General features: G+C 63.6%; 112 protein-coding genes, 3 pseudogenes and 2 riboswitches (2 of these 117 running past the window's edge). Of the genes and pseudogenes, 48 read left to right on the top strand and 67 right to left on the bottom strand.

Features of this window, described 5'->3' with window-relative positions:
• The 7 genes from JCQ34_RS19870 to JCQ34_RS19900 all read right to left on the bottom strand — a co-directional run.
• A protein-coding gene (locus JCQ34_RS19870) for a phosphoketolase family protein (protein ID WP_286404916.1) crosses the window boundary here: on the bottom strand, positions 1–1,103 show its 5' portion. The gene continues 1,327 nt to the left of window position 1, outside the view; only the first 1,103 of its 2,430 coding nucleotides appear in the window; the start codon lies at positions 1,101–1,103; its stop codon lies off the left edge, out of view.
• Between the two features lie 113 nt (positions 1,104–1,216).
• Positions 1,217–2,575 carry a phenylacetate--CoA ligase family protein gene (locus JCQ34_RS19875; RefSeq protein ID WP_286404918.1) on the bottom strand — a complete coding sequence of 453 codons (1,359 nt, stop codon included), beginning with the start codon at positions 2,573–2,575 and terminating at the stop codon, positions 1,217–1,219.
• Positions 2,576–2,583: 8 nt separating this feature from the next.
• The gene (locus JCQ34_RS19880) at positions 2,584–5,163 is read right to left on the bottom strand and encodes a cation-translocating P-type ATPase (RefSeq protein WP_286404920.1); all 2,580 of its coding nucleotides are present in this window, start codon (positions 5,161–5,163) and stop codon (positions 2,584–2,586) included.
• A 167-nt stretch (positions 5,164–5,330) separates the two neighbouring features.
• Positions 5,331–5,594 carry an SHOCT domain-containing protein gene (locus JCQ34_RS19885; protein ID WP_286404921.1) on the bottom strand — a complete coding sequence of 88 codons (264 nt, stop codon included), beginning with the start codon at positions 5,592–5,594 and terminating at the stop codon, positions 5,331–5,333.
• A gap of 129 nt (positions 5,595–5,723) precedes the next feature.
• Entirely contained in the window at positions 5,724–6,407 is a 684-nt protein-coding gene (locus JCQ34_RS19890; protein ID WP_286404923.1) for a TIGR00730 family Rossman fold protein, read from the bottom strand.
• A 369-nt stretch (positions 6,408–6,776) separates the two neighbouring features.
• Positions 6,777–7,217: a hypothetical protein gene (locus JCQ34_RS19895; RefSeq protein ID WP_286404925.1), complete on the bottom strand. Its 441-nt coding sequence runs from the start codon at positions 7,215–7,217 to the stop codon at positions 6,777–6,779.
• A 49-nt stretch (positions 7,218–7,266) separates the two neighbouring features.
• Entirely contained in the window at positions 7,267–7,710 is a 444-nt protein-coding gene (locus JCQ34_RS19900; RefSeq protein ID WP_286404927.1) for a universal stress protein, read from the bottom strand.
• A gap of 203 nt (positions 7,711–7,913) precedes the next feature.
• On the opposite strand from JCQ34_RS19900, the gene JCQ34_RS19905 reads away from it, so the two are divergent.
• The 3 genes from JCQ34_RS19905 to JCQ34_RS19915 are packed head-to-tail and all read left to right on the top strand — an operon-like array spanning position 7,914 to position 10,764.
• Positions 7,914–8,234, top strand: coding sequence for a metal-sensitive transcriptional regulator (locus tag JCQ34_RS19905; protein ID WP_286404929.1), 321 nt, complete (start codon positions 7,914–7,916; stop codon positions 8,232–8,234).
• A 20-nt stretch (positions 8,235–8,254) separates the two neighbouring features.
• The gene (locus tag JCQ34_RS19910; protein WP_286404930.1) at positions 8,255–8,479 is read left to right on the top strand and encodes a heavy-metal-associated domain-containing protein; all 225 of its coding nucleotides are present in this window, start codon (positions 8,255–8,257) and stop codon (positions 8,477–8,479) included.
• A 59-nt stretch (positions 8,480–8,538) separates the two neighbouring features.
• Positions 8,539–10,764, top strand: a complete 2,226-nt coding sequence (locus JCQ34_RS19915) for a heavy metal translocating P-type ATPase (RefSeq protein ID WP_286404948.1) — start codon at positions 8,539–8,541, stop codon at positions 10,762–10,764.
• A 205-nt stretch (positions 10,765–10,969) separates the two neighbouring features.
• On the opposite strand, the gene JCQ34_RS19920 is transcribed toward JCQ34_RS19915, so the two are convergent.
• Together JCQ34_RS19920 and JCQ34_RS19925 are read right to left on the bottom strand one after the other, a co-directional pair.
• Complete coding sequence (locus tag JCQ34_RS19920) at positions 10,970–11,680, bottom strand: M23 family metallopeptidase (RefSeq protein ID WP_286404932.1); 711 nt, start codon at positions 11,678–11,680, stop codon at positions 10,970–10,972.
• A 71-nt stretch (positions 11,681–11,751) separates the two neighbouring features.
• A riboswitch (cyclic di-AMP (ydaO/yuaA leader) is annotated at positions 11,752–11,916 on the bottom strand.
• Between the two features lie 502 nt (positions 11,917–12,418).
• Positions 12,419–13,192, bottom strand: coding sequence for an NlpC/P60 family protein (locus JCQ34_RS19925; protein WP_286404935.1), 774 nt, complete (start codon positions 13,190–13,192; stop codon positions 12,419–12,421).
• 7 nt (positions 13,193–13,199) lie between these two features.
• A riboswitch (cyclic di-AMP (ydaO/yuaA leader) is annotated at positions 13,200–13,381 on the bottom strand.
• 252 nt (positions 13,382–13,633) lie between these two features.
• Here JCQ34_RS19925 and JCQ34_RS19930 point away from each other — a divergent pair.
• From JCQ34_RS19930 to JCQ34_RS19990, 13 genes are all read left to right on the top strand, one after another.
• Complete coding sequence (locus JCQ34_RS19930; protein WP_237430616.1) at positions 13,634–13,951, top strand: heavy-metal-associated domain-containing protein; 318 nt, start codon at positions 13,634–13,636, stop codon at positions 13,949–13,951.
• Between the two features lie 245 nt (positions 13,952–14,196).
• Positions 14,197–14,673 (top strand): hypothetical protein, encoded by a 477-nt coding sequence (locus JCQ34_RS19935; RefSeq protein WP_237430615.1) that lies wholly within the window; start codon positions 14,197–14,199, stop codon positions 14,671–14,673.
• A gap of 146 nt (positions 14,674–14,819) precedes the next feature.
• Complete coding sequence (locus tag JCQ34_RS19940; RefSeq protein WP_237430614.1) at positions 14,820–15,452, top strand: DUF305 domain-containing protein; 633 nt, start codon at positions 14,820–14,822, stop codon at positions 15,450–15,452.
• Between the two features lie 116 nt (positions 15,453–15,568).
• On the top strand, positions 15,569–16,447 hold the full coding sequence (locus JCQ34_RS19945; RefSeq protein ID WP_237430613.1) for a F510_1955 family glycosylhydrolase: 879 nt from the start codon (positions 15,569–15,571) through the stop codon (positions 16,445–16,447).
• Positions 16,448–16,452: 5 nt separating this feature from the next.
• Positions 16,453–17,202, top strand: a complete 750-nt coding sequence (locus tag JCQ34_RS19950) for a cytochrome c biogenesis CcdA family protein (RefSeq protein ID WP_237430612.1) — start codon at positions 16,453–16,455, stop codon at positions 17,200–17,202.
• Between the two features lie 41 nt (positions 17,203–17,243).
• Positions 17,244–18,803, top strand: a complete 1,560-nt coding sequence (locus JCQ34_RS19955) for a multicopper oxidase family protein (RefSeq protein WP_237430611.1) — start codon at positions 17,244–17,246, stop codon at positions 18,801–18,803.
• 13 nt (positions 18,804–18,816) lie between these two features.
• Positions 18,817–19,728, top strand: a complete 912-nt coding sequence (gene lgt, locus JCQ34_RS19960; protein ID WP_237430610.1) for a prolipoprotein diacylglyceryl transferase — start codon at positions 18,817–18,819, stop codon at positions 19,726–19,728.
• A complete protein-coding gene (locus tag JCQ34_RS19965) occupies positions 19,725–20,360 on the top strand; it encodes a DUF3105 domain-containing protein (protein WP_237430609.1) in 636 nt (211 codons plus the stop codon). Before lgt ends, JCQ34_RS19965 begins: the two co-directional genes overlap by 4 nt.
• Before the next feature lie 21 nt (positions 20,361–20,381).
• On the top strand, positions 20,382–20,633 hold the full coding sequence (locus tag JCQ34_RS19970) for a hypothetical protein (protein ID WP_141160708.1): 252 nt from the start codon (positions 20,382–20,384) through the stop codon (positions 20,631–20,633).
• Positions 20,634–20,640: 7 nt separating this feature from the next.
• Positions 20,641–21,543: a cytochrome c oxidase assembly protein gene (locus JCQ34_RS19975; RefSeq protein ID WP_286404940.1), complete on the top strand. Its 903-nt coding sequence runs from the start codon at positions 20,641–20,643 to the stop codon at positions 21,541–21,543.
• 214 nt (positions 21,544–21,757) lie between these two features.
• A complete protein-coding gene (locus JCQ34_RS19980) occupies positions 21,758–22,402 on the top strand; it encodes a TlpA family protein disulfide reductase (protein WP_434738958.1) in 645 nt (214 codons plus the stop codon).
• A gap of 153 nt (positions 22,403–22,555) precedes the next feature.
• Complete coding sequence (locus tag JCQ34_RS19985) at positions 22,556–23,023, top strand: hypothetical protein (protein WP_237430607.1); 468 nt, start codon at positions 22,556–22,558, stop codon at positions 23,021–23,023.
• A 135-nt stretch (positions 23,024–23,158) separates the two neighbouring features.
• Entirely contained in the window at positions 23,159–23,572 is a 414-nt protein-coding gene (locus JCQ34_RS19990) for a four-helix bundle copper-binding protein (RefSeq protein ID WP_237430606.1), read from the top strand.
• Between the two features lie 92 nt (positions 23,573–23,664).
• On the opposite strand, the gene JCQ34_RS19995 is transcribed toward JCQ34_RS19990, so the two are convergent.
• Positions 23,665–24,930 (bottom strand): YibE/F family protein, encoded by a 1,266-nt coding sequence (locus tag JCQ34_RS19995; protein WP_434738957.1) that lies wholly within the window; start codon positions 24,928–24,930, stop codon positions 23,665–23,667.
• Positions 24,931–26,165: 1,235 nt separating this feature from the next.
• Between JCQ34_RS19995 and JCQ34_RS20000 the strand changes: the two genes are divergently transcribed.
• Positions 26,166–27,029: an SURF1 family cytochrome oxidase biogenesis protein gene (locus JCQ34_RS20000; protein WP_237430604.1), complete on the top strand. Its 864-nt coding sequence runs from the start codon at positions 26,166–26,168 to the stop codon at positions 27,027–27,029.
• A 489-nt stretch (positions 27,030–27,518) separates the two neighbouring features.
• Here JCQ34_RS20000 and JCQ34_RS20005 read toward each other — a convergent pair whose 3' ends face one another.
• Both JCQ34_RS20005 and JCQ34_RS20010 read right to left on the bottom strand, forming a co-directional pair.
• The gene (locus JCQ34_RS20005; RefSeq protein ID WP_286404941.1) at positions 27,519–27,848 is read right to left on the bottom strand and encodes a hypothetical protein; all 330 of its coding nucleotides are present in this window, start codon (positions 27,846–27,848) and stop codon (positions 27,519–27,521) included.
• Positions 27,849–28,066: 218 nt separating this feature from the next.
• A complete protein-coding gene (locus JCQ34_RS20010) occupies positions 28,067–28,558 on the bottom strand; it encodes a DUF3515 domain-containing protein (protein ID WP_237430603.1) in 492 nt (163 codons plus the stop codon).
• Positions 28,559–29,814: 1,256 nt separating this feature from the next.
• Here JCQ34_RS20010 and JCQ34_RS20015 point away from each other — a divergent pair.
• The 3 genes and pseudogenes from JCQ34_RS20015 to JCQ34_RS20025 form a co-directional block, all read left to right on the top strand.
• On the top strand, positions 29,815–32,037 hold the full coding sequence (locus JCQ34_RS20015) for a transglycosylase domain-containing protein (protein ID WP_237430602.1): 2,223 nt from the start codon (positions 29,815–29,817) through the stop codon (positions 32,035–32,037).
• A 261-nt stretch (positions 32,038–32,298) separates the two neighbouring features.
• Entirely contained in the window at positions 32,299–33,891 is a 1,593-nt protein-coding gene (gene resB / locus JCQ34_RS20020; protein ID WP_237430601.1) for a cytochrome c biogenesis protein ResB, read from the top strand.
• Positions 33,892–34,078: 187 nt separating this feature from the next.
• Positions 34,079–34,546, top strand: a pseudogene (locus JCQ34_RS20025) (cytochrome c biogenesis protein); the annotation flags it as partial.
• 617 nt (positions 34,547–35,163) lie between these two features.
• On the opposite strand, the gene JCQ34_RS20030 reads toward JCQ34_RS20025, so the two are convergent.
• From JCQ34_RS20030 to JCQ34_RS20055, 6 genes are read right to left on the bottom strand one after another with little or no spacing between them, the layout of a single operon-like run.
• A complete protein-coding gene (locus JCQ34_RS20030; protein WP_286404950.1) occupies positions 35,164–36,570 on the bottom strand; it encodes an NADH-quinone oxidoreductase subunit N in 1,407 nt (468 codons plus the stop codon).
• A 15-nt stretch (positions 36,571–36,585) separates the two neighbouring features.
• Positions 36,586–38,064: a complex I subunit 4 family protein gene (locus tag JCQ34_RS20035; protein WP_286404754.1), complete on the bottom strand. Its 1,479-nt coding sequence runs from the start codon at positions 38,062–38,064 to the stop codon at positions 36,586–36,588.
• Between the two features lie 2 nt (positions 38,065–38,066).
• A complete protein-coding gene (locus JCQ34_RS20040) occupies positions 38,067–39,992 on the bottom strand; it encodes a proton-conducting transporter transmembrane domain-containing protein (protein WP_286404756.1) in 1,926 nt (641 codons plus the stop codon).
• Entirely contained in the window at positions 39,989–40,291 is a 303-nt protein-coding gene (locus JCQ34_RS20045; RefSeq protein WP_141160658.1) for an NADH-quinone oxidoreductase subunit NuoK, read from the bottom strand. The genes JCQ34_RS20040 and JCQ34_RS20045 overlap by 4 nt, the downstream gene beginning before the upstream one ends.
• Positions 40,288–40,956, bottom strand: coding sequence for an NADH-quinone oxidoreductase subunit J (locus tag JCQ34_RS20050; RefSeq protein ID WP_286404758.1), 669 nt, complete (start codon positions 40,954–40,956; stop codon positions 40,288–40,290). The genes JCQ34_RS20045 and JCQ34_RS20050 overlap by 4 nt, the downstream gene beginning before the upstream one ends.
• Positions 40,956–41,897, bottom strand: coding sequence for an NADH-quinone oxidoreductase subunit H (locus JCQ34_RS20055; RefSeq protein WP_286404760.1), 942 nt, complete (start codon positions 41,895–41,897; stop codon positions 40,956–40,958). Before JCQ34_RS20055 ends, JCQ34_RS20050 begins: the two co-directional genes overlap by 1 nt.
• A gap of 634 nt (positions 41,898–42,531) precedes the next feature.
• Here JCQ34_RS20055 and JCQ34_RS20060 point away from each other — a divergent pair.
• Positions 42,532–43,694, top strand: a protein-coding gene (locus JCQ34_RS20060) for an IS3 family transposase (protein ID WP_286404762.1) whose coding sequence is annotated in 2 segments (ribosomal slippage) — positions 42,532–42,810 and positions 42,813–43,694 — 1,161 coding nt in all. Because the reading frame shifts where the segments join, the coding sequence is not laid out codon by codon here.
• 7 nt (positions 43,695–43,701) lie between these two features.
• On the opposite strand, the gene JCQ34_RS20065 is transcribed toward JCQ34_RS20060, so the two are convergent.
• The 5 genes from JCQ34_RS20065 to JCQ34_RS20085 all read right to left on the bottom strand — a co-directional run bounded on the left by JCQ34_RS20065 (position 43,702) and on the right by JCQ34_RS20085 (position 47,229).
• Positions 43,702–44,352 carry a hypothetical protein gene (locus JCQ34_RS20065; RefSeq protein ID WP_286404763.1) on the bottom strand — a complete coding sequence of 217 codons (651 nt, stop codon included), beginning with the start codon at positions 44,350–44,352 and terminating at the stop codon, positions 43,702–43,704.
• Positions 44,343–44,693 carry an NADH-quinone oxidoreductase subunit A gene (locus JCQ34_RS20070; protein ID WP_237430595.1) on the bottom strand — a complete coding sequence of 117 codons (351 nt, stop codon included), beginning with the start codon at positions 44,691–44,693 and terminating at the stop codon, positions 44,343–44,345. Before JCQ34_RS20070 ends, JCQ34_RS20065 begins: the two co-directional genes overlap by 10 nt.
• Positions 44,694–44,939: 246 nt before the next feature.
• On the bottom strand, positions 44,940–45,818 hold the full coding sequence (locus JCQ34_RS20075; RefSeq protein WP_237430594.1) for a potassium channel family protein: 879 nt from the start codon (positions 45,816–45,818) through the stop codon (positions 44,940–44,942).
• Between the two features lie 224 nt (positions 45,819–46,042).
• Complete coding sequence (locus JCQ34_RS20080; RefSeq protein ID WP_286404764.1) at positions 46,043–46,852, bottom strand: hypothetical protein; 810 nt, start codon at positions 46,850–46,852, stop codon at positions 46,043–46,045.
• The gene (locus JCQ34_RS20085) at positions 46,849–47,229 is read right to left on the bottom strand and encodes a hypothetical protein (RefSeq protein WP_286404766.1); all 381 of its coding nucleotides are present in this window, start codon (positions 47,227–47,229) and stop codon (positions 46,849–46,851) included. The genes JCQ34_RS20080 and JCQ34_RS20085 overlap by 4 nt, the downstream gene beginning before the upstream one ends.
• 274 nt (positions 47,230–47,503) lie before the next feature.
• Between JCQ34_RS20085 and JCQ34_RS20090 the strand changes: the two genes are divergently transcribed.
• Complete coding sequence (locus JCQ34_RS20090; RefSeq protein WP_286404767.1) at positions 47,504–49,189, top strand: hypothetical protein; 1,686 nt, start codon at positions 47,504–47,506, stop codon at positions 49,187–49,189.
• Between the two features lie 322 nt (positions 49,190–49,511).
• On the opposite strand, the gene JCQ34_RS20095 is transcribed toward JCQ34_RS20090, so the two are convergent.
• The 8 genes from JCQ34_RS20095 to JCQ34_RS20130 form a co-directional block, all read right to left on the bottom strand.
• Positions 49,512–49,934 (bottom strand): DUF4913 domain-containing protein, encoded by a 423-nt coding sequence (locus tag JCQ34_RS20095; RefSeq protein ID WP_286404951.1) that lies wholly within the window; start codon positions 49,932–49,934, stop codon positions 49,512–49,514.
• Positions 49,927–51,702, bottom strand: coding sequence for a type IV secretory system conjugative DNA transfer family protein (locus JCQ34_RS20100; RefSeq protein ID WP_286404769.1), 1,776 nt, complete (start codon positions 51,700–51,702; stop codon positions 49,927–49,929). The genes JCQ34_RS20095 and JCQ34_RS20100 overlap by 8 nt, the downstream gene beginning before the upstream one ends.
• Positions 51,702–53,321, bottom strand: a complete 1,620-nt coding sequence (locus JCQ34_RS20105) for a helicase HerA domain-containing protein (protein ID WP_286404771.1) — start codon at positions 53,319–53,321, stop codon at positions 51,702–51,704. The genes JCQ34_RS20100 and JCQ34_RS20105 overlap by 1 nt, the downstream gene beginning before the upstream one ends.
• Positions 53,321–54,832 carry an SCO6880 family protein gene (locus JCQ34_RS20110; protein ID WP_286404773.1) on the bottom strand — a complete coding sequence of 504 codons (1,512 nt, stop codon included), beginning with the start codon at positions 54,830–54,832 and terminating at the stop codon, positions 53,321–53,323. The genes JCQ34_RS20105 and JCQ34_RS20110 overlap by 1 nt, the downstream gene beginning before the upstream one ends.
• Position 54,833: 1 nt before the next feature.
• Positions 54,834–56,105 (bottom strand): hypothetical protein, encoded by a 1,272-nt coding sequence (locus tag JCQ34_RS20115; protein WP_286404775.1) that lies wholly within the window; start codon positions 56,103–56,105, stop codon positions 54,834–54,836.
• Positions 56,106–56,175: 70 nt separating this feature from the next.
• Positions 56,176–56,904 carry a hypothetical protein gene (locus tag JCQ34_RS20120; protein WP_286404776.1) on the bottom strand — a complete coding sequence of 243 codons (729 nt, stop codon included), beginning with the start codon at positions 56,902–56,904 and terminating at the stop codon, positions 56,176–56,178.
• Positions 56,905–56,916: 12 nt separating this feature from the next.
• Positions 56,917–57,204 carry a hypothetical protein gene (locus tag JCQ34_RS20125; protein ID WP_188573572.1) on the bottom strand — a complete coding sequence of 96 codons (288 nt, stop codon included), beginning with the start codon at positions 57,202–57,204 and terminating at the stop codon, positions 56,917–56,919.
• Positions 57,205–57,218: 14 nt separating this feature from the next.
• Complete coding sequence (locus tag JCQ34_RS20130; RefSeq protein ID WP_286404778.1) at positions 57,219–57,812, bottom strand: DUF6668 family protein; 594 nt, start codon at positions 57,810–57,812, stop codon at positions 57,219–57,221.
• A 167-nt stretch (positions 57,813–57,979) separates the two neighbouring features.
• Between JCQ34_RS20130 and JCQ34_RS20135 the strand changes: the two genes are divergently transcribed.
• From JCQ34_RS20135 to JCQ34_RS20160, 6 genes are all read left to right on the top strand, one after another.
• On the top strand, positions 57,980–58,252 hold the full coding sequence (locus tag JCQ34_RS20135) for a helix-turn-helix domain-containing protein (RefSeq protein WP_286404780.1): 273 nt from the start codon (positions 57,980–57,982) through the stop codon (positions 58,250–58,252).
• A gap of 33 nt (positions 58,253–58,285) precedes the next feature.
• Complete coding sequence (locus JCQ34_RS20140; protein ID WP_286404782.1) at positions 58,286–59,368, top strand: CHAP domain-containing protein; 1,083 nt, start codon at positions 58,286–58,288, stop codon at positions 59,366–59,368.
• Complete coding sequence (locus JCQ34_RS20145; protein WP_286404785.1) at positions 59,365–59,880, top strand: hypothetical protein; 516 nt, start codon at positions 59,365–59,367, stop codon at positions 59,878–59,880. Before JCQ34_RS20140 ends, JCQ34_RS20145 begins: the two co-directional genes overlap by 4 nt.
• A 9-nt stretch (positions 59,881–59,889) precedes the next feature.
• Positions 59,890–61,347 carry a MinD/ParA family ATP-binding protein gene (locus JCQ34_RS20150; RefSeq protein WP_286404786.1) on the top strand — a complete coding sequence of 486 codons (1,458 nt, stop codon included), beginning with the start codon at positions 59,890–59,892 and terminating at the stop codon, positions 61,345–61,347.
• A 221-nt stretch (positions 61,348–61,568) separates the two neighbouring features.
• Positions 61,569–61,805: a hypothetical protein gene (locus JCQ34_RS20155; protein WP_011776892.1), complete on the top strand. Its 237-nt coding sequence runs from the start codon at positions 61,569–61,571 to the stop codon at positions 61,803–61,805.
• A 301-nt stretch (positions 61,806–62,106) separates the two neighbouring features.
• A complete protein-coding gene (locus tag JCQ34_RS20160; RefSeq protein ID WP_286404788.1) occupies positions 62,107–63,849 on the top strand; it encodes a MarR family transcriptional regulator in 1,743 nt (580 codons plus the stop codon).
• 181 nt (positions 63,850–64,030) lie between these two features.
• Here the strand turns inward: JCQ34_RS20160 and JCQ34_RS20165 are convergent, their stop codons facing one another.
• Entirely contained in the window at positions 64,031–64,609 is a 579-nt protein-coding gene (locus tag JCQ34_RS20165; RefSeq protein WP_286404789.1) for a hypothetical protein, read from the bottom strand.
• A gap of 167 nt (positions 64,610–64,776) precedes the next feature.
• On the bottom strand, positions 64,777–65,718 hold the full coding sequence (locus tag JCQ34_RS20170; protein WP_141002401.1) for a ParA family protein: 942 nt from the start codon (positions 65,716–65,718) through the stop codon (positions 64,777–64,779).
• 1,320 nt (positions 65,719–67,038) lie between these two features.
• Here JCQ34_RS20170 and JCQ34_RS20175 point away from each other — a divergent pair.
• Positions 67,039–67,425, top strand: coding sequence for a hypothetical protein (locus JCQ34_RS20175; RefSeq protein WP_286404791.1), 387 nt, complete (start codon positions 67,039–67,041; stop codon positions 67,423–67,425).
• 487 nt (positions 67,426–67,912) lie between these two features.
• Here JCQ34_RS20175 and JCQ34_RS20180 read toward each other — a convergent pair whose 3' ends face one another.
• Both JCQ34_RS20180 and JCQ34_RS20185 read right to left on the bottom strand, forming a co-directional pair.
• Positions 67,913–68,494 carry a recombinase family protein gene (locus JCQ34_RS20180; protein WP_286404792.1) on the bottom strand — a complete coding sequence of 194 codons (582 nt, stop codon included), beginning with the start codon at positions 68,492–68,494 and terminating at the stop codon, positions 67,913–67,915.
• Between the two features lie 950 nt (positions 68,495–69,444).
• Complete coding sequence (locus JCQ34_RS20185; protein ID WP_286404794.1) at positions 69,445–69,702, bottom strand: hypothetical protein; 258 nt, start codon at positions 69,700–69,702, stop codon at positions 69,445–69,447.
• Between the two features lie 638 nt (positions 69,703–70,340).
• Here JCQ34_RS20185 and JCQ34_RS20190 point away from each other — a divergent pair.
• Positions 70,341–70,565, top strand: a complete 225-nt coding sequence (locus JCQ34_RS20190; RefSeq protein WP_286404796.1) for a hypothetical protein — start codon at positions 70,341–70,343, stop codon at positions 70,563–70,565.
• A 25-nt stretch (positions 70,566–70,590) separates the two neighbouring features.
• On the opposite strand, the gene JCQ34_RS20195 is transcribed toward JCQ34_RS20190, so the two are convergent.
• Both JCQ34_RS20195 and JCQ34_RS20200 read right to left on the bottom strand, forming a co-directional pair.
• Entirely contained in the window at positions 70,591–71,013 is a 423-nt protein-coding gene (locus tag JCQ34_RS20195) for a hypothetical protein (protein WP_286404798.1), read from the bottom strand.
• 932 nt (positions 71,014–71,945) lie between these two features.
• The gene (locus JCQ34_RS20200) at positions 71,946–72,557 is read right to left on the bottom strand and encodes a hypothetical protein (RefSeq protein WP_286404799.1); all 612 of its coding nucleotides are present in this window, start codon (positions 72,555–72,557) and stop codon (positions 71,946–71,948) included.
• 317 nt (positions 72,558–72,874) lie between these two features.
• On the opposite strand from JCQ34_RS20200, the gene JCQ34_RS20205 reads away from it, so the two are divergent.
• Complete coding sequence (locus JCQ34_RS20205) at positions 72,875–73,456, top strand: recombinase family protein (RefSeq protein ID WP_286404800.1); 582 nt, start codon at positions 72,875–72,877, stop codon at positions 73,454–73,456.
• A 224-nt stretch (positions 73,457–73,680) separates the two neighbouring features.
• Positions 73,681–74,843 (top strand): IS3 family transposase gene (locus JCQ34_RS20210; protein WP_286404762.1). Its coding sequence is split into 2 segments (ribosomal slippage): positions 73,681–73,959 and positions 73,962–74,843, totalling 1,161 coding nucleotides; the frame shifts between segments, so codons are not numbered across the junction.
• Between the two features lie 681 nt (positions 74,844–75,524).
• On the opposite strand, the gene JCQ34_RS20215 is transcribed toward JCQ34_RS20210, so the two are convergent.
• From JCQ34_RS20215 to JCQ34_RS20245, 7 genes are all read right to left on the bottom strand, one after another.
• A complete protein-coding gene (locus JCQ34_RS20215) occupies positions 75,525–75,794 on the bottom strand; it encodes a hypothetical protein (RefSeq protein WP_286404801.1) in 270 nt (89 codons plus the stop codon).
• Between the two features lie 63 nt (positions 75,795–75,857).
• The gene (locus tag JCQ34_RS20220; RefSeq protein WP_286404802.1) at positions 75,858–76,013 is read right to left on the bottom strand and encodes a hypothetical protein; all 156 of its coding nucleotides are present in this window, start codon (positions 76,011–76,013) and stop codon (positions 75,858–75,860) included.
• 88 nt (positions 76,014–76,101) lie between these two features.
• The gene (locus tag JCQ34_RS20225; RefSeq protein WP_286404803.1) at positions 76,102–77,118 is read right to left on the bottom strand and encodes an ImmA/IrrE family metallo-endopeptidase; all 1,017 of its coding nucleotides are present in this window, start codon (positions 77,116–77,118) and stop codon (positions 76,102–76,104) included.
• Positions 77,115–77,783 carry a hypothetical protein gene (locus JCQ34_RS20230; protein WP_286404804.1) on the bottom strand — a complete coding sequence of 223 codons (669 nt, stop codon included), beginning with the start codon at positions 77,781–77,783 and terminating at the stop codon, positions 77,115–77,117. The genes JCQ34_RS20225 and JCQ34_RS20230 overlap by 4 nt, the downstream gene beginning before the upstream one ends.
• Positions 77,780–78,319, bottom strand: coding sequence for an RNA polymerase sigma factor (locus tag JCQ34_RS20235; RefSeq protein ID WP_286404806.1), 540 nt, complete (start codon positions 78,317–78,319; stop codon positions 77,780–77,782). Before JCQ34_RS20235 ends, JCQ34_RS20230 begins: the two co-directional genes overlap by 4 nt.
• Positions 78,320–78,552: 233 nt before the next feature.
• On the bottom strand, positions 78,553–78,945 hold the full coding sequence (locus tag JCQ34_RS20240) for a hypothetical protein (RefSeq protein ID WP_286404807.1): 393 nt from the start codon (positions 78,943–78,945) through the stop codon (positions 78,553–78,555).
• Between the two features lie 392 nt (positions 78,946–79,337).
• Positions 79,338–80,294 (bottom strand): helix-turn-helix domain-containing protein, encoded by a 957-nt coding sequence (locus JCQ34_RS20245; protein ID WP_286404808.1) that lies wholly within the window; start codon positions 80,292–80,294, stop codon positions 79,338–79,340.
• 181 nt (positions 80,295–80,475) lie between these two features.
• Here JCQ34_RS20245 and JCQ34_RS20250 point away from each other — a divergent pair, with 181 nt between their 5' ends.
• Positions 80,476–81,012: a hypothetical protein gene (locus JCQ34_RS20250; RefSeq protein WP_286404810.1), complete on the top strand. Its 537-nt coding sequence runs from the start codon at positions 80,476–80,478 to the stop codon at positions 81,010–81,012.
• 272 nt (positions 81,013–81,284) lie between these two features.
• On the opposite strand, the gene JCQ34_RS20255 is transcribed toward JCQ34_RS20250, so the two are convergent.
• From JCQ34_RS20255 to JCQ34_RS20270, 4 genes are all read right to left on the bottom strand, one after another.
• Complete coding sequence (locus tag JCQ34_RS20255; RefSeq protein ID WP_286404811.1) at positions 81,285–81,611, bottom strand: hypothetical protein; 327 nt, start codon at positions 81,609–81,611, stop codon at positions 81,285–81,287.
• On the bottom strand, positions 81,592–81,924 hold the full coding sequence (locus JCQ34_RS20260; RefSeq protein WP_286404814.1) for a hypothetical protein: 333 nt from the start codon (positions 81,922–81,924) through the stop codon (positions 81,592–81,594). Before JCQ34_RS20260 ends, JCQ34_RS20255 begins: the two co-directional genes overlap by 20 nt.
• A 154-nt stretch (positions 81,925–82,078) precedes the next feature.
• Complete coding sequence (locus JCQ34_RS20265) at positions 82,079–83,098, bottom strand: ATP-dependent DNA ligase (protein ID WP_286404815.1); 1,020 nt, start codon at positions 83,096–83,098, stop codon at positions 82,079–82,081.
• A 46-nt stretch (positions 83,099–83,144) separates the two neighbouring features.
• Positions 83,145–83,450 carry a hypothetical protein gene (locus tag JCQ34_RS20270; protein WP_286404816.1) on the bottom strand — a complete coding sequence of 102 codons (306 nt, stop codon included), beginning with the start codon at positions 83,448–83,450 and terminating at the stop codon, positions 83,145–83,147.
• Positions 83,451–84,203: 753 nt separating this feature from the next.
• On the opposite strand from JCQ34_RS20270, the gene JCQ34_RS20275 reads away from it, so the two are divergent.
• On the top strand, positions 84,204–85,316 hold the full coding sequence (locus JCQ34_RS20275) for an IS110 family transposase (protein ID WP_286404952.1): 1,113 nt from the start codon (positions 84,204–84,206) through the stop codon (positions 85,314–85,316).
• A 186-nt stretch (positions 85,317–85,502) separates the two neighbouring features.
• Positions 85,503–85,940 carry a hypothetical protein gene (locus JCQ34_RS20280; RefSeq protein WP_286404817.1) on the top strand — a complete coding sequence of 146 codons (438 nt, stop codon included), beginning with the start codon at positions 85,503–85,505 and terminating at the stop codon, positions 85,938–85,940.
• Positions 85,941–85,947: 7 nt separating this feature from the next.
• Here JCQ34_RS20280 and JCQ34_RS20285 read toward each other — a convergent pair whose 3' ends face one another.
• The 13 genes and pseudogenes from JCQ34_RS20285 to JCQ34_RS20345 all read right to left on the bottom strand — a co-directional run bounded on the left by JCQ34_RS20285 (position 85,948) and on the right by JCQ34_RS20345 (position 96,060).
• Positions 85,948–86,607 carry a GrpB family protein gene (locus tag JCQ34_RS20285; protein ID WP_286404818.1) on the bottom strand — a complete coding sequence of 220 codons (660 nt, stop codon included), beginning with the start codon at positions 86,605–86,607 and terminating at the stop codon, positions 85,948–85,950.
• Positions 86,608–86,943: 336 nt separating this feature from the next.
• A pseudogene (locus JCQ34_RS20290) lies at positions 86,944–87,243 on the bottom strand (recombinase family protein); the annotation flags it as partial.
• Positions 87,244–87,314: 71 nt separating this feature from the next.
• Positions 87,315–87,925: pseudogene (locus tag JCQ34_RS20295) on the bottom strand (prolipoprotein diacylglyceryl transferase family protein); the annotation flags it as partial.
• A gap of 953 nt (positions 87,926–88,878) precedes the next feature.
• On the bottom strand, positions 88,879–89,559 hold the full coding sequence (locus JCQ34_RS20300; RefSeq protein WP_237429488.1) for a curculin domain-containing protein: 681 nt from the start codon (positions 89,557–89,559) through the stop codon (positions 88,879–88,881).
• Positions 89,556–89,882 carry a hypothetical protein gene (locus JCQ34_RS20305; RefSeq protein WP_286404819.1) on the bottom strand — a complete coding sequence of 109 codons (327 nt, stop codon included), beginning with the start codon at positions 89,880–89,882 and terminating at the stop codon, positions 89,556–89,558. The genes JCQ34_RS20300 and JCQ34_RS20305 overlap by 4 nt, the downstream gene beginning before the upstream one ends.
• 225 nt (positions 89,883–90,107) lie before the next feature.
• Complete coding sequence (locus tag JCQ34_RS20310) at positions 90,108–90,776, bottom strand: DedA family protein (protein WP_286404820.1); 669 nt, start codon at positions 90,774–90,776, stop codon at positions 90,108–90,110.
• A 183-nt stretch (positions 90,777–90,959) separates the two neighbouring features.
• Complete coding sequence (locus JCQ34_RS20315; protein ID WP_237429491.1) at positions 90,960–91,547, bottom strand: hypothetical protein; 588 nt, start codon at positions 91,545–91,547, stop codon at positions 90,960–90,962.
• A 5-nt stretch (positions 91,548–91,552) separates the two neighbouring features.
• Positions 91,553–92,521, bottom strand: coding sequence for an ABC transporter permease (locus JCQ34_RS20320; RefSeq protein WP_237429492.1), 969 nt, complete (start codon positions 92,519–92,521; stop codon positions 91,553–91,555).
• On the bottom strand, positions 92,514–93,416 hold the full coding sequence (locus JCQ34_RS20325) for an ABC transporter permease (RefSeq protein ID WP_286404824.1): 903 nt from the start codon (positions 93,414–93,416) through the stop codon (positions 92,514–92,516). The genes JCQ34_RS20320 and JCQ34_RS20325 overlap by 8 nt, the downstream gene beginning before the upstream one ends.
• On the bottom strand, positions 93,413–94,150 hold the full coding sequence (locus JCQ34_RS20330) for an ABC transporter ATP-binding protein (RefSeq protein ID WP_237429493.1): 738 nt from the start codon (positions 94,148–94,150) through the stop codon (positions 93,413–93,415). The genes JCQ34_RS20325 and JCQ34_RS20330 overlap by 4 nt, the downstream gene beginning before the upstream one ends.
• A gap of 91 nt (positions 94,151–94,241) precedes the next feature.
• Entirely contained in the window at positions 94,242–95,015 is a 774-nt protein-coding gene (locus JCQ34_RS20335) for an alpha/beta hydrolase (protein WP_286404827.1), read from the bottom strand.
• A 158-nt stretch (positions 95,016–95,173) separates the two neighbouring features.
• On the bottom strand, positions 95,174–95,563 hold the full coding sequence (locus JCQ34_RS20340) for a hypothetical protein (protein WP_286404829.1): 390 nt from the start codon (positions 95,561–95,563) through the stop codon (positions 95,174–95,176).
• A 158-nt stretch (positions 95,564–95,721) separates the two neighbouring features.
• On the bottom strand, positions 95,722–96,060 hold the full coding sequence (locus JCQ34_RS20345) for a hypothetical protein (protein WP_011689707.1): 339 nt from the start codon (positions 96,058–96,060) through the stop codon (positions 95,722–95,724).
• Positions 96,061–96,246: 186 nt separating this feature from the next.
• Here JCQ34_RS20345 and JCQ34_RS20350 point away from each other — a divergent pair, with 186 nt between their 5' ends.
• Positions 96,247–97,701 (top strand): ATP-binding protein, encoded by a 1,455-nt coding sequence (locus tag JCQ34_RS20350; protein ID WP_286404832.1) that lies wholly within the window; start codon positions 96,247–96,249, stop codon positions 97,699–97,701.
• 130 nt (positions 97,702–97,831) lie between these two features.
• A complete protein-coding gene (locus JCQ34_RS20355; protein ID WP_286404834.1) occupies positions 97,832–98,113 on the top strand; it encodes a hypothetical protein in 282 nt (93 codons plus the stop codon).
• 91 nt (positions 98,114–98,204) lie between these two features.
• Here JCQ34_RS20355 and JCQ34_RS20360 read toward each other — a convergent pair whose 3' ends face one another.
• Complete coding sequence (locus JCQ34_RS20360; RefSeq protein WP_286404836.1) at positions 98,205–98,888, bottom strand: response regulator transcription factor; 684 nt, start codon at positions 98,886–98,888, stop codon at positions 98,205–98,207.
• Between the two features lie 156 nt (positions 98,889–99,044).
• On the opposite strand from JCQ34_RS20360, the gene JCQ34_RS20365 reads away from it, so the two are divergent.
• Both JCQ34_RS20365 and JCQ34_RS20370 read left to right on the top strand, forming a co-directional pair.
• On the top strand, positions 99,045–99,773 hold the full coding sequence (locus JCQ34_RS20365; protein ID WP_237429498.1) for a phosphatase PAP2 family protein: 729 nt from the start codon (positions 99,045–99,047) through the stop codon (positions 99,771–99,773).
• Positions 99,774–99,843: 70 nt separating this feature from the next.
• Complete coding sequence (locus JCQ34_RS20370) at positions 99,844–102,525, top strand: bifunctional lysylphosphatidylglycerol flippase/synthetase MprF (RefSeq protein ID WP_286404838.1); 2,682 nt, start codon at positions 99,844–99,846, stop codon at positions 102,523–102,525.
• Between the two features lie 89 nt (positions 102,526–102,614).
• On the opposite strand, the gene JCQ34_RS20375 is transcribed toward JCQ34_RS20370, so the two are convergent.
• From JCQ34_RS20375 to JCQ34_RS20385, 3 genes are all read right to left on the bottom strand, one after another.
• Positions 102,615–103,718 carry an alkaline phosphatase family protein gene (locus JCQ34_RS20375; RefSeq protein ID WP_237429500.1) on the bottom strand — a complete coding sequence of 368 codons (1,104 nt, stop codon included), beginning with the start codon at positions 103,716–103,718 and terminating at the stop codon, positions 102,615–102,617.
• Between the two features lie 196 nt (positions 103,719–103,914).
• On the bottom strand, positions 103,915–104,619 hold the full coding sequence (locus JCQ34_RS20380) for a VTT domain-containing protein (protein ID WP_237429501.1): 705 nt from the start codon (positions 104,617–104,619) through the stop codon (positions 103,915–103,917).
• A gap of 81 nt (positions 104,620–104,700) precedes the next feature.
• Positions 104,701–105,186 (bottom strand): Chromate resistance protein ChrB, encoded by a 486-nt coding sequence (locus tag JCQ34_RS20385; protein ID WP_237429502.1) that lies wholly within the window; start codon positions 105,184–105,186, stop codon positions 104,701–104,703.
• A 529-nt stretch (positions 105,187–105,715) separates the two neighbouring features.
• On the opposite strand from JCQ34_RS20385, the gene JCQ34_RS20390 reads away from it, so the two are divergent.
• From JCQ34_RS20390 to JCQ34_RS20420, 7 genes are all read left to right on the top strand, one after another.
• Positions 105,716–106,015, top strand: coding sequence for a hypothetical protein (locus JCQ34_RS20390; RefSeq protein ID WP_011689558.1), 300 nt, complete (start codon positions 105,716–105,718; stop codon positions 106,013–106,015).
• Positions 106,012–106,506, top strand: coding sequence for a hypothetical protein (locus JCQ34_RS20395; RefSeq protein WP_286404843.1), 495 nt, complete (start codon positions 106,012–106,014; stop codon positions 106,504–106,506). The genes JCQ34_RS20390 and JCQ34_RS20395 overlap by 4 nt, the downstream gene beginning before the upstream one ends.
• A 483-nt stretch (positions 106,507–106,989) precedes the next feature.
• On the top strand, positions 106,990–108,342 hold the full coding sequence (locus JCQ34_RS20400) for a ParB/RepB/Spo0J family partition protein (protein WP_286404844.1): 1,353 nt from the start codon (positions 106,990–106,992) through the stop codon (positions 108,340–108,342).
• 842 nt (positions 108,343–109,184) lie between these two features.
• Positions 109,185–109,451: a glutaredoxin family protein gene (locus JCQ34_RS20405; protein WP_286404846.1), complete on the top strand. Its 267-nt coding sequence runs from the start codon at positions 109,185–109,187 to the stop codon at positions 109,449–109,451.
• 6 nt (positions 109,452–109,457) lie between these two features.
• Complete coding sequence (locus JCQ34_RS20410; RefSeq protein ID WP_286404848.1) at positions 109,458–110,459, top strand: single-stranded DNA-binding protein; 1,002 nt, start codon at positions 109,458–109,460, stop codon at positions 110,457–110,459.
• 241 nt (positions 110,460–110,700) lie between these two features.
• Entirely contained in the window at positions 110,701–110,967 is a 267-nt protein-coding gene (locus tag JCQ34_RS20415; RefSeq protein WP_286404849.1) for a ParB family protein, read from the top strand.
• 66 nt (positions 110,968–111,033) lie between these two features.
• Positions 111,034–111,246, top strand: coding sequence for a helix-turn-helix domain-containing protein (locus tag JCQ34_RS20420; protein WP_286404953.1), 213 nt, complete (start codon positions 111,034–111,036; stop codon positions 111,244–111,246).
• An 89-nt stretch (positions 111,247–111,335) separates the two neighbouring features.
• Here the strand turns inward: JCQ34_RS20420 and JCQ34_RS20425 are convergent, their stop codons facing one another.
• Together JCQ34_RS20425 and JCQ34_RS20430 are read right to left on the bottom strand one after the other, a co-directional pair.
• Entirely contained in the window at positions 111,336–111,641 is a 306-nt protein-coding gene (locus JCQ34_RS20425) for a hypothetical protein (RefSeq protein ID WP_286404850.1), read from the bottom strand.
• Between the two features lie 10 nt (positions 111,642–111,651).
• The gene (locus JCQ34_RS20430) at positions 111,652–111,912 is read right to left on the bottom strand and encodes a hypothetical protein (RefSeq protein ID WP_286404851.1); all 261 of its coding nucleotides are present in this window, start codon (positions 111,910–111,912) and stop codon (positions 111,652–111,654) included.
• A gap of 421 nt (positions 111,913–112,333) precedes the next feature.
• On the opposite strand from JCQ34_RS20430, the gene mobC reads away from it, so the two are divergent.
• Both mobC and JCQ34_RS20440 read left to right on the top strand, forming a co-directional pair.
• A complete protein-coding gene (mobC, locus tag JCQ34_RS20435; protein WP_286404852.1) occupies positions 112,334–112,738 on the top strand; it encodes a plasmid mobilization relaxosome protein MobC in 405 nt (134 codons plus the stop codon).
• Positions 112,738–113,109, top strand: the 5' end (the start) of a protein-coding gene (locus tag JCQ34_RS20440; RefSeq protein ID WP_286404854.1) for a relaxase/mobilization nuclease domain-containing protein. Its footprint extends 1,185 nt past the window's final position; only the first 372 of its 1,557 coding nucleotides appear in the window; the start codon lies at positions 112,738–112,740; the stop codon falls past the right edge of the window. Before mobC ends, JCQ34_RS20440 begins: the two co-directional genes overlap by 1 nt.

A 113,109-nucleotide genomic window follows, 5' to 3' on the forward strand; every position in this document is an offset into this window, starting at 1 on the left:
TTGGCGCTGAGACGACTCGGCCCGGTCGGATGCAGCGCTGCAATTTCCGGCCGCGGGGCACCGTTGTCGTCGAAAAGTTCCTCCGGACGGTAGCTTCGCAGCCACCGTTCCAGGACGGCGCGGTGTTCCTCGTTTTCGCGTGCCTGCGTGAATGGAACCTGATGGGAACGCCAGCTCCCTTCAACGCTCAATCCGTCCACCTCGGCCGGTCCTGTCCAGCCCTTGGGAGAGCGCAGGACGATCATGGGCCAGCGGGGCCGGCCGGTTTGGCCGTTCTCCCGGGCCGCCCGTTTGATTTCGCCAATGTCATCGAGGCAGGCGTTCAGGGTGCTGGCGAAGTCCTGGTGCATCTGCGCCGGATCGCTGCCTTCCACGAAATACGGGGTGTGCCCATACCCGCGAAGCAGCGCGTCCAGCTCGTCACGGTCGATCCTGTCCAGGACCGTGGGATTGGCGATCTTATACCCGTTCAGGTGCAGGATCGGTAGGACGGTTCCATCCTTGGCCGGATTGATGAACTTGTTGGAGTGCCAACTGGCTGCCAGCGGGCCCGTTTCTGCTTCGCCGTCGCCGATAACGGCGGCAACGATCAGGTCCGGATTGTCGAACGCTGCACCATAGGCATGGGCAAGGGCGTAGCCCAGTTCCCCGCCCTCGTGTATGGAGCCTGGTGTCTCCGGAGCCACATGGCTGGGGATGCCGCCAGGAAAGGAGAACTGCCGGAACAACCGCTGCATCCCGGTCAGGTCCCGGGATACATCCGGGTAGGTCTCGCTGTAAGTGCCTTCCAGCCACGCGGATGCCACCGGCCCGGGTCCGCCGTGGCCCGGTCCCATGATGTAGATCATGTTCAGGTCCCGTTCCATGATCGCCCGGGACAGGTGGGCATAGATGAAGTTCAGGCCCGGCGTAGTCCCCCAGTGTCCAAGGAGCCGAGGCTTGATGTGCTCGGGACGCAGCGGCTCACGCAACAGCGGATTGTCCATGAGGTAGATCTGCCCGACCGACAAGTAATTCGCGGCCCGCCACCAGGCATGGAGGCGGTCAACCTGGTCCGGGCTAAGCACCGGTTCGTGGGTCAGTGCAAGCTGGGGGTCGTTCATTTTAAAAGTCCTGCCTCTCTGAGGAAAAGAACGGGATGGGCTACATGGGGCCCGCGCGCGTGGTGCCCCGGCAGCAGCCGCCGGAGGCGCCCGAACACGCCGCCCATGCTCCATCAGGGCGCCTTGATCCCACGCACGAACGGTGCTTTGCCCAGTGCTGTCCGCTCGAGTTGATTCACCACATGAACGTTGACGCCTGTTTGCACAACACCGGACCCGGCGAGGGCCCGGTTCAGCGCAGACTGCACAACCTCCGGCGTGTTTCCGGGGGTAAGGCCTGCGAGAAGGACCCGGAGACCATTGGGTTCCTGAATGATCTGCCACCCTCCGAGGGCTGCCTGGTCCAGGACGTGGTGGAACACGATTGGGTGCACGGTGACGTCGCCTGTCCTTCCCGGCAGGTGCAGGACGTCTTCGAGGCGGCCTTCGATGTCCTCAAGAAGGGCGAAGGAGCGGCCGCACGGGCAGCCGCGTCCGCCCAGGCGTACGGTGTCGGACATTTCGTAGCGGATCAGCGGCAGGGTCCTCGAGAACAGGACGGTGGCCAGGAGTTTCGCCCCGGTCGTGTGTGGCGGTACGGGGTTTCCGTCCTGGTCAACGGGTTCGATGATGAGAAGGTCTTCGTACACGTGCCGGTTCCGCTGCGTGCACGGGGAGGCGATGCCGGCGGTTTCGGTGGCGGCGTACACGTCGAAGGGGGCACTCCCCCAGGCCGCTTCAAGCTCCGCGGCCGTGTTAGGCGTGAGCACTTCGGAGGCTGACATGACGCCTTGGGGGGCGATGTGCAGCCGCCCGGCGCGCTGTTCGGCGGCGAGGGGCTTGAGGGCTGAGGCGTAGCCGACCAGGATCCGGGGCTGGAACCGGTTCAGCGCGGCGACTGTTTCGTCCACTGGGGCGGTGACGTCCAGGCGGAGGGTGGGCACCAGCTTGGAGCGCAGGGATGCGCCGACGACGGCGGACTGGTGGGTGGGGACGCGGGAGCTGACCAGGGCCATCTTCAGCGGCCGGGTGAATCCCGCGGAAATCCCGGCCCAGTCATTGGCGCGGGCGTAGGAGGCCAGGACGGTCGCCCATTCGCTGCGGTCCCAGACGAAGGTGCCGCGCCGACCGGTGGTCCCCGCAGTGGCGGCCGCCCACCAGCGGCCCTGCCAGGGTGAACCTGGATCGCCCTGGTGTTCGGTGAGAAACCTTAGATGGTTTTCCAAGCCAGACAGGTTGAGGTCCGGTGTGGTGATGGCCTCGTCAAAGTGGTCCATCAGGTCGGCTTTGGAGACGGGCGGGAGCTGCTGCAGGGGTGCGTCGTAAAGCCCGGCGTGATGGCGGCGGTAGAACTCCGAGCCCGCGTAGGCCGCATGCCGTAGTTTCAACAGGGCCTGTTCCTGATGGGCGAGGATCGTGGCGGGGTCCCAGTGGTCCCGGCGCCGCCAGGCGGCCCTGAGGTACAGGACGTGCGAGACGAGCCGGAGATCCACTGTCGTGCCTAGCGGTTCCCGGCCGGGGCCAGCGGGCGGGTGTCGCGTGCGGTGCTGGCCTCGGGGGTTTCCGGTCGGGGCAGGCGCAGGTTCTTGAGCAGCAGGGCGTTGACGGCGACCAGGAAGCTGGAGCCGGACATGGACAGGGCGGCGATCTCGGGGCTGAGCACGATTCCAGCGAACGCGAACACCCCGGCAGCGATGGGCAGGGCGATTGCGTTGTACCCGACAGCCCAACCCAGGTTCTGGCGCATCTTCCGTAAGGTGCCTTTACCGATTCGCAGGGCGATCGGCACGTCGAGCGGATCCGAGCGCATCAGCACGACGTCGGCTGTTTCGATGGCGACATCGGTGCCGGCGCCGATCGCGATTCCCAGGTCAGCCTGGGCCAGTGCCGGGGCGTCGTTGACGCCGTCTCCGACCATGGCGACCTTCCCGCGCTGCTGCAGCTCAGCGATTTTTGCTGACTTTTCACCGGGAAGGACTTCTGCAATAACGGTATCAATGCCCAGCTGGCCGGCGATCCTCCGGCCGGTGGCTTCGTTGTCTCCGGTGAGCATGACGACTTCGATACCGGCCTCGTGCAGGGCCGCCACGGCCGCGGCTGCGGTTTCCCTGGCCGCGTCCGCCATGGCGATGACCGCGGCTGCCTGCCCGTCCACCGCCACGAGCACGGCCGTGCGCCCGGTGGCGGCCAGCTCGTCCCGGACACCCGCCAAGCGGCCGAGGTCGATGCCCTGGTCCGCCATGAGTTTGCGGTTCCCCACCAGGACGTGCCGCCCGTCCACCATGGCCCCGGCACCGTGCCCGGGAACGTTCAGGAACTCCGACGCGGCGAGGACGGAGACGCCGCTGTTGACGGCGTGCCGGACGACGGCTTCAGCGAGGGGGTGTTCGGATTCGCGTTCCACCGCCGCGGCCAGTGCCAGCAGTTCGTCGCGGCCGATGCCTTCAACCACGACGTCGGTCACTTCGGGTTCGCCCTTTGTCAGCGTGCCGGTCTTGTCCATCACGACGATATCGATCCGTGCCGCGACCTCCAATGCCGTGGCGTTCTTGAACAGGACACCACGCTTGGCGCCGAGACCGGTACCAACCATGATGGCCGTCGGAGTAGCCAGGCCCAGCGCGTCCGGGCAGGTGATGACAACGACGGTGATCGCAAACAGCAAGGCCACCTGGATTCCGGCGCCGAGGGCAAGCCAGGAAGCGAAGGTCAAGGTCCCGCCGATCAGGGCGACAAAGACCAGCCAGAACGCAGCCCGGTCCGCCAGACGCTGGCCCGGAGCCTTGGAGTTCTGGGCTTCCTGAACGAGGGCCACGATCTGCGCCAGCGCGGTCTCTGCGCCGACTTTCGTGGCCCTCACACGCATGGTGCCCGTGGTATTAATCGACGCCCCGATGACTTCGGAGCCGACAGTTTTGCTCACGGGAAGGCTTTCGCCGGTGACCATGGACTCATCGACTTCGGACTGGCCCTCAACGACCTCTCCGTCGACCGGGATTTTGGCGCCGGGCCGGATCAGGAGCAGGTCACCGGTCTGCACGTCGGAGGTCGGGATCTCAACGGTTTCCCCGTCGCGGATGACCACCGCTACCGGAGGGGCAAGCTCGAGCAGGGTGCGGATCGCTTCGTTCGCCCCGCCGCGGGCACGCATCTCGAACCAGTGACCGAGCAGGACAAAGGAGGCCAGAACAGTCGCGGCCTCATAGAAGACCTCGCCGCCGCCGGTCAGGGTGACCCAAACGCTGTACAGCCAGCCGGTTCCCACCGCGATCGCGACCAGGACCATCATGTCCAAGGTGCGGGCCCGCAGGGCCCGGTAGGCGCCGTCGAAAAAGATCCATGCGGAATAGAAGATGACCGGCAGCGACAGGATCAGCGCGATCACGTCGCTGCGGAGCCCGAACGGGGTGGGTACAGTGAAGCCGAACATATTCCGGCCCATCGGGGACCACAAGGTCACACCGATGGACAGGGCGGCGGCGACCAGGAACCGGTTGCGCATGTCCTTGACCATGTCGTCCATCGACATCCCGGCGTGGTGCCCGCCGTGACCCATCACGTCCTGGGCCGACCGCGCCGGTCCGCCATGACCGTCCATGGCATGACCCGCATGGCCGTTTCCCGAAGGGTGCGCATGGTCCTGCTGTGCGGCGGGTGCCGCAGGGGCATGGCCGTGGTGGTCTTGGACCTCAGGGTGCTGCATGTGCTGCATAGGGTGCGGGCCATCGTGGTAGGCATGCCCGGCGTGAGTCCCGGCAGTATTGCCTGGACTGGCGGGTTCATGCGCCGTTTCCATGGGCGAGCAGATGTGGTCGGGAACAGATTCGCCACGGCAGTGGTAGCCGCAGTCGCGTACCCACCCGGTGATTTGCTCCAGCGACGTCAGAGATGGGTCGAAGCTGACGGTGGCGGTCTGGGCCACCGCGTTTGCCTCGACGGCAACTACCCCGGGCCGCTGCAGCAGGACCCGTTCGACGACTCCTTTGGAGGTGGCCCAGTGCAGGCCGCGGACCTCCACGATGGCGTTTCGAATCTCCGGGGCCTGAGCGCCTCGATGGGCTGACTTAGGGTGGACTGACATGATCGTCCTTTCGCAGGCGTGTCTGAGGAAGCCCAACAGGGCTCGGGAGCCCCGTTGCCAGACCTTCACTGCGTGAGGGCGTTGTCCCTGACGTCGTTTTCCGGTTACCTTGAAGCTATACCCCCTAGGGGTACCGGTCAAGGTGTGGCTGCGGAATGAAACCGCCGTCATGCTCTGCGTCGCAGCACGTTGAGCCGGGCAACGTATTCGGTCTCGTCAATCTCGCCCCGGGCGAAGCGCTCGGCGAGCATGTGTTCTGCCTGCCAGGTGCCGGCCGTTCCGGTTCCGCTGCTGTCGTAACGGCGATTGCCCGCCCCGGTGGAGCGCGCAAAGAGGACAAGCGCAGTAATGATGGCACCCCAAAACAGAACGAAACTCGCCACCATGAGGATGTACCCCCAGACGCCCATGTTGCCGTCCCAGACCATCATCGCGGAATTCCTTCCTTACATAGGCCCCTGTACGCATGCACGCGGCTTTTCGTTCACTATTCCCCTGCGGTGCCGGGCCCGTCAGAGGCTTTGGTCCCTGCTGCCTGAAAGTGCGCGTGGGCGACAACTTCACGAGCGGCCGTGCCGGCGCAGGTGGCATTGCTGGATCAGGTCCACAGCATCCTCGATGTCATCGGTGCAATGGAGTAGCCGGATGTCATCGGGGGCGATGAATCCCTGGTCCCTGAGTTGTTCGGTTATCCAGGACATCAGTCCGCTCCAGTGGTCCGTTCCGATCATAATGACGGGGAATTCGTGGATTTTTCCGGTTTGGACGAGTGTCAGGGCTTCAAAGAGTTCATCCAGTGTGCCGAAACCGCCCGGAAGAACGACAAAGGCCGAGGCGTACCGGATGAACATGAGCTTCCGGACGAAGAAGTACCGGAAGCTCATCGACAGGTTCACGTAGGGGTTCACTGACTGTTCCCGTGGCAGTTCGATGCCCAGACCGATCGATGTCCCACCGCCCTCCGCCGCGCCCCGGTTCGCCGCTTCCATGAGGCCGGGGCCTCCCCCGGTGATTACTGCGAACCCGGCGGCGGCACACCGTGCTCCGAGCGTCCGTGCTTCCTGGTAGCGCGGGTCGTCCTCGCCGGGGCGCGCCGATCCGAAGACGGCGACGGCTTTGCCCACCCGGTTCGACATGAGCTTAAACCCTGCTCCGATCTCGTTGCTCATCCGTTCCATCCGGGCAGGATCATCGGCCGGGTCGGCCATCACGGCCAGGAGTTCTTCATCTGTCATCTTCATCATGGAACTGCTCCGGTGTGCGTCCGGTACTGGCGGTTTGCGTTCGTCGCGCTTTTCGGCGCGTTCATCTCGGCCACGTTCGGTGCAGCAGCGGTCACGCCGCCCCGGCTTCCGTCAATTGATCCGCTCCCTGCCTGGTAATGACAGCAACCGGCCTGGGCAACATCAGCGCGTCCAGGATGTGCAGCCTGGGGTTGGTCATTATGCGGGCCGGTCCACCGGCAATGCGGGCGGTCAGCAAAATCTGCGCCCAACGCCTGCAGGGCACTGGTGACCGGGGTTTGCAAAATACCCGCAGGGCTGTCATGGCCGCAGTATTGGCTCCCGGGAACGGGTGCAGGGAGGGGAACCGCCCGCAGCGGCCAGGAGAACTCAATGCCCTCCCCCAGAATGGTCCGCCGTATGGTCGGCGGTGGGTGAAGGTCCCGGCGTCACGTTTGCTCCTGTGCCGCTGATGGCCGGGCCGATCACGAAGGCGGAGAGGGAGAACATCCCGGCGAAGACCAGCAGACCGAGGGTGGGGGCGATCCAACTGTGGAACCGCCGGTGCAGGTGGACCAGTGCGGGAATGGATGCCAGTAGCCCGAGGGAGCCGAACAAAGCCGTGCCGCCCGAGCCGGCGACCAGGGCACTTCCTGCGAGGAATCCGATATGGTGCAGTACGTGGGGAACCAGCCCCGTCACCAGACCAAGGGCGCCCGTAATCGTATGCCAGAACGTCTGGATTCTTCCCTTGAAGCCTCGCGCTGTCTGCGGCGTCACCGGCAGGGCGTGCACGCTGGAATGGCCGTGGGGCTGGTGATCGCCGGTCACCGGGACGCCCGCCTCTGCGGGATGCCCGTCGCGGAGTGCCCTTGACTCATCATTCGAGGGTGCCCGCGCGGGGCCGGGTCCGGACAACCAGCACCGGGCATGGCGAGTGGTGGAGGATCTGTGTCGAAACGGAACCGAGCAGCAGCCCGGTAAATCCGCCCAGGCCGCGGGATCCGACAACCAGCAGGTCTGCGTCCTCCGCGGCCCTCAGGAGCACGGAGGCGGCATGGCCCTGGACCACGTCAGCGGTGACTGCCACGCCCCCGCTATCCAGCTTTTTCAGGGCCTCGCCCTGAAGTCGGCGGGCTGCCTGTGGAAACAGGTCAGGGTCGTGGATCAGGCCTTCCATTCCCACGGTCACGGGCGGAAACTCCCAGGCGGTGACCGCCTTGACGACCCCGCCCCGCAGCTGCGCCTCGGTCACAGCCCATTCCAGCGCGAAGCCGGATGCAGCCGAACCATCAACACCTGCAACAATCCTGAATCCCGCCATATGTACTCCCTTTGCAAATGCCTTAACCGGTGCAGGCCAGCATGTCCCCGGAATGCACCCATGGGGAAGGGCAGAAAGTCCCTCGCCGCGAACGACCGAGCTACGTTACACAGAGGCGGTTGGATGAGAGGGAGCGAATACTCCCCGATATTTGCCTTTTACCCCCCGGGGGTATATTGTGGTGACTGCTGAAAGGATCTCCCATGACTCGGAACATTGATAGCGTCCCCTCAGCCGAGGTCGCGGACTACGGGTACAGCAGCGGAAAAGAGGCTTACCTGCGCCGGTTGAAGCGCATTGAAGGCCAGGTGCGCGGCATCGCCCGCATGGTCAATGAGGATGCCTACTGCATCGACATCCTCACCCAGGTCGCTGCGGTGAACAAGGCACTGCACGCCGTCAGCCTGGGCCTGCTGGAAGAACACATTGGACATTGCGTGGTGAACGCGGCGGCCGCCTCCGAGGAGGCCGGTGACGCAAAGGTCAGGGAAGCAACAGACGCCGTCGGACGTCTGTTGCGCTAACGACAAGGAGGAAGCCAGCCATGAGCGTGAAGACAACCGTCAATATCTCCGGAATGCACTGCAGCCACTGCGTTGCATCGGTTACCGAAGAGCTCCAGGAGCTCGACGGCGTCGCGGCCGTCGACGTCGCGCTGAACAAGGACGGCATCTCCATAGCCACCATCACATCGACCGCCGAGCTGGACCCGGCACAGATCGACGCGGCGATAGCTGAAGCCGGCTACGACGTCGTGGCCGGCGGTTAGGCGTGGACGCCGAAATCCTCGCTCCCGGCACACGCGTCCTTGAACTCGACATACAAGGCATGACCTGTGCCTCCTGCGTTGCCCGCGTGGAGCGGAAACTGGGAAAACTCGAAGGCGTTGACGCCACAGTCAACCTGCCGCTGGAGTCCGCCCGGGTGATCGTCCCCGACGCTGTTTCGGACCAGCAGATTATCGACACCGTGACGGCCACCGGTTACACCGCCTCGCTCAAGGCTGACCGGCCCGCCCCTGACAGGCAACACATCCAATATGCACTGCAGTCGGCACAGCCGGGCGGCGATGACCTGGCAGCGGCAGGGCAGGCTGCAGCCGCGGGCAGCGTCCTGCGGCCGCGTCTCCTCGCAGCGGCCGCCCTGACCCTGCCGGTGCTGGTGATCTCGATGGTCCCGGCGGCCCAGTTCCCGCACTGGGGTTGGGCTGCGCTCGTTCTGAGCGCGCCGGTGGTCAGCTGGGCCGCGTGGCCGTTTCACCGGGCGGCAGCCATTAACGCCCGGCACCTGGCCTCCACGATGGACACCCTGGTATCCATCGGGGTCAGTGCAGCGTTCCTGTTTTCGGCGTGGCAGCTTCTGGCCGATCCGTTCATGACCGCACATCCGGGCATGAACATGAGCGACCACGCCCTGTACTTCGAAGTGGCCGCCGTGGTGACCACGTTCCTGCTGCTGGGCCGCTATCTGGAAGCCAACGCCAAACAGCGCGCCGGCAACGCCCTGCGCGCGCTGCTGAACCTCGGCGCCAAGGAAGCCAGCGTGGTCCGGGACGGGGCCGAGTCACGGGTGCCGGTTGATCTGCTCGTTCCGGGGGACGTCTTTATCGTCCGTCCCGGGGAAAAGATCGCCACGGACGGGTTTGTGGTGGAGGGCCAGTCGGCGGTGGACACCTCACTGATCACCGGCGAACCGGTGCCGGTCGAGGTCGGCGTGGACGATTCCGTGATCGGGGCGACCATCAACACCAACGGCCGGCTGCTGGTCAAGGCCACGCGGGTCGGCAGTGAAACCACCCTTGCCCAGATGGGGCGACTGGTCAGCCAGGCCCAAAGCGGTAAGGCGGCGGTCGCGCGATTGGCCGACCGGATCAGCGCGGTCTTTGTCCCGGTCGTCCTGGCCATCTCCGCGCTCACCTTTGGAGCATGGCTGATTGCCGCCGGGGACCCGCAGCCGGCATTCACCGCCGCCGTCGCCGTGCTGGTGATCGCATGCCCCTGTGCGCTGGGTCTGGCAACCCCCACGGCACTGCTCACCGGGACCGGCCGCGGGGCCCAGCTGGGCATCCTGATCAAAGGCCCGCAGGTCCTGGAAGACACCCGAACCGTGGACACCATCGTGCTGGACAAGACCGGGACCGTCACCAGCGGCAAACTTTCCGTCGCGGCTGTGCAGAGCCTGACCACGGCGGACGGGGACGAGCTGCTCGCCCTGGCCGGGGCAGCCGAAGCCGCCAGCGAACACCCCGTGGCCCATGCCATCGCACGGGCCGCACGCGAACACGCTCCCCTGGCGGCGGTGGCCGACTTCGTCAGCGCCCCGGGCGGGGGCGTGCGCGGCACCGTCAACGGACGCTCAATCGTCGTCGGACGCGCCGGATGGCTCAAGGACAACGGCATCGACACCCCCGCCGAAAGCCTGGAGCATCTGCACGCGCTGGAGGACTCCGGAGCGACCGTGATCTGGGTCGGCGTGAACGGGCAGGCCGCGGGCCTGATCAGCCTCACCGACACCATCAAACCGGGCTCGGCTGCCGCGATCGGCAGGTTGAAGGAACTCGGACTGCGTCCGATCCTGCTGACCGGCGACAACGCCTCCGCGGCGCTGGCCGTTGCCGCGAAGGTGGGCATCCCGGCCGCGGATGTGCTGGCAGGGGTCCTGCCCGAAGGCAAGGTCGAGGCCGTGCGCCGGCTGCAGAAATCCGGCGCGACCGTGGCGATGGCAGGGGATGGCGTTAATGACGCCGCGGCCCTGGCCCAGGCTGACCTGGGCATCGCCATGGGCAGCGGGACCGACGTGGCCATCGCCGCCGCAGACCTGACGGTCATGGGAAGCGATCTGGGGCAGGTCGCGGAAGCCATCGGGCTGTCCCGAAAGACGTTGGCCACGATCAAGACGAACCTGTTCTGGGCGTTCTTCTACAACGCCGTGGGCATCCCGGTCGCCGCGCTGGGCCTGCTGAACCCGATGATCGCCGGCGCCGCGATGGCCGCCAGCTCGGTCCTGGTGGTGACCAACTCGCTGCGGTTGCGCCGCTTCGGACGGACGCAATGAGGTGAAACGCCGCCCACCTGCGGCAGACATGCTGAAGGCCGGTGATGCACAGCCCCCAAGGCAGCACATCACCGGCCTTCAGTAGTTTATTTACCCGCGCGGACGAACGTGACGGCGCCCTTGGAGGCCATCCAGGTCAGCGGGCGGTCTGAGTTTCCGCAACCAGGAACAGCTGACGGATCATAGCCGGAATCCTCGTGTCTCGTTAAATGTAGGCCGAGGGATTGACGGTGGCACCGTTGACTACGACTTCGAAATGAAGATGGCAACCAGTTGACGCCCCGGTCGTACCAACGCCCGCAATCTCTTGGCCCTGCGTTACTGGTTGCCCGATAGAAACACCGATGCTGGCCAAGTGGTTGTATGTGGTCTTCATCCCGTTGCCATGATCCACAACGATCCGGTTGCCACCGCCATATGGGCTCCAGCCCGCCTCGACGACTTTCCCTGAGCCCGCAGCGAACACCGGAGTCGAGCATGCTCCTGTCAGGTCGACGCCAGTGTGCAGTTCGCCGGCAGCTCCGGTGATGGGGCTGACACGGAATCCGTAGGGGGAGCTCACATTCATGGCGGCCAGTGGTGCCCTCAGGCCGCTGGACTGCTCAGTGGGGGCCACCGCATCCGGTGCCACTGGGGTCGATCCTGAAACCGTTCCGGCAGCCTCCACGGGCGACGCCGGTTTAGGAGCCGGCTGGGAGGTCACTGCGGGGCTGTCAAAGGTCAGGATGGCGGTCGGCACTGCGGTAACGGCAGCCTCAACGGCAGGAACTGTGGACGCGGCGGTCCGGTCCGGGGCTCCGGCGCGGCCACCCGGGTCGGCCTGCGCAGCCGAAAGGGCCGTCAGGGCGATCATTCCCGTGACGGCAGCTGTAACGCCCCACTGTTGGCTCCGCAGCAGAATGGCAGCGTCACGCATAAGGGGGCGGCGTGGCCTGGGAGCAGGAAGGGCACGGCGACGGCCGTGTTTGGGCTGGGCAGACAAGATAGTGGTCCTCTCGGCGCCGGCGAAGTTAGCTGTCGGATTCGGACGAGTGGACTGTCCGGCTGCTGGAGGACGCGCGGCAGCGCAGCCGCCAAGTAGCTTCGCCCCAAGGCGCGCTCCGCGCGCGCCGTAAGTGGATCCTCCGCCCCCGCCTTGAGAAATTCATAGTTGTAGGCCGCCGGCGGGGTTTGGCGTAGCGGGCAACACATACCCGCCAGGGGTATGCCTCCCTAGAGTAGCGAACCGTTCGCATAAGTTACAAATCCGTTATTCACTCCACTCGCGGCTGCCTGACCCAAGCAGCGCGCATTGCCCGCACGGTGGCGGGCGGACATCGTGATCGGGCGATCCGGTGGTTACGGGCACTGACCCGGCCGGATCGCGCAACCGATTGGCTGCCCCGCCGTACGCTGGCGCGCATAGAGACCAACCTGTTTTGGGCGTTCTTCTCTAACGCCGTCGGCATCCCGGTCGCCGCGCTGGGCCTGCGCAACCCGATGATCGCCGGCGCTGCGATGGCCGCCAGCTCGGTCCTGGTGGCTACCAACCATGTGCGGTCGCGCCGCTTTGGACCGCCGTTACGGGATGAATCTGCGTCCAACCGGGGCAGAAGTGCTGAAGGGCCGGTGATGCACAGCCCCCAAGGCAGTGCATCACCGGCCCTTCAGTGGCTTACTTACCGGCGCGGACGAACGTGACGCTGCCCTTGGAGGTCATCCAGGTCAGCGGGTGCACTGCGGTTTCGTTCTTCCCGTTCAGGCCCGAGCTGAGGACCTGGCCGTTGCCGACGTAGATTCCTACGTGGCCGGGCTGCATGACCATGTCGCCGGGCTGCGGGTCGGTGACCACGGTGCCGTAGTTCATGAACTGCATGGGACCCAGGTCCCCGACACGGATACCGGCAGCGTTGAGGGCGTTTTCGACCAGTCGGGTGCAGTCCTGGATCATGCCGATCTGGGCGTAGGCGGAGGAAACCATGATGGCGTTGATACCGCCGGCCACGGGCGCGGCTACAGGAGCGGCAGCAGCAGGGGCAACCGTCACCCGCGCCTTCACGGGCGCAGCCGCTGCAGCCACCGCGGGTGCGGCGGACGCCTTGGGCGCCTCGACGGCGGCTGGCTTGGGTGCTTCCACCACCGGCGCCGGGGTGGTCTCCACCGCGGGGCGCTCGAAGGAAATCCGGACCGTTGCGTCCGCACTGAGCGGGGCCTGGACCTGGCTGGCGACTTCCAGTGCCTGAGCCGGCTCCGCCTCACGCTGGGCCGGGGCATCGGCTGCCTGGGCGGCAATGCCACTGGTCAGGACAAGGCCGGACGCCGCGGCGATAACGGCCGCCTGCCGGCCGGCGGCACCGGCGTTTCCGGCGACCGATTTGGACAACACCGCAAGGGCGCTGGTCTGGACAGGGACCGCGCGGTGGCGGCCGTGAGCTTTGCGCATGGGCATGAAAGGGCCTCTCCCACTGCCTGCGAGGTTAGCTGTCGGATTCGGATGGGAGACACCCGGCCGGACCGGCGCCAAAAGCACCAGGCACGGCTTCACCCCAAGACCTGCCCGCAGCAGGCCACTGTTGGTTTCCCCGTCTCTGCCGGACGAAAGTTGCGAACGGATCCCGGGCAGCGGCAGAGTTAGGCAAGTCCGCTCGGGAGTGCCGCATTCGGAGAAACCGGCACGGCTTCGACCGTACTTCACGCAGGCCTCATTTGTCACATTTGAATAACATGAGATGCATATCACAGGACATCTCCTTTCTTCCCGATACCCCCACCCGGTATAGTTTCTGTTGTTGTCAGTGAAGTGGTATGTCCCGGCCGGCCCCTGCGCCCGGCTTTCACAGCCGTTCAATCCCAGCGCCCATTAGTCCTTCGTCAAGGAATGGAAACTGACATGTGTGGAACCGAAAACCGTACCCAGCTGCCGCTTGCTTCCTCCGCGTCCGGGTGCAGCTGCTGCTCGACTGAAGCCGCCCCTGCCCCCACCGCAGCCGCCGGTGCCACTACCGTTGAATTCGCTGTGGACGGCTTGACCTGCGGGCACTGCGTTCAGACGGTCGAGAAGGCCGTCTCTGCCGTTGATGGGGTGGAGTCTGCCTCCGTTGATCTCGTCCCTGGCGGCCGTTCCCGTCTGTGGGTGCAAGGTACGGTTGACGCGGCAGCGACGCGGGAGGCTGTGACTGCCGCCGGGTATACCTTCGTCGGAATCTAATGTCTGCACGTCCCCGGAGCCTCTCCTCGCGCGGGGCATTGTGCTTTCCGGGGAGGAGGGCCGTTCCACAATGACAGCACCCGCAGGTGCCCCCGGGCGGCTTGTGCCGGAAAGCCACCATCCCGACGCCGACGCCGGTAGACGGACATGCAGGCCCGCGCGTTTGAACTAGAAGGAGCGGGCCGGCAGGCACATTCTGCAGGTTTACCCTTGTAGTGAGAACTCTACGGAAAGGAGGAAGAGTCGTGACTCCAGCGCATCGTCGCCTTCTCACGGCCCTCCTCCTGCGGGGAGGGTTCCTGACCGCGGCCCTGGCCATCATTGCCGGCATCTTTGGCATGCACGTCATGAGCGGCGCCCACGACATGCCCCCGGGTTCCTCCATGTCAATGGCAGGCCCAGGGGGGTCGACGCAGCTGCAGACCATGACGGCCAGCCACGTCCACGCCATGGGGACGTCAAGAGGTGTGGCCTCAAATGATCCGGCGGCCGCGGGTTCCTTCTCCTTGTCGTCCTGTGACCCGGCGGGGTCGTGCACCGAGATGTCTGCCGGTGACGCCGCCTGTGTCCTTGCCCCGGGACATACGACTCTCGCAGCTCCACTGCCGGGAACAGCGCCCTACGATCTGCCCGATTTTGGTGCCGCCGCTGCGCTCGGCAGCACCTATGCCTACTCACCGGGCAGCCCCTCCCCCGGTGACCTCTGTATCAGCCGGACGTAAACCACTCCACCGCGCCGTGCCTTCAACCGGCGCCATCGTCCAGCCAGTTAGCCAGCAGCAAATACACCAAACCCTTGGGGTTTGCCGTTGCATGCCCCCTTCCAGGCGGATCCGCCGCCGCTGATACTTTGAGGACCCTGATTTTCATGAAGAAAGCCCTGACCATTTCCGCTGCCGCCATCGCCGCAGCCATCGCCCTCGCCGGATGCTCGGCCGGCTCCGGAACGGGAAGCACCAACGGAAGCAGCATGCCAGGCATGGACCACGGCAGTTCCGGAATGATGACATCCACTGCAGCCCCGTCAGCTTCGGCCACCTTCAACGACGCGGACACGATGTTCGCGCAGATGATGATTCCCCACCACGCCCAGGCCGTGGAAATGAGCGACGTCATGCTGAAGAAGGAAGGCATCCCGGCCGCAGTGACCGACCTGGCCACCAAAATCAAAGCCGCCCAGGGACCGGAAATCGAAAAGATGACCGGCTGGCTTCAGAGCTGGGGCCAGCCCACCGCCGCAGCGACTGACATGGGATCGAACCACGCCATGCCCGGAATGATGGGCGGAGACGACATGGCCAAGCTCGAGGCCGCGCAGGGCGTTGAGGCGGCCAAACTGTTCCTGACCCAGATGATCGCCCACCACGAAGGCGCTGTCACGATGGCCAGGACGGAAACCACCGACGGCAAGAACACTGACGCGGTCCAGCTCAGCAAGGACATCGTCAACGCCCAGGAAGCCGAGATCCAGGAAATGAAGGACCTGCTGGCCACCCTGTAGCCAGCGCCTCAACGGGTGCCGGCTCTCTTCCCCCTGAGGGGGCCGGCACGTCCCCTGTCACCCTTTCCGGTTACCCTGGTCCGCCCGGTTGGCCGGTCCATCCTCTGGAGTTTCCCGTGCCTCTGCACTTTTTTCGCCACCGCCGGCCTGCCGCGGCTCTCGCCGCTGCAGGTGCCCTGCTGTTGACCCTGTCCGCCTGCTCCCCTGGCACAGCCAGCGGGCCCGACGCCGCGTCCCCGGCCGCATCAGGGCTGCCCAGCTCCCATGTCCACGGCCTGAGCGTGAACTCCGAAACCGGGCAGATTCTGCTGGCCACCCATGAAGGGCTCTTCGACATCTCAAAAAACACGGGTGTCAAAATCGGACCCAGCAACGACCTGATGGGTTTCACGACCGCTATGGACGAGGGCGTGTTTTACGCCTCCGGCCATCCAGGCAAAGACTCAACACTGCCCAACCCTCTGGGACTCCTCAAGAGCAGTGACGGGGGAAAGACCTGGGACCAGGTCTCCCGGCAAGGGGAGTCGGACTTCCATGCGCTGACCACGACCAAGTCCGGAATTGTCGGCTTTGACGGGACCATGCGCACCAGCACCGATGGCGCGACGTGGAAGACCTCATCTGCCGGGTTCGCCCCTGCCGTCCTGGCCGGCAGCCCCTACAGCGATACCGTGCTGGCAACGACTCCTGAGGGCCTCCGACGGTCCTCCGATGCCGGGACCTCGTGGACCATGATTCAGGGGGCGCCGGTGATTCAGTTCGCCGCTTTCGCCAGCGCCGCGGAAGCGGCCGGGGTCGCCCCGGACGGCAGCGTCTATCTCTCCGTTGACGGGGGCCTTACCTGGAGGAACACCGGAAAGATTGACGGCAGTGTCCAGGCCGTCGCTGCATCCGAGGGATCCGGGGGTACTCCGTGGATTTGGGCCGCCACGATGAGCGGGCTCGTCGTATCCACCGACGGCGGGGCTACCTTCCGCCCTGCAGACGCCGCCTGACGCTGATGGATATCGGCGGGTTTTTTGCCTCCACCGTTACCTCCGGTGCGCTGCTGATCGCCATCCCCCTGGCAATGACAGCAGGGCTCGTATCGTTCCTGTCACCCTGCATTCTGCCCTTGGTCCCCGGCTACCTCGGCTTCGTCTCAGGCCTGACCGACCCCACCCAGCCGAAAAACCGGCGCCGGGTCCTGACAGGAGTTGGACTCTTCGTCCTCGGATTCGCAGCCGTCTTCACCCTGTACGGTGCCGCGTTCGGTGCGATCGGCTCCTGGCTGCTGCGCTGGCAGGACACACTGATGCGCGGCATGGGCCTGGTCGTGATTCTGATGGGGCTGGCGCTGCTGGGGCTGGTGCCCTGGCTGCAGCAAACCCGCAAAATCAACCTCGAAAGGCGGACCGGCCTGGCCGGAGCGCCGCTGCTCGGCGTCGTCTTCGGGCTTGGCTGGACCCCCTGCATGGGACCGACCCTGAGTGCTGTCCTGTCGCTCAGTGTCACCACCGGCAGCGCCGGGCGCGGCGCGCTGCTGGCTTTTGCCTACTGCCTGGGACTGGGCATTCCCTTTGCCCTTACCGCACTGGGATTGGGCTGGGTCAGCAACGCGCTGACCTTCGTCCGTAAACACATCCGGGCCGTCAACATCGCCGGCGCCGCCCTGCTCATCATTCTGGGCATCCTCATGGTCACCGGAGTCTGGGTCCGCTGGATCTACCAGCTGCAAAACCTCTCCGGGACCTTCCTCACCCCCATCTGACACAGGCGGGGCTTCAAGCACCGCTTTAGCAAGGAGTCGCTATGAATCACCATCTGGACCGTCGCCGCTTCCTGGGCCTATCGGTCGCCACCGCCGCGGCCGCAGCCCTGGCCGCGTGCACTGCGAGCACCAAACCCGCCACCGCGGCGGCGCAACGCATGACGGCCACCGACCCCGCCGTCGCCGACCATGAAGCCGCGCGCCCCTCTTCCGGGAACACCGTCACCCAACCCCTGCAAGCGGCTGCCCTCACTGCCGCGGTGGCAGCCAAGACGATCACCACCTGGGGGTACAACGGCGCACTGGCCGGACCCGCCATCCGCGCGAAGGCCGGGGACCAGTTACAGGTCCACCTGGCCAACGGGCTCAAGGATCCCACCAGCATCCACTGGCATGGACTTGCCTTGCGCAATGACATGGACGGGGTCGCGGGCCTGACCCAGGACCCTGTGGCCGCAGGGGGCACGTTCACCTACGATTTCCGGCTCGCCCACCCCGGCACCTACTGGTACCACTCCCACGTGGAGATGCAGCGCGAACGCGCCCTGTACGGTGCCCTGGTCATCGAAGACCCGGCCGAGGAGCTTGTCTATGACCGGGACTGGGTCATCCTGCTCGATGACTGGCTGGACGGCATCACCGGCACACCTGATGAAGTTGTGCAGGAACTCTCCGGCGGGATGTCCATGTCCGGGTCCATGCCCGGAATGGACCACGGATCCATGGGATCGACTTCCTCCCCCTCGCAAGGATCATCCGGCATGAAACACATGCTGATGGGGTCCCGCAGCGACTTCCTCGGCGGCGACGCCGGTGACGTCAGCTACCCGTACCACCTGTTCAACTCCAAAGCACCGGATGAGGCCGAGACCCTGAAGGCGACAGCAGGAGAAGTCATCCGGTTAAGGATCATCAACGCCGCCGGTGACACCGCCTACCGCGTCGGCATCCCAGGCCAAAAGCTCACCCTCACCCACACCGACGGGTTCCCGGTCCAACACCAGGACGTGGACGCCGTGGTCCTCGCCATGGGTGAACGCATCGACGCGCTCCTCACCGTCCGGGAAGGCTACACCCCGGTCATGGCGCTGGCCGAGGGCAAGACCAGTCAGGCGCTCGGGTTCATCAGCACCGGCACCGGCAAGAAACCACTGCCGGCTGTACTCCCGAACAAACTGGACGGCACCGTCGTCGACGGAGGACAACTGAAAGCCGATCCGAAAGTCACGCTGACAGAAAAAACCCCCGACCGGACCCACGACGTCCACCTCACCGGAAGCATGATGAACTACGACTGGGGCATCAACGGAAAACGCTTCGACATGAACAACCCGTACGGCAACACCTTCGATATCAAGGCAGGCGAACGGGTTGAAGTGAAATTCATCAACGACACTGACATGTGGCACCCCATGCACCTGCACGGCCACACCTTCCAGGTCGCCGGCGGAGGCGCCCGCAAAGACACCATCATCGTCCGGCCCCGACAGACCGTCACGGTGATCTTCGACGCCGACAACCCGGGACAGTGGCTCACCCATTGCCATAACGCCTATCACGCAGAACGCGGCATGATGGCCGTCTTCTCCTACATCAAGTAAGGGCGCCTGGGCCATGAACACCCGTGCCATGACGGAACTGTTTTTCCCCTCCCCCACGGTCAGCGCCTTCCAACTTGGGCCTTTGACGATACGCTTCTACGCCCTGGCCATCCTGGCAGGCATTGTCTTCGGGGTTTGGCTGACCGCACGGCGCCTGCGGGCCCGGGGCGGCACCACGGCCCAGACCCTGGACGTCGTGGCCTGGGCGGTGCCGTTCGGCATTATCGGAGGAAGGCTGTACCACGTCATCACCGACAACCAGCTCTACTTCGCTCCAGGAAGAGACCCTTGGGGTGCGCTCAGGATCTGGGAGGGTGGCCTGGGCATTTGGGGAGCGGTCGCTCTTGGACTGGTCGGCGCGGCGATCGGTGCCCGCCGTGCCGGGGTTCCCTTCACGGCGTTCGTCGACGCTGCTGCCCCGGGGCTGCTGATCGCCCAGGCGCTGGGACGCTGGGGCAACTGGTTCAACAATGAACTCTACGGCCAGGCCACCGACCTGCCGTGGAAACTGCAGATTCATGCCATGAACCAGGCCGCAGGGCAGGCGCTGACCGGACCCGACGGCAGCCCCGACATCATCGGTTACTTCCAGCCGACCTTCCTCTACGAATCGCTGTGGTGCCTGGCCGCGGCGTCGTTGCTGATGTTCCTGGACAGGAAGTATTCACTCGGCGCTGGGTCGGTATTCGCGCTCTACATCATGCTCTACACCGCCGGCAGGTTCGTTTTCGAACTGCTCCGTTCCGATCCTGCCAACACCATCCTGGGGCTGCGGGTCAACACCTGGGTGGCGGCCTTGGTGTTCCTCGCCGGGCTGGTGCTCTTTCAGGTCCGCAGGCGACAGCCGCGCTCGGCAGTCGAGCACGACCAGGGCAGCGCCGCCCAGCCCACTTCCGACATTCAAGGCAAAGGAACACCGCTATGAGCAACGCGGCCAAGCGACGCAGTGAACACCAGGCTATCGTCGCTTCGATCCGGGCACAGCAGACGGCAAAGCAACGCAGATGGAACCTTCTGGTCTACGGCGGCTTTGGCCTCCTGCTGACCGCCATCATCACCGTTGTCGCCATGACGGTGACGGGTTCCGTCCAGGAACGCAACCGGGCCGCCGAAGAAGCCCGCAAACCCATCGAAGGCATCCAGACGTTCACCGACCTGTCCCGCAACCACGTCCAAACAGCTGTGGATTATCCGCAGGAACCCGGCGTGGGAGGAGACCACGCAGGTATCTGGACGAACTGCGGCATCTACACCACCCCCATCAACGAACAAAACGCCGTCCATTCACTTGAACACGGTGCCGTGTGGCTGACCTACAAGCCCGACCTTGCCGCCGGCGACATCGCAACACTCACAGGCCTCGTCCGGGACAAACCGTACGTACTCCTCAGCCCCAACCCGAACCAAACAGCCTCGGTAAAGGCAACGGCATGGGGAACACAGCTCGAACTCACGGCAGCCGACGACACCCGTATCCCCGTATTCCTCCGCGCCTACGCGCAATCCAGGAACGCACCCGAACCCGGCGCCGCCTGCACCGGCGGAACCAACGGCTGAGCCGCCCCACAAAGGACCATCATGAAAAACTACCGCAAACCAAAACAGCAGAACGATTACCAGTCACGCTATCGGCGGCACCGGCGGCTGGTCCGCACCGGGCAGGTCCTCATGGCCCTCGGCGCCCTCGTGGCCATCGCCCACTGGATAGCACACCTCGCACCCACAGGGCAGGGACCGAGCACCATGGAGGACATCTTCATCGGCTACCCCACCGGCGCCTTACTGCTGCTTGCCGGTGCTGTCATGGCCGGACGCGCCGAGACGAAATAGCACCGGCATGCCGCCCCTGGATGTAGTCCTGACCTCCTGGACGATAAACTGGCCAGCTCTGGCCATGCTGACCACGGCCGCACTGCTTTACGCCCGCGGCCTCCGGGCCGCCCGGCAACGATTGGTCCGCTGGCCGTTGCGGCGCACCGCAACCTTCTACGCCCTGGGCCTGGGCAGCTTTGCGGTGCTGAGCTTCGGATTCACCGGCGTGTACAGCCACGATCTGCGCTGGGTCTTCACCCTGAAAATCACCTCATACCTGTTCATCGTTCCGCTGCTGGTCACGGCCGGCAAACCCCTCACCCTGGCCCGGGCAACCCTGGGGCCCGACGGCGCGGCCAGGCTGGACCGGTTCCTGGCGCATCCGGTGATGCGGGCACTGGCAAACACTGTGGTCGCCGCGCTGCTGGGCCTTGGCATTTTCACCCTCTTCCTGACCCCCCTGTTCTTCCCCTTGCGGACCGACCCGTTCTGGGACATGGCCCTCACCGTTCTCGTGCCGCTCACCGGGATGCTGATGGTCGTGCCCATCATCGAAGATGCCTCCTCCAAAACCGTCAGCGCGATGATCATCGTCGAATTCATCTACGTCTTTATTGAACTGGTCGCCGATGCCGTGCCCGGGATCATGATGCGGATCAGCCCCCAGATCCTGGACGGTGCCACGCAGGGCCTCACCGGGCATGCGGGCTGGCTCCCGGGACCGCTGCGCGACCAACAACTCGCAGGTGACCTGCTGTGGTTCCTGGCAGAAGCGGTCGACGTGCCACTGATCATTCTGATGTTCGTCCGCTTCGCCCGCAGCGACCGGAATGAGGCACGTTCGTACGACATCCTCACCGATGACCAGCTTGAGGCTCTGAACCGCGAACACCTGAACGGCCCCCACCGCCCCCAGGGCCCGCCCTGATGCCCGCGGCCATGCTGCCTTTACACAGTTCCCGAACGCGCGGGAACTCCACCGCCTGCCACGGTGAGCCACCAGCCACGTTATCCAGGCGGCCTCGCGAAGGAACACTCCCAAACTTTCCGGCCCCAACACAAGGGCAGCCCGGAGGGCTGTTCCCCTCCCAAAGTGACTGCGAACCGGGCCCCACTCAAAACAGCAAGGGACGATCGTGCACATAGTCAAACCCCCTCTCCTCATTCGGCCTGACCAGAGGACGGCCGCTGCTGTCCTGACACGGCGAAGGCTGATCGCCACCGCCCTCCTGGGCGCGGCGGGCATCACAGCCCTGGCAGGATGCGGCTCCAATGACGCCCTGGCCGAACAAGCGAAGGTGGGCGATAACAAGAACTACATCGCCGGGGACGGGTCCGTCACCGAATATGCGCCCGCCCAGCGGACCCCACCGGTCAAATTAACCGGCAAACTCTACGACGCGACGGTGATCAGCTCAGCGGAGTGGGCAGGCAGAGTTGTCGTACTCAACTTCTGGTACGCCGCCTGCGCCCCCTGCCGCCTCGAGGCCCCCCGCCTCGAGGCCCTCTGGGAGCAGTTTCAACCCGACGGAGTCCGGTTCTACGGCGTCAACATCCGGGACGAGGAACAGGCAGCGACCGCTTTCGAGCGGACGTTCGGGATCACGTATCCGAGCATGCAGGATAAGGATGGCGGGATTTTACTGGCCATGGCAGAGTACGTCCCACCCCAGGCAGTACCTTCCACCCTTGTCCTGGACAAGCAGGGACGGGTTGCCAGCAGGATCCTCGGCCTGGCTGACCAGGGCACCCTCAAAGCCCTGATCCTCAGCGCACAGGCTGAATGAGAGCAGACGGGGAAACAGTCAGTGCTGAGGAAGGCCGGCACGGGAAGGAGCATCTCATGACACGGTCCCACAACCTGGGCTCGGCCGCCCCTTGCAGGAAGCCGCTTTAGGAGAGCCCGGATGTCCAGACGGTGATGGAAGCTGAGGAAGAACATGTGGCGCACGGATGAGGGGTCCCTGCTGGACGTCGTTGTGGACCGGGCCGCGATGGAGGCGCGGCTCGCGGACTGCACAGCAGTGGAGCGGGTCTGGGTCCTCACCCTGCTGGGTAATGGGCATGAAGCGATCAGGGAAGGCCGCGCGCTCGTTCAAACCGAGGCGGATCCTTTCCACGCTTTACTTGTCCTGGCCCATGCCTACCAAAGGACGTACCAGTGGAGGGAGGCCGCGAGGCTGCACGAAGAAGCCCTCCGGCTGGCCCGTACCAGAACCAGGGAAGCACTCGTGCGCCATCAAATAGGCAGGCGCCTCTTCGACGAAGGTCTTTACACAGCCGCCGCAGCGGAATTTGACTGGGCCCAGGACCTGTACCGCCATGCCGGAAGGACACGCCAAGCCGAAACAAGTGGACAAGCCAGGAACCGCGCCTTGGATGTTCATGCACAGGCTATGTCCCTATAAGTCCAGCCTCGCTGACCCCACGGCGAGCCTTCACGGCCTAGAGAAAGGAGAAGCCACCGCCAAAACACTGCAGGCCGGCAAACACAGGCGCTGCGGCAACATGACAGTCAGCATAACCAATCAAAGGAGAAAGAAATGACACACGGCACAACCCACAAGCTCCTGGATGCCTACCCCAAGGACCTGGGCGGCATCGACCCACACAAACTCGCCGAATGCATTGCAGCCTGTTACGACTGCGCCCAAGCCTGCACTGCATGCGCAGATGCCTGCCTCAGTGAGGACATGATCGCAGAACTGGCCAAGTGCATCCGCACCGACCTGGACTGCGCCGACCTCTGCGCCACAACAGGAAACATCCTCTCCCGCCACACCGGCTACGACGCCAACATCACCCGCGCCGTGCTCCAGGCCTGCGCTACCACATGCAAAGCCTGCGCCGACGAATGCGAACACCACGCCAGCATGCACGAACACTGCCGGATCTGCGCCGACGCCTGCCGACGCTGCGAGACAGCCTGCAACGAACTCCTCGCCTCACTCGGCTAAGTCATACCCGCAGCGGCGGGGCGGGCTGTCACGCCGCCCCGCCGCTCACACGACGCTGCCCGGGCAGCGGTTGACTGGTCCCTGGTGACCGCTCATGTCCGAGATGCGGCCGGGCTGGGCAGAGCTTGCGCGTCGTTTACCTTGACCACCAGTACTGCGATGAGGGTGGTGACCGGGATCGCCAGCACCAGACCCACAGAGCCAACCAGGGTGCGAACCACCTCCTCTGACATCTCGGCACTGGTCAGCGTCTCCCCCAGAGGACGGCCGCTAAGCATCACAATAATCAGGATGGGCAAGGCGGCTCCAGCGTAGGCGAAAGCAATGGTGTACACCGTCGAGGCGATATGGTCGCGGCCGATGCGCATGGCTGATGAGAAGAGGTCGCGCGCCGTCGTTTCCGGGGCAAGCTCGTGAAGTTCCCACACGGCCGATGACTGCGCGATCGTGACGTCGTTCAGCACCCCGAGCCCGGAGATGATCAGCCCGCACAGGATGACCGCGGAGATCGAGATGCTGCTGGAGATGCCGGACAGGGTGGAAGTTTCATAACCTGTTTTCCCCCATAGGTTCGCCGCATCCGTAGACCATGCGGCCAGCAGCGCTGTGATTCCGAGGCCGGACATAGTGCCAAGCAGAGCCGTGGACGTGCGCGCGGAAAACCCGTGGGCGAAGTACAGCATGCCCATCATGATCACCGTCGATCCCACAAGGGCAAGCAGCACAGGGGGTTTGCCCTCTGCCAGGCCCGGCAGCATGAACGTTGCCAGAACCGCGAACGCCCCGACGAGCCCCATGAGTGCACGCAGCCCGCGCCAGCGCGCCACGATAACCACCACGACGGCATAGAGCATGGCCAGCAGCAGGATAGGAACCGTGCGGACAAAATCCACAAAAATGTAGCGTGGAGCCGCCGGGCTGGAAGCCACACCAGGGGAAGCCGACAGGTCCACATAGGCGATGTTGTCCCCCGCTTTGACTCCATGGGACTTTGCCACATCAGGATTAATGATCACTTTCACAGGTGTGCCGCCCTTGTCCGGTTCGGTGAACGCAAAAACGCACTCCGTGCCTGCCTGAACCTGACTGCCCTGGTCGACTTCCTGAACGCAACCTTCCTGCACCACCCGCTGAATTCTGCCGCTCTCGAACATGGCCCCGGGGGCACTGGAATAAGGGTTGTTGAGGGTGATGCCTTCCCTGCTGCCTGATGGCCACATCCAGATCATGGCCACTAATGTCAGCAGCGCCAGCGGAACCAGGATCGCCAGAAGTAACCGGTTGGCCTTCCAACGGGAGCCCGTCACACCAGACGATGAGCCGTGCCCGGCACGAGGGCCCGCTTGTCCCCCCGCCATCAGGAGCTAACCCCGCATGGGAAATCTTTCGCGGCCCGCTTCGGGCGGCGTCCTTGGCATTCGTCCGATACGTCAACCGCCGGCTCGTCGACGCAACTCCTCCACAACAAGGATGCCAACGCCCGGATCACGAAAGCTTCCGTCCCCTCACTGTCCGTAGAACAGCGGCAGTCACTACTCCTCCGGCCATGATGACGAGACTGGCCGTGCCAGTGTAAAACAGCGGCGACGCAATAGCAGGAACCTCCCGTCCAGCGTCCGCAGCTGTACTCAATGACAGCCAGTACCCGGCAGTCGCTGCAGTCCACACAGCACCGGCCACGCAAACAACCCACGTCACCGGCGAGAGCCGGCGGCGGCCAGTTCCATACGACAGAGCGACCGCGAGTACAGCCACTCCCGCTGCTGCCAAAATCAGTCCCGCGAACAGAAACCGGCCCGCCAGGATACCGACGAGGATGCATGCCGCAGAGACCAGGACCGACCGCCTGGACCACAGTGGCATGCCCCCCTGAGGGCCGGGAACGGGAGAACCATGAGCTCGCTGCTGGAGGCTTTCATCCCGATTAGTCATGTTTTCCTTGCTTGCCACTGCTGCAACGTCCCAAAAGACCAACGGCTAGAGCGGGCGCGTGCAATCCATAATTCTCCATGACGCATAACACCGGCGTCACGAAGAACTCTACCGCCGCTGGTTAACGACGCCCAATAAGGGTGCTTCCAAGGCCAGACAGGACCCGAACCGTTGGCTGTGACAGGGAAGGCCGGTCTGGCTGTTGTTCACGCGGATCCCATGCGAGGACTTGCCGCCTCGGGCACTGACGGACTGACACTGGTGCACTGCAGGACGTTAACGCAGGCCCTGGAACCAGCCGTTTCGCAGGATTGCAAGCCGAGGCAGGGGCTGTCTTGGCGGCTGGAGGCGTTCACACCGATGCTCGATGCCACGCCGGAGGATACGAAGGCACTACGGAATCAACGCCATGCCCCCGTGCTATCCGAAGCCTTAACCCCTCCAGCGGCGGCGGCCCACTAATCACCTCGATTCGGAGCGCAGTCCTGTCTGAGCCGTGACCGGGAAAGGATTTCCTTCAGCACGGTTACGCTGGATGGGTGTTCTCGGCATTCCTGCGCCTCACCCCAAACCAGCCACTCCCGGCACGGCCAATGCCGTTTCTCAAACGGCCCACACCCCAGGGACCGCTAGGGCCACCACGTTTCCAGAGGAGCTGGCCTTGAATTACCGGTTCCTGCTGACAAGGCGCTGGCTGGGCTTCCTGGTCCTTGCCGTTGTTGTCGCGGCGGCCTGCGCAGGGTTGAGCAAATGGCAGATGGATCGGCGGAACCAGGCCGTTGCCGAAATCCGGCGGGTCCAGCAGAACTATGAAAAACCTCCCGTGCCGTTCGAGCAGGTGAGGCAGTACTTTTCGGTGTCTGATCCGGAAATGAAATGGACAACGGTGGCCCTTAGTGGTCGTTATCTGCCCCAGGATCAGCGGGTTGTCAGGAACCGGCCAAACAATTCCGCGCCCGGTTATGAGGTTCTTGTTCCCTTCCGACTCGGGACAGGCGAAACGGTGATAGTGGACAGGGGGTGGCTCCCCATTGGGAATCTGAGGTCCGGGTACCCGGATGTTGTCCCACCTCCACCGGAGGGAAATGTTGAGGTTGTGGTCCGGATCAAACCGTCCGAGCAGGCGCTTGAGGGCAGGACGGCGCCTGAGGGTCAATTGCCGAGTATCGCCCTGCCTGTCTATGCCCAGCAGTTGGAGTACCCGGTGTTGACCGGCAGTTACGGGGTGATGGCTTCCGAGTCGCCCGCGCCCGATGTATCGCCGCAGCAGCTCTCCATGCCCGTTGTTCAGGAAGGATCGAACCTTTCGTACGCGATGCAATGGCTTACTTTTGGAATACTTGCCTTCGTCGGCTTCGCGCACGCGGCCCGCCAACAGGCCCGGATTGCCAAGGAGGAACACGAGGACCAGAGGCAGAGCGACTCCCGCGGCCCGGCTTTGCAGCTCCGCCGGGAGGACAAAGCCCGCAATCGCAACACTTCCGATGACGAAGAGGACGCCCTGCTGGACCGGATGGGCCTATGAAGGACACCGCGGGGGTTCCCGGGGCGGGACACTCTCCACCGCCGGCCTCAAGCGGGCGACCGACGGCGGCTCGTCGGCGCGGACGAACCTGGCGACCTTGACGGTCATTAAAGTGGCGGCAGGACCGCCGTTCGTTATTCCCGGTCAGGCCCGCTGAGGACCCGGCTGTCACCGACGTAGATCCCGAGGTGGCCAGCTGCATGATGATGTTACCCAGTGGAAATCAAGATGGCGTTTCCGAACTTCATCGGGCTCATGTCTTCGACAGTGGATGCCGGCAGACATTCAGGGTGGTTCCCACCATCCGGTTGCAGTCCGGGATCATTCCGATCTGGGCGCGGGTGACAACGTATGCCGCGCAGCTTCGAGCCAGCGGCGGATCCCTTCGAGGTGGTGGTGGATGAAGCGTATGGCGCTTCTGGCCGTCAACCGGGCCGTATGTTGTTGGGGACGCAATACGATCTGTGCAAGGCGGGGCACTTGTCGCCCTCATCCGGTATGGTCTTGGTGGCCCGAGTTCCGGGACCGACGCTGCACCAAGTAAAAGATTCCTCCGGCCACACTGAGCAGCGCCCCGGCGATGCCCACCGTCAGTGGGGCATTGTCATTATTTGGCGGTCTGAACCGGTCCCCCTCGACATCGGCCGGGCGCGTTGCGGGAGGGGAGCTGGCAGCCGCCGGGGAAGTTGTTGACGGCACGGGAGCGCCACCGCCGTGGTTCATCCCGGGCATGCTGCTGCCTGAGTCAGCTGAGCAACCGGTCAGGGCGATAGCGGCGGCAACGGCGACCGATGGGATGGTCATGTGCTTCTTGTTCATGGGTGTTGTCCTGACAGATCAACGACGCAGGAGCCGCGCCGTTAGGCATGTAGCTGAAAAGGGATGGAAAAGCTGAGGCTTTCGGCGATGCCGTTTGCTTGCGGCAGCTCAAGATACAGGTCGCTCCCTGAAGGGGTTTCCCGGCCAGCGCGGCGGTTTCCGGTCATCATCCGTGGACCCGGTGCGGCATAAGTTCACCCGTGGAGACCTTCCTTGGTTCACCTGCTGTCTTCCTGCCCGAGGCACTTTCTTGTTGCCGGGATCTTTCCTACCGGAGCGGAAAGATCCGCCAAGACCGTTGCCGAGGGGATCTGGTCTGGATTCATGAGAATTTCGGTGGCAGGATCACGGCCAAAGGTCGTCAGTGTCCACACCGTATCCCCTTCCTTAATCAGCCAATCGATCCCGTTGACGCTCACGCACCTGTCCGTGGTAGGGCCGGGAACGTTGACGCCGCAGCGGAGGATCACCCGGGAGGGATCTCCCCATGCGGCTGTGGCTTGACTGTTGGTCTTGCGCGATGTCGCGTCCCCGACAGTATTGGGCAGAGCCACCATCATCGGCGCGCAGGCCGGGTTTGCCGCGTCCTTCGCAGAGTTTACGTCCACTATCTGGGAGCACGCCGTAAGGACAACACCCGCGGCCGCCGCCCAGATGCCGAACCTGCCGAAGCGCCCGGCCTGGGAGGTAATTGTGTGCAGCAGGCGCATCTCTACACTCTAGAGGATGCCGGGGGCACGCGCGTTTCAGGTCTTGCCGCTCTCAGAGGCAGGGCTTTGGTCTGGCCGCAACTGAACCGGGGCAGGGCGGGCTGCCGGAAGTGCACCGGGACCCCGCCAGCGGCAAAAGTGAGCAGACCCCAGCGTGAAAAGGGTTCCCGGGAGCCGGCCTTCCCAGCCTCCGACATCGCGGAGCAGCCCGTTGAGCCACCTAGTACCGGCAGGTGCCCGAAGTGCACGGTACTTTCGGCGCCTGCCGCTACTCTTATACGTGCCAGTGCTTTTAGCGAAAGGAGGACTCCATGACTGTGGCCCGATTCGGCCCTGTCCTGTCGTCTCTCCGGCGGGCGGGCTTGGTGACCGTTCTTCTGTCCCTTGCTGCCGCTATGCTGGCTCTGCACACATTGGCCGGCGCTCATGCCACGGCGGCCGATACCCCCGTGTTGGGGGGCCCAAGCATCGCATCCATCGCCGATAGCGCTCACTCCCCCGTTTCGGTTTCTGGTGGGAATGAAGCCGGCGGCCGGTCTTCCTGCTTCATTGCGGCCGATTGCCCCGATATGTCACACAGGGGCTCGAGCTGTGTCCTCTCCGCAGCCAAAGCTTCCATGTCGGCGCAGCCACCGGTTGCAGCGTTTGACACCAGGTCCGTGCCCAGGACCGATGCCGCGCGCCTCCACTATGTGTATCTGGGTGCTGCGCCGTCGCCCGGTGACTTCTGTATCAGCCGGACATAAAAACACTTAGCCGGAGATAAAACGCTGTCCCGACGCGGCCTCGGGACAGCTGCGGCACACCCACGGCCGCGCCCGCACTGCTCAGACTTCGAAACCGGGCCCAACCCCCATACAATCAGGCCCACTCCAGACCGGGATCGCAGGTTCCTAGGGCACTTAGTGCATCATCACTCTTCACCACGCCCGGGGCCGCTGTCGCACCCCATGCGCGGGCTTCAGCGTCCGGCAAGCCCGGGGAGTGGCATCGTCTCTACCGCTTGGTCCCGCTGGGGTGCGGCTTTCCGGGTCGCAGGCAGGGAAGAGACCTTCTCGGCGCGGCACAGGAGGCCCCGCGCCGTCCGGACCCTATCCGCCACATACCCGGCATTCGGGTTTCCGTCCCGGGCTACAGTGCCCTGCGGGCGGACCGGACAAATCGGTAACCGGGCACAACCCGTGTGTGTGGTCACTACCGGCGCCCGAGGACCGGGTTTATTTCAGCAAACATAAGAAGTGGAGAAAGGAAAGGTTATGAGCGACATTCCACCGACTGGGCGGTGGTCCGGCGCGGGAGTAGGTTTGCAGGGGAAGCTGCTCGGTTTTGTGGCAGCCAGCGTCCTGGCGGGTGTTCTGGTGGCTGGCTTGCTGGTGCCTGGTGCGGCGGTGGCAGGGGCGGCTCTGAGTGGCTCCAATGCGCTGTTCGCCAGTTTGCCGGCCGAACTGGCGGTCGAACCTCCTTCACAATCCACGAAGGTCCTGGCCTCGGACGGGCAGATTATTGCCACCTTCTACGCGGAGAACCGCTCCAGTGTTCCGCTTGATGAGATGTCTCCCTACCTCAAGGACGCCATCGTGGCGATTGAGGACAGCCGGTTTTTCGAGCACGGCGGAGTCGACGGGCAGGGTATCCTGCGCGCCCTGACACGCAACCTCGCCACCGGTACCCGGCAAGGCGCCTCCACACTGACCCAGCAGTATGTCACCAATGTCATCAACGAATCCCTGGCCTCTTCGGGCCGCGAATCCGAAATAGTCCTCAACGGGCAAAAGGAAATTGGCGACAAACTGCGGGAGATGAAGCTGGCCATCGCCTTGGAGAAAAAGTTCTCCAAGGAACAGATCCTTGAGGGGTACCTGAACATTGTCTTCTTCAATCGGGACGCCTACGGCGCCGAAGCTGCGGCCCGGTACTACTTCAACACGACCGCGAAGGAATTGACCCTGCCCCAGGCGGCCCTGCTCGCCGGGCTGGTGAACAGCCCGAGTTTCTACGATCCGGCCGTGAACCCGGAACAATCCATCGCCCGCCGGAACCAGGTCCTGGGCAACATGCTAGCGCAAGGGAAAATACAACAGGCAGAGTATAACGCCGCGGTCGCGACCGGACCCGACCTGCAGCTCACCCCCTCCCGGCAAGGCTGCGCCGGAGCCCGGATGGGCCCTTACTTCTGCAACTATGTTGCACGGCTGGTGCTCAACGACCCGGCCTACGGCTCCGACGTGGCGGAACGGGAAAGGAGGCTATACCGTGGCGGCCTGACGATCACTACCACTCTGGACAGCAGGCTGCAGCACGCAGCGCAACAGCAGGTAGATGCCACTGCCGGGCCAAACCCTGGCAAATGGGGTGCGTCCCTTGTCACCGTGCAGCCAGGAACCGGGAAGATCCTGGCCATGGCCCAAAATACCGTGTACCTGCCGCAGGACGGGAAATTCGACACCCAGCTGAACTTTAATGTGGACGCCAAAGACAGCGCCGGAAACGACCTTAATGGGGCCGGCGGCTTTCAACCTGGATCCACCATGAAACCGTTCACATTCGCCCAATGGCTAAACGAGGGCAAAAGCATCACCGCGACAGTGGATGCGTCCAAACGCGTCTACCCTATCGGTTTCCCTTGGAAATCGACGTGCGGGAAGGTTTCCGGCGCCTACAGCACGGCCCAGAAAGCTGCCCGCCTAGATGCGGCGGACGACCTCCAGAATGCCGAGGAAGGGTTCTACCGGCCCATGCCAGTAAATTACGGGCTGTACAACTCCATCAACACCGCCACCTTCGCCTCGGCAGCCCAACTGGACTTCTGCGGAATCCAGAAAGTAGTCGACGCCCTGGGGGTACGCAGCGGCCTGGACAGCACACCCGTGAACATTCATCAACTCGGCAATCTCCTGGGAGCCACCGGCGTATCACCTCTCAATATGGCTAACGCCTACGCAACATTCGCCAATGACGGGCAATACTGTGAACCACGAGCCCTGGTCCGCATCACCCAGGCCGACGGAAGCGAACTCCCCGTCCCCGGAACCACCTGCCGCGAGGCCCTCAAACCGGACGTCGCCAAGGGCGTGAACTACGTGCTTCAAGACGTCCTCAAACGAGGCTCCGGCGTATACATCACACCTAAAATCCCCGCCGGGATACCAGCCGCCGCTAAAACGGGTACTTCAAACAACAACGGCGCCACCTGGGTGGTGGGTTACACCCGAGGACTTGCTACAGCCTCCTTCTTCGGGGACGCGCTGGAGGGACAACAACGTGCAGGACAAAACGTAACAATCAACGGCAAATTCTACAAAGGTATCGACGGGTACATGATCGCCGGCCCACAGTGGGCAAATTACATGTCCCAGGTCGCCGCCCTGTACTCCACGGAAGCGTTTCCCGAACCGCCCGAAACGATGCTCAAGAACCAGCCCTCAAGCCCACCAACCACGGCCGCGAGGCCGACGCCATCGATCTCGCCGTCCCGCTGACCCCCGGTCGCAGAGGGCGGTGGCGGGGTGGCAGCGCTCATGGTAACCCGCCCGCGACACAGCAATTTCGCTGCCGCCTGAATGTCGGCGGGCCGGCTCGGAGCGCCTGCGGACCACCCCATCGATCCAGCCTCAGTCGTCAGTTTGGCAGAGACACCGTCACAGACAGAAAGGACTTTCGTGTCTGGAAGTTCACCTAACCCGGAACCCTGCCTGCAGGAGGCCACGAGGGCGGCTGCGCCTGCTCTTGGATTCAAGGAGATGCTGCGGTGGGCTTGGACGCAGCTGACCAGCATGCGCACGGCGCTGTTGCTGCTGCTCCTGCTGGCGGTGGCCGCAGTGCCGGGCTCGCTGTTCCCGCAGCGACCGGTCAATGCACCCGCTGTGGCGCGGTATCTGAAGGACAACCCTGCTGTCGGGCCGGTTGTCGATACCCTCCAGCTTTTTGACGTGTACACGTCGGTGTGGTTTTCGGCCATCTACCTGCTGCTGTTCATTTCGCTGATCGGCTGCGTACTGCCCCGGGCCAGGGCGCACTACAAGGCCCTGCGCTCCAGTCCGCCACGAACGCCACGACGGCTGTCCCGGCTGCCCGAGTACGGAACCATGGTCCTCCCCGCGGACGCGGGAACCTCCGCGGCGGCCGCCATCAGCGATGCCGCGGCAGTGTTGAAGAAGCGGGGATACCGGGTCGAGGTCCGCGATCTCGATGGCAACCGGCCTTCCTTGGGAGCCGAGCGCGGTTTCCTGAAGGAGGCAGGGAACCTGGTCTTTCACACCTCGCTGATCGGCGTGCTGGTCTGCGTGGCGGTCGGGGGCATGTTCGGCTACCGGGGACAAAAGATCATCGTTGAAGGCGACAGCTTCATCAACACCCTTGTCAGTTACGATGCTTTCACGCCCGGGACAAACTTCAACCCCGCGTGGCTGGAGCCCTTTGGCGTCACCTTGGATAAGTTCGAGGTCCGCTTCGACCGGGAATCGAAGAAGCAGTTCGGCCAGCCGATCGACTTCACCGCCGCCCTGACCACCAAGGACGGCGCAGGCGCGCCGCCGCGCCAGCAGATCCTGAAGGTCAACGATCCGGTCTATTTCGGTGAAACCGGCATGTTCCTGGTCGGTAACGGCTATGCCCCAGTCGTGACGGTCAAGGACGGAACCGGTAAGACGGCCTTCAGCGGCCCGGTCGTGACCGTCCCGAGCGACGGTGTTTATACCTCCTCAGTGGTGATCAAGGCTCCGGACGCGGCCCCGTCCCAGCTGGGCTTCGTCGGGTTCTTCCTGCCCTCGGCGGTCAAGAACGACCAGGGTATCTCCTACAGCTTCGACCCGGACCCGTTAAATCCTCAGTTAAACCTGAACTCCTACTATGGGAACCTCGGCCTGGACACCGGCGTGCCGCAAAACGTCTACGTCCTCGACGTAAAAAAGCTGACACAGCTGAACGGCCGGGACCTGCCGGCCGGCGGCATCACCCTTGCCCCCGGCGCCACCTACACCCTTCCGGACGGGAAGGGCAGCATCAGCTTCGACGGGCTCAAGCGCTACATCGGCGTCGATGTCCGGTCCACGCCCGGCCAGAGCGGGGTTCTGGTGTTTTCGCTGCTGGCCGTCGCCGGCCTCATCACTTCCCTCTACGTGAACCGCCGCCGTGTCTGGGTCAGGGCGGGAACCCACGAAGACGGGCGCACCATGGTCGAATACGGGCTGCTGGCCCGCGGCGAAGACCACCGGCTGGCTGCGGAGGCAGCCGCCGTCCGGGGATTGCTCAGCCATAGGTGGCTGAGCAATTATTCGCCTGCTAATTGCGCCGCCACAGCCAATCCCTCTTCCTCCAGCACCACGGACCGGTAAACGATTCCCTTGAATGAAACCTTGGGCCAGTACAGCGAGGGTTCCTGAAATGGCGGGTGGCGTACCCGAGCACGAGCAGGACAGCCCAGCCGATGCTCGGACTGAGCGGAGCGGTCCCGAAGCTCCGGCCGGTCATCTGACGTCCGCTGCCGCCACCCAACCAGCCGCCGCAAGGGCCCGCCCAGCGGCCGACGGCCGAATGCTTTACGCCCCGGAGCGGCGGGTCTCTGCCCGCGTCGCCGTTGCGCTGACGGTACTGTGCGCCGTCATTCACGGCGCCGGGGTCGTCTCGCGCGGCCTGGGTGCCGCCGGCGTGCCATGGGGCAACATGTACGAGTTCCTGAGCACAGGCGCCTTCGTGGCAGCGGCCGTGTTCCTGCTGGTGCTGATCCGCCGGGACCTCCGGTTCCTGGGCACTTTCGTGGTGGGACTGGCGATCATGATGCTGGTCGCGGCCTCGGTGGCGTACTGGACGCCCGTAGGCCATCTCGTCCCGGCACTTCAGAGCTACTGGCTCATCATCCACGTATCCATCGCCGTACTGTCCTGGGCGCTCTTCACCCTGACCTTCGCGATGTCCGCCCTGCAGCTGGTGCAGTCCCACCGCCAGAAGGCACTGGCCCGCGGTGGACCCGACAAGCTGGGCTTCATACGCCACGCTTTGCTCAGACTAGAACCTGGACCCGGGGATCGAGTCAATACTGGTTATGAGGATCAAATCCGGTTCGCTGACCGCTGATCTTGCCGCCGCCGTGGCCGGGTACGCTGCTGGCCCTGATGGCCTGTGGTTTCTCGCCAAGGGCTTGTTCCCCAACGGAGACTTCTTGCCCGCCGTCAGAGTCGGTGACGCGGGCTCCCAATTAGCCGGGGGCCTACTGCCCTCCGTTGTCGCCTCATTCGAACGGGAACTTGGCCACCGGCCCTCCCAGCGCTGGCAGGCGCCTTGGTCGCCATTGCCGCCAACGTCATCGCCCTCTGAAGCGAAAAACAAAGCCGCCCCCTAACGGCGCCACGAGCAGGACGAACGACCCAGGAACCCCGAGCAAGGCTTCTAGGCCTACTGGAAGTGTTCGAGTCAGCATGATTGGCCCGGTGCTCCAACAGAATGACGTACACCGTAACCGGACATGAAGCTAGATTGAGGCAGTGCATATCCGTTTCGTCTGCGATATCACACCAAGTTGCCGCGGAGCGGCCTTCGGAGCATCTCTGACCCGCACGTCCATGACCTTCCCAGCGAACGGGGTCGCTACCTGTTTCTTATCGCTGCGGTTAGGCTAATCCAGCCCAGAGGATGCCTCCACCGATACCCACAAAAAGCGTTAGGGCTGCTCCTGCTATGGCAACCCGGGTGGGCCAGGCCCGGGGGCTGAAGTCACCGGCTCCGGGTGAATCGGGTGAGGCGGCGCGGAAGGCGGGGGCGAGCCAGCGGAGGTAGTAGAAGAGGCTGGCGACCGTGTTGAGTGCTGCGAGGGCGGCAAGCCACCAGAAGCCGCCATCCCAAGCTGCGGTAAAGACGGCCAGTTTGCCGAGGAAGACTCCCGTGGGTGGGGTCCCGACCAGGCTGAGCAGCGCCACAACAAGTGCTACGGCGTGCCATGGCCGGGCCGTGGATAACCCTTCGTAGCCGCGGAGTTCGGCGCGATCCGGGTGGGCCCCGATGATGGCGAAGGCAGTGAGGTTACTGGCGGCATAACCGGCCAGGTAGATCAGCAGGGAGGGCAGGGCCAGCGGAACCGCTCCTGCCACGGCGACGGGCATGAGCAGGTATCCGGCCTGGCTGACCGTGGACCAGCCCAGCAGACGCCTGGGATTTGTCTGGGCGAAGGCGGCGAGGTTTCCCAGTGTCATGGTGACCGCCGCGAACAGGGCGACCAGCAGCGGCCACGCTACGGTTCCGGGTATCTGCTCCAGCAGACGGTAGGCGGCCAGGATCCCGCCGATTTTCGGCACCGTGGTGGCGAAAGCGGCAGCCGCGGTCCCGGCCCCTTCGGCGGCATCCGGAACCCAGAAGTGGGCGGGAACGGCTCCTGCCTTGAACATCAGCCCGGCCAACACGCCCACCAGCCCCACACCGGTTATCGCCCCTGCGGCATGTTCGAGCCCCGACCGGAGGCCGGCGTAGGACGTGGTTCCGGCGGCGGCATAGAGCACGGCGGCGCCGAGCATGAGCAGGATGCCGAAGAATGCGCCCTGCAGGTAGGTCTTGAGCGCGGCCTCGGCGCCATTCTTGGTTCTTCCGATGCCGATCAGGGCATACAGCGGGATGCTGGCAAGGAGGAAACCCGCGATGAGCACCAGGAGGTCGGCCGCACCTGAAAGCACGGTCGCGCCGAGGCAAGCCAGCAGGATCAGGGTGTAGGTTTCGCTTTCGCGCTCGGTTCCGCGGAGTTCATCGCTGCCCAGCACGATGACCAGCAGGGCCGATATTGCCACTACCAGCCGCCCGGCGCCGGTGCCGGCGTCGATCGCGTAGCTACCGGAGTAGGCGGACGTGGCCGTTCCAGCAACGGCGGCAGCAGCCGCGGTTGCGCTTGCTGCCAGCGCGCCCAGTGCAATGATCCGGCTGATCCATTGCCGTTCCCGGGGAACGAATGATCCGGTCAGCAGAGCGGTGATGGCACCGGTCAGCATCAGGATTTCCGGAAGCAGCGCGAGGGCATCAGCGCCGGGATTCATGGATTCCACTAACGCCTACCCTCCCAGCAGGCTGACCAGCGACGCCGAGGCCGGGCTGATGGTGTCCAGCAAGGGCGCCGGGATGAGGCCGATCAGCACAGAGAGCACCAGCAGGCCGCCTGTGGACCAGGCTTCGGCAGGGCGAAGGTCAGCCAGTCCGGGGGACTTTCCCCGTGGTTCCCCGGTGAACACGCGCTGGAGTGCGCGCAGGAAGAGCGCGGCTGTGATGAGGATGCCGGGAAGTGCGAGGGCGGTCAGGGGGACGGCGCCGATGCTGCCGGCGAAGATCTGGAATTCGGCGATGAAGCCGCTGAAGCCGGGCAGGCCGAGCGAGGCGAAGGCCGCCACGGCGAAGAACGCCGCGAAACGGGGTGCGGGGGAGGCGAGGCCGCCGAAGGCGCCCATGTCGTAGGTGCCGGCCCGGCTGTGCAGCACTCCGGCCAGCAGGAAGAGGGCGCCGGTGATGAGGCCGTGGCTGACCATCTGCGTGACGGCGCCGGTGACTGCTGTTTCCCTGGCCGCGGGATTGCCGCCGGCACCGGCTGCGGCCAGGGCGAGGACGATGTAGCCCATGTGGTTGACGGAGGTGTAGGCGATCATGCGTTTCAGGTCGCTCTGGGCCAGGGCCACGAGTGCCCCGTACAGAACCGACACCACGCCCACAGCCACCAGGGCAGGGACCCACGCCCGCCAGGCGTCGGGAAGCAGCGGCATCGCGATCCGGACGAAGCCGTAGGTGCCCATTTTCAGCAGCACACCGGCAAGGACGGCTGAGCCGGTGGCGGGCGCATCGGTATGTGCCGGGGGCAGCCAGGTGTGGAACGGGACGGTGGGGGTCTTGATGGCCAGGCCGACAACGACGGCGCCAAGCACCCACAGGCCGGCCGGGTTGTCACGCAGCGGCTGGGTCCGGAGCAGTTCCGGAATATCGAACGTGTGCGGCGCGCCGCCGAGGTAAAGCCCGATGAAGCCCAACAACAGCGCCAGCGAGCCCAGGAACGTGTAGAGGAAGAACTTCAGGGCCGACCGTGCCTTGTCCCCGTGGCCCCATCCGGCGATCACGAAATACATGCCAACGATGGACAGATCGAAGAACAGGAAGAACAGGATGAGGTCCTGGGCGGCGAACAGTCCCACGCTGGTGGCTTCGAGGAACAGGAACAGTGCTGCCCTGGGGGCCGGCCGGTCCCTGGCGCCCCAGTCGTACACGGCGCAGGCAAGGAAGATGACGGCGGTGAGGCCGATCAGGGGCAGCGACAGTCCGTCCACCCCCACGTGGTAGCTGCTTCCCACATTCGGGATCCAGCGAAGGCGTTCCTCATAGGCCAGTCCGTCCGGTCCCGGAGTCCGGTACCCGGCCCACAGGATCGCGGTGAGTACCACCTCGACGGCGGTCGCTCCCAGGAAGAGGGCGCGGGCCATGCCGCCGCGTCCGGCGGACATCAGGACGGCCGCCGCCGCGGCCAGGGGGAAGAGGATGGCGAGACTGAGCAAAGTTACCTCACGACGATCAGAAGGACGGCGGCCACCACAATCACTGCGGCGGCCTGGACGTAGTAGTGGTGCAGTTGGCCGGTCTGGGGCCGGCGGGCGGCTGCACCTGCGCGACGGACGCTGCCGGCAAGGCTGTCCACCGCGCCGTCAATGGTCTGTTCCGTGATGGCGGAACGGCCGGCCAAACGAGAGGTTGCAGCGGCTGCAGCATCGGTGCCGTGATCGAGTGCCCCATCAGCGCGATTAAGGCCTCCTGCGCCCTGCAGGACCTTTTCGGCGGCGCGCTCCACGCCACGGGAGAGGACGACATCATCGAACCGGGCCAGGGAGCTGGCGGCCGCAAGGACCGGGCGTACCAGGACGATGTGGGCGGCACGTTCCATGTGAAGCCAGGCCAGGGCCCCAGGCAGTGGTGGAAGGTTGCCGCAACGCACCCACACCACAACCAGGACCGCCACGGCAAGCAGCCCCGACGCGGCGAGTTCGAGCAGGGAGGACTCCGCCCTGCTGCCCAGCACCCCGCGGACAGCATCACCTGTTACGCCCAGCACCAGGAGGCCGGAAACAGCGGCGCCGACGGCGAGGACTCCGATCGGGACCATCTGCCACGGGGTGACCTTCCGGCTGCCCGTCTCCTCTGCGTCGTAGGCGGACGCAGTTCCCGGGAGCACCGATCTCCAAATCAGTGCCACGGCCTTGGCGGCGTAGGCGGCGGCGAGAACAGCGCCTGCCAGCCCGGCAATATATAGGGGAAACGAGTGTTCTCGCGCTGCGGTGAGGATGTTGTCCTTGGTGGCCCACAGCGCCAGCGGAGGAATCCCGGCGAGGCTGAACACCGCGACGGTGAACGCGCCACCCAGCAGGGGCCAGCGGCGACCGGCCCCGCGAAGGTCGGCCAATTTCTTGGTTCCGAGTGCCGCCAACCAGGCGCCCGCCGCCAAGAACAGCGCGCTCTTCGTTGCGGCGTGGGCCATGAGGTGCGCGATACCGCCCGCTGTATCACCCACTCCGGCGGCCATCACCACAAACCCGAGCTGTGCCGCCGTCGACGCTGCCAGGAGTTGCTTGAGGTCCTGCTGGCCTATTGCGATGAATCCCAGGATCACGGCGGTGGCCGCACCCGCCCACGCCGCAGCGTCCGCAGCCCATCCGGTAGCGGCCAGGAGGGGCTGGACCCGGAGCAGCAGGTATCCGCCCATGGCCACCATCGCGGCTGAATGCAGCAGGGCGCTGACCGCGCTGGGTCCGTCCATGGCCCGGGAGAGCCAGAAGCTGAACGGCAGCTGCGCCGCCTTGCCTAGCGCGGCCACCAGTATCCCGGCGGCAGCGATGTCCCGCCATGGCCCGGGAAGGCTGTCCAGGCCGGCCAGAGGCATGGCATCCCCTGACTTAGCGCCGGAGGCCATCGCCGCCCCCGCTGCGAGGTAAAGTCCAAGGTCAGCGGTGCGGGTGGCCACGAACGCCGTCAACCCGGACGACACTCGCCGAGACTCCTTCCAGTGGAACCCGATGAGGGTGTAGGAAGCGGCTCCCATGATCTCCCATGCAAAGAGCAGAGTGGAGAGGGTGGTGGCAGTCACGGTGACCAGCACCGAGGCGATGAAGATCAGCATGAGGCCGTGGAACCGGGCGGGCGTGCCTATGCCGGATGCGGCCGCGTAGAGCAGGACCAGGAAAGCCACGCCGGCAACGGCCGGGAGCAGCATCCCGCTGAGGGCATCGACGCTTAGGCCGAACTCGCTTCCTGCCAGGAAGGGCGCGGCCAGGGAGGGGCGCAGGGCCGCGGCTGCGGAGGCGGTGCCCAGCACCAGGGCAGAGACGACGACGGAGAGCACCGCGGCGAAACGGTCCGCCTTCGCCCCGGCGAGGGCAAGCGCTGCTCCGGCGGCGGCCGGAAGCCCGATGAGCAGGATCAGCAGCCAGCTCACCCGGCCAGGTCCGATGCCATCTCGGTCATATCGGTCTGACGGCTGCGGTGCAGCAGGATGGCAACGGCAAAGCCCATGGCCATTTCCACCGTCATGGCGGCGATCACCACCAGGAGCAGCACTTGGCCGTCCGGTGCAGGGGCGAGGAACCACCAGAACGCGGCTGCTGCCAGGATGACGCCGTTGAGCATCAGCTCCAGGCCCATCATGACCATGACCACCACCTGTTGTGACAGTGCGCCATAAAGGCCCACGCAGAACAGGGCGGCCGCAGCAATCAACACCAGTTGAAGTGTCATTTGTGCCCGCCGCCCCCATGGTGCTGCCCGTGGCCATCGCTGGTCCCCGCGCCGCCGTCCGTCCCGTCCATGCCGTGGGCCGCATGTCCCACGGAACCACCTGAGTGGCCCTGTTCCTTGCCCTGTCCGTCGTCGTCGGCATCCCTTGCAGGAACCAGCGGGTAGGCGCTGTACCTCCCTCGCGGGTTTGCCAGGACCAGGGCCGCCACAATAGTGGCGAAGAGCACCGGGCTGATGACGAGCATGACGAGCATCTTGGGTTCCATGATGGCTTCGCCGAGGGACGCGGTGACGTCACCGCCTGCCGAGCCTCTGCTCTCCGGCCAATCCGCGAGCAAAATCCCCACGGTCAGCAGCAGAAACAGCCCGACGGCCGTCCATGCGGACAGTTTCTTGCTGTGCACCATCTCCATGGGCATCAACGCGGGGTTCATGCCCATGAACATGATCATGAAGATAGCCATGACCGCCATCTCCATAACCATCATCAGGACAGTGATCACCCCGATGTACTCCAGCCTGAACTGCAGAAGCATAAGGCCCACTGCCACGAAGGACACCGCCAAGGCGTAACTTGCACGCGCCATTGAATCGGTGCGGAACACTGACACGCCGGCGGCAACGGCGATCAAGGCAAGGACGGCAAAAAGTACTGCCTCGGGCATCAGCTGCTCCTTCCGTTAAGGGTGACGACAGCGACAACGAGGACCTGCAGAAGGACAAGGGGAAGTCCCACTACCCAGGCCGGGGCCATCAGTTGCTCCGGACGCAGCTGCGGAATGCGGCGCCGCAAGGCCACGAGCAGCCACAGCAGAACAACAGTCTTGCCAAGGAACCAGGACCAGTCCGGCAGCACCGGGCCGGACCCCCCGCCCAGGAACAACGCCACGGCGAAGCCGGCACCTGCCGACAACAGTGAGTAGCGGCCGGTCAGGACAAGGAAACGGTCCACACCGGAAAGCTCTGCCGTCATTCCCCCTGCAATGTCGGCGGACATAGGGGCGGTGAATGGCCGCTGCAGGGAAAATGCCAGCACCGCGGCCAGGAACACCGTGAAGGCGACCGGCATCCAGACCACGAACCACAGGCCGTCCTGCGCGGCGACGATGTCACCCATCCGCAGACTACCGGCCGCTGCCGCAGGAGCGGTCAAGGCGAACATCAACGGCAGTTCATAGGCCACGGCCAAAGCAAGGAACCGGTACGCTCCCACCAGCGGAAATACGCTGTTCTGTCCCCAACCGGCCAGCCATACGAAGGCCCACACCAGGACGTCCATCGCATTGAACCAAACCAGCCCCACGGCGAGATCGGACACCACCCACGCACCCACCGGCAGCACGGCCACCTTCAGCGCCGCGGCCACCGTCAACCCGGCCACGCCCACCCTGCGCAGCAGCTCATCGGCTGCCACAGTGGACCGCCTTCGCTGCCGCAGCAGCCGGGCCGCCTCCGCAATTGGAGCCAAACCCCCGCCCCGGCGCCCAGCGGAGCGTGCAGCCAGAACTCCATTGATCATCGCCCCGGACAACGCCACCACCGCCAGCGCCATCAAGGCTGCAAGTGGCCCCCAAGCAGGAAGCTGCTGCACCATCCCCGGAGTCATCGCGCCGGCCCTTCCACTGCCGGTACAGGTAGGGGCGAAAGGTCGAGGCTTGCAACCACAAGGCGAACCACGGACAACTCCAGCCCGCGGACCAGGTCCGACAGGACGCCCACTGGGTGTGCCCCTGCGCTTGCCGTGCCGGCAACCCTGGCATCCAGCATGGCAAGGAGTCGGTCCCAGGCATCCGTGCCACCGAGTTCCCCGGATTCCCTGCCCTGCGGGATCCGGCCGACTCCCTGCAGCGTCCGCCGCAACAGCCAATCCCGACGCAGCTGTGCGCCGATGGCCGCAAGCGACCGCCGACACTCATCCAAAGCCCCACCATCCAAGGCAGCATCACGAACACCCCGCACCTTCGCGGCCTCCCGTGCGGCCCCGGCCAGCTGCAGGAGCCGTGACGCGAGATCCGACTGCCGCACCAAGGCCCCGCGCTCCGTCCCCAAAGGCCCGCCAACATGAGTCTCAGTGGACGGGTCGAACGCGTACTCAGCCCTGGCAGCGAAAACGATATCCCCCTGCAGCTCGCAGTGCAGGACCAACCCGGCAGGCCAGAACGGAAGAAAGGGACTGCTGAAGGTTTGATTGACACTTTGCCTGTGAGGATTTGATCCTTGCGGGTGGAAGGATGTTCCTCATGCCCAAAGCCTTTCCCGAAGAGTTCCGCCGCGATGTCGTGGCGGTTGCCCGCAAGGGCGAAGCGCCCATCACCCAGATCGCCAAGGATTTCGGGGTCTCACCTGCTGCCCTGCACCGCTGGATGAAGATTGCCGACAGAGAAGATGGCGTGCAGTCCGGGGCCGTGTCTGATGACGCCGCGAAGTTGCGGGAGGCCAATAAACGCATCCGGCTCCTGGAGCAGGAAGCTGAAGTCATGCGCCGTGCCGTGGCCTATCTGTCCCGGGACATCAATCCAAAAAAATGATGTACCCGCTGGTCCGCGAGCTGGCTGCCAGGGACGCCCCGATCAGGGTTCCCGTGGCAGTGTCCTGCCGGGTACTGAATTTCTCCAGACAGGCCTACTACCAGTGGGCCGCCAACCCCGTGCCCGCCCGGGACTGGGAAGAAGCCCACCTGATCAACGCCGCCATCGACCACCACCGCGACGATCCTGCCTTCGGCTACCGGTTCATCGCCGATGAGATCAACGCCGGACCCGGCCCTGTGGCCAGTGAACGCCGGATCTGGCGGCTGTGCTCCCAGAACGGCATCCTCTCGGTGATCCACCGCCGGCGCCGCTCAGCGCTCAAGGCCGGCCCTCCGGTCCACGATGACCTCATCGAACGGGACTTCAGCGCCACGGCACCGAACCGGAAATGGCTGACGGACATCACCGAGCACCACACCGGGGAAGGCAAGCTGTACCTGTGCGCGATCAAGGACCTGCATTCGAACCGGATCGTCGGGTACTCCATGGACGGGCGGATGAAAGCGTCTCTGGCCGTTGCCGCGCTGGACCACGCCGTGGCTCTCAGGAAACCGGCCGGCACAGTGGTCCACTCGGACAGAGGGTCCCAGTTCAGATCCAGAAAGTTCGTCCTGGCCCTGAACACCTACGGGCTGAGCGGATCAATGGGACGGGTAGGAGCATGCGGTGACAATGCCGCGATGGAATCGTTCTTCTCCCTGCTGCAAAAGAACGTCCTGAACCGGAAACGATGGGAAACCCGGGCCGAACTCCGGCTCGCCATCACAACCTGGATCGAACGCAGCTACCACCGCAAACGCCGTCAACGCGCCCTCGGCCGGCTGACACCCATCGAGTTTGAGACAATAAAAAACGCGGCCTCAGCCGCGTAAGAAATTATCAACCCCAGCTGTCAACTAAACCTTCAGCAGTCCCAAACGGCCCCAAAGGTACCTTCAAGACATCCAAGTCAAGACCGTCGCGGTCCTTGCCCTCGCCCGCCAAGCCAATTCCCCCTGGCATCGGCATATCCATGCCGCCGTGGTCCATGCCTCCATGGCTCATACCCCCATGGTCCATGTTCATCTGGGAGTCTCCGCCGCCGTCGTCCTTCCCGCCGTGGTTCATGCCCTCGTGATCCATGTTCATCTGGGAGTCTCCGCCGCCGTCGTTCATCCCGCCGTCGTCGTCCTGTTTCGGTTCAGGAGCCGTGCGTTCCGCTTCGAGCCGGAATTGTTCGCCCACATCCAGGAGCTCCGAGACGCAGCCGTCCAGAGCCCGACCCGCATGTTCGGGCCCGGTGACCAGGGTCCTGCTCCTGGGGCCCGGCAACTGATCCCAGAGGCGCTCCACCGCGTCGGTCTGGTCATCGGGAACATCTCCGCAGATGCAGAGAATGTCGGCGTCGCCAGGTGAAAGAGCCTCCACCCAACCTTTGCCGGCAATGTCGCGTTCTACCGCCATCCTCGAAAGAGAGCCCGCATAGCCCTCGACCAAGAACACATGGCAGCGTGCCACCGCAGCCCGGGCCAGCATTTTCTTCAGGCCCACTTGAAGGCTCCCTCGCGCCACGCCCACGCCACGCCGGTCATCAGCACGCCCAGGAACACAAACATTTCTATGACAGCCGACGCGCCCATTCGAGACACCACAACAGCCCACGGATACATGAAGAGCATCTCGACGTCGAACGCCAGGAAGACCAACGTCACCGGGTAGTAGCGGGCGTGATACCGCGAGAGGGCGTGCTGTTCAGGGATCCAGCCGCTGGTATACGGCTTACTTACCAGGGGATTCCTCGCCATCGCAGTCAACTGGTGGAGAGCGTACAGGCCACCCACCCCCACGAGCGCAACCACGAAGGTGATCGTCAGATTCAGGTAAGCCGACATTCACGTCCCTTCACAAGCCAGGCCCCACAAGTTAAATCGTCAGTATGCTGACCATACTCCGGTGGTTGCCGCGGCACGAACCGAACATAGTACTTGGAAGGCCCAACATGACTTCGTGATGGATAACGAACCCGAAGTCCAATGATCAACTCTCTGCATGCCGGAGCCGGAGCAAATGCCGAGACAATCTTTGCCCGCGAGCAAACCGAGACCAGAATGCGAGGCCGTTCATGCATGGGGCACGCTTTACTCGTACCGGAGTCTTCTGCCGTGGTCTTGGGCGTAGGAGGCCAGTACTTCAGGCAGTTCGCCGCCGGTGTGCAGAAACTCATCGTCGAGCTTGTTGCCGAGCTCCTCTAACGCCTTTGTAAGAATTGCGGCGCTGCCGGTGATTTCAGGTGCTGCAGAGCCGGCAGCGGTGTCGCGGAGGGTCAGCGCGTATGGGAGATGACGAGCCAAGGACAGGCCGGGATCATCTTCCTGGAAGTAGTAACTTTCTCTATGCTGGGTGAAATCGATCCGGGCTTTAGCGATTCCCGAGGCCAGTCTGTCCAACCCGCAGCTCACCGCCAACGGGTTCAGTTCGTGGAAGCGCTTTGCATAGCCTGTGTCTGCCAATCCCTTCAACTCCAGGGCCAGGGCTCGGCGTCGGGAGAGCGGCGGGTAGACCTGGGTGAACCAGGTCAACGCACTGGTCAGCAGGGCAAAGCCGGTCAATGCCTCAAGCGGAGCGCCAATGCGAACCCAGGGATCTACTGCGACGACGTCACCGAAGCCGAGCGTCGTCAGCGTGACCAGAGAGACATAAAGCGCCTCAGCGAAATCGTTGTATCTGCTGGGTTCTATCCCCGCCGAGTAGGAAAATCCGTCGGGTATATGGGGGAGATAGATGAAGGCCCAGCCCAGCGCCTGGAGCCCAACCCACAGTGCTATTACGGCCACCATCGCCCCAGGCCCTACGGCGGAGCCAAAACGGTGGTTAAGTCCTTTCGAGATCCGCCACACTCCACCCATAACTGCGTTGCTGAGTGCACCCTTCCCGCTGGGATGGAGCAGACTGTGATACATGTCGCGTAACCCAAACGCGATCAGGGCCATACCAACAAGGGACACCAGTACGCTCATCGGAAAACTCTCCTGTCCTTCGTGTTCACCAGTCTGGTCCAAAAGAAATCTGCGTCCGGGCGGCCAGCTGTCACCAAGTTATCCGGCACTTTGAAGTACACCCAAACCTGACGTCAGACTGGGCCCGTAAGCGTGTCAGGTTAGGATCCAAACGCGTATTACCAGGCACCGCGAGTGCAAGGTCCTAGAACTCATCCTGACAAAGCAGCTCTGTGACTGGTTGGTCAGGGATGGCGGCCAAGCAACGGGAGGTCATAGTATTCGGCCACGTAGCTGAAGTCCGGATCCGGTCCTACGTTCTGGGAGGACAGCTGGTGTAGGTCATTGGAGCTGGGAGGCAATCCCGCATCGAAGCGGCGGTCCCAGTATGCCCAGCAGCGACCGAACAGGGTTTTGGACGGGAACGAGATGCCGAGCGGCTCCGAGCCATCTTCGAGAACCTGCTGGCGGATGATCTCAGCGAGAATCGTCGTTACAGCCCTATCCTCACTGCTGATGGACCCAGCAGTGAGGACTTGGAGCACCTCGGTCATCCCCGGTACTGTTGGGGCCAGCTTCTCGAGGGCATTGAGGGTGTCCGGATGATCCATTCTGGCCCACCACCCGCTCTGAGGCATTTGGATCTCATAAATAGATCGGTCCATTTGCCAATCCACTGAGACCGACCAGGGCGCGTCAACGCCGTTGGTTCTGGCGTCCTCCAGCACCTTGGCGATGTAAGCGTCCACTGCCCAGCCGATCGACTCAGCAACTTTGGCTACCGCCGCTCGTTTCTTACGGAATCCAACCAGTACCTCCGCATACGCGCACCGCCTTGAGTCGGCAAGATAGATTGTTGATCCCAATGTGTCATAACGCCCCCGTCGGTCAGGCGTAATCTTCGCGGCCGTGGATGTGATCGGGAGCGGTCCGACGATGGTGTTCGAAAGGACCGAGAGGGCGCCGTATCGGTCCTTGGCGACCCTGAATCCAATCTCGGCCGTGGCCGGGGCAAGGCGTAGCCCTGTCTTGCCACAGGTCCGCTCCAGGGTCATGCGGCGTAAGTGTCGTCGACGAAAGCTTCAGCGGCTCCTAGAACTTCACGGCTGTGCAGCTGTTGAATGTAGAGTACCGGTAGCTCCTCATCCAGCCGAGGGTTCGGGCCCATGAGCCAGCTTAGAGCCACGTGCTTTCCCTCTGCTCTCTCCAATGTTCGCCATACTCTGTAGCCGAGTCGAAGCCGCGCCTCCACCTCGGGTCGAGGGTCCTGGCCGTCGGGTTTGGCCCAGTTGTAGGGCGATGTGCGGTTTTTCACGCCGCCCATTGCCTGAACGACGGCGGCACCGACATTCTCGTTAAGCTCACGAACTAGAGCATGGATATCCATTTTGGTGGTTTCCAAGTAGATGTCATCGCGGATGGTCGGTTCCATGGGTCCAATCATGCTTCGAAAACATCAATAAAACAACTAGAAATATTCGGAAAAACAACGTAGAATCATCACCAAGCATACGCCATGCCCGCCAGCGACCCTAAAAAAACTCGGAAGGGCGTCGCTCGCTGTCGTCCACGTCCATGTCGGGCTTCTTGATGTGTCTGCGGCAGCAAGTGTCACCCAACCGGTACCAGCTCTGAACATTTGGGAAGGAAGCATCTTGCCGCGAGTCGAGTGGACACGATACAGCGGGGAAGATATCGAGTCCGTGGTGGCCATGTTTATCAGCGCCGAGTACCCGGAAGCGGAACGAATCACTCCTTCCAGTGGCGATGGGGGCATTGACGTTCTGGTTAGAAGCGATAAGACCCGTGTCTACCAGGTCAAGAAATTTTCAGCACCTTTGACTGCAAACCAGAAGAAGCAGGTCGAGAAGTCTGTCGACAGCCTAGTCACTGATCCTCGTGTCAGAGATCTGCAAGTCGATGAGTGGCACATCGTGATGCCTTGGGATCCCACGTTGGAAGCAAAAGAGTGGTTGGGAGACTACGTCACCGGCAAGGGGCTGCCAGAACCCATCTGGGACGGTCTGACTCAATGCGACCTCTGGGTCAGCGAATACCCCCACGTTGTGGATTACTACTTGGGAGGAAATGCTGAGCGCATACAGCAGATGGCATTGTCGATAGTTCATGGACTGCGGTTAAAGGACATCAGGCAAGAGGATGTCGAGACCTGGGATATCTCGCGGTTTGCAGAAGAGCTAAAGGGCACGGTGATGGTCCTAAACCGCGAAGATCCTTTCTACACCTACGGTGTTCATGTCGAACCACCATCCCAGGCTTCCGTAGAGGAAGAGCTGCGTGCGGCGCTTGGACGGGAGAAACCCGGCATTGTGTGTACGACCATTTGGGGCAACAACACGATACGTGTTCAAGTAGACGTGTACGCAAAGAACAGGGTGGCATTCGATCTTGCCCCAGTAACGTTCAACGTGAATCTCACCGCAAAGGCTGGCTCGCCTGAAGCGACCGCCATAGAAGACTTCGTCAAGTTCGGCAGCCCACTCGAATTGCCTGACGGAAGCGTGAGCGGCGTGGCCAATTTGCCTGGCGGCCTGGGAGGAGATTTCAAAGATGCCGCCGCGGCAGTCCTCCCTAACACCAAAATCTCAGAAGGTGCTAGCGAACTTCGCCTGGTTCTTGTCGACGAAAACGACCAGCACGTCGACTCTCTCACTATTAAACGCCAGTACACCACTACTGGCCTCCCGACGGAAAAGGGACCACGCGGCCTCGAAACTTTGCTGACAGATGCTCATGGCATCTTGAATGTTCTTCTGCGATTCGATGTGGACGCTCAGGTTCAAAATCTGAACCTGAGCGTCCACATTCCCGACAACAGCAAGCTTGCCGTGGATGTTCTCCCGGTCCTGCGTTTCTATAGCAAAATGTGCGCTCCAAACTCCTTGGTTCTCGCTCCTCGGTTTGGCCCTCTTCCAGAAACTCGACATCCTCTGGATCCAGTCGAAGGAAAGGGCACCCGCCCTGCAGATTTTTGGCGCGACGTGGCACATGCGCTCAGCCTTATACAGGAGCGCACGCCACAAATGCTTCACATGCCAAATCTCTCGGATATGGATGAAAACCTCGTGCACCAGATACTCAAAACTGGGGCTCTCCTAAATGGGCAAACCCTCACCCTAAAGATGGACCTTGTTTCGACAGATCATGATCCGGATGCCAGCGATGATGCCGAAACAACAGTGATGCTTGTTCCTTGGGCCATTGAGCTCCCGGAGACGAAGGTCGACCTAGGGTATCTCGCCCACGCATTTGCGGGTACGTTCTACAAGCGGGCGCATGAGGAGCCGGACGGCTTGTATGACGTTTGGCGCGTTCACGACAGTAAGGTCTTGGTAAGAATGCTGACTACAGAGGAGCAAAAGGCGCTGTGAGATGTCCATGAGGACTCTCCTTATGCTCGTCCTCGCAGGACCGGCCTTAGTAGATTCAGTAGTTCATCTCATAACGTTGCCCTAGCCCCTATGTGATCAACTTCTTGTACTCAGCTTGTCCCACAGGCCGTGGGGGAATTGTCGAATGAGCGTGGACAGTTAGCTCGGCTGTCCACAGCCGGGGATAATCCTGGTGGGTTACCCACCGCTACTGCTGCTGAGGGAGCTTTCCGGATGGCTCCTGATTCCAGCCGTGGATAACCCGGATTGGCCCCAAATGTGGACAGTTCCAGTGGCTACCTTGAGGCCGACAACACCTTGTTTAGAACAGTCCTGCGGGGGGTTGCTCGCAGGGTAGTGGGGCGAGTCTGGTTCGGTGGCCGTCGTCCGAGGTGCAGCCTTTGAACGGGCCGTCTGCGGAGAGCAAGACGGACATGTGGTGGTCTGCGTGGTCGCGCCACCACACGCTCATGCCAGTGGTGCCGTCCAGGCGCAAGAACTCCCAGGCGCGCCAGAGGGCTTCGAGGCGGCTGATGGCTTCGGCGTGTTTCCACCATTGCGGGCACCAGGTGATGCCGCCCTGGACGTTGAGCTGCCGACGATAGGTGGTGGCCAGCTTGTTGCTGACGAATTCGGCGACGTTTGGGTAGAACAGCTCAGGGGCGTCCGTGTCCTCTTCGGCCGGCTCGGCACGGGCGGTAGTTTCCTCCAGTTCGTCGTCCCACTCACCCAGGCCTTCAATCATTGGAGGCACCCGCGGCGATCCATCGGTTCCCGGCTGCCGCAGTGGCCGCTGGCTTGTTGGCGGGGTCGTGTGCGGCGATGGAGGCCCGCACCGCATCAGCCTGCGGTCCGCTCATCCAGGGCACTGTTTCCAGCAGGGCGGCGAGGGCGCCGGAGGCGAACATGATGGCTCGGCCGCGGGGGAATGCGGCGAGGTCTGAGACGTCGAGGGTGCGTTCTTTGCGGTCGTCGTCGTGGCTGTAGGAGGTGCCTTGTTTGGAGCGGCTTCTGGTCATGTTGGAGTACCGGTATTCGCCTACGAGCTGTGCGAGTTCGTTCAGGAATTCGGCTTCGGCGACGCCGCCGCCGTAGACCTTGATGTTGGAGGCGGACCAGAGTTTTCGCATCCCGTCGCGGCCCCATACTTCGACGCCTTGGGACCAGGACTGGAGGATGGTCATCAGGACGATGCCGCGGGAGCCGTAGTGGCTGTAGAGGTTCGGGAGTTCGCGCCAGCGGCAGACGTTTGCTGCTTCGTCCAGGACGCCGACCATGGGTGTGGCGAGCCGGCCGCCCGCTGAATAAACGGCGAGTTCTTCGGCGGCTTCGACGGTGGCCACGGTCAGTGCCGTGACCAGGGGTCCGGCGGTTCCTTTGCCTTCCTTGGACAGGCTGTACAGGGTGCCCTTGGAGCGGACGAACGCTGCCGGATCGAACTGCGGCCGCTGGTCGTTGTCGCCCTGCGGGGTGACCCAGCGGGCGACTTGGCGGTTGGTGAGGCAGGAGGCCATCTGCAGTGCCGTGCCGTACACGCCGCCGCGCTGCTTTTCGGGGGCGTTGATGACGCCGCCGACGGCGTTGGCGGTCTGGGTGAAACCGCGGGCTTTGAGGATGTCCACCGCTTCATCGTCAGCCGGCCGGGTCAGCCAGGTGTGAACCTGGGTGATCGGGCGTCCGTCGAGGGCTGCGGCGAGGAGGAGCCCGGCGAGGAGATCCTGGCCGGCGGGGTCAAAGTAGGCGTCCGTTTTGGCGTCCGGGCCGCGGGAACCGGCGGCGAAGTGGTCGGCCAGGCGGGCCGCGCGGACTTCGTCGGTGACGTAGGACAGGGGGTTCCACCACCACGTGGGTTCCTCAAGCGCGACGGACTGCGGATCGAACACCCAGACAGGGCCGTCGCCGGCGCGGACGTCGCGGGTTCCGTCCACGATGTCGCGCTTGTTCGATGTCACCAACGCCGCTCCCGGAGCGGCGAGGATCGCCGGGATCGCCCGGGACGTGGTCTTGCCTGTGCGGGGTCCCCAGATGTCGATGTGCATGTCTTCCCAGGAGCCGTAAACCATCTGCCCGCCCAGGACCGTCCTGCCGACCGGGACGCCGGGTGATCCTTTCACGCCGAGGCGTTCAGCGGTGGCCGTGGCCCCGCGCAGGCTGAGGGCGCGCAGGTCCCGGCCTTTGGCCATGTGTTGAGCGGCGGCGTCCACCCGGGATCGCTTGGACCGGCGTCGCAGCTCCGCACGGACCACCAGGACGGCCACGACGATGATGAGGACGCCGAAGCCGGCCAGTACCCCGGTCGCGGCCGCGGGCCAGGTGACCTTGTGCGAGATCAGGCCGATGACCAGTTCAAACGGGTTCGCCGGCAGTTCCTGGCCGTCACCGGACAGGATCGATCCGAGGTGCACGGCGCCGGCGACCGAGCCGACACCGAGCACCACGAGGCTGATGACGACCCAGAGCAGGATGGTTTCGGTGTCGAGCTGTGAGCGTTTGCCGCTGCTTGGTGCACCCATTAGTTCTCCCCCTCGCCGTTGGTGTTGATCGTCCAGCGCTTGTTCGTATCGTGCAGCCGCTCTTCGACGCTGGTGAGTTTGAGCGCGACCGGGATGCCGGGGCGGCCGCCGACTTTGAAGAGGAATTTGCCCAGGCCCGGGCGGACGCGTTTGCGGGATCCGCCGACGTCGGTCCAAGATCCGGGGTCGGCCCAGGAGATGAGGCGGGCCTGTTCGGCGCGGGAGAGGGTGACGGCTTTGTTGAGTTTTTCCATTTCGGCGCCGGGGAGCGCGCCGCAGACGACCATGCCGGAGCGTTCGACGAATCCACGGGCTTTCATCCGTTCGGATTCGGTGGGTAGGGCTTCGAGGTCGCTCATGGTGTGCGTGATCATGGCCTGCCCGACGCCCTCGGTGCGGTTCAGGCGGGTGAGGGAGTCGACCCGGTCGACCATGCCTTCACCTGAGCGCAGGGCCCGCCAGAGTTCGTCCATGACGACGAAGTAGTTACGGCGCGGTTCGAGGCCGGCGTCGGCCAGGGTGTGGGCGACCTGGACGGTGGCGAATCCGGTGGACCAGCAGGCCAGCAGGCAGGCGGCCTGGATGTCGCGCTGGGTGTCGGAGATCCCGGAGAGGTCGAAGACCACGGGTTTGGTCAGGTCCATCGGCTGGTCGGTGGGCTGGGAGAACATGTCGGAGAACCGGCCCGACCCGTTGAGGGAGTACAGCGACTGGCGCAGCTGGTCGGTCGCGTCGAGGTAGCGGCTCATGTTGCCGCGGTCCAGGGCGATCGCCCGTAGCTCGTCGGGGGCGTCTTTGATGACCTCGATCAGGTCCCCGATCAGGGGGACACGGTCGAGGCGCTCGTCCAGGATGTGCAGGGCCCGGTCGATCAGGGATTCCTCGTGTGCGCTGGGCTTGGCGTTCCGCACGATGGTGATCAGCGCGGTGATCATGTTCAGGCGCCGGTTGTGCGAGTCGGCCATCAGCTGTTCGGCCAGCTTCTCCGCCTTCACCGCCGCAGCGTGAAGCTTGGCGGCCGCTTCCTCGCCGCCGTCGGGATTGTTCCGGACTCGCTCTGCATTGTCGCGGTGTTCCTTAGCCGAGGCGTGGAGCCGGGCCGCGGCTTCGGTGGCTTCGCCGGGGTCCAGGACGTTCAAGTGGCCACGCCCGGGGCCGAGGCTGATGACCTGCCCGCCGAGGGCTTCGATCAGATCAACGTAGTCCGGTTTCAGATCACCGAGAATCAGCGGGTTGATGCTCCGACCTGCCAGGCCAAGGACGATGTGCCGGACCAGGGTGGATTTGCCGTAGTGCGGCAGGCCGAGGACGAACATGGATGGGTTGTTGATCATGCCGTGCATGAACCAGCTGATGGGGTCGGCCCCGAACGGGGCGCCGGTGTCGGTGTGAACGCCGATCGGCACACCGAGGATCGGGGTACCACTGCCGCCCACGAAGGGCCAGAGACCGCAGACCTGGACTGAGGTTCCGCGCCATTCGTCGGCGGCCGTGACGTAGACGGCTTCACCTTGGCCGCGGCCGCGCCAGCCCCGCAGACCCGGGCGGCGGACGACCGCGGCCGCGAGCTTCGTGGCAGGAGCCTTCACGCGCTGGTGCTTTGTTCTGCTGCCGAACATCACATGGCCTCGCGGATCTCTTCGGGAACCTTCAGGTGCTTGGGCAGGACCAGCCCCAGCGGCAGGGACGCGGCGAAAGCGGAATCCTGTGAGCCGTAGGCCCGGCGCAGCAACAGACGTGCTGACGGGCCAAGGTTGCCCTCCACCACGGCCACGGCGTCCTCAAGGTCATGGGAGGACAGGACGGTGGCGGTGACGACCATGCCGAAGTTGACCAGCCCGGCGCCTTTGGCTTCCTCGGCTGCGGTGGCCTGCGCCGCGCGGGCATCGACCAGGGCGCGGGCGGTGGGCCGGTTGGTCGAGGAGGCCCGGGTCAGGGCGCTGGTCTGGTCCGACTCCACGATGGCAGCCGCGCGGCCGGCTTCGATCGGCCGGTACAGCAGCGTGACGCGTTTGCGGGCGATCTCCCCGTGCGGGGCGACCAAGCGGCCCAGGGCTGATGCGAGGATGTGGCCGCGGGGTGCGCCGGTCATCGTCCAGGACACGGAGTGTCCGGAATCGTGGCGGTAGCCGTCCCAGTCGGCTTGGTGGGCCGACGGTCCGACCTCGCTCCAGTCCAGGTCAACGGGTGTGCCTTGGTAGTGGGCTTCGTCAATGAGCCGGGCCGCTGCCGGGTCGTAGGCGACCCGGACGACCTCGCACAGTTCCTGGGCGTTCAACGGGGCGCACGCACCGGCGCCGGTGGATTCCAGCCGCTCGGTCAGGCTGGGCAGCCGGGAGGCGAGATCCCGTGCGATCTCGTCGGGGGTGCGCCGCTTGCCGCCGGCCCGGGCGGCGGCACTGAACGTTAGTGCGACCCAGGCCCGGATCGTGGCCGATCCCTGTGGGTAGGTGGCCAGGGCTTCCCGGAGCATGGCTTTGGCGATGTCTGGGGCGTCGTCGTGGATGTTCGATTCGACTTCCCGGCGCAGCCGTGCCCCGGAGTCGGGTGCGGTTTCGACCGTGACCGATGCGGCTACGACGGCCGGTTCATTCGACAGCGACGCCAGCCAGCCGCCCCAGTTCGCCACCCAGGCATCAATCTGCTCGGAGTCGACCAGGGACGCCCCGTCGGGTTGGGTGCCGAAGACCACGGTGTAGTGGGCGGTGGAGGGAAGGTGAATCAGCGCGAAGGGGCGGCCGTAGGAGTCGATGAACTCATACAGCTTGGAACCGGCGGAGATGCCCGGCAGCTGGAATTCACCCCACGGCGTCAGACCTAACGGGCCGGAGCGGTAAATGTTGGCCTTCCTGCGCCGCGCCGAACGAAACGCGAGCCGGGCGAAGACCCGTTCCCCTGCGGACTTGTTGTGCTTGTCGGTCACCGAGACGACGGACAGGAGCACCCCGAGGATGAGCAGCGAGACCAGGCCTGGGAACCAGCCGCCCACGAAGAGGCAGATCACCGTGATGATCAGGCCAACGAAAAGTCCTGCTGTGGCCAGCCCGCCAAGGGTGCCGATGCCAGCCTTCCGCGGCCGCCGCCAGTTGCCGTAGGTTGGTTCCCTGTAGGTGTTCTCGATAGCTGCCATGTCAGGCACCCCCCGTGGATTCTTCGCTCATGTCTTTGATCGCCCCGGAAGCGGCCTGGCCTGCTTCGACGCCTTTCTGTGCGGCCAGTACAGCAACACCACCAGCGCCCGCAGCTGCTGCTGCCCCGCCCGCGGCCGCGGCACCGCTGCCGGACGCCGCACTGCCGGCGCCAGTAGATGCTGCTGGGCCGGTCCCGGGTTGGGCACCCGTCGCTCCCGAACCGCGTGTGCCGTTCTTCCCGGCGGTGCCGGAGCTTCCCGCTGTTCCCTGGTTCCCAGTCCCGGAGGGGCCCTGCGACCCGGGGTTGTGGCTGGATGTGCTGTGGGTTGCCGCCCCGCTGGTGGACGGGCCGCCCCCTCGTCCGGCGCTGCCCATGCTGATGGCGCCGGAAGCCAGTGCGCCGACAGTTCCCGCAGCCAAACCTCCCCCGCCACCGGTGACCGCACCCACCATCGGGGTGACGAAGCGCATGAGGGCGGGCATCGCGAACAACGCGATCACCATCAGGGCCAGGCCCGTGACCGTTGTCAGGAGCGCGGAGCCGAAATCCTTGCCGTCGCCAACGTTTCCGAAGATCTTGCTGCCGCTGAGTTGGAAGGCTGTGGCGTAGATGATGGCGGCGGCGGGCTTGTAGAGGATGAAGGCGATCAGCCAGGCCGTGCACTTCTGGAACCAGCCCCTGCCGGCCTCGGTGTTCGTAAAAGCTGCGGCCGTGGGAAAGATCCCCGTCAAAATGACCAGCAGGCCGCCACGGACGATCATGAGGACGATCTGCATGACGGAGGCAAGAATCGCGATCAGTCCCAGAAGGATGATCATGATCGCCCCGATCGGGCTGGTCGCCGACAGCGCCAGCATGGCCGTGATGTTGTCGTTGAAGGAGGTCCCGTTCGTGGAGTTCTTGATGATCCATGCAGAGAACTGATCAGCCGCGACCGTCAAAAGACCCACAGCTGCTACACCGGCGCCGGAGACGACGATCAGGGTCCCGAGTGAACGCGCCAGATCCCGCAAGGGTGCACCCCTGCGCTCGATCACCATCTTGGCCGCGCCCACGAGGACAGACAGCACAGCCAAGGACGCCGTCCAAAAGTAGAGACTGTTCTGCAGGAACAACACCGGATCACTCGCGGTGGGCCCACCCGGTGCCGAGGTGATGGCGGGAGTGCCCACATTCACCCAAAACGTTCCCAGCGTTTTGACGACATTTCCGACCGCATCCGCAATCGCGTCTGCCATTTCTTTGACCGCGTCGTTCGCGCGATCGGTCACAAAGTCCCCAGCCTGGCACCCAAAGTTCCACCAGTCACAGGGGTTTCCGTTCTGGTCCATGGGTTGCAAGTTAGACGCCTTCCCAGGGAATGAATCCGCTCAAGTTCGTCAACTGCTTTCCTTCGGGCTGACCGGAAGCAGGAGGAACGGCCTTCCAGTCTCCGCCGGACCATTGAAGAACTACGGGCAATGAGCCATAGGTTCCATTCGAAACCTTGAAGCCGTACTCAATCACGGCACGGTCCCCGCTGTAGTCCGTGAGCTTGAACCCCGCCAGTTGGAAGGAAGGACTTCCAGAGTTTCCAGTGGCGGCAGATGAGCTCAGCATCTTGTCGCGCTCCGGTCCGTCCACAGTTAGGTACTGGAGTACTAAGTCATTTCGTCCCGAACTGGCGAGAATCACCACATTTGCCCCGGCATATAGTGCCCCGGTGGGTGAGTGTGCGAAGCAGGAGCGGAGGCCGTTGGATTCGGTCTTGCCGGGCCCGAACTGTGCAGGAGATGTGGGTGCGGCGATTTTGCCGACCAATTCCCACTTGGTGTCGGCGGGTGTGGTTGCGGGTTTGGCCTGGTCGCCGGAGGGCAGGCCGCAGACGCTGGCGTCTGCCGCTGCGCTGGGCTGGGTGCCGGCAGTGGCGGTTCCGGCGTTGTTTGGTTCGGCTGTCGGGGTTCCTCCTCCTTTGGGGAGCAGGGCCAGGATGATCCCAAGCGCGACTATGATCGCCACGACAACGGCCGAGATGATGAACTTAGGTTTGGTCAGCGGGTTCTGGTCTTCGTTCACGGTCGGTTCAGTCATGGCTTCCGTTCCTTAGACCAGGGCGCCTACGACACCGCCGGCGGAGGCTGCCAGGATGCAGCCGCCCAAGACCCATGCCAGGCGGCCGGCGTGCTCGCCGCCTTCGCCGCGTCGGTTGTTGATCATCATCGTGCCGGCTGTGATGAGGATGCCGGCGACGGCCAGGCCGAAGACGATCCAGGCGATCCATTTGAGGATCGTGAGAAGGCCTTCAGAGCCGGGAGGGGCCTCGCCCGTGCCCGGGTTGGGTATCTCGGTGATGGCAAGGCTTGACCATTCCATGGCTTTGGAGAACAACATATGGTTTCTTCTTTCTACTTGGCAGGGTGTCCGGCAGCGGCAGTTACGGCAAGGCGCACCTGCTCAAGGACGGTGCGGGCTTCTTTGGGAAGTTCTTCAGGGGCAACGTCGTGGCCGTAGCGCCATGGGTCGACCCAGGGAAAATGCCAAACGTGGGGCACTCCCCCGCCGACGACGCGGGAGAAGTCGCGGATTTCTTTGGGGAACCTTCCGGGCGCGTCGGCCATGACCACGAGGCCGGCGACCTGGATCCCGGGAAGGGACCGTGATGCCCATTCAGTTGCCGCCAACCGTGCTGCACGCAGGCCAGGGATGTTGGAACGGGCAACCAGCACAACGACGGAACCGGTTGCTGTGACAGGCCAGTGATGCCCGGCTGCCTTGGTGTTCTTGTCGAGCCGTGCCAGCGAGGTCTCACCGGCGCCGCCGTGGACGCCAAGCCACCAAAACGCGGGTTCCTTGCCGGAGACGTCCCGGCGGGGAAGCCGGTCGGCGTGGTCCGGCTGCGGCACGCTCATCTGTGGCCTGGTCGCTCCCGTTGGGAGGAGTGGCGGTTCTTCCGGGAGTACTGGGGTGGGTTCGTCGATAGTGTCTGTGCCGAGCGTCACCCAGCGATTCTTTGAGACCGGCATTTCACTTCCCCTAGTAATGTCCGCAAAGATCGTATCGGTACCATCCGACACGAAAGGCCAAAAGTGACCCCGAACAACAGCTTTAATACCTTTCAGTCACTCCCAGTACATCACAGTACCGATTTATGGTCTACGATGGCTTCATGCGGTGGGACGGACTGAGCGTGGACCCGAAGTACCTAGAAGCTCTTTTCGCCAAGTACCCGGAGCGTCTGACGCCCCAGGACCTCGAAGAGATCTTCGGGCTCTCCCGAAACACCGTCTACCGCTGGCTCCAAACCGGAGTGATTCCTGCTTACCAAGTCGAGAAGACATGGTTGATCGCCAGAGATCAAGTCAAAGACTGGGTCTGGGAAAACAGGAACACCCTGCGGAAGGGCCAGACGCCCGGGGAGACTCAGGAAAACCAGCAGTAGCGCGAAGTAGCCGAGCAGATGTGAGGGGGACACATGCAGTCACGAACGAGCGCGCCTGCGCTGGTTGCCGGTGCCGTCCTTGCACCCATCGGACTCGTGCTGTCCATCATCCTGTTCGGCGGCGGGTCCCAGGCCGCGGCTGATGTGTGCTCACCCACCGGGCCCGGCATCAGCGCTGACGCTGACCGGCTGCCCAAAGTAGCCATCGGCGGCTACGAGGGAGAGCAACTGAAGAACGCCGCCCTGGTCATCAACGCCGGCAAATCCCTCGGCCTGTCCGTCCGCGGGCAGACGATCGGTGTCATGACGGCCATGGGCGAGTCTGGGCTGCGCGTCCTGGACCACGGCGATGGGCCTGGGCCCGATTCCCGGGGCCTGTTCCAGCAGCGCGACAACGGCGCCTGGGGCACCTACCAGGACCGCATGAACCCCACCGCGTCCGCCACAAACTTCTTCAAGGCCCTGAAGAACATCAGCGGCTGGGAACAGTTAGAACCCACCACGGCCGCCCACCGGGTCCAGCGCAACGCCGACCCGTTCCACTACCAGACCTATTGGGCCGAGGCCGTCGAGGTCGTGGCCGCCCTGGGGGACGTCACCGTCACGGACGTCGGGGGTACTAGCTCCTGCGGCATCCCGGGTGAATCCGGCACAGGCGATGATCTGCCCTGGCGCACCGCCAAGATCTACGAGGCCTCACCGTTGGGGATGTTCAACCGCGAATGCGTTGACTTCGCCCTCTGGCGCGTCAACCAGCAACTCGGAAGCACCACCGCCCCCTACAAGGTCCTGAACGGCACCTTCCGGCCCGACGGCGCCCTCCTCGGCTCGGCCCTGACGTGGAAGGACGGCTGGAACGCCAAAGGCTGGCCCACCGGCAACACGCCACGTGTCGGGGCGGTGGTCTGGTACTCCCCCGGCACCGGAGGCGCCGACGGAAAATACGGCCACGTCGCCATCGTCAAAGCCGTCAACGGTGACGGCAGCTTCCTCGAAGAGGGCTACAACGGCAACCCCGCCCCGAACGACCACACCTACTACACCCGCACCGTACCGAACGGCACACCGAGTGCCTTTCTCTACCTGCCCGGCAGCGACTCACCGGAGGAACCATGAAACGCACCCTGACCGCCCTCACGGCCCTGCTCCTGTGCAGCGCGTGCGCACCGGCAGCCAGCACCACGCCCGCCGAACCCGCACCCGCCACCTCCACCACCGCCCCTGCCACCCTCAGCGCAGGCGGCAAACCGCAGGCGCCCGGGGGCACCGCCCCCGCCACCCTCGGCATTACCTGGGACGAAGCAAGCAAAACAGCCGCAGTGGACACCGCGACCAAAGCCATAACGCTCTACGCCCGGCCCACCATCACGGACAAGGAATGGATCCAGGACCTCGGCCAGGTCCTCACCGCCCAAGCCACCGCCGACTACCAATACGTTGACCCCGCCAACATCCCGGCTACCAAGATCACCGGCCCTGGCCAACTGAAGATCGATGAGAGCAACGGCTTCGGCTGCCACGTCGTGTTCCCCACCGATGCCGGCGACTACGACGTGCAGCTCCTCCGCAGCGCCGCCGATAAACCCTGGCAGGTCAACCGCTTCACACCCCCGAACGGCACAAAGTAAGGACAGAAGATGGAAACCCAAGCACTCGACTTCCCCAAAATCAACGCCGTTCTCCGCACCAACGGCACCGGCGAAGTCACCATCAACGGAACCTCCCACCCGATCGAAGCCGCCGACGAAGCCGCCGTCCTGAACGATGCGCTGCGCCTCATCACCGAAACTGCCGCCCAGCTCGGCCGCCCCGTCCGCGTCAACACCACCGACCCTGACGGCCAAGGCCTCATCATCGTCTCCCCCGAAGGCGTCGTCAGCGAAGCCACCCCGACCAAGCCCACCCCAAAGCGGGAAAAAGACACCCTGCCCGTGACCGCCGCCCCTTCGCCCGGAACGGCCAAAGCCACGACCCCAGCCGCACTAGCTCCCACACCAGCGTCGGTTCCCGATGCCTCTGCGGCCCAAGAAGCGCCGGCACACGCTGCCGACGCCGCGCCGGTGACCTTTGGTGCAGCCGTCACGACCGCGCCCACCCAGGAGCCCGCTGTGGCCTCAAAAGCAGCCACGGAGCCTGCTGCCCGGCGCAGCCTCAAAGACACCTCCTTCCTTGTCAGTGCGCCCGTGCTGCAACCCGCCACGCGCGGCTGGCGCGGTGCCCTCAGCCGCCTCGGCTTCCGCATGGACCCTTCCCCTGAGGAGCTGGCCGAACGCGAAGACATCCGCACCGTGAGTCAGCACTGGCCCGGCCCCCGCACCGTGGCCGTCGTCAACCGCAAGGGTGGAGCGAATAAGACCCCCACCGTCGTCATGCTCAGCGCGATCCTGGCCCGCTACAGCGGCGCGGCGACCGTCGCTTGGGACAACAATGAATCCCAAGGCACGCTCGGCTGGCGCACCGAAAAGGGCGGCCACGACAACAGTGTCCTGGACCTCATCGACTCATCCCAGGCACTGCTCTCCCCCGGCGCCCAGGCAGCCGAGATCGCCCGTTTCGTCCACCACCAGACCGCGGACAAGTTCGACGTCCTGCGCTCAGACGAAAACGACGAAGGCGACCACGAAGTGACCGCCGAAGAAGTGGATATCGCCCATCAGGTACTGACCCGCTACTACCGGCTCATCGTCATGGACTCCGGCAACACCGCCCGCGCCGCGAACTGGCGCCGCATGATCCACCACACCAACCAGCTCGTCGTCCCGGTGACAGCCATCGAAGACCGTGCCGAAGCCGCCCGCCTGACCCTCCAAACCCTCGAATCCCGTGGTGGCCACGATGCTGAACTGGCCCGCAACGCCGTCGTCATCGTCTCCGAGTCCACGGACGCCAAACGAAGCATGAGCGGCGACGCACTCAAACGCGCCAAAGACGAAGCACAAAGGATCGCGGAAGCGTTCAGCCCGCACGTACGGGCCGTGGTCCGCATCCCCTACGACCCCGCCCTGGTAAACGGCCCCATCCGCTACGACGCCCTGCAACCAGCCACCCAACGCGCATGGCTCGCCGCAGCCGCCGCCGTCGCAAAAGGCTTCTAGAAGAGATGGAACCGGCACGCCGCGCTTCAGAAGGACGCAAAGAGTGTCACGTCACAAAGACGACACGCTCCCGTTTTCTGAAAACAAATCCCCAGAGGGCTGTTGAGCCGGTGGTAGTTTCGGAGCAACCGCAAAGGGTCATCCTGTAACTCTGCGGGGCGGGCACCACAACGATGAAGCTGTAGCCGCTTAGGCGGCTACAAAATCAAAGGACACAGCAAATGACGGCAGTAGCAGTAAATCGAGGCGGCGGGCGTCCCAGCAAGGGGCTGCGTAAGTTCATTGGTTTTCGCTCACCCGAACCTACCGCTGACGGTATCGCCAAAGTGGCAGCGCACAAGGGCTTGACCGTTACTGAATACCTTCTGTCCGTCGTCGAGCCGCGACTCAAAGAAGACCTAGCCGCACTTGACCAGGACGACTACCAGCAGGAGCTGCCCATTCGCATCGCCTCATAAAACAAAGAAGGCCCGCACTAGACGGGCCTTCGAAGCTTGAGACTCACCATCTGGATTGCTTGCCGGCGGATCAGATTGTAAGTCGTGGAGGGCCATAACAGGCCATCCCTTGTGTTGCTATGAAACCGATCTGGCAGGATCGGCCCTTTTTGATACCTCAATCCCCGAAAGGATTACTCACATCGTACATCAGCACATCTCCGTGCTTCCAGCATGCCCAACTTCAGGCGTGTCAAATCAGCGGGACAGTCCGGCTACTGTCTGGGCAGCCTTGGCACCCCTGCTAGCGGGCCAGCCCAGAATGCGCCTCTCTCGCGATGCAGGTAAGACCTATCCGCAGAAGCACGAACGAAACCTAACGCAAGCACTTCCCTCGCTACCCGCGGCGGTGAGAATCTTCGGCAAGGACGGCACTTGCGCGGCAATCTTCCTCGACTTCGACTCCTCCGTTGCAGGTACTGACTGGGTCCAAGCTGACGTCCGCGCCGTACAGACCTGGCTGCACTCGGTCGGCGCACGCTGGATCGAGGACTACTCCCCGAACGGCGGCCGTCACGTCTACGTCCCACTCGCGCAGCGAATCACGTTTTCTGAAGCGCGTGATCTTGTTGAGGCGCTGGGCAGCCGGTACCGAACCCTAGACAAGACCCCTCACCAAAATCTGCTCCACGGCTGCATGCGAACTCCCGGCTCACCGCACAAGCGCGGCGGCCACCAGGAACTGGCGATGAGCCTATCCATGGCCTACGACATCGCCCGCCGACCCAACAGCTCTGCTGTCTGGTCGGCAATGAGCAAAGACCTGGCTGCCGAAATCGAGGCAGTCCGGGCGCTCCGACAGAATGAGTCCTTCACTCCGACGACCTCGGATGCCCCTGCCGTCCAACAGCCTGTTGGACGCATGTCCCGGCTCATGCAAGTGCTCGCCCAGACCGGCATGTATGACACCAACAAGTACGCCTCTGACTCGGAGGCCCGCCAAGCCGTCATCCTCTCGGCCGCAGGCGCTGGCCTGCATCTCGTCGATGTTGAGCGACGGATGCTCCAGGGGACTTGGCCCGGTTTGGCCTCCTTCTATGTACGCTACTCCGCTAAACACAGACTGCCCGCCCTGCGCCGTGACTGGCAGAACGCCATCAAATACCTGAACAAAAACAAGACCAGAAGGGACGGAAATAACGATGTCCGCAGATCCCCCACAAGCCAACCAATTACACAGCCCCCAGCACTACAGGGCGTAATTGAAATTTCGAATCCCGATGCAGAGCATCGGTACATTCGCACCTGGCGGAATGCTTTGAGGATCAGAGAGGTGAACTACCAGCAATCCAGGACCGGTTTGGCTCGTAGGATGGTTCTCCGGTCGCTTGGCGAGGCGGCCCACATGACAGGGTCCAGGTTTGTTGAGTTTGGCGTACGTTCCATTGCGGTCGCCACTGGGTTAGATCACACGACGGTGGCCATGCATCTGCGGGAGCTGCGTGCTGAGAAGGATCCCCTGGTCACTCTTGTTGAGGAGGGACGAGGGACCAAAGGTGACCTCTATTTGCTGACTATCCCGGAAGAGCTCAAGGCAGCAGCTGAAGAGATGAGATGGCGGAAAGGGAAAGTTTACGCTCTCCGCCCGGTTTTCCGGGAGCTGGGGTTGCCGGCCGCGTTCGTTTACGAAACCCTAGAGCACTCCCCCGCTATGCCAACAGCCGAGATTGTGCGGATCACCCGGCTGTCTCGTTCCGCTGTCCATGAAGCCTTGGACGTTCTCGCCGCCTGGAACATGATAGTCCGCGACTCCGGCCGGGCTTGGTCGATTGTAGCCGAGACGTCATTGAGGCAGCTCGCCGAACAATTTGGGGTACTCGAAGCGGTGGCCAGTCAGTTACAGCGTTACCGCAACGATCGGATTATTTGGCGGGAATGGCTGGCCAAAAACGTCAACACCGTACCGGAGCTCCTCTCCCCTGACGAAGATTATCCTTGGGAGACGTTCGAGGGACCACCAGATGAATGGTCACTTTCCGATCTGGCCTTCAATAGAGCCGGATGATGGTCTGTGCTGGAGCCCATGCTAGTTGTACGACTGTTTTCGCAGTCTGTACATCCAAATAGGGGGATGTGACTGGGCAGTTACCCGTCAAGGAACAGCGAGACTTTCCGTGTTAGTGCCATAAGACATGCCATAAGCACTATAGGAAAACTAGCCTCGCTTGAGTCAATAAAGATTAGCCTTAGTCGACGGGTTGTACTGCCTTCATATGAAGTTTGAAAGCGACCGATACGAGCGCACTGCGTGACGGTGCGTTGAACTCGGTGACCTTTTCATCTAGCCAGGCGACCTGCAACCCGTCGAGGCGTAACTGGATCTGAATGCCGGCCTCTCCCCTTTTACGCGGTGCCCGGCGGGGTATGCCGGATCTTGTCAAAGTGGTTTCCGGAGTGAACTCCTTGGCGATCTGCTCGTCGTCGACGGCTTCGAAAGCGTCGATTAACAGGTCCGCGTACGTGGTTCGCTCCTTGTAGACGGCATCTTTTACCTGCACTAGGAGTTCCGGCGGAAGGTAGACTCCGACGTTGCGTAGTGCGCCGGGAACCAGCTCGGAGGCTTTGTTTGCGTTAGCAGATTTCTTGCCAGCAGGCTGGTGCCTCGTGGTGGCCTTTGGGGTCTTGCTTGACGTAGGCGTGGGCTGTGACCGCACTCCTGTCGCCTCGAGGGACGGCTCTTCAACTGGTTCCTGCTCAGCCGACCGGTTGTCCGCTTGTGGCTGCTCGGCAGGTACTTCCCTGTCTGCCGTGTCGGGAGCCGCCAATGGGGATACTTGTACAATTTCGTGGGTCGATGCATCAGCGGAGTCGCTCGTGTTTGACCCCGATTCGGGAGTGTTTTTCACCCGCCTTGAGGGCAACAATCCTTGGAGTGCTGCACCTCGGGCAGGCGCTACAGGTGCGAATGCCCCGGCAAGGCTTTGTCGGCCGCTCATGCTTCGTTCCCGCTTTCGATCTCGTTCAGTCGGGCGAGGATTTCGCCTGTCAGTTGCTCGTACTCTTCTGCGAGTCCCCCTGCATTCCGTGAGAAGAAACCGTCTGTCGGCCTCTCCCCCGCCCGGAGCGCTTTCAGGCGATTTTTCTGAGCGTCGGTAACGGCACCTTCAAGCTCATGGAAGAGGAGGCCTTTGCGGCGTGCGTCCGCGCTTGCGCTTTCAAGGTTCCTAATGCGGGTTGCGAAGACCGGGGCGACGGTGCCGAGCATCTCTTCCAAAGTATCTCGAACGCTGCGCTCGAGACGCATGGAGCGCGGGCCGACACCGAATAGGACGATCCCCGCCAATTGCAGCGACGGGTTCCTGTCACGTACAGCCATGAAGCGGCGTGCGACGCGTTCGACACCGTCGATACTCGCATCATCAGAACGTGTAGGAATAACGACTGCACTGGAGATTGCGAAGGCGCCTTCTACGAGGATTCGCTCCCCTGGCGGGGTGTCGATCAGGATCAGATCGTAATCGTCCGCCAGTGGGGCTAGAACGGAGTAGAGCATGTCGCCGAAGTCGCCGGCGTCCGAGCGGCTGGAGCGGGACACCATCAGTCCCTGGATGTCTTCGAGGTCCTGGCCGCCCGGGATGACGTCTAGGTTTTCCCGCACATTGCGCAAAATCATCGGCGGCGTGCCGGCTATCAAGGCCTGGAAGAATTCCCTCCCGGTTTGCCGGTCGTATCCGAGATCGCGGGCCAAGTCACCTTGAGGGTCAAGGTCAATCAGCAGCACACGGGAGCCAGCCAGTGCGACGTACCCGGCAACGTTAGCTGCGGTGGTGGTCTTGCCGACTCCCCCTTTGCCGTTCGCCAGAGAGATGACGCGGTCAATTGCGCGTGTTGCCTGGGGCTTCGGCGGTGCGGGGGTTTGCAGCGATCGTACCATCGGCCGACGACTCTCCTACTTGATGGGTTGGATTTGTTCCTACCTTCAACGCTATGTGCTGTCGTCCATGAATGCTGGCAGTGACACGCATAAGAGCGGACATATTGCGTAGAGCAGAAAGACTGGTTGGACTGCACGTCTTGGGCATGGCAGGACTTCGTGCCGTTTTTCGTGTGCGCCTTCGCGTGTGGAATACCGTCCTACATCTCCTGTGCTTCGCCATTGGTCGTGAAATTGTGCAAGTGGTTATGGGATCAATTAGTGGTCCCATGGCCCCTCCTGCGTGGTCGCTCGTGGCAGTCCCCATTGGAGGTCTAGCTTGGTTACTTACGGCGACAACTACATACCTAATGGCGTGCCGGTGTGCCTTTTATGTAATGGACCCAAAGGCACCACGTAAGGCTTGCTAACTGGCGTTCCAAACCGTAGTTCATCCAATAGTAGGTATGGCACGCCTTATGGCATGAGGGCGTATGGAGTCTGATGCATCACTTGGTCTCCCGCTAGGGCGGACTTTCGGTGGTGACTATAAGTTCATCCTAGCTGGGGCAGAGATCACGGGAGCGGGGGAGCGGCTGATTTAACCCGGCCATGCCACTGAGCCGTGCGCAAGCAGGAAAGTTTGCCTTGTGGCCCATCAAGAACTCCGTCGCTTTACGGCCGCTGAGGGGACATCTTTAGTGGACGGGGAAATCGTTCAGCGATTTCCTCGCCTAGAAAACTAACTAGGCAATTTGCTGCTGCCATACCCAGGGCCGACTGTGTGCCTCAGCGCTAGACGGGCGTACGACCGGCGAAGCGGTTCGCTGACACTGCCTACGCTGGCCGCAATACGGCCATTTCTGAGGCCACTCTTCGGACCCCAGGGGGAGACGACCAGTAGGGGTCGCAGGTGTTTAGCTGATCCGAGGGGATCCGGGGCGGGTTGATAACGATCGTTTCCGAGAGGGGTTCCTGGACGCGCCGGAGTTGGCTGGCAGAGCGGCAATTCTTCAGCTTGTGAATTGCAGCGGTAAATGGCGGCATTATTGCAGCGCTAAATGTCGCCCCTGGCGCTCAATTGCCGATCCCTCACAGCAGGGCGCCCATGGCCGAACGTCTCTGCGCGTGCTTCCTACGGAACGAACACCTAAACCGGCGGCGGGGCTGCGAGGATGAAAGCCGTAATAGGGCACATCTCGGGGTTTGCATGCTCCCGCCTTCATTGGGCCCGCCCTCGGGCCCACAACGCACCAATTATCGTCGATGACTCCCTCTCGGTGGACATCGTCGGTGCGGTAGCATCCAGTAACTGACAAAGCATTCTGGGGGGTTGACTACATGGGATGGTTCTCGAGGCGCGAGACGCCGATCAGCGGCGATGTCACAATCGTCCTGCCGTTAGAGCTTGCAGGCGTGGTCAGGTTCAGTCTCGATGAACGAGCGGACGGCGGCATGCTCTGGGACGCAAGCTGGATGGAGCTAATTTCGGATTCGGAAGTCGCGGACTCGCTTGAAGGTAACGTGCAGATGCTCGTCAACAAGGGCGTGAACCTACTCCACGACAAGATCCCGAGCGCTGAAGTGTCAAACCTCATGGTCAAGCTCGATGACTCCGGAGCAAAGCCGGAAGTTCATGTGTGGGGAGAAATCACCTTCCTCGCGTCTGAATGGGATGCGATAAAGCTTGAGGCGTCACGCGGTCAGATGTACGCGCCCAAGCGCTAGCAAAGAAAAGGTGAAGGGGCTACCTATTGGAACGCCCTTCACCTTTCCAGCGTCAGCAGCCTCCGGGCCGGGCGAGCCTGCTCGGCCTGGAATCAGGTCGTGGCAGGAGGCGGCCGGGTGTCTCGCAGTCCTAGCGATTCGGGACGCTGAGGTTATGAGGCACGTTGCTGTGGCTCAAGAAGACGGGCACTGCTTCTGTCGCGTTAAGACATCCGGGAAATGCTCACGCTCAGATGACTTATTGGAGTGAGTAACGGGGCTCCTCAGAGCTCCGAACTTCCGCTGGGTGAGAAGTGGAAGAAGTAGTTTCCGGATGTGGACGCTTCGCGTCTGTCTGTTTCACGCAAAGTGTCGTTTTCACAACTCGGCTGCACAAGCGCCCGCGGAATTCCGGGGTTGTGCAGACGAGTATGGACATTGAAATGTCAGAAGTGCCCTGCACAAGACTGCATTTTGCTCAATAGTCCTCTGCACCAAGCTGCCGGAACTACTTCTTTGGCGCCTGGGGTTCTCCGGTTGCCGGGACCCATCGGTAGAGGGTGGGTACGGAGACTCCCAGGGTGTCGGCGACCTCCCGTGGCGGTGTTCCTTGTTTGAGGAGTTTGCGGGCTGAGCGGATCTTGGCATCCGTCATGATGCGTTTGCGGCCGCCGACCCGTCCTTGTTGGCGGGCGGCCTGCAGGCCGGCCTGCGTGCGTTCGACCATGAGTTCCCGTTCCATCTGGGCCAGGGAAGCCATGACGTTGAAAAAGAAGCGTCCGGAGACCGTTGTGGTGTCGATGGCGTCAGTGAGGCTGATGAATCCGACGCCGCGGTCGCTCAGTCCGCCGGCGAAGTCCAGGAGGTCTTTCACGCTCCGGCCCAAACGGTCCAGCTTCCACACCACCAGAGTGTCACCGTCGCGCAGGTTGTCCAGCGCCTGGTCGAGACCGGGGCGTTGGGACTTGGTGCCGCTGATGGTGTCTTTGTAGATCTTGTCGCATCCGGCCTCATTCAGGGCTTCGGCCTGCAGGTCTAGGTTTTGGTCCCGAGTGGAGACCCGGGCGTAGCCGATGCGGTGTGCGGCCATTAGGGGCTTTCTCTTCTCAAAACTCGGTTCGGGGTCTTAGATCGACTGTACCGTTTTGAGAACTATTTGTGAGAGCCGACGCGGGGCTGTCGGGATTTCATCATCGAGCCAGTTTTCCGCGCCAGGGCGTCGCGTGACTGCGATAAAGCGAGCCGGCCCGCGATTCTCAATTCGATGCGTTCTTGAAATCCTTCGTTTTCGAGAATGGATCGTCAACGTTGTAGTGAGCGGCGGGCGCCCAGGCGCTGGCCAAGGTTTAGGTTGGTCAACCCATCATCGATGTGAAGGACTGAGGCAGGGACCCGAGTACCTTGTTACTGGGAAACGCGTACCGATTACGCGGGAAGGAACCAGGCAGAGTCCGTATGGTCATGGCAGGAGCCGGCGGTGAGGGCATTCGGCTGAGACCACGAATGCCTCCCCAGCCATCGCCGGCTCCACCCCCTGTTCCGAGCAAACCTGATGACCGAACGAATGCCTGCCCTTGGAGGGGCGCGGGGCTTCCTTTACTGGCTGGGTCTTTTAGCCTGCGTTCATCGCAAGGAGATCCTCTATGACCTCGCAAATCAACCGGATTTTGCAGCACGGGGCGGGGCCAAGTCTCTGTGATTTTTAGGGTTGCAGGGGGTGACCGTCGAGAGGGATTGTTCCAGACTGGTATTGACTCCTACAGTGGGGCCAGGGCGTGATGATCTGGCCGCCCCGGGCGTTGAGGCGGTAGTACTGGAGAGCCGTCATGAAAGACCCACGTTTTGCTGCCTTGGCGTTGGTTGAGTGCAGCGCTGTCAGTGTCGCGGACCTTTGGGTGAAGTACTTTGCCAAGGGTGGGGATGCTGATTCTGTTGAGTTCGAAGCCTACCTATATGGTCTTTTAGATCCGGGCAGGCATGACGCTCTTATTCTTTCCTGGGTCGTAGACGAGGTCCTGGGCCGTTAAGCACCACAGCCGCTTAAAGGATGCTGGGGGCGCTGGCGATGATGTAGTCCACGGCTACAGGGCCTTTCATGGCCAGGTGGTTACTCGCAGGGTCGATGCCCCACGCTCTCAAGCCGTCCCACAGGGCTTCTGGAGACTCGATGATCGTATCGTTCATAAGGCACCAGCTGATGTAGAGACCATACAGCTCATCGGGGCTGAGGCCTCGTACGCTGCCGGGCCGGTCCTGCAGGGCGTCTGAAAGGAAACCCACGACGCGAGCGAACTCCACGGCTATCCTCCTTCCCTTCACACAGCAGAAACTGATGGCAGAAGGTCCTGAAGCCACGCTGCCTCCGGCAACACTGTAGCTGTTTAGAGGAGGGACAAGGATCCGGGACCGAAAAGCAACGCAATAAGTGGCCGTGCCACGGATTCTGCACCGCACCCAGTGCTGCGCGTCGCCGGACTCGGTTTAACTGATGGCTCTTGCGCTTGGTCAAGGCCGCCCGGCGCCATGGAGGTGGCCGGCGCCGGCTGGGGGTGGCCGCTGAGTCTCCAGAGATATCTCTCCTCAGGACCTCTCGACGCCGGCCACAACTTAACCCAGGAACCTGTCCCCGGGAAAACCAAATGTAACCTTGTTGTCCAGCCTAGGATCCTCTGTCTTTCCCAAGGAGCATTACAGCTCCCTAATCTGCTGATTAGGGGCCGCGTTTCCCGGTCCGGCGACGAGCTGTTTATGGGCCCCAGCCTCCAAAGCTGCCGTCTAACGGTGGGCGGGGCACCGTCGGACCCAAGAAGAGCGTCTTCCCGTGGAGGAAGGTTTCGTACTGCACCTGAGGTCTAGATCCCACCCTGGAATCTTGGTTCAACAAGCCGGGTCTTTGGACCATAGCTGGGAACGGGCCGAGCAGTCAGGCTTTCGGTATGCCGTACTTCCTCGAATACCTAACGGACGTGAGTGCGGGCTGCTTCACGGTGGACGGCCTGGACTTCGTTCACGCCCTGGCCAAGGCAAAAAACGCGTTGCGGGGTCTGGAGTGCATTAGTGCAGCTTTGCTCTTCTCACCTGACCCCAAACCCGCCTTCGGTCAGGGTTCAGCTATCGCGACCTTCACAAAGGACGGAGGCTGGCGCTTCCACGACGAGTGACCGGCCTAGTTCCGAAGAAGTGCCATTACGGGCGTTCCTGCTCCCAAGTGCGCCAATACATCGTGAACTGGGGGGTCCGTTTTCTTCGATGAGCAGAGGTGAAATCCGCGTCGAGGGCTTCGTTGATCACCGGTAGCTGCCAGCTGCCGATAGCGGTGGCGTCTTGCCCCTTGAGCCAGGTCCGCAACCGGTCAAGCACCGGCTGCGTTGCCTCCTCGACGATGTCTTCCACGGTTCCGATAAGGTCGCTGAGACCCTCAGCCAGGGCCAACGGCATCTGGTGGGTGAGAGAAACACCCATGACATCGACGCCTTTTCCCTGGTCATCGAGAATCGCTACCGGCAATGGCATCACCAGTGTCGATTGTGAGTGCGCGACCGTGGTGTTGCGGTAGTTCCGAATGAGGTCATGCACTGCTTGGAGGTGCGCGGGAATGGGTGGGACCATTGACATCTTGTCCAGGCGGGTTCGGACGTTGGAGTCTATGAAGGGACGGATATAGGCCGTGACAGCATGGGAGGTCAGCGGTATCCACAGCGCTGAGTCCTCTCCTGAGGTCAGTGCGCAATCCAGGGCGTGCGCGGCTTCAGAGAGGTCATTCGCGTGGCTTGTCAGCTCAATTAGCAGTCTCGTGTCGGCCGTGTCGGGTAGGACTGCGGCTGGTGGGCGAGGGATCCCCAAAAGCGGTCTCCTCCTTGTCTCCGGATGATCGTTCCTCCAGGGCTAGAGAACAGCAGGCGCCCGGACGGTCAGCGCCGCGTTGAGCATCGGGCACTCAGTAGCTGCGACATCCCCGTTTCTCAAACATCGTAACCACTTGGGCGCAGTTGCTCGGAGCGTGTCCCAGTCATCCGAGAGTGCGCTCTGTTATGGTGAAACGCCCCGCTACTCCAGCTACCCCCAAGGCTGAGAGTAACGGGAAATCTTCGTCGATGCAGGCGGCTGTCTTCCGCGGGCTACTGAAAGTCTCTCGGGGGGCATTCCGTACGTCGTCACAGTTGGTATGACGTACAGGGATGTGGAGTGGCCAGACTCAAGATTGGAACAAGAAGGTCCTCACTGACGGGCGGGTCGCTTCAGTCGTCGCCGCTGACTTTCTAGTCTGATTGCTAAGGGCAAGGCCGAGAGCCTTTCCGGAAGCGACGTCAAGGGGGGCGTATGAGTTCAAGTATGCCGGGGAACGAGGAAGCTTCCAGCGAGGTTCCCCCGCGGGGACGGATCCCTGTTCCCACCCCACCAAACAAACCTTTAGCTAGAGCTCGCCTAGTACAACAAAACCAGCGTTCGGCACGCCGGGAGCACGAAGTCCAGCGCGTTACCCGCGACCTTGCCGCACTTGCAATAGCACAGGCGCGATAGTTGACGGAATCCTTCAGACCTCACCAGGACGTGGGGCACGGCGCGGAACCCACGGGGATGACAGGCCTTCTGGCCCCCTCGGCCCCCGCCACCTCCACGCTCAGCCTGATGCACCTGGTCTCCGTTCCGTGGACCAGAAAGCCGCCGGGCCACCAGGTGTACGGGGTCTTCTCTGGCGGGCACGCAGTGAAGGTCACGGACGTGTTGCCTTCCGTCGCCCCGTACTCGGCCACGAGTCCCACGGTCTTTTGCTGCTCCGACGCCACGGTGACGGTGACCGTTTGCCCGGCACGCAGCCAGTACGGATTCTTCATCCATTGAACGCCATTCATGAGCTGCGTTGTGCCATCGCTGGTCTGGGAGAAGTTGTCCCTGATGAACAGCGGATCGACGTTGAAGAGCCTTTCCCCGGATGGGCTGAACCCCGCAGCGTCGGTCTGGCCCTGCAGGCATCCCGCCTCGTAGTGCCCGGCAGGCGGAGGCAGTGCCTTGACGGAGGTTGGGGCCGTGGACGACGAAGGCGGGGAGACGCTCGGAGCGTCCGGCGCCGGAGTGCCGCCGCCGGTGCATCCGGCCAGCAGCAGGATCAAAGGAACCAGTCCGAGTGGATGGCACCGTGTCTGCTCCACCATGCCCTCACGCTACGCCAGCGCGTCGTGGGCGGGAAGTACAGGACGGCGCCTCAGTCTATGCAGTGGTACATGAAGGATCCATCACCGCAGGGTACCCGCGGGAACAGGGCAACCAAAGTTCCTCAGTGGGGCCAGAAATAACCGTCATGCTGGGGTCAAAAAGGTTGACATAGTCACCCGGGCTGTGCAGACGACTTTGGAAATTCGTGCAGACGACTTCGGAAACTGACACACAGGTCGAAAAAGTACTCCTCCTCTTAGTCAAAACTGGTTGCCGAAAAGAAATCGGTCAAAAGAGTAAGGGGAGGGTTTTTGACGTGTCCGGCAACGTGATCGGGTATGCGAGGGTGAGCACCCGCGGGCAGTCACTGGATTCGCAAGTGGACGCACTTGTCGCTTCAGGAGCCGTGCGTGTGTTCCAGGAGTACGCATCCGGCGCCACCCAAGCAAGGACACGATGGAAGGAATGCCTGGACTACCTGCAGCCCGGCAACGTGCTGCTGGTTGCGGACCTAACCAGGCTAGGTCGGAGTACCTCCGACCTAGCGGACATTGTTACTGTGCTGGGTCAGCGGGGGATAGGCTTCCGTTCCCTGGCAGAACCTTGGCTGGATACCACTAGCGCCCACGGCAAGCTCATCTTTGACATGTTCGCTTCCCTCGCCGAATATGAACGATCACGGCTGTCGGAAAGAACAAAGGCCGGCTTGGCCGCAGCGAAAGCGCGAGGCCGGCTCGGCGGCCGCCCTCGGTCGATGACACCAGGGAAACTGGAAACTGCCCGGCAGTTGCGCAACGAAGGAAAGACTTTGAAAGAAACGGCGGACCGGCTCAGCGTCAGCGTTTCATCACTCACTCGGGCTCTTAACAGGAACGACATTCCAGAAGCCGCATCGTAACCCGCCTAGCAGCCCCCGCACGCTGGCTGAGATCGGGTTACCGTAGCGACCTCATCAAAGGAGCGTTTGTATTCTGTTGAGAAAAACCACGTGAGACACGTTGTTGAGGCAAAGGTATTCTGCTGACTGAACGGCTCGGCTAACGACGCCACCGGGACTGCTGAAGGTTTGATTGACACTTTGCCTGTGAGGATTTGATCCTTGCGGGTGGAAGGATGTTCCTCATGCCCAAAGCCTTTCCCGAAGAGTTCCGCCGCGATGTCGTGGCGGTTGCCCGCAAGGGCGAAGCGCCCATCACCCAGATCGCCAAGGATTTCGGGGTCTCACCTGCTGCCCTGCACCGCTGGATGAAGATTGCCGACAGAGAAGATGGCGTGCAGTCCGGGGCCGTGTCTGATGACGCCGCGAAGTTGCGGGAGGCCAATAAACGCATCCGGCTCCTGGAGCAGGAAGCTGAAGTCATGCGCCGTGCCGTGGCCTATCTGTCCCGGGACATCAATCCAAAAAAATGATGTACCCGCTGGTCCGCGAGCTGGCTGCCAGGGACGCCCCGATCAGGGTTCCCGTGGCAGTGTCCTGCCGGGTACTGAATTTCTCCAGACAGGCCTACTACCAGTGGGCCGCCAACCCCGTGCCCGCCCGGGACTGGGAAGAAGCCCACCTGATCAACGCCGCCATCGACCACCACCGCGACGATCCTGCCTTCGGCTACCGGTTCATCGCCGATGAGATCAACGCCGGACCCGGCCCTGTGGCCAGTGAACGCCGGATCTGGCGGCTGTGCTCCCAGAACGGCATCCTCTCGGTGATCCACCGCCGGCGCCGCTCAGCGCTCAAGGCCGGCCCTCCGGTCCACGATGACCTCATCGAACGGGACTTCAGCGCCACGGCACCGAACCGGAAATGGCTGACGGACATCACCGAGCACCACACCGGGGAAGGCAAGCTGTACCTGTGCGCGATCAAGGACCTGCATTCGAACCGGATCGTCGGGTACTCCATGGACGGGCGGATGAAAGCGTCTCTGGCCGTTGCCGCGCTGGACCACGCCGTGGCTCTCAGGAAACCGGCCGGCACAGTGGTCCACTCGGACAGAGGGTCCCAGTTCAGATCCAGAAAGTTCGTCCTGGCCCTGAACACCTACGGGCTGAGCGGATCAATGGGACGGGTAGGAGCATGCGGTGACAATGCCGCGATGGAATCGTTCTTCTCCCTGCTGCAAAAGAACGTCCTGAACCGGAAACGATGGGAAACCCGGGCCGAACTCCGGCTCGCCATCACAACCTGGATCGAACGCAGCTACCACCGCAAACGCCGTCAACGCGCCCTCGGCCGGCTGACACCCATCGAGTTTGAGACAATAAAAAACGCGGCCTCAGCCGCGTAAGAAATTATCAACCCCAGCTGTCAACTAAACCTTCAGCAGTCCCACCAGCTGGCTGTTTCCCTCCTGATAAAGGATCGTTTGTTGAGATTCACCTAGGAGCCGTTCGCGGTTGCGCTAACTGTCACCCGGGCCACAACAAAGCCGTTCGACTCGCGGGTCGTGGTCGACTCCACGATTCACTACGCTCGTTGGGGCAGTCCCAGTCGTGCTACTGACAGAACCGGCCCATTTATGGCAGGATCAAAGCACTGTTAGGGCACACCAACCTAGGGTCCGTAGCAGATTATTTATCGGTGGCCTTCCTAGGGGGCTGAGCAGCGTGGTAGGCCTGCGACCTGAATTGCTCAAGGTGATGACTACTGAAGGGGCCCTTCCGAAGCGAGATCGGAGCCAAAGGCCGCCCTTCAGCAACCTCTTGCTCCACGGCGGCACTAGGCAAACACCTATTCCCTGCTGCCAATAGGAGCCTAAATGACCACGGAACTTCTGTCCCTTTCGCTTGGCCTTGCCATCGTTTGGTTTTCAAAGCGGTTGTTGCCATTCGTTCTCTGCCTGGTCGTGCTTGCCCGAACGGGGACGACTAAGGGGTTTCGGGACGTAGCAGCGGTCTTCGGGCCAGTCTCTGGCTTCCGCCATGGGACGGGCGTTCAGCGGTAGCGGTTCATGGCCGGGCATCGCTTCCTAAATGTGCTTTGTCATCCATTCCCAAGCCCTTTTGGGGAGCCAGCCTGACCTGGTCTTGGCGGTCACATCGATGACGAGGAGCCTGTCATTGGTGTCCATCAGGGGTTTCAGCTTCGCGGATGCCTGGGTGGGGGTTAGGGCGGTTGACACTAGCCAGGTCGAGTCCAAGTAGTGCCACCAACCTCCAAGGGATTTGATCGCATCGTGAAGGTCGGTGTAGTTCTGCCCGGGGCTGTTTAGGTCGTAGGAAATAAGTAGTGCACTCATGGTGATTTCTTTCTGTTAGTTGGGGTTCAAAGGCCGGCGGTCTGCGACCGCCGGCCTTTGAGGCTACTTTTCGTTGCGTACGCCCTTGTGCTGCTTCGGGCTGCCGTTGAGGATGCGGCCTGTGCTGGTGTCGCGTTTGAACCAGGTTGTGCCGCGCTTGAATTCGCTGCGGCCCTTTACAGCGCCCGTGCGGTGTCCCTTGCCGGTGTTCGTCGCCATTGCTGTTACCTCTCTTCAGGAGAGTTGTTCCGCGCTTTGCGGGCTCTCACTTAGTAGTCGAGGCAGCTGACCGAAAGGTTAGGGCACGTCAGGAACGACAGTCCTCGCATTGGCCGTTGACAAGAAGGTGGGGCTGGAACTGAAGGAAGCACGCTGTGCAGGCGACTTCACGAAGGATCTGACGCTGACATTTACAGTGTTTGCAGCGGGGACAGTAGGGCTCTCGGCATGACGGGCAAGGGTAGCCCGTCATCTCGAAGCCCGTGCCGCAGCAGAAGCCTTTGAGCGTTGCCCTTGTATCGAACTCGCGCCCGGTGGTGGGGTGAAACGTCACTGCGTTCCATATATCGGTGTCGGAGAAGACTGCGATCACCCGATTGTCTTCGCCGATTGCGTTGACGTAGAAGTCGGCTTGATCTCCCCACGGGGTCCGCCAGGAAAGGCGCCTTGTTGTGGATTTCCCTGGCGAAAGCAGCAGCAGTGGATGGGAATCGCCTAGGACCTGGCCGGGCCAAGGGAAGACTTTCGGCCATCCGCGTTCCGGGTTGGGGTTGACACTGGCGTGGGCCACCGAGTGGGTGTATCGATCGATAAGGACGACCGCTCCAAGTCCAGGCAGGTGTTTTGCCAGTGCGATGGCGCATACGGGCCGGCTGGCGTGTGTGTTGTCATGCAAGCTGATGAGGTGCTGGGCGCGCAACGGCCCGGTTCCGATGGTCGCGGCGGAAACAAGTTCGGGGATCAGTAAACGCTGCGCGACTCTGTCGCAGATCGTTTCGAGCACGGGCCCAGGTTCATCCTGATCAGCGATCCAGTCGTAAACACCCGGAGTCTTCTCAACGAGCCAGTGACCAAGTTCGTGGGCGATGGTGAAGTTCTGGCGTTTACTGGCTGCCGTCGGCGCGTAGAGGACTACCCCGTCCTGCAGGAAGGACACCCCGTCGCAGGCGCCGCCTTCAGACCGACGGGAAGCGAGACTTTCAACGGCCCTGACCATCAGGCCCAAATCTGCTTCCATGGTCGCCGCAGGTGCGCTGGCGAAACGGACTCGAACATCGGGGCTTAGTTGGCCAATGACGCTATCGACGCAGTCTTCCAACCTCATGCTGTGTCCGTTCCCCGGGATTGTTCTACTGCCTCGACCAGCACATCGAGTGCCGCGAGTAATTGCTCTGAGTCGGGTTCTTCGCCGCGGTGGACCGTTGCCACCATCCGTCCCTCCAGCGCTGCCACAGCCATGGAGCGTGAAAGATCCAACGCCGTCATCCAGCGGCTGACCAGATTCTGGAACCGGGCAGTGTTCCTTACCGCAGCGAACTGGTCCTCGGCTGCGGCCTGCCGGACGGAAATAAGCTCCGGGGAGGTTGCCAGGACCCCTGCGATTGCTTGGATCATTGCCGGGGGCACGTCCGGGGCGGAGCGGCTTTCCCATCGGAACACATCGCCTGCCTGAACATTCCAGCCACGCTCTGAGAGCCGGGCGGCCACGTCGCTCACCGTAAGTCGTGCTCGTTTCCGATGACGGGCCAGGGCTTTGGAATCCAACGTCATATGAGGGTCGGCGACGAGCCCGAGCATGGCGGCGACAGGGTCCTGATCAAGTGGGGGAGCGCCGTGCGCGGATAGCCAAACCGCGTCTGAGGCCTTCAACAAGGAGGCAAGTTCGTTCTGCTCCTCCGTGTCAATGTCCACTTCCTGCAGAATCTCTGTCCGGTGCTCCGGATCCTCGATCAGCCGGTCCAACAGACGCCCGTAGTCCTCTTCGTTCATTGCGTTCCCTCCTTTCTTTCCAGTTCCTTCCGGAGTAGGTCCAGGGATCTTTTCGTCATCTGACTCACCCGTGGACCCGTGACTCCGAGTTCGGCCGCCACGTCATTTCGCGGGCGCTCCAACGCAATAACCTGCCATACCGCGGTACGGTGCCGTTCGTCGAGTACCGACAGGATTTTCTGAACTTCCCGCGCACTGCGCACCCTTTCAAGGTCCTCGACAACGTCGTCAGCCACATCAGGTGTCGTTCCATCATGCTCTGTGGGGGAGAACTCCGGTCCTGCGTGCACTACGGCCGCTGAACGGATCCGGTCGATTGCCTTCCATTTGGCGGCCTTCACCATGAAGGCTTCCCAATTGCGGATCCCTGATGGTGGTGAGGTCATCATGGAAACGATGGCATCCTGAACGGCATCGGCCGCAAAATGAACCAAGCCTGCCTCACGGAGAACCGAAGCAGCGACCCGGTACATCGCATCCTTATGCTGCAGATACAGTGCGGCAAGGTCAGGTCCGACGTGTGCACTTTTACTCATGAGAAGAGCGTTTCCAGCGCCGGCGCTATTTCTCGAAACAACATGGGCATGTCCCCCTCCAACCAGCAGTCGAGATACCTCCAACAAAGGTTAGCGGCGGCTTCACCCGTGCGTTGTCCGCCAGGACTCCGACCACGGCGCGCCCATGCACAATGCGCAGCATGAAACCAAGGGAGTAAGCGCGACTAGGCACCAAGGGAGTGGGACGAGGTTGTGAGTACATCTTCGCCCGGTCACTCGATCGGCAGGCCTGCCCAGTTGTGCGGAGTCCAGTCCACGGGATAGCCGCACTCTTCCATCGAGAGGAGTACCGGGCCGGAATCGTGGGGCGACCAGAAGGTAAACCACACGCTGGGGTCGGCGGTGACGATCTCGACCTCCCAGACGACGGGTGGGAGCAGGCGCCGCCGGCGCTTGGAAAAGACCTCTTTGACCTCGCTCCGCGGCACTATCCAGGGGCCGATGCGGAACAGGTTCAGGCCGCGGCCGTGGAACTCCAGCTTCTCCGGCGTGACGACGAAGCGGAGCCAGGGAGTGCCGGCTTGAAACCGGTAGTTGCTGTAGCCGCCGCCGATGAACTCGTATCGCAGTGCTCGAGCAAAGATGCCGTTATCGGTGTCCTCCACGGACGTCAGCCTAGGCTCTATTGCTGCCTGCCATAAGGGGCTGCGGCGCCAGGCAGAGGGCGGCCCGGGTGGCGCCTGTGCCGTCGCCACATATGGACCAGGACGGTGTTCCGGCTCCAAGGCCGTGGGACAGTCGCTTCGAAAGCGCCTTCCCACCCCGTCGTACAAAAATCTACGCATGTTCGTTGGTATGAGTCAGATGAAAGAGCCCCGCCACAGGGCCGCAAAGAAACAACGAACTGTGAGTGTCGTCGTGGCCCCTCTGATGAAGGGACTTTTGCAAGCCTTGGGCGTAGAGATTCTGCACCGATTGGTGGACCTTATCAGCTAGGGCACAATCCGGTGGGAGGACCTGAGGACAGGGCTTCATCTCGGCGCCGCTGCGCCTGCTTTTAGTCCGTCTGTTCTGGTTTTAGATGCAGTTTTCCGGCCTTGATTGCCCTCTGGATTTGATCGTATGTTCGGTGCTTCCGGGTATTGAAGTTGCCTTCGACGAGGTCCCTCATGAACTGAAATTTCATTCTTGTCCAGAGAGTGAGGACCTGTTCCCGGCCAAAAGACGGGAACAGGTGTTGGTCGCCTCTTTGTACGGGGGATTCGGTGGCGTCTCCGCCCAAGGATTTCAGCAGGCCCCTGAAGCGGCGAAGGTCTTGGGCGGATGACCGCAAACGCCGTACCGCCGATTCGGCTTCCGACGCTTTTTCGGGGGCGGTATTTTTGACATTGTTGACGAATACCTCCAACGGGATGGCGGCTTCGATGTCGACCAGGTCCTCCACAGCGTCCATGAGCTGTCGATGTTCGTCGGAGCTTGGCTCCCAGCCGAAGCGGCCCGTCTTCACATCAAATGAGAAGTCCCGGATCAGCTCAGCGTGAGTTTCCCTGGCGGTGCGAAGCTGCCGGCCGACGGTCAGGAGTCTGATCGCGTCCCAACCGCTGTCGCTGTAGGTAGCTTCCAGGACTAAGCCGGTCATTGGCATGACGGCTGGTCCGTTGGCGGCGAGTTCTTCCTCCATGGAGGTCCGGTCATAGCTCCACTGCTCCGGACCGTCAGTGCCTGCAAACCAATCCACGAGATCTATCGTCCTCATGGGCATGATGTCGGGCTGACCGTCGCTCGAAGGTGGTACGGGAGCGAGCGGGCGTGTGACGTCAAAGAGGATGGCCACGGGGGGCACCCTCAGGACCCGGGATAGGGCCATAAGTTCGGTGACAGTAATGTCTTCGCGGCGGCCCGTTTCGATATTGGCGATGACTGACCGAGACATACCGGAATCATCAGCCAGGTCTTGGGCTGATAGGCCTTCTCGTTTGCGGAAGGCGCTGATCCTTCGACCGATCTCGGTCATATTTTGTGTCATAAAAACACAATATACGAATAGGCGACCCATTGGTACACATTATGGTAATCTCGATGGTGGTTTGAAGCCTGCTCTGAGGTGGGCGTGGCTGAAGAGGAAGGGCACATAGCCTATGGGTGGGCCCGCGGGAGGCGAAGCGAAGAACATCGGTGCCTGGGGAGACGAAAGCATGCGCCTTACCAAGGTGCCAACGCCTATGTACATGCTTGGCGCCGCTCTCGCCGATGAGGCCACGGCCGCCCGTGCCCGCGACGCTATGCTCGGGATCCACAAGAAGGGGCCGAAACTACACTGGCGGGACCTGGAACCCCGCGCCAAGATGCTGTCCGTGGAAGCCGTCGCTTCGCTGAGTTTGGACCATATTGTTGTTGTTGCCAGCCCCTTGGATCCGAGGAAGCAGGAGCGGGCACGCGCCAAGTGCATCGAAAGGCTCTGCTGGGAGGTAGAGGACTTGGGCGGCACAAGTGTGACTTTTGAAGCGCGGACCCAATCGTTGAACCAGCGCGATCGACTGCTGATCCCCAAGCTCAGGGGCAAGGGCGCCTTGCCTGTGGGTTTGCGGGTCGATTGGATGAGAGGTTCAGAGGACCCGATGCTTTGGATCGCGGATCAAGTCCTGGGGGCCATCGGGGACGCGGAAGCCGGGGAGCCCCGTTACTTCAAAACCATCCTTGAGGACGTCATGATTTCACGAATCGATCTTTAGAAACGCGAAAGCCAGGTCCCGTTACAAAAGCGGGGGTCCTGGCTTCACTTCCTCCACCCCTCAGGATGGAAGCTCACGTTTAGTGTACAACAATATTCCCTGGCTTTCCCTTAGTCGTTCCGCAGGTAGAGGATTATGCGCTGCACGCCTCTAGTCCGAGTTGGTGTCCAGGCCGCGTGGATTCAGGAAACTGCTTCAAACAACCCTATCCACTACGGATCGCGATCGCTTTGGATCCCTCGGGAGCGCTAGCCGATGAGTCAGAGGCGTCGTTAGGCGGCGGCCGCGCCGGCGTCGGTGATGCCGACCAGCAGCCATTGTTCTGACATGGGGTCTCGGCGCAGCTCGAACGTGCGCAGCGCCGAAGTGGAGGTCAGGCGGACTTGGACCTGCCAGTGCTCAATGCTGACCAGGTCCCCACATCCGACCGGTGCCCGTTTGGCGGAGTTCCACCAGTCCGAGCGGGTGAACCAGCGCACTGGTTCGGCGGCTACGGCCCAGATCCGGTCGTCATATCTGACGGCCAGGGGAATGCCTTTGGCGGTAAACCGGACCTGCACCGGCACGTCGAGGGGTTTGTCAGTTGTTGTTCTTGCCACGGGTCCGCTCTCCCAAATTCCTGTTCATCATTTCCTCCCGGCGGGTGACCGCTGAGCTCCATACCCAGGTCCGGTACGTGACCGGGCCGTCCTTCCACGTCACTTCGGCTGCTTTCGCTGTCCAGGCGAACACTTCGCCGTCCACCAGTTCGGCGCAGTTCGGGAACCGGATCCACGCCTTCACAGGGATGCCCGGAAACCCGTTCTTGACCGGGAAGTGCTCGAAATCGAGCTCTTCCACGGTCAGCCCGATTGGGCCGGCCCGCCGTGCGTACTGCGCCTGCAGCGCGGCCGCAAAACTCTCGGAGGACATACCACAACCTTAGAACATATGTTCGAATAGACACGCCAAAGTCGGCCAAGGTATGGCCGCCGCTTTTGATGATGGGGGAGGGGTACGACAAAGCCCGGGTTTATATCCACCGGAAGTTGCGTCCACAGCGGTGAAACCCGCCGCAGCGCTGTCGTCAGCGGTGCCTGTTGTTCAGTTCAGGCGGGACTCCGACGTTTGCAGGGTCCAACTCCGGTCTGGAGCGCCGGTAGCCGACAGGATGCCGGAAGGACGTACCGGACCAGGCGACGTCGGCGGAGATTTCGACCACGAACGGTTCGACCAAGGTCAGTCGCACGGGGCCTTTGTCCTTACTGAATCTGTTCAGGGAGGACTCGCTGATCTCTTCCGGCCAGTGATGCCCATGCCCGGCTGCATGGAGGTATCGGCCCAGTTCGCGCTGGACCTTAGTGGACAGGGCGGTCGAGCGACCGACAATCTTCAGTTCGCCGCCTAGGGGAAGGCCGGCGATGATGGCCTGCGGCTGGGAGACTGGCCCGATCACGGCGGCACATACCACGTCCCAAACATCTTTGTGCTTTAGCTTCGACCAGATCCTGGCGGCTTCGTAGGACTGGGCGCCACCCTTGAACACCAGACCTTCGATTCCTGTCGCGGGAAGATCCCGCAGCCAGATCTTGGCCAGGTCCACGTCCGTGGTGATGGGGGAGAGGTGCAACGGCGCCGCCCAGTCCCGGGCGAGCTCCTCGAGCAGCTGCCGTCGCCCGCTAAACGGAACAGCCCGTGTGTCCTGCCCGGCGACGGCCAGGACATCGAAGGCCACGAACGATGCTGGCAGCTCACTGGCCACCGCCGGAAGCGCGGCCCTGGAGGTGACCATGCGCCGCTGCAGCGCATCGAAATCCAGCCGGCCCCGGTTCCAAATGACGGCTTCACCGTCCAGGACCACGCCGGGAGGCAACTGCTCTGCGAGAGCAGCCGCTGCGTCCGGCAGGATTCGGGTAAGTTCCTTGCCCTGTCTGGACCACATCGTCACCGTGCCGCCGTCATTAGAGGCAGTAGTGCGGAAACCGTCCCATTTGGGTTCTACGTTTAGGCCCCCGGGCAGTGCGTTGGGGCCGGGGAAGGTCTTGACGAGTTTCGCCAGCGCAACCGCGACTGGTGGTTGCAGCGCCCGCGGAAGGGACTCGGCCATGCGCCAAGCCTAAAGGAGAAACCAGCACCAAAGTCTGTGCCGGCTTTTACTTGGCCGTAGGACCTTCCGTAGCGGCGTCCTCCGCGTTGACGCGGCGGAGTAATGCCGCCATGCTCCGCACAGCTGCCGGATCTTCCTGCCAGGGCTTCCTGCCTCGTGAGCAGGCATGAAAACCGGTGACAGCCGACTCTTTCGCTGCCTCGGCGAGTTCGTCCCAGGCCGCTTTCAGATCTGCCATCTGCTCAGGAGTCACCGGCTCCTGTTCCTTCGGCTCAATGGCCGCTGCGAAGGCGGGACGACCAGCAGCCGTCGCGGGCGTGCGCCGATGGGCGAACCAGCTCCGAAGACCCATCGGTTTTCCCTTCGTATCAACACTTCAGTGACCGTCCAAGGCAAAGCAGAGGGCCGCAACCGGTAGGACGGGGCCCTCTGCCCTGGGGTGTAAACATCCTGCTGCTTACGCCTTCGAGCATGCCACACCGGTAAGTGATGGTGCATGCTCGCAGGGCTCGCACCCGTTTGGCGTCCGCTGGCGCGGCCGGCTGTTGGGTCCAGGGCGCGCCGTCGCAGAGCTCCGGACCCCCTGGCCCTTCTTGTCTACGACGTTTTCTGGTTGCTGTCCTTCGGATTGTAGGCGTCCGCTCCACCCCGTCTAGCCCCTCCTTCGTCGGGGCCTGCGGTGCAGGAATTTCCCTTCGGCGCTCGTTCCTCGCTGATTTCCTCCGGGAATTTCCCGCCCCTTGCCCTGCGGGTAGACAGGGCTCCGTCGGCCGCCAAGCAAGCAAGCTCGCCAGCAACCAAAAAACACCTGTGAGTCTTTACGTGGTTGGTCTGGGACTAGCTGGCAGTGTTGATGCCGGTCGTTCTGCCTGGCGCGTGACTCGAAAAAACAATTGCCCCTTGAGGGTGCGTTTCCCCCGACTTGTCCGCGCTGGGTGGAGCGGCCGGCGCTGACCTGTCCCACGTCGGTGGCTTGATTAGAAGCTTGCCCAGCCCCTGCGGTTGTGGCTCATCACAGTATTGCCTCGAAGTGACTCTTCCCAGATCCAGTGCCGGTCGTGATGCGGCCAGTCTTGCCCGTTCGGAAGGAAGGAGGGTGGCCGCGTTGACTATCGTTGCGCAGACCCGCCCGTTCGTAATCGGCGTGGACTGCCACGCCCGCACACACACTTACGCCATCATCGAGGCCAGTACCAAGCGACAGGTCGCGTGCGAGCAGTTTCCGGCCACCTCGGCAGGTAATTCCCGCGCACTTGCCTGGGTAGCCCGACGGACAGACGGCGACATGGCCTGTCTATGGGCCGTAGAGGGTATCGGCTCCTACGGGGCACGTCTGTCCCGGGCAGTAACCGACGCCGGCTATGACCTCGCCGAAGCTCCACGGATGAACGCCCGAGGTCGCCGGGCGATCGGCAAATCCGACCCGCTGGACGCCGCCGCCATCGGAACCGCAGTCTTGGGCTTAGAGGAGTCCCAACTCCGCTCCCCGCGACACGATGAAGGAACCCGTGCCGGACTCAGAATCCTGAGCGCAGCACGGGATCAGCTGACGCGGGAACGAACAATGAATGTCAATGCACTCATCGCCCTCCTCCGGGCACATGACCTGGGAATCGACGCCCGTAAACCTCTGGTGCCCGCCCAGATCGCCACGATCACCAGATGGCGGGAACGAGACGAGCAGATCGAACTATCGATCGCGCGCGGGGAAGCAATTAGGTTGGCGCGCCGCGTTCTCGAAGTGACCACTCAGCTGGCTGCGAACCACAAGCGCATGACAGAGCTGATCCAGGAAAGCCCCGCGGCGCCGCTGTTGGAGATGGTGGGCGCCGGGGCTGTCACAGTCGCCACCGTCCTGGCGGCTTGGTCGCATCCAGGAAGGGTTCGCAGCGAAGCCGCCTTCGCCTCCCTGGCAGGGGTGAATCCTTTGCCAGCCTCAAGCGGTAACACGGTCCGGCACAGGCTCAACCGGGGCGGTGATAGGCGCCTCAACCGAGCCTTGCACACCATCACCATGACCCGGATGGTCCACGACCCCGGAACACGGGACTATGTCGCCAAACGCACCCAAGAAGGCCGCAGCTACCGCGAAATCCGCAGATCCCTCAAGCGCTACATCGCCCGAACCCTCTACCGCCAACTCAACGCCCTTTACGCCGCCGCGGAACCGCCCTCATCCCACGTTGCGGGGGCAGACGGTTCAGGTGGTGTCCCTTAAAGGACCCCTCAGCGGGACGTTCGGTGTAATGGCAGACTGCTGGATATGAGCACTCTTGAGCGGGACGCCTCCGCGGCTTGGTCGGCTCTTCGGCGTGTTTGGTCAGAGTTGGGGTGGACGAGCCCCGTCTACAGTCATGGAGCTTTTCATCATGTCGCGGTGCTGGGTTCAACCGGCGTCGTGCGCGTGTCGTTTGCTTCTAACCATGAGGCGCAGATCGCCCGTGAGAGCGCTGCGCTCCTCGCCGTGAGCAGTTCCGGGCTCCAGACCCGCATCCCGACGCTCCTGCGGACACTGACCGGTGACACCTGGTCTGCGATGGCGTGCACCGTCGTCGCGGGAGCCCACAGGGCGGATCGGCCGTGGCACGAGGTCCGGGACGATTTTGCCCTTATCCTCAATGACCTTCAATGCGCGCAACTACCGACAGGGTTGCCTCCCGTACGCTCCTGGTGCGGCGGGGACTCCTGGCCTGACGTCGTTGAGCGCATCACGGCAGATGCCGGCACTCACGTGCGGAAAGCTGCCCAGATCGTGGTGCGGGAGGTTCTGAGTCTCGAGGAAGAGGTGACCGCTTCTATCGTCCATGGTGACTTCGGTCCGCACAACAGGGTCGTGGAGTGATCCTGCCTCAAGCCGACGCGCGAAGTTCGACAGTGCGTGGCTTTGGAGCTTGCGGTCTGCCCCAAGCGCTGCGAAACAGCGCCCCGAATTGACGCCGTCTTTTGGTGGACCATACAGGAGTGCCAGCACGTCTGAGTCCACAATGTCCCCTACTTTGGTCGCGCCGTACGAGCGAAGGTGTCCGAGTTAGAAGGCGCGCGACGGTGGGGTATTTGGCAGCCGTGTAGTCACTCCAGCCCGAGGCTGCGTCAGCTGCAATCTTCTTGGCCTCAAAGTATTCGGCGCGGGCCGCCGGATCTTCTCTGAGCAGATCGCGGAATGCGATGCGTGCAGACCATTCAGTGCCTTCGAATGCGACGACGTGCACCACGGATTCCCGATGGCGGCGGCTTGGCCACGCGAGCCAGCAATGGCCGGGCTTCATCCCCTCGAGGTCGAACCCCGCCATTTTCAGCGCCCGGGCTGCATTTTGAACGCTCGAAACCTTGACCCCAACGATCACGTCTATGACATCTTTCGCCGGCAGGTCGGGCACGGAAGTCGAACCAATGTGTTCGCAGTGGGCTTCGGGGAGCACTTCGAGGATCGCCGCGGCGAACCGGGCATAGTGGTCCGCCCATTCCTCGAATCTGCTCGCCACAAGTGTCACCGGCTGTTCGTCGTCCATCCGTCCGATTCTGGTCCCGATGGTGTCTGCACTCTTTGAGGCCACGCCGCTGCCGCCTTGGGTGGCGCCCGATAGGCCCTCTAAGGTGTTGCCACAGTTGGGACCCGCTTGGTGCTGGATCGAGGACCTGAGCTCGCAAGTCACGGACAGGGCAGCACCAAAGGTCTCGCATGCCGGATCGTGTCAGCAGACTCGCCCGTAAGCCGGTCGATCACCGTGCCCAGGAAACGCGCCGCTACGTTCGTCAGTTTCAGAAGTCGTCTGCACCGTCATGCATTTATTCAACAGTCGTTTGCACCAAAGACCGAGCTGCGGGACTGCAACTGCTTCAGGGTTCGAGGCCCGGACCCAGCGGTACAGCGTGGGCACCGAGACCCCGAGGCTGGCAGCAACTTCCATGGGCGGCGTTCCCTAGCTGAGGAGCTTCCGAGCTGAGCGGATCTTGGCCTCAGTCATTACACGCTTGCGTCCGCCGACCCGGCCCTGTTCGCGCGCTGCCTGGAGGCCCGCCTGGGTGCGTTCGACCATGAGCTCGCGTTCCATCTGCGCCAGGGAGGCCATCACGTTGAAGAAGAAGCGTCCGGAGGCGGTGGTGGTGTCGATCGAGTCGGTGAGGCTGACAAAACCAATTCCGCGCTCAATGTCCAGGGCGAGCCCGAAACAACGGTCAGTGGACTTTGCGCCGAGCTAGAAGTCACCCGCCAGGCGCACCACAACGACTCGTACAGGAACGTCGGCTCGAAGAATCCTAAGACCACAGGCGCCCCGGACGCGTCCGTCGCGGCGATCCCGGAGGCAGGGTCCACCTGGTGGATCTGGAGCTTCCATGGCAGGGTGCTGGGGTCGCCGTAGAGTTCGTTGTTGAACCAGTTTCCCCAGCGGCACAGCGCCTGGGCGAAGAGGACGCCGGGGGCGACGGCGTCCAGGAAAGCGACGAAGGAGACCTTCAGCCTGCGGCAGCCGATCCCGGCGCCGGCGCAGCCAAAGGCGACGGCACCCCAGATGCCGAGGCCGCCGTCCCAGATGGCGAGGGCGTTCCACGGGTTCCGACCGGGGAGGATATACAGTTCGGGGTCGGTGATGACGTGGTAGATCCGGCCGCCGATGAGTCCGGCCGGAATCGCCCAGAGGCAGATGTCCACAGCACCTGACCCGGTTGGCCGCCGCGCTGCTGCCAGCGCCGGGACCCGAGCCAGAGGGCGAGTGCGATGCCGGCAAGAATGCACAGCGCGTAGAAGTGGATGGTCAGCGGTCCCAGATGGAACGCACTGAGGGTCGGTGATGGGATGAATGACTCTGTTGGAGCCTGCGCAGCCATGGCATCCTACCGGATGGTGAATGGGGAACGTGAAGGCTAAGCCTATGGTTCGGCGCGGCCGGGCGGTAATTGTTCCGCTGTCGTGCTGATCAGTCGGCGGAACCTGTCATCGCTCGGTGGCCTCCGCCCAACGTGCCGGCGGCGCGGACGATGTCGGGGTGGGGGGTTCAGCAGGCGAGCGGTGCGCGGTCGTGGTGCCGGTACGTGGTCGTTATAGAGCGTTGCTGGAAAACGGCGGGTAGCTGGAGATTATGTAGTCGGCGGCGGCGGGACCTGCGATTCTTCGTCGAGTCTTGCCTGGTTCTACTCCGTGGTGTTGGAGCGCGTCGCGGAAGTGGCGGGCCTCGAGGGGGCTGATGCGATGCAGAATGCACCAGCTGGTGTAGAGCCCGTAGAGGCAGTCGGACCCGAGGGGTTCCTGAGTCTGGTCCGGAATTGTTGCTTCCAGGAGAAATTGCGTGATGTGTGAGGTGGGCATATCGCCTCATTCTGCGCGTGTGCGTTCTTTCCACCGGACTGCTTCAGTGGCTTCCACCGCACCCTGCACCTGGGGGCGGGGATCCGGCCCCGAAGGGCATATCGGATACACGCGAATCTACGTGGTGTACTTTGGCACCGTCCACTTTCCAGTGGACGGTGACGACGGCATTTTTGTGGCTGCCCGGAGGCCGGTGGCTGTGCTTCGCATTCGGAGCAGAAATTGTGCCCACTTATCGTTCGTGCGGCAAAGGCCAGCGGCTCCTGCACTCCACTCTGAGTCAGCCTCCAGACTGTACCGGCGCGTCTCCCCTGCAGGGCCACGGATTGGAGCTCGATTTCCTGGCGCGAGGTGCCCTGGCGGCCATGTGGTCGAGGCGGGTGTCTTTTCCACCCTACGATTGCCGGCGGGCCGCCGGCGGCGATTTTGTTCGCAGGGCCAGTGACGGGTATGGAATGCCGCCCTCTTGCGGCCCTTAGTGGGTTCCCGTTACCCATGTTGGGTTTCCGTCGGGCCGGTAGATGACTGCGTTTCCGTCGTCCTGGATGACGAGCCGGCTTCCGGGGTTGTTATCGGTTTCGGTGTCCCACACGTATTCGTCGTGGGGGCCGTAGAGGACTAGGTTCCCGTCGGGCTGCATGATGCATGCCCCGGCGCCGCGGCCGTTGGTCCCGGAGTCCCACAGGGGTCCGTCGGGGCCGTAAAAGACGAGGTTCCCGTCAGTCTGGTAAAGAAGTCCGTAGAGCCCGTTGGCGGATCTGATTCCGTGGGTGGGGGTGAGTGTTGATCCTGACTGCAGGACGTGGGAGTCGGCGCTGCCTGGCGGCTGGCATGTTTCTGTAGCCCACAGCGGGGAACCGTCGGGCCGGTAGATGACTGCGTTTCCGTCGTCCTGGATGACGAGCCGGCTTCCGGGGTTGTTGTCGGTTTCGGTGTCCCACACGTATTCGTCATTGGGGCCGTAGAGGACTAGGTTCCCGTCGGCCTGCATGATGCATGCCCCGGCACCGCGGCCGTTGGACCCGGAGTCCCACAGGGGCCCGTCGGGGCCATAAAGGACGAGGTTCCCGTCCGTTTGATAGAGCAGCCGGTAGCGGCTGTTCGGAGAGGTTGCTGCGGAGCCGGGGCGGAGTGCTGTTTCCGGGTGCAATGTCATGGCCGTTCCCCGTCGGTTGTGGTGATGAATCGTGGACGCATCTCCGGGCGTTGGTTTACGGCGGCCCGGTCCGGAGGCGGAGACAGCGGTGCGCGGGTTTGGATCAGGTGGTGTCTGAGTACAGCGATGTGGTCGCCGGGGTGGACGGCGAGCAGACTGCGCAGCCGGTGCCTGGCGGGTGCGGCTGTTGGGTCCGTTCCTGACAGGACGGTCCGGATAATGTCCTCCGCCTGTGAGTCCAGTGTCATGGAGGTGTCGTCATCACGTTCTGCGTGGCTGGCATTTGCCTCAGTCAGTGCAGTCAGGGGTTGCTGAGAACTCATGGGGTTATCCTTCTTCTTTTTCTTCTTCTTCGATGCGGACGCTTCGGCTAATCGGTTTTGATCTTTTGTCCGCGCATGGACGGGCGGGGCCGTGCGGCCGGCCGGTCGCCTGTCCCTGCCGCGCTTGGGTGGTCAGTTGCGGCGGCCGTCTGTACGCGTCATCGATGACGATCCCTGAATTGTGCAGGTTTTGACTGGTGCCGGCCTCCGGCCCGTGGCGGGAGTTTAGGTGGTCCCGCCGTGCCGGGCGATACGTGGCGGCCGGAGGTGTTGCTTTGGGCCGCCCGGAGGTTTGGCTTTGGTCCTTTTTCGAACGTACCACGCGGCCGCGGCGGCGGTGAGGGCGGCCAGCAGGGCGATGGTTGCTGTGGGGCCGAAAGTTTTGGCTGCCGTGAGGTAGGCGCTTCCGGCGAAGTAGCCGGCGAGGACCACGGCGGCACCCCAGGTAGCGCCGCCGACGATGTTGAAGGCCAGGAACCGGCGGTAGGGCATGTGGGAGAGCCCGGCAAGGGCGGGCATGACAGCGCGGAAGAACGCGGTGAACCGGCCAAGGAACACGGCGGATCCTCCCTTGCGGGCAAGCAGGTCCCGGGCGCGGTCCAGCCCGGCACGGCGTTTTTGGAGTAAGGAGATTTCCAGGATTCGGGATCCGAAACGGCGTCCGATCTGGTATCCGACGGTGTCCCCGCCGATAGCGGCTGCGATGACGAGGACCAGGACCAGCCAGAGCTGCAGGTGGTGCTGGCTGGCCAGGACCCCGCCGAGGACGGCTGCGGTTTCCCCGGGCAGGATGAAACCTATGAAGAAGGCGTCTTCGGCGAAGACCAGCGCACTGATAATCAGGTAGGCGGGCAGGGGCCCGGCGTTGCGGACGGCGTCGATGATCCAGGTCATGAGCTGGCCCTCTGCTGTCGGTCCGCCGGGCGCGGAGGTCCGGGGCAGGCAGCCGGGTTCGGGCTAGTAGGGATCTGCATGATGGTGCCTCCTGCGGTTTCGTTCCGGTACTACCAGCATGGCTGGCGGTTCCTGAGGGCGTCCTGAGTCTTATTCCTGCACCAGTGCTTGACCGGTAGGGGGTTAGTCGATTTTTTCTCCGGTGCCTTTGGCTTTCGTGGCGGTGGCGGTGACCGGGGCGAGTCCGGGTGCGGCGGCTTCGACGTTGATCTTTACTTCGTTCGTGGAGGTTCGGTAGAGGCTGTATTTGTTCTCCGGGTAGTGCCCGGTGCCGGTGGCGTTGTCGAAATACACTGTCGCTGACGTATCAGGTGCCAGGGTCAGCCCGTCGAGTTTCTGGTAGTAGGACTCTGTCTGTCCGGTGGCGGTGTCTTTCATGGTGTAGTACACCTCCAGGCCGGTAAGCGGCGCGGGGGTGGAGTTGCTCAGGGTGAACTGAAGGCGGTCCGGGACTGCGGCGTTGGTTTGAGGGTCGGTGTTGTCTTCGGCCTTGGCCTTGCTGATGGTCAGTCCGGTGGCGGTCCCGGTGGCGGTGATGGGGTTTTTTGTCACGGGAAGTACGGTCGCTGCGGGGCCGGCCGCGGCGGTGCCGGTGGTGCCGGCCGTGGGGCTGCCGGGGCCGGAGGCCCCTTGCCAGATCAGGATGGCGGCCAGGATGGCGATGGCGATGAGGGCCAGAGGGAGGATTTTTTTAAGGGCGGGCGTTTTCATTGTTCTTAGGCCTTTCGGAGGAGTTTGTGCCGGGTGGCGGCCAGGACCGCGGAGCCCGTTGCTGCGGTGAAGCCGGCGAGGAGCCAGAGGGTGTGGTTGAAGGTCTGAGCCCATACATAGGCGGGGCTCTGTTGGTTGTATTGGTTTTTGATACCGAGCCAGGCGAAGAGGGGGCGTTCGTATTGTTTGGTGAGGGAGGTTTGTTCGATGAGGTCGCGGGCTGTTTCGTAGCCGGTGAAGTTGGCCATAACGGCGTGCTCGTGTGCTTTGTCGATTTGGAGGCTTGCGAACAGCCCTCCGGGGATCTGGTTGTCCGGATCCATGGTGTCGCCGATCTGGGGGATCACCAGAACGACGATGAGCCAGAGGACCAGGGCCAGTACCAGGCCGGTGGCCGGGGTCCGGGTGAGGGCGGCCAGGGCCAGCGCGGCGAGCGACCACATGGTCAGGTAGATGGTGGTGTGGGCTGCGGCGAGTACTAGTCGGGTGAGGTCTGTGCCGGTCAGGGGGGCGTTGCCGGCGATGAGCAGGGCCCCGGTGATGACGGAGAACAGGGCTGCGGTGACGGCGGCCCAGATGGTGAAGGCGGCCAGGATTTTGCCGGCGGCGAAGCTGTGGCGTCCCAGGGGACGGGTGAAGATCAGTTGCAGGGTGCCGTTGTTTTTTTCCTTGGCGATCAGTCCGTAGCCGAGGATCACGGCGAAGAGTGCCCCGACGATTTCCAGGTACTCCGTCGCTGCCCGCAGCATCTGCAGCGGGAAGAGGTCCGGGGGCGGTGCGGTGACGGTGCCGCCGCTGGCTTTGAGGGCGGCCAGGTAGCTGGTGTAGTCAGCGGTTTTGGCACGGAAGTCTGCGGCCGCTACGAGGACGGAGAGCACGACGATGAGGGCCAGGAAGGTGATCAGCAGCCGCATGGAACGGTTTCGGGACAAGTCCCGGATTTCCTTCCCGCAGAGCGTGAGGAGGCTAGTCATGGAGTTCCTTTCGCATGCTCGCGCGGCCGGTCAGGACGATCAGGGTGACCCCGACGGCGAGGAAGGCCAGGATGACCATGATCCCGCCGGTCATCGTGCCGCTGGCCTGGGGGTCCTGCAGCAGGATCGAAGCGACGTGTTTGAACTGCTCCCCGAGGGACAGGGGGCCGGTGAGGGAGCCGGTGACGGCGAAGATCCCGGTCTGCGGGGCCGCGGGAGGTGTCACCGGGTTCAACAGCGAGACCGGGTGAACGGCGGTGCCGAGCAGGGGCAGGACGAAAATAATGACGCTCCAGACCACGATGGGAACCAGGAGCGCGGCGGTGTAGCTGGATGCGTGGAGCCCGGCCAGCATGCCCAGGGCCACGAAGAAGAGCAGGAAGATCCATGCCAGGGCAAAGAGTGCGGTGAGCCGGAGCAGCTGGCCGGGTGCCGGGATGCTGCCGGTGACCGCGCTGATGGAGGCCATGCATATCAGCGCCGAGGCCGCCAGCACGCCCAGGAGTCCCAGGCTGATGCCGGTAAATTTCGCGGCCAGGTACCCGGCCGGGGACAGGCGCCGGGTCAGGACCAGGTCGATCGTCCGGGCACGCCGGTCCCGCATCCCGGACTGCACACCGGTCACAACGGCCAGGAGAGCCCCGATCAGGAGGATGTAAATGACGGTATTGCGGGCGTAGTAGAGGGCCGGGACGTTGCCGAAGGGGTTAGGGGCACTTGTCAGTCCCTGGCCGGCGGCTGAGTTGTACACGTTCGTGACGGTTGCCTTCGCGGCCGAGCCGATGAACGCCGAGACTGCGGTCATGCCGATAAACACGGCCAGGAGCAACTGGGGCAGACGTTCACGTCCGGCGCTGCGCAGTTCATGACTGACGGTGGCGGCCCAGGGATTCATGACGGGGTGCCGGCTTCGATGTGGAGGTAGATGTCTTCCAGGGATGCCTGGTCGGGGAAGGCCCCGAGGGTGGCCGCGACGGAGTTCTGGTAGATCAGCCGCCCTGAGCTGAGGATTCCGATGCTGGTGCACGTTTTGGTCACTTCGGCCAGGAGGTGGGTGTTCATGAACACCGTCATTCCCAGTGACTGGTTGAGGCCGATGATGATTTCCCGCAGGTTGGCCACCCCTTGCGGGTCCAGCCCGGAGGTCGGTTCGTCCAGGAACAGCACCGCCGGTTCGTGCAGGATGGCCTGGGCGATGCCGGCGCGTTGACGCATCCCTTTGCTGAACGTGGACATTTTCTCGTGGCCGTGGCCGGTGAAGTCCACGGCCTCAAGGGCCGCTTCGATCCGGGCTGCGGGGGCCGCTATCCCGGAGAGCCTGGCGAAGAACGTCAGGTTCTCGGTGAGGGTGAGGTTGTCGTAGAACTGGACATTCTCCGGCAGGTAACCGATCGAGCGGCGCACCAGGTCAGCGCCGGTGGCCACGTCATGGCCGGCGATGCGGGCTGTGCCGGACGTAGCCGGCAGCAGGGTGGTCAGGATGTTCACGGTGGTGGTTTTACCCGCCCCGTTGTGTCCGAGTAGCCCGAAGATTTCCCCTCGAGGTACCTCGAGGCTCAGGGCCTGGAGGGCCTGCTTGGATCCGTAAGCCTTAGCCAGTGAGCTGGTTTCGATTGCCATGTCCGTCATACACCGCAACTTATGACGACGCCGGTAAGAGAAACCTGAGGACGGGCCTGAACCCCTGAACCCCGGACGCTCGTTCTTGAGCCCCCGGGCGTCAGCGGCTCAGGCCGAGGGCCGGAGCCAGCCAGTCCAGGGCCGGTCCCATCGTTTGTCGGGGGATCTCCCAGGAGTGCCCCTGGCCCGGGACCAGGACGGTCCTGACGCTCATGCCGGCTTTGGCGGCCGCGTCAGCGGTCCGGGCCTGGTATCCGGAGAACGTTCCATCCTGCGCCCCGGCGGCAAGGTAGATCCTGCTGTGGCTGTAGTGCCCGGCGGCCAGGACCTTCAGGGGCGAGACCGCATCGAAGGCTGCCGTGTTGCCGCCGAACGCCTGGGCGATAGTTGCGGACCGGTCCGGGCCCAGCGCGGGTTCGGCTTCGCCGCTGAGGTCGATCGCGGAAGGGTAGATGTCCGGGTGCAGTGCCGCCATCTGCAGGGCGCAGGTCCCGCCGAAGGAGAACCCGCCGACCGCCCAGCGGGCCGGGACCGGATCCACTCTCAGGGTGGTCTTGATCCACGCTGGAACATCGGTGGCGAGATAGGTGCCGGCGTTGGCGATCTTCGAATCCATGCACATGGTGTTCCCCGGCGCCGAGCCGTTGACATCCGGGATGACGACAACCGGGGCGAGCCCTTCGTGCGCTGCTGCGAAGGCATCCATGGTTGTTGCTACTCCTCCGGCGGTGATCCAGTCCGCCGGTGAGCCGGGCTGGCCCGCCACCAAGACTAGGACAGGCATCGCCGGCCGGGACGGGGCCTGGTAGGCCGGGGGGAGGTAGACGTACCCGGGGCGTGCAGCGAAACCTGAAACGATACCCGGGATCTGCACCGAGCTTATCGTCCCGGTCGCGGGGAGCCCCGGCGGTTTCACCCAGGTCGAGGCCACCGGGCCGGTCTTCGGGCCGGGAGCCGGCCCGGGCATGGTGCGGGGTACCGCGCGCGGCCTGCGGCAGCGCCCCGATGGCGGCGGTACTGGCCCCGGTCATGTCACCCAGGGTCCGGTACGCGGCGTAGTAGATGTTCACTTGTAACGCCGCCACCAGAATCAGCGCCGTCATGGCCACCGGTGCCAGGATTCTGCGGCGCCGGGAGCTTCCGGCCAGGTTCAGCCCCGGCCAGCAGCACAGCCCAGTACGCGAGCCCCATCCACACGGTCACGGGCAGCGGCAGCTCCTGGGCCGAAACCCCCGCGGCGTGGACCAGAACCCAGCCCGTCCCCGCAGCCAGCAGTGCCGCGGCCAGGAAGGCCCCGCCCGTGGCCATCCACCAGCGCCGCCGGCGGCGGATCAGCAGGAAGAGCGCGGCCGCCGCGGCAGCAACAGCGGTGCAGGCCGGGACTGCCCCGCTCAACAGCTCCACTCCGGTCAGGGTGATCATGCGGTCCTCTAACAGGTCAGGACATTGTGGACGCCGGGGGTTTGTTACCGGGGACAGGAGGACCCGCGAAGCCGGGGTGCTTCGCGGGTCCTGGTATGCCGGGGGTGAGGGCTGGGGGGTCCGTGGCGCCGGCTGGTTTCTTCCCTGGGTGCCCGGTGTTACGGAGTTCCGGGGGCGTCGCCCGGATCGGTGTGCTCACCGGTCTGTTCGACGTTCGGTCCGGTATCACCGGGGGCTTCAGGGGCGTCTGCCTTTTCGGTTCCCTCGGCCGCGCCCGGGGCGTCGGCGGCGTCGCCGGGCGTGGCCTTCTCCACCGTGCCCGGCGCGTCGGCCGTGTCACCCGGGGTGGGGGTATCCGCGGTGACGGACTGGGTGGTGGTCGGTGACGGGGAGGGGGTGGCAGCGTTTGCTGCCCCGATGCCGAGTCCGGCCAGGCCGAGGACTCCTGCGCTGACGATGACGATTTTTGTCCTGGCTTTCAGGTCTTTGACGTTCATGTCCGGCTCCTTTCGTGGCGGGTTGCGGGTCCGCCGGCGCCTCCCGGTGCGGGGGGCTATGGATCCAGTGTGTCCCGCGGGACCTGAGAGGACCCTTAACCCGGTTGAGATCCCGCTGAACCGGATCCGGTACCCTGCCACGGGAGGGGTTTGGTATCTGCACCGTGCCGGGCCCATCCTTGGATTATGGATACTGACCGGGTTCTGCCCTCTGCCGGCGGCGCGCGGTGGGGTGTGCGCAAGCGCGCCACGGCAACTGCGGTTCTGGTGGTTGCGGCGGCTCTGGCCGTGGGCGGGCTGGTCCTGCTCGTGTTGCTGCAGACCTCTCTGGTCGCTTCAACGGAAACGGCCGCCCGGCGGCAGGCGGCGGATGTGATCGCGCAGATCTCCGGGCAGGATGTCGCCGAAGCGGGCCAATACATTGTCTCGACCGCCCACACCGGCCAGTATGTGCAGATCCTTACTCCCGGCGGGGCGGTTTTTGCCGCCTCGGTGCCGGCGGCGAAGACGGTTGCCCTCACTTCCCTGCGGCCCGGTCACGGGCAGACTCTTACGCAGGATGTGTCCGGGCTGCCCAGTCTGCGCGATGATGATGATTTCCTGATCGTCGCGACCGGCGCCGACGTCGGCGGTCGCCTTTACACCGTCGTCGTGGCCGCGACGGTGCAGGTCCAGGCGGATACGGTGTCCACCGTGGCCTGGTTCATCCTCGGAGCCACCCCGCTGTTACTGGTAGTTGTGGGCGTGTCGGTCTGGGTGCTGGTGGGCCGGTCTCTGCGGCAGGTTGAACGGATCCGCGGCCAGGTCGCAGGGATCAGCGCCCGGAACCTGGACGGCCGCGTTGACGTCCCGCCGACCAGTGATGAGATCCAGGCGCTGGCGGAGACGATGAACATGATGCTGGGCAGGCTGCAGGCCTCGGACCAGGAACAGCGCCGCTTCGTCTCGGATGCCAGCCATGAACTCCGCAGCCCGCTCGCGACTCTCAGTGCCGGTGTGGAGATCGCCGCCGCCGACGCCTCGGGGGCGACGTGGGAACACATGAAAACCGTTCTCGCCGGCGAAACGGCCCGCATGCGGTATCTGGTCGAGGATCTGTTGACCCTGGCCAAAACGAACGACGGCGGCCTGCGCCTGGAAACTACAGATGTGGACCTCGACGATGTCCTGAACGAAGAAGTCCGCCGGTTGCGCTCCACCAGCACCCGCCGGATCGAAGCCAGCCTCGAACCCTCCCGGATCACCGGGGACCCGCGGCGCCTGGGGCAGGTCATACGCAATGTCCTGGACAACGCCGACCGGCACGCCGCGTCCCGGATCGGCATCACGTTGCGCAACACCGGCAGCGGGGCACAGATCACGATCGATAACGACGGCCCGCCGGTGCCGGCGGCCGACCGGGAACGGATCTTTGAACGGTTCGTCCGGCTGGATCAAAGCCGGTCCCGCGAAAGCGGCGGCAGCGGCCTTGGTCTGGCCATCGCCGCCGGCATCATGACAGCCCACCACGGCTGGATCCGCACCGGCGAGACCCTCGGCGGCGGATGCCGCTTCGAACTGGGCTTCGCCCCGGCACCGGAACCCCGCCAACCAAAGGACCCGGTCACGGCGGGAGACCCGCGGGCGCCGGATACCCCGTAAGTGTCCGGCCGGCTTCGCAGCCATCCGGGAGCCCCGGCCCGGCGCCGGCGGTATCCGGACCGCGGAAGCCGGGGTTGCGGGACGGATCGTCACAGCGGTTCCTCAGCAGCGGTGAGGAAGTGTGGTCCCCATGAACCTTCGCAGCATACCCGGCACCGCTTTGGCGGTCGTCGTCGTTTTGAGCCTCGGCATGGGCTCGGCGTCCGCGGCGGAGCACGGAAAAACCCTGCCGCCGGCGACACCTGCCCACACTGCCGCCCCGGCAGTTCACCGTCCCGGCGGTTCTGACCTGGACGTCCTCACCGGCTACCCCAAGGAAGTCCACACCGATGAGCGGCTGATCGAGGAGGAACTCGAATTCGGCGAAGCCGCCCCGCACACACACCGGCGGTTCCACGCCGGCACCGCCTAAGCCAGCCCCGGCCCGACCGGCGCCGGAACCTCCGCAGGCGGCCTCAGGCACCGCGACGGACCCAGGACAATCAGGACAAGGGCGGAGTTTTTTACCCGGCCGGCCGGTCGGCGCCCAGCATGTACCCCATGCCCCGGACCGTGGCCAAGGTCTGCAGCCCGAACGGGGCATCGATCTTGCGCCGCAGGTAGCCGATATAGACCTCCACCACGTTGTCGCCGCCTTCAAACGCCGGATCCCAGACGTTGTCGAGGATCTGGGCTTTGGACACGACCTGGCCATGGCTGCGCATCAGGTAATGCAGCAGACCGTACTCCCGGGCCGTCAGTTCGATGACGGTATCGCCCCGGCGCACGCTGCGGCTGCCCGGGTCCAACGTCAGCGAACCCACCGTGAGGGTGACAGGCCGCTCCGGCGCGCCCCGCCGGATCAGGGCACGGATCCGGGCAACGAGGACGATAAAGCTGAAAGGCTTGGTCAGGTAATCATCAGCTCCCAGATCGAAGGCGTCCGTCTGGTCGTATTCCCCGTCCTTGGCCGTCAGCATCAGCACCGGGGTCCAGACCAGCCGCTCCCGCAACTCCTTCAGAACGTCGTAACCGTTCTTGAGCGGAAGCATCAGATCCAACAAAATCACGTCGTACGCGTTCTCCGTCGCAGCCCACAAACCACTGACACCATCATGGGTGACATCCACGACGAACCCCTCGTTGACCAGCCCGCGCCGGACCGTCTCGGCCAGCATCTTTTCGTCCTCGACCAGCAGAACCCGCATGTCCGCACCCCTTTCCTTTGATAGTTGCAGTATCCCGGAGTCCTGTTGTGCGGAACCTGAGAAACGTCGAAGCCCCTCTCAGGTTCTTCTCAGAGCCGGTGCCGCAAGCTGGTGGCACGCCCCGCGCATCAGCACTCGAACTGTCAGGACTGCACCATGGATACCTCCCCGGCCCGCCGGAGCACAATATTTCCCGGACTTCAGTCCTGGTGGTGGGTCACCGTGGCTGCCTCCATCTTCGCCACCACCGCCGCGGCCGGAATGGTGGCGAAGTCTTTCGGGCCGGTGTCACCGGAACTGGGACTGGACATTGCCCTGAGCCACGGCCGAAACAGTGCCCTAACCGGGTTGAGCGAAGCCATCCACTACGGACTGGGACCGGTTGGAGCGGTGACGCTCGTCCTGGTCATCTGCCTGTACCTGCTCGGGGTCCGCCGCAACCCGGTGCAGGCGGTGGCGTTCGGGTCCGTCGTCGCCGCCGGCTGGCTGGCCTCATCTGCGGTCAAAGCACTGGTGGGCCGCTCCCGGCCGCCGGGGGACGTGACAGCGTCCCTGGTCGTTGAAACAGGCCACAACAGTTTCCCCTCCGGCCACACGGCCTTCGCCGTCTCCCTGGTCCTCGCCGCCGTGCTGGTCCTGGCCCGCAGCAAGGGTCAACGGCTGGCAGCGCTGGTCGCGGGTTCGCTTTTCGCGGCAGTCGTCGCGTTCTCCCGCCTTTACCTCGGGGTCCATTACCTCAGTGACGTGGTCGGTTCGGTGTTCATCAGCACCGCGGCGGTCCTGGCCTGGTTGCCGGTATGGAATACCCTCATTGCACCCCGGATCGACCGCGTGCAGCTGATCCGGAAGTTAGACCGCACGGCCACGGACCGTACCCGGGGGTAACCCGGGCGGAAAGAGGCCCTGGAGGGCCACTCCCGTGTCAGCGTGCTACCCCTCCGTTGAAAGGAACCCTGTGGCTGCGACCCCTCAGGAGCCCGGGAAACCGGTCATTCCAAGGGCACTGGCCTTTGCGCTCCGGCAGCTGCGCCGCGCGCCGGCCACACTTGGCTGGATTTTCATTTTTTGGGCCGCCGGAGCGGTGTCGTCCAGTCTCATCGACGGCCCGTCCGGGACCCTGCGCCCGAACGTGGCCGCGGCGGCACACTCTGTGCCCGGCCACTGGTGGGCGCTGCCCGCCTCAGGTTTCTGGGCGCATAATCTGACCGGGTACCTGCTCGGAAGTGCCCTGACCCTGGTGGTGGGGCTGGCCCTGGAACCACGGATGGGCAGTGCACGGTTCGCTGCAGCCGCCCTTGGCTCCCAGATCCTGGGAATCGCCGCCGCTCTTGGCTTCCTGGCCGCCGCGCACCAGGTGATGGGTGCCTGGACACGCGAAATGAGCGGGCACCTCTTCCTCGGCCCCAGTGCACTCATCACCGGGGCACTCATGGCCGGCACGGCGACCATGTCCACCCTCTGGCGGCGCCGGATCCGCCTGGCCGTCTTCGCCCTGCTGATTCTGCTGGCCCTCTATACAGGCGGGTTCGCGGATTTGGTCCGGCTCGGAGCCGCCGTTGCCGGCGCCCTCCTCGGCCCGGTCCTGCATGGCAGGGCACCCCGGTTCGGCCGTCCCGTGACCTCCCGGCACGAAGGCCGGGTCCTGGTCGCCCTGCTGGTGGCCGTGTCCGCCGTCGGACCTGTCGTCGCCGGCCTGGCCCCGCACGCCGCCGGGCCCCTCTCGGTGTTGCGGTTCCTGTTTACGAACATCCAGCCCGTAGACCCGCAGACACTCCAAAGCCTCTGCACAGAACCTGGACAGGCCAAGGAATGCGCGAGGGCGCAACTGCAGCTGCGCGCCGGTGCCGGCGGGATCTTCATGGCCGTCCTCCCGTCGTTCTTGTTGCTGCTGCTCTCCGACGGGCTGCGGCGGGGACGCCGCTTCGCCTGGGCCGGCGCCGTGCTGATCGAGCTGGCATTGTCCGTTCTGGCAGGAATCACCATTGCCGCAGCGTTGTCCCCGGCGTCCCCAAACACCGCTGCCGGCGAAGCGGCGGGCCCTATCGAGGTCCCCGGCTACACACACCCGTTGGCCCTGATACTGCCGCTGCTGCTGCCGGTGGCACTGACGCTGGTGCTGCTGCTGACCCGCAAATTGTTCCCCCTCACCGCCCCGGCAGGAACCTACCGGAGCCTCGCGGTCAGCGCCGGGAAAACAGCCGCCGCCCTGGCCTCGGTCTACCTGCTCGCCGGCATCCTCCTGGCCCCCGGCTTCACGCCCGCTCCGGCGCCGCTTGACCTGCTGGCCGATATTCCCGACAGGTTCCTGCCGCTGGGATACCTGCTCGATCTCTCCCCGGCGTTCTTCCCCCAAAGCACCCCCGCGGTCATCCTCTATGAAGGCACCGGCACCGTCTTCTGGGCCGTCACCGCCGTCCTGATCCTCAAAACATTCCTGCACCCGGTCCCGGCCCAGCACGTCGCTGGGACCGCCCGGGCCCGGGAAATTCTGAAAACAGGGCAGGGCAGCACCCTGTCATGGATGACAACCTGGCCGGGGAACACCTACTGGTTCTCCGCCACCGGAGAAAGCTTCATTGCCTACCGGACCATCGCCGGAATCGCCCTGACCCTTGGAGGCCCGGTCGGCCCCGGGCACCAGGGAAAGTCCTCTTTGGCGGAGTTCACAGCATTCTGCACCGGTCACGGCTGGACACCGTGCTTCTACTCCGTACCCCAACACCTGCGCGACCACGCAGCTTCTCTTGGCTGGGGATCCGTGCAGGTAGCCCAGGAAACCATTCTGGAACTGGGCACGCTGTCCTTCAAAGGAAAAAAATTCCAGGACATCCGCACGGCCCTGAACAACGCGGTCAAAAACGGGATCCGCGCCGAATGGACCACCTACCATGACGCACCCCTCACCCTGTCCGCCCAGATCCAGGAAATCTCCGAAGAATGGGTAGCCGATAAAAAGGTCCCGGAAATGGGCTTCACCCTCGGCGGCCTGGACGAACTCAACGACCCCAACGTCCGCCTGCTGCTCGCCATTGACGACACCCACCAGATCCACGCCGTTACTTCCTGGCTGCCCGTCTACCGCAACGGCGCTATCGAAGGCTGGACCCTGGACTTCATGCGGCGCCGCAGCACAGGGTTCCGTGCCGGCATTGAATTCCTCATCGCCTCCGCAGCCCTGGACCTCCAAGCCGAGCGCTGCCGCTATATCAGTCTCTCCGGAGCACCACTGGCCCGGCTGGGCGGCACCACACCATCCACCGTGGAAACCCCCGAAACGGGAGGAACCGGCGGTCTCGACCGCTTCCTAGGCCGGCTCGGCGCGGCCCTGGAACCTGTCTACGGGTTCAGGTCCCTGCTGGCATTCAAAGCGAAGTTCCAGCCCCGCTATGAACCCCTGTACATGCTCTACCCTGACGCGGCCGCCCTTCCGGCCATCGGCAACGCCATCACCCGCGCATACCTCCCCGCCATCAAACTCCGCGAAACCCTGACGCTGGCCCGCCATGTCCTCGGACGCGCCAAATACAAAAAACTTCCCATCAAACACGCCCGACAGACCGGCCACCAGTCACCCTCCCGAAACCCCGGTGAGGCGCAAACGGTGAAACCTCACGCCGCGACACCGCCGCGGCCGTAACAACCGGTGCCCCCTCCGCCGGCCCAGGACGGCAAACGCGGCCGCAAACGAAGGACCCCCTTCACCTCCCCTTTGCGGAGAGGCGTTTCCTAGGGACCGGAACGGTAAACGTCGGTCCCGAAGGTGTTGACCCCCGGTTCGCCGGCGCCCGCGAGACGGGGCAGGGCGAAGATGTCTTCCATGGTGGCCAGCAGGCTGTAATGGTTGTAGGGGCGGTCCGAGCTGCTGCCCGGGGCGGTGAATGGGGAGAGCACCAGGGCGCCGACCTTTCCTCCAGTCGTGCCGCCGGTGACGCCCGTCGAGGGGCCGACGGCCCCGCCGTCGGCCTCGTCAAAGGTGATCACGAGCATGCCGTCCTGCTGGTAGGCGGGGGAGGCCAGGATCGCCGGCACCTGGCTCTTCAACCATTCATCCGCCGTACCGAGGCCGCCGGCGGTCCCGTCCACGCAGGGACTGTCGTGCCCGTCGTGGCAGAGGTTAGGGGTGATGTAGGAGAGGTTGGCCGTGGTGTTGACCGACTGCAGGTCCTTTGCGAGCTTGGAGTAGTTGACGACGTTTTTGGCGCAGTCCGGGGTGGAGGTCAGGGAACGGAAATAAACGAACGGGTTGTGGCGGGTGCCGTACTGGTCACCGGGGGAGGCCGCCACATGTTCGTCGACGGCACCGAGCTCCGGGTGCTGGCAGGGTGCGGACATGTCTTCCATGTAGCCGCGCCAGGCTTTCGCCTTGGCGTTCAGTTGCCCGGCGATGGTGGGCACCTCGGCAGGGAACACACACCCGTCGCCCATCAGCCGTCCCTGTGAATCAACACCCGTGCCGGTAAACGGCGTGTAGACGGGGCAGTCCTTTTTGGTGCTCATGTTAGGCGGCTGCCCGGAGATCTGGGCGAGATAATTAGGCAGCGAGTTGTGCGAGATGCCGTAATAGTTGGTCAGCAGCACGCCTTGGGCGCGCAGAGTTCCGGAGAGGTACGGGGCCGGGGAGCCGCTGTCCCACACCCGGTCATAACCCTTGTTCTCCAGATTGATCACGAACACGTGGCCCGGCGTGCCGGCCCGTTGTCCCTGCACCGGCCCACCCTGCGACTGGCAGGCCGCCGCCGTGACGACGAGGGCGACCATCGCCATCAGCGTGGCGGTCTGGGATCGCCGCGGGAGCGTGCTCTTCCGTAACGAACGAGTTCGGGCTGTCACGCTGAGCTCCTGTCCTCAGAATTTTCCTCGACGGATACCCCTGCGGTGACGCCGCCGCAAAGTTCCCGGCCCCTGCGACTGAGCCTGCCAGAAATGAGCCTTTGGGATGCTCTGATCTTCCTGCGGGCAACCGGTGAAGGAGCAGCCGCCGGAAAGAGCTTCGGCCGGTCCCCAGCGCCTGCGTCCCTTACCTTGTTCAGCATCTTTCGTGCTCCCGTCCCTGAGCGGCGGCGGTACGTCGTCGGCTCTTGAGCAGTTCCACTGCGATGGGGACGAAAGAGATTGCAACGATGACAACGAAAATCAGGTCAATGTTCGAACCGATCCACTCGTAGCGTCCCAGCCAGAACCCGAGCAACGTCACCCCTACGCCCCACAAGGCAGCCCCGATGGCGTTAAAGGCGAAGAAGGAACGGTAACTCATCCCGGCGACGCCGGCCGTGACCGGAAGGAACGTCCGCACCACCGGAACAAAGCGGGCCAGAACAACGGACCGGCGTCCGTACTTCTCGAAAAAGCGGTGCGCCTGGTCCACGTATCTGCGTTTGAAAAACCGGGAATCCTCTTTCCGAAATACCGCGGGCCCCGCTTTGCGGCCGATCAGATACCCGGCCTGGTCGCCTACGAAAGCGGCCACGAACGCGGCGGCCGCCAGAAACAGAATATTCACCTGAATAGTGCCGGTGGCCACCAGCAATCCCGCCGTGAACAGAAGCGAATCCCCCGGCAGGAAGAACCCGACCAGAAGACCGGTCTCGACGAACAGGAACACACACACGACCCCGACGACCCATGGAGCCAAGGCAGGATCACGCAGGAACTCGTTCGGATCAAGCCACGGCGGGAGCAGCCCGGCAACGGGTCGGGACAACACACCGGCAGGCAGCGCCAAAGAAACCATGGCCCTCACCGTAGGGCAACCATGCTGAGCAGACGCTGAGAACAGCTGCCCGGTGCAATCCGCAACGACCGGGCCCGTTCCTCAAACCCGGCACTCACACGCCGCCGGTAAATTCCCTGCCCGGGCCACAGCCGCTTCAGCTGACGCGACGACCTCAAGCCCGATCACGTCCAGGCGCGCCAAGCGGCGGACGTCCCGTTGAAGGGCATGTAGATCCGTCGACAGCCCACCCCGCCCGCACCCGGCCGCGGCCGCGGCAGCAAGACCTGTGCACCTGCCGGTGATAGCCTCTGCCTCGGCCGTGAGCCGTTCGGAAAGTTTCACCTCGAATACCTCATGACTGGCGCCATTGTCCGTCGTGGTGGCCATGACAACGATGTCACCGCCGCCGGCCAGGGCATGCCTTACGGCGGCATCCACGGCCGGACGATGCATCACGGTATCCGGGATAGCCCAGACACCCCCGGAAACGGCGACACCTCCGCCGTCAGCGAGAGCGGCGTAAACGCGGCGCCGATACCGGGGTGCAGCGCCACGGAGCCTGACTATCAGCACCAACCACGTCATGGACCCCAGCTTATCGGGCGCCGTTGGCCACACCCGGCCGCTCCGAATCCAGTGTGCGCACGGACTGCCCGGAACAATAGGTGTCCGCCACCCTTATCCGCGCCGTACAACCTGCCCCGGCGGCCAAAGAGACTCCGAAGCAGGGGCATTCCGACGGGAGAGCCCTACATGCATCGCAGCCCTACATGCATCACAGGCCCTCGGTACTTCAGCGGCAGCACAGCAGGAAGAAAAAGCCTCCGCCGCGGTCGCCGGAAGACTGCGGCCCCGGTAAGTGTGCGCCCGGTCCGTAGCTCCTAATGGCCGACCAGCCGCCCGCACAGCGTCGAAGGGCTGGTGCGTCCGACCCCGGTGAAGCCGCCGAAACAGCGCCCCGAATTGACGCCGTCTTTTGGTGGACCATACAGGAAGCTCGGTTATGCTGGCGCAGATCGTGCAACTGCCGTCCGGCTGACCAGCACGTGCCTTCCATCCCGGCCGGTACCGATGGTTAGTCAGAATGTGATCAGATCTAGGAGATTGGGTACACATGACCACCGCCAACCCTGCACCCGGGGGACCTTTGTCCACGGCGCCGGATAGCCCCGCTGTCCGGGTCGTGGTCGTAGAAAATCCGCATTGTCTCCAGGAGGACCTGGCCGTCGCCGTGAAGCAGGTCCGGGACACCGCAGAGTCGGGGGACAGACGAGGAATCCTAATGACCCGCCTCGGCCAGTCGCTGTTCACGGTGGAGGCCAGCCCCGACGTACCGTACGGAACCACCCTCGAGAGGGACCTCTGGAGGCGCCGCGCCGTCCCGGGCTCTGATCAAGCAGCACCGGTCCTGTGATACCCGACCCGGACCAGGTCCAGGGAAGTCTGTGGAGAACGGACCCGATAACGCTGCGGGAAATCGTCCTGGACAGGGAGGCGCTGTGGGCCCGCCTCGACTCCTGCCCTGCCCTTGAACGGGTGTGGATCTTATCGCTTCTCGGCCAGCCAGAGGAAGCCATACGCGCCGGCCACGCACTGGCGGCAACAGCCCGGGACCGGCTCCTACCCCTGTTGGTGCTCGCCCGCGCCTACCAGCGCCAATACGCCTGGCATGAGGCGGCCCGGATCCACGAAGAAGCACTACAACTGGCCGGGACCCGCGTCCGCGAGGCCATGATCCGATACCAGATCGGCAGGCGACTGTTCGACGAAGCCCGCTACCGCGAGGCAGCTGCCGATTTCGAATGGGCACGCGACCTCTACCGAACCTCGAACACACCCGGGCAAATGGTTCGCACGTGCCAAGACGCCCTCGACAGAGCCCGCGAGCTGCTAACCGGGCTCTAAGCCCGGCCGAACGCAAACCGGGACGACGCCGGACCATGCCAGGGCTGTCTGTTCAATGACCACTACCCGGCGCTGGGTCTGCTGGAGCCCACCGATCACCAACCGGCCACAGCCGGCCCACTTCGGCCCCTGTAGGGGCCCTTACAGCTATCCGAGTACCCACAGCGTTCCAATTCTGGCCGCAGGAACGAGAGACCACCGAACCCGGGAACCATGAAGCCCGAAGCGTGGTGGTGAGGGCGGCGTGCATCAGGCAAAGCACGAAGAAAGCGCTTCCCACGACCGGACCGAAATTCCCTCTACGGGGGAGAGGGGAAGCTGAACGGTCACCACGAGCCGCCCCACTCACCGGCAAAACAACTTGGTCCGCGCCCGCACCCTTTTCGAGCCGCTTGACAGGCATAGAAGCGTCGGGGGGAGAGGGAAGCTGGCCGGTCACCACTAATCGCCCCGACACCCCACGTCTCTGCAAGGACAAAAACTATGAACGTAACACCCACGCTCGAAATGCTCGACCCCGCGACCTTGACCGTGGACATCAACGTCCGGAAAGACGCCGCCCTGACCGCTGATTTCGTTGCCAGCATCAAGGAACACGGCGTGATGGAACCCGTGATCGCCCACCGCAGGGACGACGGAACCGTGCACGTTCTGATGGGCCAGCGCCGCACCCGCGCCGCCGTCGAAGCCGCCCGGCCCCTGATTCCGGTGATGATCATCGACAGCCCCGAGGAAGCCGAACGCATCGTCACGCAGGTAGTGGAGAACATCCAGCGCGCCGAACTCACCGAAGCCGACGAAGCGGACGCTTACCACCAGCTGTCCCTGATCGGCGTCTCGGCCGCGGCGATCGCCAAGAAGACCGGGCGGACTAAGACCACCGTCGAGTCCGCTCTCAAAGCCAAGTCCACCGAGACCGGAGCCGCGGCCCTGGGCAAGGGCTACACCATCGAAGAGGCGCTTGTCCTCCAGGAATTTGAGTCTGACGAGGACGCGACGGCCGAAATCGAATCTGTCATCATGGACGAACCCGACATGCTCCTGCACGTCACCCAGCAGCTGCGCGACAAGCGCGACCGCGCCGCCGCACTCGCCGCTTTCACTGCCGACCTCGAAAAGGGCGGGATCACTATTGTTGAAGCCCCCGGCTACAACGACGAGAGCGAAACCCTTCGCGTCAGCTCGCTCAACCGCGCTGACGGGGAACCGGCCACCGACGAGGACGGAAACGCCGTCTACATCAACCAGAACTACCACGGCGAACACACCACCGTCCCTGTCATCGTCGGATGGAAAGAACTCGGCTTCACCCCACGGCACAACTACAGCGGCTATGGCACATCGGCCCCGAAAGGGCCGATGACCGACGAGCAGAAAGCCGAACGGAAGACCCTGATCGAGAACAACAAGCTGATGCAGTCCGCGACTGTTGTAAGGCGGGAATGGGTCAAGAACCTGATGGCAAAGAAGCAGGCCCCGAAAGGCTGGCAGTACTTCACCGTCCACGCGATCACCCATCACCCGGAAACCGCCAGCGGCTACGAGGGCAAGGTAGCTGCTGAAATGGTCGGGGCGAAGGTCGAAGAATCCAACCAGTGGGCATGGAACCCGCTCAGGGACCACGTTGCCAAGACCACCGGCCGCCCGGAATTTGCACTGATTGCGCTGGTCTGCGCAGGGTACGAAAAGACCATCCAAAAGGACTCGTGGCGCTCACCGTCCCAAACCCACCGCGACTACCTGAACCAGCTGGTCACATGGGGATACGCCGCATCCGAGACTGAGAAAATCATCATCGACAGCGGGAAACCCGCCGAGGCCGAACCGGCTGAATAAAACCCCTTGCCGGGCGGACCCCTACCGCCCGGCAAGGCCCCAGCCAATCACCACAGGAAGGCCAGGAACCTTCCAAAATTCGGGCGGTCCGCCGCCCAGGGCGAACCACAGCAGCCACTCACCAGCGGCGGACCGCCGGCACGCGCCAGTAATCACAAGCACTACGATGAAGCCGCGCTTCAGCAATGACGCTGGGACAGAAAGTGGCTACCACTTCAGCTAGACTGACCATAGATTTCTTGCAGAGAAACCCGAAAGGAGCCGGCACACGCCGGCTCCTTTCCGGGTTAAGGCGGGGAACCGCAGCCCGTGTCGATTTAGCTTGGAACGTTCCGGGATACAGCCGGGCACCCTTCCCATGGGCCACACCATACGCTGCCGAGGCGCCATCCCTCATGGCAAGTCTTCTTTCAGCCGGGACCACACCCATCCAGCCCCTGCACTCACGCCAGCTGCGTACGTCACGGCAACCGGGCAAGGGCATTTCGGGCACAGGGGGGCTGCCCCTGGGGGAACCTGCGGGGATGACCACAGTCGCCGGCGGCGCTAATCGCCATCATCGGTGTCGTTTTCAGAAGCTGACTGCACAACTTCCCGCGCGGCTGCGCGAGCCGGCAGATGTGAACAGGACTTCTGACATCTGTGCAATCAGCTTCGGAAATCGACACTTCTTCCGGGGCGTTGTGCGATTTGACCTGCATGCCATGACGGGCAGAAACCCTCCGGAAACCGCGAAAATAAGCCGCAAAACCCCTACTCATTCAGTTGAATGATTGCTAGAATTGAGGTAGCAAGTCAGCCAGACGAACGAAACTTATTTGATACGAAACCAGATGCTGAAAATGACTGCAACACCGGCCGCTTACACGGTCTACACCAAGCCCGACTGCCCGAACTGTGAGAAGACGAAGGACTACTTCGACTCCAAGGGCATCACGTACACGGCCGTTGACATCACCGAAGTGCCGGCAGCGCTGGAGTACATCACGGTCGAACTCGGCTACTCCCAGGCGCCCGTCGTCGTGAACAACTCCGATGAACAGGATCGCTGGTCCGGCCTACGCCGCGACAAGCTTGTCCAGGCGGCCATGAGCCACAAGGCAGCGTGAGGGGCCTTGACCACCCCGCGCCCGGTCGTCGGGTACAAACTCAGCCCGCGGATCCCGTTGGAGGTGGACCTGTTCCGGCAGGTCAACCCGAGCGGCCGGATTCCCACCGACGTGGTGGACCCTTACGTTGTGGATCCCGCCATTGTGGAACCCCTCAGCGAGGATCTGTACGACGACTACGCCGCCCCAGGTGTCGGTGGGGATGACCGGTACTTTGAGGCGATCAACTGCCGCCCACTGGGGGAGGGCGGGCTCTGGGACTCACACACCGCGCACCAGTACCAGCCCAACGACCTCACCCATGACGTACCGGGTGGGACCGAGCCTCAGAACGAACCGACAACGCATACCGATAACATCACCAGCGCACGAGGAAAAGGAACTATCATGGCCGGCGAAACCTCCATCACAGTCATCGGAAACTTAACTTCGGATCCAGAGCTCCGGTTTACGCCTGTTTCCCGTGAGTTCGGTAAAACTGAAGGTACTCCGGTCGCGAACTTCACCATTGCATCCACTCCCAGGACATTTGATGCCCAGAGTAAGGAATGGAAGGACGGCGAGACCCTGTTCCTTCGGTCTATGGTCTGGCGGGAGGCTGCGGAGCATGCCGCAGCGTCCCTGACCAAGGGCAGCCGTGTGGTCGCCACTGGCCGGCTCAAGCCCCGCACCTACGAGACGAAGGCGGGGGAGAAGCGCACGGTCATCGAATTCGAGGTCGACGAGCTTGGTTTGTCCCTTCGCCACACGGCGGCCCAAGTTGTGGGAGCCCCGGTGAAGCGGTCGGTCCCCGAACAGCTTGCGGCAGAACAGGAAGAGGAGGTGGACGAAGCTCCGGCGCATGGTGAGGGAACGCGTGCCGGGCGGCGGGACCGGCCTAAAACCGGGCAGCAAGCCGCTGCTGAGGCCGGGGGCAATGGCTACGCCGATGACGATCCATGGTTCGGTAAGAACGCCACGGGCGCGGGTGACGCCCAACCGGGCCGCAGGGCAGAACCAACGTTCTAAGAGAACGGTTCCTGGAGGGGCCAGCGGATACGCTGGCCCCTCCAGACTTTCCCACCTACCGGATCACGAGCAGAAGGGACACGATGACGCGGGCAGATCATCTACGCCACGACGGCGGCCAACAGCACTCCAGTGTCGGCTTCGATAAGGACCGCTCCGTTACCCTCCGCCGAGGGCTTCCTGGACAGCCTGCATCCGCGGCCGGCGGCCGGGCACACCGGCCGGGACGGGCGGCTGTTTGATGGCCAGGGAGAAGAAGATTCCCGCGTTCACTCCGTACTTCACCGAGGACCAGGCGGGGCAGGTCCGGGCCGCGTTCCTGGAAACGGGGGAAGTGGAAGGTGACGCGAGCGTCTCGGACCTCATCGTGTACGCCACGATGCGTGAAGTGCGGCGCCGGCAGCGCAAGTACAACGGCGGCAAGCCCTGGCCTGGGGTGGAGGCCGGCGGGCTGCGCAGGGGGCAGCGGAAGAAGGACGAGATGGCACACCGGCGCGAGGAGATCTAGCTAGTGGCACAGGGAAACGTCGATATCGACGGCAGGCCCGCACCCGCCAGCAGCGGGTTGCCGCGGATGATGACGCTTGCCCAGGTTCAGGAGGTCCTGAACCTGGGCAGACCCATGGTTTACGCGCTGGTGAAAAGTGGGGAACTGCGCGCGGCGCAGTTCGGCCCCCGGCGGATTTGGAGGGTCCGCAAGGAGGACCTGGAAGCGTACATCGACGCGGCGTACGCGAAGACCGCGGAGCGCCAGCTGAGGACTGACAGCGGACCTGTGGAACTCTGAAACGCGGCGAAGGCCGGCACCCTGACAGGGTGCCGGCCTTCGCCGTGATTCCAAGGAATGTCGTGTCACTGGGCGTGGAACCTAGGGGGTTATTCCCCGATGGAGGTGGCCGTTTCCAGGCCAGAGTCCTGGTCCGGACCGGCGAAACGTTTCGCTGCCCGGCGCCGCTTTACGGCAGCTGGTTCCAGGCCAAGCTTCTTCAGTTCGTCTGCGCTCCATCCGTCCTTCGTGGCCTGCACGTAGGCGCGCTTGTCGTCGCGTTCGGCGGCGACAAGTTGGTCGCGCAGTTCCGTGATCCGCTGGCGGCTCCGGACGAGGGCGGTGACGGATTCGATGCGGGAGTCCAGCAGCGCGCGGGCTTGGTTTCGTGTCTGTTCAATGTCGAGGTTCGCCATGGAGCCCAGCCTAACGACCGACGCGCGGCCGGCCCTGCCGGACGCGCCCGTCCCGGCATGACGTGTCCACGCTCACCGGCGCGTGCTCTCCGAGCAGGCCGGTGTTCCGGGGGTCGTTGAACCAGTCCCGAAGGTAGTCGTCACAGTAGCTGATGGTCCGCGCTGTGAACTGGAAGTATTCGGGACCGATGCCTTGTCGCCGCCACTGCCGCAGCAGCGTTGCCGGGACCCCGTATTGCCCGGCCACTTTGGTCGGTGAGATAAGAGCCAAAACTGTACCTTTCGCTAACCCTATGCCGCGTTCCTTTCGGCACGCTTGCCGAAACTTGGCCGGTGAAGGAATTGGCCAGTCGGAGTCAGCCGGACCGTGGAATACCGGAGCGGAGCGAGGATATGCCGCGAAAGCCGGCTGCGCAGACTTGCCAAGGAAGGACCGGGCAGTAGCCTCACCCAGCCGAAACGGAACGACGCAGTCGTTTCAACGAGTCAGACGCGAAGCGTCCTGAAGGGCAGTGCGGGAGAACCACCCCAGGCATCAAAACGGGGCGCAGGCGATTTCCCGGAGCAAGCTATGTGGTTATGTGCCATAACCAGCGTGTTGCTCCACGGCCTTCGTCCCTGGATGCGGCACACTCGTGAGTGTGGACCGGAGGTTCCGGGGCGCTGCGCTGGGCATTGGGGGAGGAGCCGGGATGACTGAAGAGCGGAAGTCTGAGCGGACGCCGCCGCGCCGTTTCTCCCGCCGACGCCGCGCCAACATTGACGGTGACACCCAGTACGTGCGGGTCTCAATGTCGGAGTTCGAGCGCGCGCAGTTGAAGGTCCTGGAGGAACGGACTGGTCGCAGTCCGTCGGAGATTCTGGTCAGTGCTGCCCTGTACGCGGAGAACTCCGAGTCCCTGGCTGAACGCAGGGCGGCCGCCGTGGAGTTCATGGCGGCCCGCCGGTACCTTGCCGCCTTGTCGAACAACGTGAACCAGCTGGCCCGGCACGCGAACGCCACGGATGAGTTTCCGGAAGCAGCCCGCACTGTGTTGACCCGGGTGCGGGCGGTTGCTGACCGGATCAATACGATGCTGGATGTGATGGTGCGCTGATGATTCCCAACATCACCAAGGGCACCCGCATGCACGGGCTCATCGCGTACCTTGCCGGTCCCGGACGGGCCAACGAGCACACCGACCCGCACCTGGTCGCGGGCTCCCCGTCGATCATGGCCTGGCACAACGACGACGAACTGAACGCCGACGCCGCCCACGCCATCTCCAAGGAACTGGACCGGGCACGGAGCGTCCTCGGTATCGAGATACCGGGCGGGCATGTCTGGCACTGCTCGTTGTCGCTGCGCGCCGAGGAAGGCGACCTGACTGACCAAAAGTGGGCTGACATCGCGCAGGACTTCATGGACGAAATGGGCTTCACCGAAGCCAGCGGACGCGCCCCGGCGCAGTGGGTGGCGATCCGTCAC

The sequence above is a fragment of the Pseudarthrobacter defluvii genome (assembly GCF_030323865.1).
In the GTDB taxonomy this organism is placed as follows: Bacteria; Actinomycetota; Actinomycetes; order Actinomycetales; family Micrococcaceae; genus Arthrobacter; species Arthrobacter sedimenti.

Bases quoted from the DNA above. Each gene is read 5' to 3' on its own strand.
- JCQ34_RS19880 (WP_286404920.1), bottom strand. From the start codon at position 5,163: ATGTCAGTCCACCCTAAGTCAGCCCATCGAGGCGCTCAGGCCCCGGAG.
- JCQ34_RS19885 (WP_286404921.1), bottom strand. From the start codon at position 5,594: ATGATGGTCTGGGACGGCAACATGGGCGTCTGGGGGTACATCCTCATG.
- JCQ34_RS19890 (WP_286404923.1), bottom strand. From the start codon at position 6,407: ATGATGAAGATGACAGATGAAGAACTCCTGGCCGTGATGGCCGACCCG.
- JCQ34_RS19900 (WP_286404927.1), bottom strand. From the start codon at position 7,710: ATGGCGGGATTCAGGATTGTTGCAGGTGTTGATGGTTCGGCTGCATCC.
- JCQ34_RS19905 (WP_286404929.1), top strand. From the start codon at position 7,914: ATGACTCGGAACATTGATAGCGTCCCCTCAGCCGAGGTCGCGGACTAC.
- JCQ34_RS19910 (WP_286404930.1), top strand. From the start codon at position 8,255: ATGAGCGTGAAGACAACCGTCAATATCTCCGGAATGCACTGCAGCCAC.
- JCQ34_RS19915 (WP_286404948.1), top strand. From the start codon at position 8,539: ATGACCTGTGCCTCCTGCGTTGCCCGCGTGGAGCGGAAACTGGGAAAA.
- JCQ34_RS19920 (WP_286404932.1), bottom strand. From the start codon at position 11,680: ATGCGTGACGCTGCCATTCTGCTGCGGAGCCAACAGTGGGGCGTTACA.
- JCQ34_RS19925 (WP_286404935.1), bottom strand. From the start codon at position 13,192: ATGCCCATGCGCAAAGCTCACGGCCGCCACCGCGCGGTCCCTGTCCAG.
- JCQ34_RS19930 (WP_237430616.1), top strand. From the start codon at position 13,634: ATGTGTGGAACCGAAAACCGTACCCAGCTGCCGCTTGCTTCCTCCGCG.
- JCQ34_RS19940 (WP_237430614.1), top strand. From the start codon at position 14,820: ATGAAGAAAGCCCTGACCATTTCCGCTGCCGCCATCGCCGCAGCCATC.
- JCQ34_RS19950 (WP_237430612.1), top strand. From the start codon at position 16,453: ATGGATATCGGCGGGTTTTTTGCCTCCACCGTTACCTCCGGTGCGCTG.
- JCQ34_RS19955 (WP_237430611.1), top strand. From the start codon at position 17,244: ATGAATCACCATCTGGACCGTCGCCGCTTCCTGGGCCTATCGGTCGCC.
- lgt (WP_237430610.1), top strand. From the start codon at position 18,817: ATGAACACCCGTGCCATGACGGAACTGTTTTTCCCCTCCCCCACGGTC.
- JCQ34_RS19965 (WP_237430609.1), top strand. From the start codon at position 19,725: ATGAGCAACGCGGCCAAGCGACGCAGTGAACACCAGGCTATCGTCGCT.
- JCQ34_RS19970 (WP_141160708.1), top strand. From the start codon at position 20,382: ATGAAAAACTACCGCAAACCAAAACAGCAGAACGATTACCAGTCACGC.
- JCQ34_RS19975 (WP_286404940.1), top strand. From the start codon at position 20,641: ATGCCGCCCCTGGATGTAGTCCTGACCTCCTGGACGATAAACTGGCCA.
- JCQ34_RS19985 (WP_237430607.1), top strand. From the start codon at position 22,556: ATGTGGCGCACGGATGAGGGGTCCCTGCTGGACGTCGTTGTGGACCGG.
- JCQ34_RS19990 (WP_237430606.1), top strand. From the start codon at position 23,159: ATGACACACGGCACAACCCACAAGCTCCTGGATGCCTACCCCAAGGAC.
- JCQ34_RS19995 (WP_434738957.1), bottom strand. From the start codon at position 24,930: ATGGCGGGGGGACAAGCGGGCCCTCGTGCCGGGCACGGCTCATCGTCT.
- JCQ34_RS20005 (WP_286404941.1), bottom strand. From the start codon at position 27,848: ATGAACAAGAAGCACATGACCATCCCATCGGTCGCCGTTGCCGCCGCT.
- JCQ34_RS20010 (WP_237430603.1), bottom strand. From the start codon at position 28,558: ATGCGCCTGCTGCACACAATTACCTCCCAGGCCGGGCGCTTCGGCAGG.
- JCQ34_RS20015 (WP_237430602.1), top strand. From the start codon at position 29,815: ATGAGCGACATTCCACCGACTGGGCGGTGGTCCGGCGCGGGAGTAGGT.
- resB (WP_237430601.1), top strand. From the start codon at position 32,299: ATGCTGCGGTGGGCTTGGACGCAGCTGACCAGCATGCGCACGGCGCTG.
- JCQ34_RS20030 (WP_286404950.1), bottom strand. From the start codon at position 36,570: ATGAATCCCGGCGCTGATGCCCTCGCGCTGCTTCCGGAAATCCTGATG.
- JCQ34_RS20045 (WP_141160658.1), bottom strand. From the start codon at position 40,291: ATGACACTTCAACTGGTGTTGATTGCTGCGGCCGCCCTGTTCTGCGTG.
- JCQ34_RS20050 (WP_286404758.1), bottom strand. From the start codon at position 40,956: ATGCCCGAGGCAGTACTTTTTGCCGTCCTTGCCTTGATCGCCGTTGCC.
- JCQ34_RS20055 (WP_286404760.1), bottom strand. From the start codon at position 41,897: ATGACTCCGGGGATGGTGCAGCAGCTTCCTGCTTGGGGGCCACTTGCA.
- JCQ34_RS20070 (WP_237430595.1), bottom strand. From the start codon at position 44,693: ATGTCGGCTTACCTGAATCTGACGATCACCTTCGTGGTTGCGCTCGTG.
- JCQ34_RS20075 (WP_237430594.1), bottom strand. From the start codon at position 45,818: ATGAGCGTACTGGTGTCCCTTGTTGGTATGGCCCTGATCGCGTTTGGG.
- JCQ34_RS20080 (WP_286404764.1), bottom strand. From the start codon at position 46,852: ATGACCCTGGAGCGGACCTGTGGCAAGACAGGGCTACGCCTTGCCCCG.
- JCQ34_RS20085 (WP_286404766.1), bottom strand. From the start codon at position 47,229: ATGGAACCGACCATCCGCGATGACATCTACTTGGAAACCACCAAAATG.
- JCQ34_RS20095 (WP_286404951.1), bottom strand. From the start codon at position 49,934: ATGATTGAAGGCCTGGGTGAGTGGGACGACGAACTGGAGGAAACTACC.
- JCQ34_RS20100 (WP_286404769.1), bottom strand. From the start codon at position 51,702: ATGGGTGCACCAAGCAGCGGCAAACGCTCACAGCTCGACACCGAAACC.
- JCQ34_RS20105 (WP_286404771.1), bottom strand. From the start codon at position 53,321: ATGTTCGGCAGCAGAACAAAGCACCAGCGCGTGAAGGCTCCTGCCACG.
- JCQ34_RS20110 (WP_286404773.1), bottom strand. From the start codon at position 54,832: ATGGCAGCTATCGAGAACACCTACAGGGAACCAACCTACGGCAACTGG.
- JCQ34_RS20120 (WP_286404776.1), bottom strand. From the start codon at position 56,904: ATGACTGAACCGACCGTGAACGAAGACCAGAACCCGCTGACCAAACCT.
- JCQ34_RS20125 (WP_188573572.1), bottom strand. From the start codon at position 57,204: ATGTTGTTCTCCAAAGCCATGGAATGGTCAAGCCTTGCCATCACCGAG.
- JCQ34_RS20135 (WP_286404780.1), top strand. From the start codon at position 57,980: ATGCGGTGGGACGGACTGAGCGTGGACCCGAAGTACCTAGAAGCTCTT.
- JCQ34_RS20140 (WP_286404782.1), top strand. From the start codon at position 58,286: ATGCAGTCACGAACGAGCGCGCCTGCGCTGGTTGCCGGTGCCGTCCTT.
- JCQ34_RS20145 (WP_286404785.1), top strand. From the start codon at position 59,365: ATGAAACGCACCCTGACCGCCCTCACGGCCCTGCTCCTGTGCAGCGCG.
- JCQ34_RS20150 (WP_286404786.1), top strand. From the start codon at position 59,890: ATGGAAACCCAAGCACTCGACTTCCCCAAAATCAACGCCGTTCTCCGC.
- JCQ34_RS20155 (WP_011776892.1), top strand. From the start codon at position 61,569: ATGACGGCAGTAGCAGTAAATCGAGGCGGCGGGCGTCCCAGCAAGGGG.
- JCQ34_RS20160 (WP_286404788.1), top strand. From the start codon at position 62,107: ATGCGCCTCTCTCGCGATGCAGGTAAGACCTATCCGCAGAAGCACGAA.
- JCQ34_RS20170 (WP_141002401.1), bottom strand. From the start codon at position 65,718: ATGGTACGATCGCTGCAAACCCCCGCACCGCCGAAGCCCCAGGCAACA.
- JCQ34_RS20175 (WP_286404791.1), top strand. From the start codon at position 67,039: ATGGGATGGTTCTCGAGGCGCGAGACGCCGATCAGCGGCGATGTCACA.
- JCQ34_RS20180 (WP_286404792.1), bottom strand. From the start codon at position 68,494: ATGGCCGCACACCGCATCGGCTACGCCCGGGTCTCCACTCGGGACCAA.
- JCQ34_RS20190 (WP_286404796.1), top strand. From the start codon at position 70,341: ATGCCGTACTTCCTCGAATACCTAACGGACGTGAGTGCGGGCTGCTTC.
- JCQ34_RS20195 (WP_286404798.1), bottom strand. From the start codon at position 71,013: ATGGTCCCACCCATTCCCGCGCACCTCCAAGCAGTGCATGACCTCATT.
- JCQ34_RS20200 (WP_286404799.1), bottom strand. From the start codon at position 72,557: ATGGTGGAGCAGACACGGTGCCATCCACTCGGACTGGTTCCTTTGATC.
- JCQ34_RS20215 (WP_286404801.1), bottom strand. From the start codon at position 75,794: ATGAGTGCACTACTTATTTCCTACGACCTAAACAGCCCCGGGCAGAAC.
- JCQ34_RS20220 (WP_286404802.1), bottom strand. From the start codon at position 76,013: ATGGCGACGAACACCGGCAAGGGACACCGCACGGGCGCTGTAAAGGGC.
- JCQ34_RS20225 (WP_286404803.1), bottom strand. From the start codon at position 77,118: ATGAGGTTGGAAGACTGCGTCGATAGCGTCATTGGCCAACTAAGCCCC.
- JCQ34_RS20230 (WP_286404804.1), bottom strand. From the start codon at position 77,783: ATGAACGAAGAGGACTACGGGCGTCTGTTGGACCGGCTGATCGAGGAT.
- JCQ34_RS20235 (WP_286404806.1), bottom strand. From the start codon at position 78,319: ATGAGTAAAAGTGCACACGTCGGACCTGACCTTGCCGCACTGTATCTG.
- JCQ34_RS20245 (WP_286404808.1), bottom strand. From the start codon at position 80,294: ATGACCGAGATCGGTCGAAGGATCAGCGCCTTCCGCAAACGAGAAGGC.
- JCQ34_RS20250 (WP_286404810.1), top strand. From the start codon at position 80,476: ATGCGCCTTACCAAGGTGCCAACGCCTATGTACATGCTTGGCGCCGCT.
- JCQ34_RS20260 (WP_286404814.1), bottom strand. From the start codon at position 81,924: ATGTCCTCCGAGAGTTTTGCGGCCGCGCTGCAGGCGCAGTACGCACGG.
- JCQ34_RS20265 (WP_286404815.1), bottom strand. From the start codon at position 83,098: ATGGCCGAGTCCCTTCCGCGGGCGCTGCAACCACCAGTCGCGGTTGCG.
- JCQ34_RS20270 (WP_286404816.1), bottom strand. From the start codon at position 83,450: ATGGGTCTTCGGAGCTGGTTCGCCCATCGGCGCACGCCCGCGACGGCT.
- JCQ34_RS20285 (WP_286404818.1), bottom strand. From the start codon at position 86,607: ATGGACGACGAACAGCCGGTGACACTTGTGGCGAGCAGATTCGAGGAA.
- JCQ34_RS20300 (WP_237429488.1), bottom strand. From the start codon at position 89,559: ATGACATTGCACCCGGAAACAGCACTCCGCCCCGGCTCCGCAGCAACC.
- JCQ34_RS20305 (WP_286404819.1), bottom strand. From the start codon at position 89,882: ATGAGTTCTCAGCAACCCCTGACTGCACTGACTGAGGCAAATGCCAGC.
- JCQ34_RS20310 (WP_286404820.1), bottom strand. From the start codon at position 90,776: ATGACCTGGATCATCGACGCCGTCCGCAACGCCGGGCCCCTGCCCGCC.
- JCQ34_RS20315 (WP_237429491.1), bottom strand. From the start codon at position 91,547: ATGAAAACGCCCGCCCTTAAAAAAATCCTCCCTCTGGCCCTCATCGCC.
- JCQ34_RS20320 (WP_237429492.1), bottom strand. From the start codon at position 92,521: ATGACTAGCCTCCTCACGCTCTGCGGGAAGGAAATCCGGGACTTGTCC.
- JCQ34_RS20325 (WP_286404824.1), bottom strand. From the start codon at position 93,416: ATGAATCCCTGGGCCGCCACCGTCAGTCATGAACTGCGCAGCGCCGGA.
- JCQ34_RS20330 (WP_237429493.1), bottom strand. From the start codon at position 94,150: ATGACGGACATGGCAATCGAAACCAGCTCACTGGCTAAGGCTTACGGA.
- JCQ34_RS20340 (WP_286404829.1), bottom strand. From the start codon at position 95,563: ATGATCACCCTGACCGGAGTGGAGCTGTTGAGCGGGGCAGTCCCGGCC.
- JCQ34_RS20345 (WP_011689707.1), bottom strand. From the start codon at position 96,060: ATGAACGTCAAAGACCTGAAAGCCAGGACAAAAATCGTCATCGTCAGC.
- JCQ34_RS20350 (WP_286404832.1), top strand. From the start codon at position 96,247: ATGGATACTGACCGGGTTCTGCCCTCTGCCGGCGGCGCGCGGTGGGGT.
- JCQ34_RS20355 (WP_286404834.1), top strand. From the start codon at position 97,832: ATGAACCTTCGCAGCATACCCGGCACCGCTTTGGCGGTCGTCGTCGTT.
- JCQ34_RS20360 (WP_286404836.1), bottom strand. From the start codon at position 98,888: ATGCGGGTTCTGCTGGTCGAGGACGAAAAGATGCTGGCCGAGACGGTC.
- JCQ34_RS20365 (WP_237429498.1), top strand. From the start codon at position 99,045: ATGGATACCTCCCCGGCCCGCCGGAGCACAATATTTCCCGGACTTCAG.
- JCQ34_RS20380 (WP_237429501.1), bottom strand. From the start codon at position 104,619: ATGGTTTCTTTGGCGCTGCCTGCCGGTGTGTTGTCCCGACCCGTTGCC.
- JCQ34_RS20385 (WP_237429502.1), bottom strand. From the start codon at position 105,186: ATGACGTGGTTGGTGCTGATAGTCAGGCTCCGTGGCGCTGCACCCCGG.
- JCQ34_RS20390 (WP_011689558.1), top strand. From the start codon at position 105,716: ATGACCACCGCCAACCCTGCACCCGGGGGACCTTTGTCCACGGCGCCG.
- JCQ34_RS20400 (WP_286404844.1), top strand. From the start codon at position 106,990: ATGAACGTAACACCCACGCTCGAAATGCTCGACCCCGCGACCTTGACC.
- JCQ34_RS20405 (WP_286404846.1), top strand. From the start codon at position 109,185: ATGACTGCAACACCGGCCGCTTACACGGTCTACACCAAGCCCGACTGC.
- JCQ34_RS20415 (WP_286404849.1), top strand. From the start codon at position 110,701: ATGGCCAGGGAGAAGAAGATTCCCGCGTTCACTCCGTACTTCACCGAG.
- JCQ34_RS20420 (WP_286404953.1), top strand. From the start codon at position 111,034: ATGATGACGCTTGCCCAGGTTCAGGAGGTCCTGAACCTGGGCAGACCC.
- JCQ34_RS20425 (WP_286404850.1), bottom strand. From the start codon at position 111,641: ATGGCGAACCTCGACATTGAACAGACACGAAACCAAGCCCGCGCGCTG.
- mobC (WP_286404852.1), top strand. From the start codon at position 112,334: ATGACTGAAGAGCGGAAGTCTGAGCGGACGCCGCCGCGCCGTTTCTCC.